Annotated in this window: 107 protein-coding genes, 1 tRNA gene, 1 other RNA gene and 1 pseudogene (1 of these 110 running past the window's edge); 46 read left to right on the forward strand and 64 right to left on the reverse strand. The window is 68.6% G+C overall.

Features of this window, described 5'->3' with window-relative positions; translation table 11 throughout:
• Nucleotides 1–376, forward strand: partial view of a MoxR family ATPase gene (locus tag A5705_RS00890; RefSeq protein WP_156762987.1) — the 3' portion only. It extends 695 nt beyond the left edge of the window; 376 of the gene's 1,071 nt are visible here — the last part of the coding sequence; the start codon falls outside the window, past its left edge; the stop codon is at nt 374–376.
• Nucleotides 377–1,699, forward strand: coding sequence for a DUF58 domain-containing protein (locus A5705_RS00895; protein WP_067881718.1), 1,323 nt, complete (start codon nt 377–379; stop codon nt 1,697–1,699).
• A 16-nt stretch (nt 1,700–1,715) separates the two neighbouring features.
• On the opposite strand, the gene A5705_RS00900 is transcribed toward A5705_RS00895, so the two are convergent.
• Nucleotides 1,716–2,708, reverse strand: a complete 993-nt coding sequence (locus tag A5705_RS00900) for a stage II sporulation protein M (protein WP_068274612.1) — start codon at nt 2,706–2,708, stop codon at nt 1,716–1,718.
• 36 nt (nt 2,709–2,744) lie between these two features.
• Here A5705_RS00900 and A5705_RS00905 point away from each other — a divergent pair, with 36 nt between their 5' ends.
• Nucleotides 2,745–3,626, forward strand: coding sequence for an RDD family protein (locus A5705_RS00905; protein WP_068274615.1), 882 nt, complete (start codon nt 2,745–2,747; stop codon nt 3,624–3,626).
• Between the two features lie 22 nt (nt 3,627–3,648).
• Here the strand turns inward: A5705_RS00905 and A5705_RS00910 are convergent, their stop codons facing one another.
• Nucleotides 3,649–4,038: a hypothetical protein gene (locus tag A5705_RS00910; protein WP_067881732.1), complete on the reverse strand. Its 390-nt coding sequence runs from the start codon at nt 4,036–4,038 to the stop codon at nt 3,649–3,651.
• A 206-nt stretch (nt 4,039–4,244) separates the two neighbouring features.
• On the opposite strand from A5705_RS00910, the gene A5705_RS00915 reads away from it, so the two are divergent.
• Nucleotides 4,245–4,958: a PadR family transcriptional regulator gene (locus A5705_RS00915; protein WP_068274618.1), complete on the forward strand. Its 714-nt coding sequence runs from the start codon at nt 4,245–4,247 to the stop codon at nt 4,956–4,958.
• Nucleotides 4,959–5,039: 81 nt separating this feature from the next.
• On the opposite strand, the gene glpK is transcribed toward A5705_RS00915, so the two are convergent.
• On the reverse strand, nt 5,040–6,566 hold the full coding sequence (glpK, locus tag A5705_RS00920) for a glycerol kinase GlpK (RefSeq protein WP_068274621.1): 1,527 nt from the start codon (nt 6,564–6,566) through the stop codon (nt 5,040–5,042).
• A gap of 122 nt (nt 6,567–6,688) precedes the next feature.
• Between glpK and A5705_RS00925 the strand changes: the two genes are divergently transcribed.
• Entirely contained in the window at nt 6,689–8,170 is a 1,482-nt protein-coding gene (locus A5705_RS00925) for a glutamate-cysteine ligase family protein (protein ID WP_068274624.1), read from the forward strand.
• 8 nt (nt 8,171–8,178) lie between these two features.
• The gene (locus A5705_RS00930) at nt 8,179–8,856 is read left to right on the forward strand and encodes a class I SAM-dependent methyltransferase (protein WP_067881745.1); all 678 of its coding nucleotides are present in this window, start codon (nt 8,179–8,181) and stop codon (nt 8,854–8,856) included.
• A gap of 64 nt (nt 8,857–8,920) precedes the next feature.
• On the opposite strand, the gene A5705_RS28940 is transcribed toward A5705_RS00930, so the two are convergent.
• The 13 genes from A5705_RS28940 to A5705_RS00995 form a co-directional block, all read right to left on the reverse strand.
• Complete coding sequence (locus A5705_RS28940) at nt 8,921–10,054, reverse strand: PE family protein (RefSeq protein ID WP_082956216.1); 1,134 nt, start codon at nt 10,052–10,054, stop codon at nt 8,921–8,923.
• Between the two features lie 325 nt (nt 10,055–10,379).
• The gene (gene egtE, locus A5705_RS00940) at nt 10,380–11,522 is read right to left on the reverse strand and encodes an ergothioneine biosynthesis PLP-dependent enzyme EgtE (RefSeq protein WP_068274632.1); all 1,143 of its coding nucleotides are present in this window, start codon (nt 11,520–11,522) and stop codon (nt 10,380–10,382) included.
• Nucleotides 11,519–12,484, reverse strand: a complete 966-nt coding sequence (gene egtD, locus A5705_RS00945; RefSeq protein ID WP_068274635.1) for an L-histidine N(alpha)-methyltransferase — start codon at nt 12,482–12,484, stop codon at nt 11,519–11,521. The genes egtE and egtD overlap by 4 nt, the downstream gene beginning before the upstream one ends.
• Complete coding sequence (gene egtC, locus A5705_RS00950) at nt 12,481–13,179, reverse strand: ergothioneine biosynthesis protein EgtC (RefSeq protein WP_067881758.1); 699 nt, start codon at nt 13,177–13,179, stop codon at nt 12,481–12,483. The genes egtD and egtC overlap by 4 nt, the downstream gene beginning before the upstream one ends.
• Nucleotides 13,179–14,474, reverse strand: a complete 1,296-nt coding sequence (gene egtB, locus A5705_RS00955) for an ergothioneine biosynthesis protein EgtB (RefSeq protein WP_068274638.1) — start codon at nt 14,472–14,474, stop codon at nt 13,179–13,181. The genes egtC and egtB overlap by 1 nt, the downstream gene beginning before the upstream one ends.
• Complete coding sequence (egtA, locus tag A5705_RS00960; RefSeq protein WP_067881764.1) at nt 14,471–15,730, reverse strand: ergothioneine biosynthesis glutamate--cysteine ligase EgtA; 1,260 nt, start codon at nt 15,728–15,730, stop codon at nt 14,471–14,473. Before egtA ends, egtB begins: the two co-directional genes overlap by 4 nt.
• 156 nt (nt 15,731–15,886) lie before the next feature.
• Nucleotides 15,887–16,534: a sensor domain-containing protein gene (locus A5705_RS00965; protein WP_156738472.1), complete on the reverse strand. Its 648-nt coding sequence runs from the start codon at nt 16,532–16,534 to the stop codon at nt 15,887–15,889.
• A 52-nt stretch (nt 16,535–16,586) separates the two neighbouring features.
• Nucleotides 16,587–18,029, reverse strand: coding sequence for a catalase (locus A5705_RS00970; protein WP_067881770.1), 1,443 nt, complete (start codon nt 18,027–18,029; stop codon nt 16,587–16,589).
• A gap of 69 nt (nt 18,030–18,098) precedes the next feature.
• Nucleotides 18,099–18,575 (reverse strand): hypothetical protein, encoded by a 477-nt coding sequence (locus A5705_RS00975; protein WP_068274641.1) that lies wholly within the window; start codon nt 18,573–18,575, stop codon nt 18,099–18,101.
• Nucleotides 18,576–18,701: 126 nt separating this feature from the next.
• A complete protein-coding gene (locus A5705_RS00980; RefSeq protein WP_156738464.1) occupies nt 18,702–19,103 on the reverse strand; it encodes a hypothetical protein in 402 nt (133 codons plus the stop codon).
• A gap of 93 nt (nt 19,104–19,196) precedes the next feature.
• Complete coding sequence (locus A5705_RS00985) at nt 19,197–20,342, reverse strand: DUF4185 domain-containing protein (RefSeq protein ID WP_156738465.1); 1,146 nt, start codon at nt 20,340–20,342, stop codon at nt 19,197–19,199.
• A complete protein-coding gene (locus tag A5705_RS00990) occupies nt 20,339–21,373 on the reverse strand; it encodes an aspartate-semialdehyde dehydrogenase (protein ID WP_067881782.1) in 1,035 nt (344 codons plus the stop codon). The genes A5705_RS00985 and A5705_RS00990 overlap by 4 nt, the downstream gene beginning before the upstream one ends.
• Complete coding sequence (locus A5705_RS00995; protein WP_067881785.1) at nt 21,374–22,639, reverse strand: aspartate kinase; 1,266 nt, start codon at nt 22,637–22,639, stop codon at nt 21,374–21,376.
• 310 nt (nt 22,640–22,949) lie between these two features.
• Between A5705_RS00995 and leuA the strand changes: the two genes are divergently transcribed.
• Nucleotides 22,950–24,755: a 2-isopropylmalate synthase gene (gene leuA, locus A5705_RS01000; protein WP_067881788.1), complete on the forward strand. Its 1,806-nt coding sequence runs from the start codon at nt 22,950–22,952 to the stop codon at nt 24,753–24,755.
• Here the strand turns inward: leuA and A5705_RS28335 are convergent, their stop codons facing one another.
• From A5705_RS28335 to A5705_RS01015, 3 genes are all read right to left on the reverse strand, one after another.
• Nucleotides 24,756–25,289 carry a hypothetical protein gene (locus A5705_RS28335; RefSeq protein ID WP_231964368.1) on the reverse strand — a complete coding sequence of 178 codons (534 nt, stop codon included), beginning with the start codon at nt 25,287–25,289 and terminating at the stop codon, nt 24,756–24,758.
• Nucleotides 25,286–25,861, reverse strand: coding sequence for a hypothetical protein (locus A5705_RS01010; RefSeq protein ID WP_067881791.1), 576 nt, complete (start codon nt 25,859–25,861; stop codon nt 25,286–25,288). The genes A5705_RS28335 and A5705_RS01010 overlap by 4 nt, the downstream gene beginning before the upstream one ends.
• Before the next feature lie 207 nt (nt 25,862–26,068).
• Nucleotides 26,069–27,061: a DEDDh family exonuclease gene (locus A5705_RS01015; protein ID WP_067881795.1), complete on the reverse strand. Its 993-nt coding sequence runs from the start codon at nt 27,059–27,061 to the stop codon at nt 26,069–26,071.
• Nucleotides 27,062–27,250: 189 nt separating this feature from the next.
• Between A5705_RS01015 and A5705_RS01020 the strand changes: the two genes are divergently transcribed.
• From A5705_RS01020 to A5705_RS01030, 3 genes are all read left to right on the forward strand, one after another.
• Nucleotides 27,251–28,480: a Mur ligase family protein gene (locus A5705_RS01020; RefSeq protein WP_067881798.1), complete on the forward strand. Its 1,230-nt coding sequence runs from the start codon at nt 27,251–27,253 to the stop codon at nt 28,478–28,480.
• Nucleotides 28,473–29,180, forward strand: a complete 708-nt coding sequence (locus tag A5705_RS01025; RefSeq protein ID WP_067881801.1) for a type 1 glutamine amidotransferase — start codon at nt 28,473–28,475, stop codon at nt 29,178–29,180. Before A5705_RS01020 ends, A5705_RS01025 begins: the two co-directional genes overlap by 8 nt.
• A gap of 135 nt (nt 29,181–29,315) precedes the next feature.
• Nucleotides 29,316–29,957 carry a C39 family peptidase gene (locus A5705_RS01030; RefSeq protein WP_068274643.1) on the forward strand — a complete coding sequence of 214 codons (642 nt, stop codon included), beginning with the start codon at nt 29,316–29,318 and terminating at the stop codon, nt 29,955–29,957.
• A 4-nt stretch (nt 29,958–29,961) separates the two neighbouring features.
• On the opposite strand, the gene recR is transcribed toward A5705_RS01030, so the two are convergent.
• Nucleotides 29,962–30,573 (reverse strand): recombination mediator RecR, encoded by a 612-nt coding sequence (gene recR / locus A5705_RS01035; protein WP_067881807.1) that lies wholly within the window; start codon nt 30,571–30,573, stop codon nt 29,962–29,964.
• Nucleotides 30,574–30,585: 12 nt separating this feature from the next.
• Nucleotides 30,586–30,942: a YbaB/EbfC family nucleoid-associated protein gene (locus tag A5705_RS01040; RefSeq protein ID WP_067881809.1), complete on the reverse strand. Its 357-nt coding sequence runs from the start codon at nt 30,940–30,942 to the stop codon at nt 30,586–30,588.
• Nucleotides 30,943–31,040: 98 nt separating this feature from the next.
• On the opposite strand from A5705_RS01040, the gene A5705_RS01045 reads away from it, so the two are divergent.
• Complete coding sequence (locus A5705_RS01045) at nt 31,041–31,802, forward strand: Rv3717 family N-acetylmuramoyl-L-alanine amidase (protein ID WP_082956217.1); 762 nt, start codon at nt 31,041–31,043, stop codon at nt 31,800–31,802.
• A 5-nt stretch (nt 31,803–31,807) separates the two neighbouring features.
• Here A5705_RS01045 and A5705_RS01050 read toward each other — a convergent pair whose 3' ends face one another.
• Nucleotides 31,808–32,245 (reverse strand): SRPBCC family protein, encoded by a 438-nt coding sequence (locus A5705_RS01050; RefSeq protein WP_067881815.1) that lies wholly within the window; start codon nt 32,243–32,245, stop codon nt 31,808–31,810.
• A 155-nt stretch (nt 32,246–32,400) separates the two neighbouring features.
• Here A5705_RS01050 and A5705_RS01055 point away from each other — a divergent pair, with 155 nt between their 5' ends.
• Both A5705_RS01055 and A5705_RS01060 read left to right on the forward strand, forming a co-directional pair.
• Nucleotides 32,401–33,735 (forward strand): FAD-binding oxidoreductase, encoded by a 1,335-nt coding sequence (locus A5705_RS01055; protein WP_197517009.1) that lies wholly within the window; start codon nt 32,401–32,403, stop codon nt 33,733–33,735.
• Nucleotides 33,732–35,042: a class I SAM-dependent methyltransferase gene (locus tag A5705_RS01060; RefSeq protein WP_197517010.1), complete on the forward strand. Its 1,311-nt coding sequence runs from the start codon at nt 33,732–33,734 to the stop codon at nt 35,040–35,042. Before A5705_RS01055 ends, A5705_RS01060 begins: the two co-directional genes overlap by 4 nt.
• Here the strand turns inward: A5705_RS01060 and A5705_RS01065 are convergent.
• The 3 genes from A5705_RS01065 to ffs form a co-directional block, all read right to left on the reverse strand.
• Nucleotides 35,039–36,832, reverse strand: coding sequence for a DNA polymerase III subunits gamma/tau (locus A5705_RS01065; RefSeq protein ID WP_068274646.1), 1,794 nt, complete (start codon nt 36,830–36,832; stop codon nt 35,039–35,041). The two genes, A5705_RS01060 and A5705_RS01065, sit on opposite strands and share 4 nt — an antisense overlap.
• A gap of 147 nt (nt 36,833–36,979) precedes the next feature.
• Complete coding sequence (locus A5705_RS01070) at nt 36,980–38,284, reverse strand: aminotransferase class I/II-fold pyridoxal phosphate-dependent enzyme (protein WP_156762988.1); 1,305 nt, start codon at nt 38,282–38,284, stop codon at nt 36,980–36,982.
• 140 nt (nt 38,285–38,424) lie between these two features.
• Nucleotides 38,425–38,521, reverse strand: an RNA gene (ffs, locus tag A5705_RS01075) — signal recognition particle sRNA small type.
• A gap of 76 nt (nt 38,522–38,597) precedes the next feature.
• Between ffs and A5705_RS01080 the strand changes: the two genes are divergently transcribed.
• Nucleotides 38,598–38,686 (forward strand) — tRNA-Ser (locus A5705_RS01080).
• A 113-nt stretch (nt 38,687–38,799) separates the two neighbouring features.
• Nucleotides 38,800–39,636: a hypothetical protein gene (locus tag A5705_RS01085; RefSeq protein ID WP_068274651.1), complete on the forward strand. Its 837-nt coding sequence runs from the start codon at nt 38,800–38,802 to the stop codon at nt 39,634–39,636.
• Between the two features lie 12 nt (nt 39,637–39,648).
• Here A5705_RS01085 and A5705_RS01090 read toward each other — a convergent pair whose 3' ends face one another.
• Nucleotides 39,649–40,389, reverse strand: coding sequence for an enoyl-CoA hydratase/isomerase family protein (locus tag A5705_RS01090; RefSeq protein ID WP_067881828.1), 741 nt, complete (start codon nt 40,387–40,389; stop codon nt 39,649–39,651).
• Nucleotides 40,390–40,405: 16 nt separating this feature from the next.
• A complete protein-coding gene (locus A5705_RS01095; protein WP_067881831.1) occupies nt 40,406–40,783 on the reverse strand; it encodes a hypothetical protein in 378 nt (125 codons plus the stop codon).
• A 138-nt stretch (nt 40,784–40,921) separates the two neighbouring features.
• On the opposite strand from A5705_RS01095, the gene A5705_RS01100 reads away from it, so the two are divergent.
• From A5705_RS01100 to A5705_RS01110, 3 genes are all read left to right on the forward strand, one after another.
• Entirely contained in the window at nt 40,922–41,422 is a 501-nt protein-coding gene (locus A5705_RS01100) for a lipoprotein LpqH (protein ID WP_067881833.1), read from the forward strand.
• Nucleotides 41,423–41,517: 95 nt separating this feature from the next.
• The gene (locus A5705_RS01105) at nt 41,518–43,254 is read left to right on the forward strand and encodes a hypothetical protein (protein WP_068274654.1); all 1,737 of its coding nucleotides are present in this window, start codon (nt 41,518–41,520) and stop codon (nt 43,252–43,254) included.
• The gene (locus A5705_RS01110) at nt 43,251–44,597 is read left to right on the forward strand and encodes a CHAT domain-containing protein (RefSeq protein ID WP_068274756.1); all 1,347 of its coding nucleotides are present in this window, start codon (nt 43,251–43,253) and stop codon (nt 44,595–44,597) included. Before A5705_RS01105 ends, A5705_RS01110 begins: the two co-directional genes overlap by 4 nt.
• A 2-nt stretch (nt 44,598–44,599) precedes the next feature.
• Here the strand turns inward: A5705_RS01110 and A5705_RS01115 are convergent, their stop codons facing one another.
• Nucleotides 44,600–44,899, reverse strand: a complete 300-nt coding sequence (locus tag A5705_RS01115) for a hypothetical protein (RefSeq protein WP_067882010.1) — start codon at nt 44,897–44,899, stop codon at nt 44,600–44,602.
• 99 nt (nt 44,900–44,998) lie between these two features.
• Between A5705_RS01115 and A5705_RS01120 the strand changes: the two genes are divergently transcribed.
• From A5705_RS01120 to A5705_RS01130, 3 genes are read left to right on the forward strand one after another with little or no spacing between them, the layout of a single operon-like run.
• On the forward strand, nt 44,999–46,318 hold the full coding sequence (locus A5705_RS01120) for a hypothetical protein (protein ID WP_068274657.1): 1,320 nt from the start codon (nt 44,999–45,001) through the stop codon (nt 46,316–46,318).
• Nucleotides 46,315–47,472, forward strand: coding sequence for a hypothetical protein (locus tag A5705_RS01125; RefSeq protein ID WP_068274660.1), 1,158 nt, complete (start codon nt 46,315–46,317; stop codon nt 47,470–47,472). The genes A5705_RS01120 and A5705_RS01125 overlap by 4 nt, the downstream gene beginning before the upstream one ends.
• Before the next feature lie 40 nt (nt 47,473–47,512).
• Nucleotides 47,513–48,568, forward strand: a complete 1,056-nt coding sequence (locus A5705_RS01130) for a dihydrodipicolinate reductase (protein WP_068274663.1) — start codon at nt 47,513–47,515, stop codon at nt 48,566–48,568.
• On the opposite strand, the gene A5705_RS01135 is transcribed toward A5705_RS01130, so the two are convergent.
• Nucleotides 48,565–49,869, reverse strand: coding sequence for a serine hydrolase domain-containing protein (locus A5705_RS01135; RefSeq protein ID WP_068274665.1), 1,305 nt, complete (start codon nt 49,867–49,869; stop codon nt 48,565–48,567). The two genes, A5705_RS01130 and A5705_RS01135, sit on opposite strands and share 4 nt — an antisense overlap.
• Before the next feature lie 59 nt (nt 49,870–49,928).
• A complete protein-coding gene (locus tag A5705_RS28025) occupies nt 49,929–50,081 on the reverse strand; it encodes a hypothetical protein (RefSeq protein ID WP_197517013.1) in 153 nt (50 codons plus the stop codon).
• Between the two features lie 95 nt (nt 50,082–50,176).
• Between A5705_RS28025 and A5705_RS01140 the strand changes: the two genes are divergently transcribed.
• From A5705_RS01140 to A5705_RS01160, 5 genes are all read left to right on the forward strand, one after another.
• A complete protein-coding gene (locus tag A5705_RS01140; protein ID WP_067881851.1) occupies nt 50,177–50,350 on the forward strand; it encodes a CsbD family protein in 174 nt (57 codons plus the stop codon).
• Between the two features lie 80 nt (nt 50,351–50,430).
• A complete protein-coding gene (locus tag A5705_RS01145) occupies nt 50,431–51,132 on the forward strand; it encodes a cutinase family protein (protein WP_068274759.1) in 702 nt (233 codons plus the stop codon).
• Nucleotides 51,133–51,151: 19 nt separating this feature from the next.
• Nucleotides 51,152–52,138: an SDR family NAD(P)-dependent oxidoreductase gene (locus A5705_RS01150; RefSeq protein WP_068274668.1), complete on the forward strand. Its 987-nt coding sequence runs from the start codon at nt 51,152–51,154 to the stop codon at nt 52,136–52,138.
• 155 nt (nt 52,139–52,293) lie between these two features.
• A complete protein-coding gene (locus A5705_RS01155) occupies nt 52,294–53,697 on the forward strand; it encodes a wax ester/triacylglycerol synthase family O-acyltransferase (RefSeq protein ID WP_068274671.1) in 1,404 nt (467 codons plus the stop codon).
• A gap of 12 nt (nt 53,698–53,709) precedes the next feature.
• Nucleotides 53,710–54,873 (forward strand): zinc-binding dehydrogenase, encoded by a 1,164-nt coding sequence (locus tag A5705_RS01160; RefSeq protein ID WP_067881860.1) that lies wholly within the window; start codon nt 53,710–53,712, stop codon nt 54,871–54,873.
• Here the strand turns inward: A5705_RS01160 and A5705_RS01165 are convergent.
• Nucleotides 54,857–55,243: a PPOX class F420-dependent oxidoreductase gene (locus A5705_RS01165; protein ID WP_068274674.1), complete on the reverse strand. Its 387-nt coding sequence runs from the start codon at nt 55,241–55,243 to the stop codon at nt 54,857–54,859. The two genes, A5705_RS01160 and A5705_RS01165, sit on opposite strands and share 17 nt — an antisense overlap.
• Before the next feature lie 611 nt (nt 55,244–55,854).
• On the opposite strand from A5705_RS01165, the gene kdpA reads away from it, so the two are divergent.
• The 3 genes from kdpA to kdpC are packed head-to-tail and all read left to right on the forward strand — an operon-like array spanning nt 55,855 to nt 60,283.
• Entirely contained in the window at nt 55,855–57,576 is a 1,722-nt protein-coding gene (kdpA, locus tag A5705_RS01170; protein ID WP_068274676.1) for a potassium-transporting ATPase subunit KdpA, read from the forward strand.
• 4 nt (nt 57,577–57,580) lie between these two features.
• Nucleotides 57,581–59,677 (forward strand): potassium-transporting ATPase subunit KdpB, encoded by a 2,097-nt coding sequence (kdpB, locus tag A5705_RS01175; RefSeq protein WP_369829582.1) that lies wholly within the window; start codon nt 57,581–57,583, stop codon nt 59,675–59,677.
• Nucleotides 59,678–59,680: 3 nt separating this feature from the next.
• Nucleotides 59,681–60,283 (forward strand): K(+)-transporting ATPase subunit C, encoded by a 603-nt coding sequence (gene kdpC, locus A5705_RS01180; RefSeq protein WP_369829583.1) that lies wholly within the window; start codon nt 59,681–59,683, stop codon nt 60,281–60,283.
• Here kdpC and A5705_RS01185 read toward each other — a convergent pair.
• Together A5705_RS01185 and A5705_RS01190 are read right to left on the reverse strand one after the other, a co-directional pair.
• Nucleotides 60,243–62,714 (reverse strand): DUF4118 domain-containing protein, encoded by a 2,472-nt coding sequence (locus A5705_RS01185; RefSeq protein ID WP_068274688.1) that lies wholly within the window; start codon nt 62,712–62,714, stop codon nt 60,243–60,245. The two genes, kdpC and A5705_RS01185, sit on opposite strands and share 41 nt — an antisense overlap.
• A 138-nt stretch (nt 62,715–62,852) precedes the next feature.
• Nucleotides 62,853–63,557 (reverse strand): SDR family NAD(P)-dependent oxidoreductase, encoded by a 705-nt coding sequence (locus tag A5705_RS01190; protein WP_068274763.1) that lies wholly within the window; start codon nt 63,555–63,557, stop codon nt 62,853–62,855.
• A gap of 156 nt (nt 63,558–63,713) precedes the next feature.
• Between A5705_RS01190 and A5705_RS01195 the strand changes: the two genes are divergently transcribed.
• Nucleotides 63,714–64,262, forward strand: a complete 549-nt coding sequence (locus A5705_RS01195; protein WP_156762998.1) for a TetR/AcrR family transcriptional regulator — start codon at nt 63,714–63,716, stop codon at nt 64,260–64,262.
• Here A5705_RS01195 and A5705_RS01200 read toward each other — a convergent pair.
• The 4 genes and pseudogenes from A5705_RS01200 to A5705_RS01210 form a co-directional block, all read right to left on the reverse strand.
• The gene (locus A5705_RS01200; RefSeq protein WP_068274693.1) at nt 64,259–65,461 is read right to left on the reverse strand and encodes a cytochrome P450; all 1,203 of its coding nucleotides are present in this window, start codon (nt 65,459–65,461) and stop codon (nt 64,259–64,261) included. The genes A5705_RS01195 and A5705_RS01200 overlap by 4 nt on opposite strands.
• 50 nt (nt 65,462–65,511) lie before the next feature.
• Nucleotides 65,512–65,598, reverse strand: a pseudogene (locus tag A5705_RS27610) (SDR family mycofactocin-dependent oxidoreductase); the annotation flags it as partial.
• A gap of 107 nt (nt 65,599–65,705) precedes the next feature.
• Nucleotides 65,706–66,056 carry a type II toxin-antitoxin system PemK/MazF family toxin gene (locus A5705_RS26830; RefSeq protein ID WP_082956218.1) on the reverse strand — a complete coding sequence of 117 codons (351 nt, stop codon included), beginning with the start codon at nt 66,054–66,056 and terminating at the stop codon, nt 65,706–65,708.
• The gene (locus A5705_RS01210; protein WP_067881887.1) at nt 66,049–66,285 is read right to left on the reverse strand and encodes an antitoxin; all 237 of its coding nucleotides are present in this window, start codon (nt 66,283–66,285) and stop codon (nt 66,049–66,051) included. Before A5705_RS01210 ends, A5705_RS26830 begins: the two co-directional genes overlap by 8 nt.
• A gap of 188 nt (nt 66,286–66,473) precedes the next feature.
• On the opposite strand from A5705_RS01210, the gene lysA reads away from it, so the two are divergent.
• Nucleotides 66,474–67,847: a diaminopimelate decarboxylase gene (lysA, locus tag A5705_RS01215; RefSeq protein ID WP_068274701.1), complete on the forward strand. Its 1,374-nt coding sequence runs from the start codon at nt 66,474–66,476 to the stop codon at nt 67,845–67,847.
• Entirely contained in the window at nt 67,835–68,647 is an 813-nt protein-coding gene (locus A5705_RS01220) for a rhomboid-like protein (protein ID WP_067881892.1), read from the forward strand. The genes lysA and A5705_RS01220 overlap by 13 nt, the downstream gene beginning before the upstream one ends.
• Here A5705_RS01220 and A5705_RS01225 read toward each other — a convergent pair.
• From A5705_RS01225 to A5705_RS01235, 3 genes are all read right to left on the reverse strand, one after another.
• A complete protein-coding gene (locus A5705_RS01225) occupies nt 68,644–71,910 on the reverse strand; it encodes a LuxR C-terminal-related transcriptional regulator (RefSeq protein WP_231964375.1) in 3,267 nt (1,088 codons plus the stop codon). The genes A5705_RS01220 and A5705_RS01225 overlap by 4 nt on opposite strands.
• Nucleotides 71,911–72,057: 147 nt before the next feature.
• Nucleotides 72,058–73,134: an ABC transporter ATP-binding protein gene (locus tag A5705_RS01230; RefSeq protein WP_067882018.1), complete on the reverse strand. Its 1,077-nt coding sequence runs from the start codon at nt 73,132–73,134 to the stop codon at nt 72,058–72,060.
• A gap of 103 nt (nt 73,135–73,237) precedes the next feature.
• Nucleotides 73,238–76,564 (reverse strand): LuxR C-terminal-related transcriptional regulator, encoded by a 3,327-nt coding sequence (locus A5705_RS01235; RefSeq protein ID WP_082956220.1) that lies wholly within the window; start codon nt 76,562–76,564, stop codon nt 73,238–73,240.
• A gap of 249 nt (nt 76,565–76,813) precedes the next feature.
• Between A5705_RS01235 and A5705_RS01240 the strand changes: the two genes are divergently transcribed.
• Nucleotides 76,814–78,055 carry a cytochrome P450 gene (locus tag A5705_RS01240; RefSeq protein ID WP_067881897.1) on the forward strand — a complete coding sequence of 414 codons (1,242 nt, stop codon included), beginning with the start codon at nt 76,814–76,816 and terminating at the stop codon, nt 78,053–78,055.
• Nucleotides 78,056–78,076: 21 nt separating this feature from the next.
• On the opposite strand, the gene A5705_RS01245 is transcribed toward A5705_RS01240, so the two are convergent.
• Nucleotides 78,077–81,400 (reverse strand): LuxR C-terminal-related transcriptional regulator, encoded by a 3,324-nt coding sequence (locus A5705_RS01245; protein ID WP_067881900.1) that lies wholly within the window; start codon nt 81,398–81,400, stop codon nt 78,077–78,079.
• A gap of 147 nt (nt 81,401–81,547) precedes the next feature.
• Here A5705_RS01245 and A5705_RS01250 point away from each other — a divergent pair, with 147 nt between their 5' ends.
• The 3 genes from A5705_RS01250 to A5705_RS01260 are packed head-to-tail and all read left to right on the forward strand — an operon-like array spanning nt 81,548 to nt 83,498.
• Nucleotides 81,548–81,802, forward strand: coding sequence for an antitoxin (locus tag A5705_RS01250; RefSeq protein WP_067881903.1), 255 nt, complete (start codon nt 81,548–81,550; stop codon nt 81,800–81,802).
• Nucleotides 81,799–82,236 carry a type II toxin-antitoxin system VapC family toxin gene (locus tag A5705_RS01255; protein ID WP_067881906.1) on the forward strand — a complete coding sequence of 146 codons (438 nt, stop codon included), beginning with the start codon at nt 81,799–81,801 and terminating at the stop codon, nt 82,234–82,236. The genes A5705_RS01250 and A5705_RS01255 overlap by 4 nt, the downstream gene beginning before the upstream one ends.
• A 53-nt stretch (nt 82,237–82,289) precedes the next feature.
• Entirely contained in the window at nt 82,290–83,498 is a 1,209-nt protein-coding gene (locus A5705_RS01260; RefSeq protein WP_082956221.1) for an FAD-dependent oxidoreductase, read from the forward strand.
• A gap of 82 nt (nt 83,499–83,580) precedes the next feature.
• Here A5705_RS01260 and A5705_RS01265 read toward each other — a convergent pair whose 3' ends face one another.
• Nucleotides 83,581–84,954 (reverse strand): PE family protein, encoded by a 1,374-nt coding sequence (locus A5705_RS01265; protein WP_068274704.1) that lies wholly within the window; start codon nt 84,952–84,954, stop codon nt 83,581–83,583.
• A gap of 125 nt (nt 84,955–85,079) precedes the next feature.
• Nucleotides 85,080–86,120 (reverse strand): non-homologous end-joining DNA ligase, encoded by a 1,041-nt coding sequence (gene ligD / locus A5705_RS01270; protein ID WP_156762990.1) that lies wholly within the window; start codon nt 86,118–86,120, stop codon nt 85,080–85,082.
• Between the two features lie 25 nt (nt 86,121–86,145).
• On the opposite strand from ligD, the gene A5705_RS01275 reads away from it, so the two are divergent.
• Nucleotides 86,146–87,216, forward strand: coding sequence for an ATP-dependent DNA ligase (locus tag A5705_RS01275; RefSeq protein ID WP_067881919.1), 1,071 nt, complete (start codon nt 86,146–86,148; stop codon nt 87,214–87,216).
• Between the two features lie 12 nt (nt 87,217–87,228).
• Here the strand turns inward: A5705_RS01275 and A5705_RS01280 are convergent, their stop codons facing one another.
• Nucleotides 87,229–87,612 carry a hypothetical protein gene (locus A5705_RS01280; protein WP_231964370.1) on the reverse strand — a complete coding sequence of 128 codons (384 nt, stop codon included), beginning with the start codon at nt 87,610–87,612 and terminating at the stop codon, nt 87,229–87,231.
• A 126-nt stretch (nt 87,613–87,738) separates the two neighbouring features.
• Nucleotides 87,739–88,068 (reverse strand): hypothetical protein, encoded by a 330-nt coding sequence (locus A5705_RS01285; protein ID WP_067881925.1) that lies wholly within the window; start codon nt 88,066–88,068, stop codon nt 87,739–87,741.
• 119 nt (nt 88,069–88,187) lie between these two features.
• Here A5705_RS01285 and A5705_RS01290 point away from each other — a divergent pair, with 119 nt between their 5' ends.
• Complete coding sequence (locus tag A5705_RS01290) at nt 88,188–88,637, forward strand: hypothetical protein (RefSeq protein ID WP_231964371.1); 450 nt, start codon at nt 88,188–88,190, stop codon at nt 88,635–88,637.
• Between the two features lie 40 nt (nt 88,638–88,677).
• Nucleotides 88,678–89,046 (forward strand): hypothetical protein, encoded by a 369-nt coding sequence (locus A5705_RS01295; protein WP_067881928.1) that lies wholly within the window; start codon nt 88,678–88,680, stop codon nt 89,044–89,046.
• 115 nt (nt 89,047–89,161) lie between these two features.
• On the opposite strand, the gene A5705_RS01300 is transcribed toward A5705_RS01295, so the two are convergent.
• The 9 genes from A5705_RS01300 to A5705_RS01340 form a co-directional block, all read right to left on the reverse strand.
• The gene (locus A5705_RS01300) at nt 89,162–90,391 is read right to left on the reverse strand and encodes a cytochrome P450 (protein WP_067881931.1); all 1,230 of its coding nucleotides are present in this window, start codon (nt 90,389–90,391) and stop codon (nt 89,162–89,164) included.
• 30 nt (nt 90,392–90,421) lie between these two features.
• Nucleotides 90,422–91,327 carry a haloalkane dehalogenase gene (locus tag A5705_RS01305; protein WP_067881934.1) on the reverse strand — a complete coding sequence of 302 codons (906 nt, stop codon included), beginning with the start codon at nt 91,325–91,327 and terminating at the stop codon, nt 90,422–90,424.
• A gap of 1 nt (nt 91,328) precedes the next feature.
• A complete protein-coding gene (locus A5705_RS01310; RefSeq protein ID WP_067881937.1) occupies nt 91,329–91,814 on the reverse strand; it encodes an NUDIX domain-containing protein in 486 nt (161 codons plus the stop codon).
• A 6-nt stretch (nt 91,815–91,820) separates the two neighbouring features.
• The gene (locus A5705_RS01315; protein WP_067881940.1) at nt 91,821–93,176 is read right to left on the reverse strand and encodes a wax ester/triacylglycerol synthase family O-acyltransferase; all 1,356 of its coding nucleotides are present in this window, start codon (nt 93,174–93,176) and stop codon (nt 91,821–91,823) included.
• A gap of 41 nt (nt 93,177–93,217) precedes the next feature.
• Entirely contained in the window at nt 93,218–94,294 is a 1,077-nt protein-coding gene (locus A5705_RS01320; protein WP_067881943.1) for an SDR family oxidoreductase, read from the reverse strand.
• A gap of 76 nt (nt 94,295–94,370) precedes the next feature.
• Nucleotides 94,371–96,173 (reverse strand): long-chain fatty acid--CoA ligase, encoded by a 1,803-nt coding sequence (locus A5705_RS01325; protein ID WP_068274710.1) that lies wholly within the window; start codon nt 96,171–96,173, stop codon nt 94,371–94,373.
• An 80-nt stretch (nt 96,174–96,253) separates the two neighbouring features.
• The gene (locus A5705_RS01330) at nt 96,254–96,637 is read right to left on the reverse strand and encodes a DUF1330 domain-containing protein (protein ID WP_156762991.1); all 384 of its coding nucleotides are present in this window, start codon (nt 96,635–96,637) and stop codon (nt 96,254–96,256) included.
• Nucleotides 96,638–96,652: 15 nt separating this feature from the next.
• Entirely contained in the window at nt 96,653–97,507 is an 855-nt protein-coding gene (locus A5705_RS01335; protein WP_068274715.1) for an alpha/beta fold hydrolase, read from the reverse strand.
• Entirely contained in the window at nt 97,504–98,334 is an 831-nt protein-coding gene (locus A5705_RS01340; RefSeq protein WP_197517011.1) for an SDR family NAD(P)-dependent oxidoreductase, read from the reverse strand. Before A5705_RS01340 ends, A5705_RS01335 begins: the two co-directional genes overlap by 4 nt.
• Before the next feature lie 159 nt (nt 98,335–98,493).
• Here A5705_RS01340 and A5705_RS01345 point away from each other — a divergent pair, with 159 nt between their 5' ends.
• The gene (locus A5705_RS01345) at nt 98,494–99,510 is read left to right on the forward strand and encodes an AraC family transcriptional regulator (RefSeq protein WP_067881959.1); all 1,017 of its coding nucleotides are present in this window, start codon (nt 98,494–98,496) and stop codon (nt 99,508–99,510) included.
• Between the two features lie 13 nt (nt 99,511–99,523).
• On the opposite strand, the gene A5705_RS01350 is transcribed toward A5705_RS01345, so the two are convergent.
• From A5705_RS01350 to A5705_RS01360, 3 genes are all read right to left on the reverse strand, one after another.
• The gene (locus A5705_RS01350; protein ID WP_067881962.1) at nt 99,524–101,023 is read right to left on the reverse strand and encodes an NAD(P)/FAD-dependent oxidoreductase; all 1,500 of its coding nucleotides are present in this window, start codon (nt 101,021–101,023) and stop codon (nt 99,524–99,526) included.
• Nucleotides 101,024–101,160: 137 nt separating this feature from the next.
• Nucleotides 101,161–101,592 (reverse strand): hypothetical protein, encoded by a 432-nt coding sequence (locus A5705_RS01355; RefSeq protein WP_231982341.1) that lies wholly within the window; start codon nt 101,590–101,592, stop codon nt 101,161–101,163.
• Nucleotides 101,593–101,671: 79 nt separating this feature from the next.
• Complete coding sequence (locus A5705_RS01360; RefSeq protein ID WP_068274766.1) at nt 101,672–102,529, reverse strand: SDR family NAD(P)-dependent oxidoreductase; 858 nt, start codon at nt 102,527–102,529, stop codon at nt 101,672–101,674.
• Nucleotides 102,530–102,625: 96 nt separating this feature from the next.
• Between A5705_RS01360 and A5705_RS01365 the strand changes: the two genes are divergently transcribed.
• From A5705_RS01365 to A5705_RS01380, 4 genes are all read left to right on the forward strand, one after another.
• A complete protein-coding gene (locus A5705_RS01365; RefSeq protein ID WP_067881969.1) occupies nt 102,626–103,696 on the forward strand; it encodes a dihydrodipicolinate reductase in 1,071 nt (356 codons plus the stop codon).
• Nucleotides 103,697–103,766: 70 nt separating this feature from the next.
• Nucleotides 103,767–104,540 carry an SDR family NAD(P)-dependent oxidoreductase gene (locus A5705_RS01370; RefSeq protein ID WP_067881972.1) on the forward strand — a complete coding sequence of 258 codons (774 nt, stop codon included), beginning with the start codon at nt 103,767–103,769 and terminating at the stop codon, nt 104,538–104,540.
• Complete coding sequence (locus tag A5705_RS01375; protein WP_067881975.1) at nt 104,537–105,142, forward strand: TetR/AcrR family transcriptional regulator; 606 nt, start codon at nt 104,537–104,539, stop codon at nt 105,140–105,142. Before A5705_RS01370 ends, A5705_RS01375 begins: the two co-directional genes overlap by 4 nt.
• Complete coding sequence (locus A5705_RS01380) at nt 105,139–106,248, forward strand: hypothetical protein (RefSeq protein ID WP_068274721.1); 1,110 nt, start codon at nt 105,139–105,141, stop codon at nt 106,246–106,248. Before A5705_RS01375 ends, A5705_RS01380 begins: the two co-directional genes overlap by 4 nt.
• Here the strand turns inward: A5705_RS01380 and A5705_RS01385 are convergent.
• The 7 genes from A5705_RS01385 to A5705_RS01415 all read right to left on the reverse strand — a co-directional run bounded on the left by A5705_RS01385 (nt 106,245) and on the right by A5705_RS01415 (nt 113,287).
• On the reverse strand, nt 106,245–107,687 hold the full coding sequence (locus tag A5705_RS01385) for a hypothetical protein (protein WP_068274769.1): 1,443 nt from the start codon (nt 107,685–107,687) through the stop codon (nt 106,245–106,247). The two genes, A5705_RS01380 and A5705_RS01385, sit on opposite strands and share 4 nt — an antisense overlap.
• A 431-nt stretch (nt 107,688–108,118) precedes the next feature.
• Nucleotides 108,119–109,084: an LLM class flavin-dependent oxidoreductase gene (locus A5705_RS01390; protein WP_068274724.1), complete on the reverse strand. Its 966-nt coding sequence runs from the start codon at nt 109,082–109,084 to the stop codon at nt 108,119–108,121.
• Nucleotide 109,085: 1 nt separating this feature from the next.
• Nucleotides 109,086–109,565: a VOC family protein gene (locus A5705_RS01395; RefSeq protein ID WP_068274728.1), complete on the reverse strand. Its 480-nt coding sequence runs from the start codon at nt 109,563–109,565 to the stop codon at nt 109,086–109,088.
• 15 nt (nt 109,566–109,580) lie between these two features.
• Nucleotides 109,581–110,330, reverse strand: coding sequence for an SDR family NAD(P)-dependent oxidoreductase (locus A5705_RS01400; protein WP_067881986.1), 750 nt, complete (start codon nt 110,328–110,330; stop codon nt 109,581–109,583).
• Nucleotides 110,327–111,562: an MBL fold metallo-hydrolase gene (locus A5705_RS01405; protein WP_068274731.1), complete on the reverse strand. Its 1,236-nt coding sequence runs from the start codon at nt 111,560–111,562 to the stop codon at nt 110,327–110,329. The genes A5705_RS01400 and A5705_RS01405 overlap by 4 nt, the downstream gene beginning before the upstream one ends.
• Nucleotides 111,563–111,576: 14 nt before the next feature.
• Nucleotides 111,577–112,845, reverse strand: coding sequence for a sulfotransferase (locus A5705_RS01410; RefSeq protein WP_068274734.1), 1,269 nt, complete (start codon nt 112,843–112,845; stop codon nt 111,577–111,579).
• A 55-nt stretch (nt 112,846–112,900) separates the two neighbouring features.
• Entirely contained in the window at nt 112,901–113,287 is a 387-nt protein-coding gene (locus A5705_RS01415; RefSeq protein WP_067881995.1) for a DUF2237 family protein, read from the reverse strand.
• Nucleotides 113,288–113,441: 154 nt separating this feature from the next.
• Here A5705_RS01415 and A5705_RS01420 point away from each other — a divergent pair, with 154 nt between their 5' ends.
• Together A5705_RS01420 and A5705_RS01425 are read left to right on the forward strand one after the other, a co-directional pair.
• Nucleotides 113,442–113,822: a hypothetical protein gene (locus A5705_RS01420; RefSeq protein WP_067882029.1), complete on the forward strand. Its 381-nt coding sequence runs from the start codon at nt 113,442–113,444 to the stop codon at nt 113,820–113,822.
• Nucleotides 113,823–114,022: 200 nt separating this feature from the next.
• Complete coding sequence (locus A5705_RS01425; protein WP_067881998.1) at nt 114,023–115,183, forward strand: cellulase family glycosylhydrolase; 1,161 nt, start codon at nt 114,023–114,025, stop codon at nt 115,181–115,183.
• Nucleotides 115,184–115,343: the final 160 nt, after the last annotated feature.

Consider the following 115,343-nt stretch of genomic DNA (forward strand, 5'->3'; position numbering starts at 1 on the left):
CTTCGATCCCCGCGACCTGTCGGCGATCAAGCCGGTGGCCGGGCCGTCCGAGCTGGCCGCCGGGCGGCACGCCGTGCAACAGGTCCTGGTCGCCGACGAGGTGCTGGGCTACATCGTCGACATCGTCGGGGCCACGCGCTCGTCCCCGGCGCTGCAGCTGGGGGTGTCACCGCGCGGGGCGACGGCGCTGCTGGGCACCGCCCGCTCCTGGGCGTGGCTGTCCGGCCGCAGCTACGTCACCCCCGACGACGTCAAGGCCATGGCCCGCCCGACGCTGCGGCATCGGGTGATGCTGCGCCCGGAGGCCGAGCTCGAAGGGGCCACGCCCGACGGCGTGCTCGACGGGATTCTGGCGTCGGTTCCGGTGCCGCGCTAGATGATCGTGACCGGACGTACCGGGTTGGTGGCGCTGATCTGCGTCCTGCCCATCGCGGCATCACCCTGGCCCGCAAGGGCTTTCGTGATTCTGCTCGCGGCCCTGGCGACGGTGGTCGTCGTCGACGCGGCGCTGGCGGCCAGCACCCGCGGGCTGCGCTACGTCCGTTCGCCGGACTGCTCGGCCCGCCTCGCCCAGCAGGTGGACGTCGACCTGGTGATTCACAACGACGGTCGCCGCCGGTTCCGCGGGCAGGTGCGCGACGCCTGGCCGCCCAGCGCGCGGGCCGAACCGCGCAGTCATTCCCTCAACGTCCCCGCCGGGGAACACCGGCGCGTGCAGACCCGGCTGCGACCGGTTCGCCGCGGCGATCAGCGCGCGGCCCGGGTCACCGCCCGATCGATCGGGCCGCTGGGCCTGGCCGGACGGCAGGGTTCGCAGTCGGTGCCCGGGCAGGTGCGGGTGCTGCCGCCGTTCTTGTCGCGCAAGCACCTGCCGTCGCGGCTGGCCAAACTGCGGGAGATCGACGGCCTCTTGCCCACCCTGATACGCGGTCAGGGAACCGAATTCGATTCCCTGCGCGAGTATGTCGTCGGCGACGACGTGCGCTCGATCGACTGGCGAGCGACCGCGCGGCGCGCAGACGTCGTCGTTCGCACCTGGCGGCCGGAACGCGACCGGCGCGTGGTCATCGTGCTCGACACCGGGCGCACGGCGGCGGGCCGCGTCGGGGTCGACCCGACGGCCACCGACCCGGCCGGCTGGCCCCGGCTGGACTGGGCGATGGACGCCGCGCTGCTGCTGGCGGCGCTCGCGTCGCGGGCCGGTGATCACGTCGACTTCCTCGCCCACGACCGGGTGAGCCGCGCCGGTGTGTTCGGCGCGTCGCGCACCGAACTGCTCGCCCAACTGGTCGATGCCATGGCCCCGCTGCAGCCGGCGCTGCTCGAACCCGATTGGCGGGCAATGGTTGCCGCCGTTCTGCGGCGCACCAGGCGCCGTTCGCTGGTGGTGCTGCTGACCGACCTCAACGCGACCGCCCTGGACGAGGGCCTGGTGCCGGTGCTGCCCCGGCTGTCGGCCAAACATCACGTGATGATCGCCGCCGTCGGCGATCCGCGCGTCGACCAGATGGCGGCGGGGCGCGCGGACGCGGCGGCCGTCTACGACGCGGCGGCCGCCGAACGCTCCCGCAACGATCGGCGCGCGATCGCGACGCGGCTGCGCCACGGCGGGGTGGACGTCGTCGACGCCCCGCCCACCGAGATCGCGCCCACCCTTGCCGACCACTACCTGGCGATGAAAGCCACCGGCCGGCTTTAGCTTTCGGTTGGGTTGGCTACCCGGTCGGCACGACGTCGGGCGCGTCTTCCACGTCGCCGGTCTCACCGGCCCGGGCCGCCCGGCGACCGAAATACACGATGTACGACAGGAATGCCGCCTCGGCGATGACGCCGACGCCCACCCGCACGAACGTCGGCAACGGGGACGGCGTCACCAACGCTTCGATCAACCCCGAGACCAGCAACACCACCGCCAGGCCGACGGCGACCGAGACCACGCCACGGCCCCGTTCGGCGAGCACCTGCCCGCGCGGCCGGTCCCCGGGCGAAATCACCGACCAGCCCAACCGCATCCCCGTTGCCCCCGCCAGGAATACCGCCGTCAGCTCCAGCAGTCCGTGCGGGGCCAACAGCCCCAACAGGATGCCGCCCTTGCCGGCCTGGAACATCAGCCCCGCGATCAGCCCCAGGTTGGCGGCGTTGTTGAACAGGATGAGCGGGATCGGCAGCCCCAACACGACCGACATCGCGATGCATTGCGCCGATACCCAGGAGTTGTTGGTCCACACCTGCAATGCGAACGCCGCGGCGGGGTGTTCGCTGTAATACGACGCCACATCGTGATTGACCAATTCGTCTATGTCGCTTGGTGTTCCGAGGGCGGACTGCACCTCCGGATTGACGGCCACCCAGATCGCGATGACCACCACGACTGCGAAGAAGGCCACCGCCGTGCCGGCCCACCACCGCCACGTCCGGTACGCGACCACCGGAAACGAGACCGTCCAAAACCGGGCGAACGTGCTGCTCAGCGGCGCGTGCGCGCCGGTCACCGCGGAGCGGGCGCGCGCGACCAGGCTGGAGAGCCGGCCGATCAGCAGCGAGTCCGACGATGCCGACCGCAGCATCGAGAGGTGCGTGGACACCCGCTGGTAGAGCTCGACGAGTTCGTCGACCTCGGCACCGGTCAGGGACCGCCGCCTCTTGACCAATTGGTCGAGCCGGTCCCACGTTCCGCGATGGGTCAGCACGAATGCGTCGACGTCCACCCTGCGCAGCCTAATCGGCCTGTACCGTTCGGTGTTATGTCGGAGGTGGTGACCGGGGACGCCGTGGTGCTCGATGTGCAGATCGCCCAGTTGCCGGTGCGGGCGGTGGGCGCACTGATCGACATCGCGGTGATCTTTGTCGGTTATCTGCTCGGCCTGATGTTGTGGGCGGCCACCCTCACCCAGTTCGACAGCGCGCTGAGCGCCGCCATCCTGCTCATCTTCACGGTGCTGGTGATCGTCGGGTATCCGTTGGTGTTCGAAACCGCCTCGCGGGGGCGCTCGGTCGGCAAGATGGTGATGGGCCTGCGAGTGGTGTCCGACGACGGAGGCCCGGAACGCTTCCGGCAGGCGCTGTTTCGCGCGCTGGCCTCGGTGGTCGAGATCTGGATGCTCGCGGGGAGTCCCGCCGTCATCTGCAGCATCTTGTCGCCGAAGGCAAAGCGCATCGGCGACATCTTCGCCGGCACGGTGGTGATCAGCGAACGCGGGCCGCGATCCGATCCACCGCCGGTGATGCCGCCGCCGCTGGCGTGGTGGGCTTCCTCGCTGCAGTTGTCCGGCCTGGACGCCGGCCGGGCGGAGGTTGCGCGCCAATTCCTTTCCCGCGCACCGCAACTCGACCGCCAGCTACGTCAACAGATGGCGTACCGAGTCGCGGGTGACGTCGTTTCGCGGATCGCTCCGCCACCGCCTCCCGGCGCCCCGCCGGAGCTGGTGCTCGCCGCCGTGCTCGCCGAGCGACATCGCCGTGAGCTGGCGCGGCTCCGCCCGGCAATGCCTCCCGCCGGACCCTGGCCGGCGCCGGGTCCGCCCCCTTGGCCGACCGCGCCACCGGCGCCCGCGCCGCCACACCAGCCGGAGGCGGCGCGCCCGCAGGCGGGACCGGCGACCGGCGGCTTTTCGCCGCCGGTCTGAGCCGTAGCGCGGCGAAGCCGGCCTAGCCAGAGACGGCCGCCGCCATCAGGGCGACGTCGAGGACCAACAGCGCCCAGCCGACCAGCGGAACCGCGATGCCGCCGCGACGCTTTGCGGTGAAGAACGAGACAACAAGAACGACGAAAGCCACCACGGGTGCGCCGTAGAACGCGACGCCGAAATCGATGCCGCCGCGACCCAGGTTGGGGCAATTGTGGTCGCTGCATCCGTCGGTGCTCATCACCGCGCCGAGCGCGAACAGCATGACGATGGCCGCGGCGGGCACCGTCGCGAGCGCCAACGCCCAGTTGACCCAGGGCCACGCGTTGCGGCCGCGGCCGGCGTCGCCCCGCGCGGGATCGGCCCCGCTCCGGGCTCCTGCGCCGACGGTCAGGTTGTTGTTTGCGTCCATCCCACAGTTCCTACCCGCGGTTCTGCGGATGCAAACCGCGCCGTAGCGGCCCGGCTAGATCGCCGTTAGGGCAGGTCAGCCCGCGGTAACCGGCGACTTTCGCGGCAGTCGGAATATCTTGTTGCATCGCGTTAGTTTACGATATATCGTGATAATCCGTAAGCGCACGACCGGTGCGTTTCCCCACTACGTAAGGACCACAAACAATGACCAACCCCTTCACTCCCCCCGAGGGACCATTCGCCGGCCGGCCCGGTTTCGGATTCGGTTTCGCCCCCGGCCCGGTGGACCGGCGCGCCCTGCACGACGCCCGGCGTCAGGCCCGCCGGGAATTCCGTGGACACCTCCGCGACCACGCCGGCGACCAGTTCGGCCCCGGCTTCGGCCCGGGATTCGGCCCGGGCTTCGGGCCGGGTTTCGGCCCCGGGTTCGGCTTCGGCCCGGGCGGCCGGCGCGGCGGGTGGCGTCGTGGCGGCCGCGGTCGCGGACGCCGCGGTGACGTGCGAGCGGCCATCCTGGCGCTGCTGACCGAGCGGCCGATGCACGGCTACGAAATGATCCAGCAGCTCGCCGAGCGCAGCAACGGCATCTGGCGGCCCAGCCCCGGGTCGGTGTACCCGACGCTGCAGTTGCTGGACGACGAAGGCCTCATCACCGCAAGCGAAACCGACGGCAGCAAAAAGCTTTTCACGCTGACCGACGAGGGCCGCGCGGCGGCCGAGAAGATCGAGACCCCACCGTGGGAGGAGATCGCCGAGGGCGCCGACCCCGGCCAGGTCAACCTGCGAGCGGCGATCGGCCAGTTGTTCGGCGCGGTCGCGCAATCCGCGCACACCGCCACCGCCGAGCAGCAGCAGCGCATCGTCGAGATCCTCAACAATGCCCGCCGCGAGGTCTACGGCATCCTGGGCGAGGACTGACGTCTATCGGCCGCGAGCGTGCGCGGAATGACGGCACGCACGGCGTGTCGCCGTGCAGACGCGCACGCTCGCGGCCAACAGCTAGGTCACGTCGACCCAGTCCAGGGTTCGCTGCACGGCCTTTCGCCACCCCGCATACCCCGCGGTGCGCTGGTCGTCATCCCACGTCGGGGTCCAGCGCTTGTCCTCCTGCCAGTTGGCCCGCAGGTCGGACGGATCCGCCCAGAACCCGACCGCCAGCCCCGCCGCGTACGCGGCGCCGAGCGCGGTGGTCTCGGCGACCACCGGCCGCACCACGTCCACGCCCAGCACGTCCGCCTGGATCTGCATGCACAAATCGTTGCCCGTGACGCCGCCGTCGACCTTCAAAACCTCAAGGGCCACACCGGAATCGGCCTTCATCGCATCCACCACGTCGCGGCTCTGGTAGCAGATCGCCTCCAGCGTCGCGCGAGCGACATGCGCGTTGCTGTTGAACCGCGACAGCCCCACGATCGCGCCGCGGGCATCCGATCGCCAGTAGGGGGCGAACAGACCGGAAAACGCCGGCACGAAATACACCCCGCCGTTGTCGGGAACCTGGCGAGCCAGCGATTCGCTCTGTGCGGCACCGCTGATGATGCCCAGCTGATCGCGCAGCCACTGCACCGCCGAACCGGTGACCGCGATCGAACCCTCGAGCGCGTAAACGGGTTTGGCGTCACCGAACTGGTAGCAGACTGTGGTCAACAGACCGTTGTTCGACCGCACGATCGTCTCACCGGTGTTGAGCAGCAGGAAATTTCCCGTGCCGTAGGTGTTTTTAGCCTCCCCCTCGGCCAGGCACACCTGACCGACCATCGCCGCATGCTGGTCGCCCAGGACACCGGTGATCGCCACCTCGCCGCCCACAGGTCCGGTCTCCAGCGTGACGCCGTAGGGCTGCAGCGGCGACGACGGCGCGATCGCCGGCAGCATCGCGCGTGGGATGGAGAAGAACGACAACAGCTCGTCGTCCCAGTCCAGCGTCTCGAGGTTCATCAGCATCGTGCGGCTGGCGTTGGTGACGTCGGTGACGTGCACGCCGCCCCGCGGACCTCCGGTCAGATTCCACAGCACCCACGTGTCGGCGGTGCCGAACAGGGCGTCGCCGGATTCGGCGGCCTCGCGGACCCCGTCGACGTTTTCCAGGATCCATTGCAGCTTGCCGCCCGAGAAATAAGTGGCCGGCGGCAGCCCTGCCTTCCGCCGGATCACCTCGCCGCGGCCGTCTCGCTCCAGCGCCGACGCGATCCGGTCGGTGCGGGTGTCCTGCCAGACGATCGCGTTGTAATACGGCCGTCCGGTGCGCCGGTTCCACACCAGCGTCGTCTCCCGCTGATTCGTAATTCCCAGGGCCGAAAGGTCCTTAGAAGACAGGTTGGCCCGGTTCAACACCGACATCAGCACCGACGACGTCCGCTCCCAGATCTCCACCGGGTCGTGCTCGACCCAGCCGGCGCGGGGCATGAGCTGCTCGTGCTCGAGTTGATGGCGGGCCACTTCGGCGCCGTCGTGATCGAAGATCATGCACCGGGTGCTCGTGGTGCCCTGATCGATGGCGGCTACGAATTCAGCGGACCCGGCCAACTAGCTCTCCTCCACCCGAGCGACACGTCCACGTCCATGATGGTCTACCCGACCGGCGACCGTCCGCACAGGTCAGCCTGTCGGCCTTGCGTTAGGGCCGGTAAACCTGTTCCATCGGCGGTGTGGGCGAAGAGGTCAAGCGCACCACGTACGACCGCGCACAGCGCGAGGAATACCGGCGCAAGGTGCGGTTGTGCCTGAACGTCTTCGAGACGATGCTCGCGCAATCGCGCTTCGACGCGGACCGGCCGCTCACCGGCATGGAAATCGAGTGCAATCTCGTCGACGCCGACTACCAGCCGGCGATGTCGAATCGTGTCGTGCTGGACGCCATCGCGGATCCGGCGTACCAGACCGAATTGGGCGCCTACAACATCGAATTCAACGTGCCGCCGCGGCCTTTGCCCGGACACACCGGCTTGGAACTGGAGGCCGAGGTGCGGGCCAGCCTCAACGACGCCGAGCTCAAGGCCAACTCCGGAGGCGCCCACATCGTGATGATCGGCATCCTGCCCACACTGATGCCGGAGCATCTCAGCGACAACTGGATGAGCGAGTCGATGCGGTACGCCGCGCTCAACGATTCGATCTTTTCCGCCCGCGGCGAGGACATCCCGATCAACATCTCCGGTCCGGAGCCGCTGAGCTGGCGCGCCGCGACCATTGCGCCCGAATCCGCTTGCACCAGCATGCAATTGCACTTGCAGCTGGCTCCTGAGGAATTCGCGGCCAGCTGGAACGCGGCTCAGGTGCTGGCCGGAGCGCAGCTGGCCATGGCGGCCAACTCCCCCTATTTCTTCGGCCATCAGCTGTGGTCGGAGACCCGCATCGAATTGTTCTCGCAGTCCACCGACACCCGGCCGGAGGAATTGAAGGCGCAGGGCGTGCGACCCCGCGTGTGGTTCGGTGAGCGATGGATCACCTCCGTGCTCGACCTGTACCACGAGAACGTCGAGTACTTCCCGTCCCTGCTGCCCGAGGTGTCGGACGAAGACCCCGTCGCCGAGCTCGCCGCCGGGCGCACCCCGCGTCTCGCCGAATTGCGCCTGCACAACGGCACCGTGTACCGGTGGAACCGGCCGGTGTACGACGTGGTCGACGGGAGCCCGCACCTGCGGCTGGAGAACCGGGTGCTGCCGGCCGGGCCGACGGTCGTCGACATGCTCGGCAATGCCGCCTTCTACTACGGGGTGCTGCGCGGCCTGGCCGAAGACGAGAACCCGCTGTGGACCAGGATGGGTTTCCTTGTGGCACGGGCGAATTTCCTCGAGGCGGCCCGCAACGGCATCGACGCGGAGTTGCTCTGGCCCGGGGTGGGCAAGGTGACGGCCCGCGAACTGGTCCTCGACACGCTGCTGCCGATCGCCGACGACGGGTTGCGCCGCTGGGGCGTGGACGCCGAGGTGCGCGACCGCTTCCTCGGCGTGATCGAGGGCCGCGCCCGCGCCGGCCGCAACGGGGCGACCTGGCAGGTGTCCACCGTGCGTAGGCTGGAGGACGGCGGTATGAGCCGGCCCGCGGCCCTGGCCGAGATGCTGCGACGGTATTGCGAGCACATGCACGCCAACGAGCCGGTGCACACCTGGGATCTAGAGGAACGCTAGGGGGAACCATGTCGTCCGACATCATGGACTGGGACGGTGCCTACCGCGAAGAGGGGGAATTCGAAGGCCCGCCACCGTGGAACATCGGTGAGCCGCAACCGGAATTGGCGGCGCTGATCGCGGCCGGCAAGTTTCGCAGCGACGTGCTGGACGCCGGATGCGGGTTCGCCGAGCTGTCGCTGGCGCTGGCGGCGCAGGGCTACACCGTGGTCGGCATCGACCTCACCCCGACCGCCGTGGCGGCGGCCACTCGGGCGGCACAAGAACGCGGCCTGACCACCGCCAGCTTCGTGCAGGCCGACATCACCTCATTCACCGGGTATGACGACCGGTTCAATACGATCGTTGACAGCACACTTTTCCACTCGCTGCCCGTGGAGGGCCGCGACGGCTACCTGAGCTCGATCCACCGGGCGGCGGCGCCGGGGGCCGGCTATTTCGTGCTGGTGTTCGCCAAGGGCGCCTTCCCAGCCGAGATGGAGCCGAAGCCCAACGAGGTCGACGAGGAGGAGTTGGGCGCCGCAGTGAGCAAGTACTGGGCGATCGACGAGATCCGGCCCGCTTACATCCACGCGAACATTCCCCAGATCCCGGGCGCCCCTTTCGAATTCCCGCCACACGACCACGACGAGAAGGGCCGGATGAAGCTGCCGGCCTATCTGCTCACGGCGCACAAGGCCGGCTGAAACCTTCGGGCGTCGGGTAGCCGTTACCCGGCGGCGCCCCCGCCCAGCGTGCTGAACTAGCCGGTCACAGTGGCGGGATCGCGAACTGGGCGAGCGGCACGGATTCGATGGTGATGCTGGGGATGAAGATGTTGGGCAGGCTGAAGCCGCCGATGCCGACGGTCGGGATGGTCAACGGCGGCGTGGTGAATCCGGGCTCGCTGATCGGCGGCAGGGTGAAGGCGCTCAAATTGATGGGCGGGATGGTGACGGGCGGGATGGTGAAACCCGAAAGGCCGATGGCCGGAATCGTGAACCCGGAAAGGCCGATCGGGGGGATGGTGAATGCGCCGAGGCCAATGGAGGGGATGGTGAATCCCTTGATGAACCCTGGCGTATTCAGGCCGAGCGACGACACTATGTCGAACGACTGCAGGTTGACACTGACGAGACCGAGGACTCCGGAATTCACCGTGACGATTGTTTGATTGTTCCCGCCGACGAACAAATCGGGGAATTGTATCTGCGGGAAATTGATTTGCGGAACGGTGACCGCAGGCAGGCCAATGCCGGGAACTTGGATCGCGGGCAGACTGAAGCCAGGCACCGTTATCGCCGGCAGGGTTATCGGCGGCACAGCTATGGCGGAAGTGGTTATCTGCGGCAGGCTGAATGCACCCACACCGATGGGAGGCGTCGTGAAAGGCGGAATGTTTATCGACGGAATGGATATCGGGGGCAGGCCGAAAGCCGAGAGGTTTATTCCAGGAATGTTCACGGGCGGTATCGCGAACCTGGGCGTGCCGAGCGTGACCAAGGTGCCCAACGGCCCGGTCTTGATGTCGAGCACTCCGTCGAGCAGGTTGATGTCCTGGGCTGCTGCGGCCGCGGCGGCCGCCTGCCCGCCACCGGCCACCTGCTCGGCGACCTGTGCGGCGTTGGTCGCCTCGGCGGCCACGTAGGCGCCCGCGCCCGCGTTCATCAAGGACACGAACTGCTGGTGGAACGCCTGCGCTTGCGCGATGAGAGCTTGAAATTCCTGGCCCCACTTGCCGAATATCGCAGAGATCGCGACCGATACCTCGTCCTGAGCCGCTGCCGCTATTCCCGTCGTCGGGCCCGCCGCGGCGGCCGCGGCCTCGGCCAGCGACGAACGCACACCCGCCAAATCCTCAGCCGCACCCTGGACCAGATCCGGCGTTGCAACCACAAACGACATGTTGACCTCCTGGGTCCACTAGGAGGGTGACCGGCGGTCACCCGAAATTAGACATGTGCTCACCAAGCCGAGCACCGGTTCGTGCTGAGCTATTCGCCAACGACGCGGTGGTCTGCGGTGGCGACAAAGAAGTTAATGTCGCACCCCCCTCGCAACAGTTAGTCATCCAGCGGAGGACAATGCATGCTGCCGAGGCCTGAATCAGCCTCGGCCGCTTACCAATAGCGTTGAAAATACGCCGTTTCCATACTCGACTCAAGGAAAATGATCGTTTTCAGGATGTCCGTTTCGTTCCCTGGACAAAGCCGATGAAAAGCGGCCGGGGCTAAGTGCCGGTCGCCGCGGTGGCCGCGATCAGCGCCTCGGCGAAGGTCTCCATGTCATCGGCCGTGGTATCGACGTGGGGCGAGATCCGCAGCACCGGAGCGGAGAGCTCGTGTGGCGCCCTCGCCACCCCCGCATAGGTGGTCAGGATGCATCGCTCCGCGAGCAGCCACGCGCGCACCGCGCCGGGATCGGCCCCGTCGACGGGTGCCAGCGTCGTGATGGCGCTGGGCTCTTGGGCCTCCTCGACCACCGCCCAGCCGTCGACATCGGTGAGCACGGTGCGTGCGATGCGGCCGAGCTCGGCCAGCCGGGCACGGATCGATTCCGGCCCGCACGCGAGGTGCTCGCCGACGGCGACCGAAAAGCCTACCCGCGCAGCGACATTGGCCTCCCCGAAGCCGAACTGCTGTGCCACCGACAGTTCCGAGGCCCACTGCGGTGCCGGCAGCCGCGGCGTCAGCCGATCCATCAGCTCGGGTCGCACGGCCATGGCGCCGACGCCGCGCGGTCCGGCGATCCATTTGCGGGACGACGAATACATGACATCAGCGCCGACGGCGCAGTCGATGTGCCCCAACGCCTGTGCGGCATCCACGACCAGCGGCACGCCCAGCTGACGGCAGAGCGTGGCCACCATGGCAAGGGGTTGCACCACGCCCCGGTGGCTGCCCAACGGCGTGAGGTGCACCAAATCCGGTGGGTCCTCTTCCAGTTGGAGCGCCGCGTCGTCGAGCGCCAGCCTGCCGTCGTCCAGGGTCGGCAATGTGCGCACCTGGAACCCGTGGGCGGCCATCACGGCCAGGTTGGGGCCGTACTCGCCGGGCAGGCAGGCCAGCGTGCGCCGGTCGGCCGGCCAGCCGCCAAGCAGCAGATCCAGCGCGTGCAGCGAACCGGTGGTGAACACGACTTCGGCATCGGGCAGGCCGCACAGCGTCGCCACCGCCGCGCGTCCGGCGTCCAGCACCGGGGCGGCCGCCTCGGCCGCGACGTAGCCGCCGACTTCTGCCTCGTGCAGCGCGTGCCTGGCTGCGGCGTCGAGCGCCGCGAAGCTCTGGCGGGAGCAGGCCGCGCTGTCCAAGTGCAAACCGGCCGCCGGCGGGCGGGCCGCCCGCCACCGGTCGGCCAGCGAATCTTGGGTCACTTAACCGCCAACGACAGCCCGAAGTCGCCCGCACCGTCGGTCCACCACCGGATGCGACGCAGCCCGGCCCCGGCCAACTCGGCGCTCACCCCGTCCGGACGGAACTTGCACGACACCTCGGTGAGCATCTCCTCCCCGTCGGCGAAATCGACGGTCAGGTCCATTGCGCCGACCCGCACCCGCTGGCGCCGGCCGGCCCGCAGCCACATTTCGATGCGCTCCTCGTCGGCGTTCCAGCGCGCCACGTGGTGGTAGGCGTCGACGTCGAAATCGGCGTCGAGTTGCCGGTTGATCACCGCGAGCACGTTGCGGTTGAACCGTGCCGTGACCCCGGCGTCGTCGTCGTAGGCGCGCACCAGCCGCTCGGTGTCCTTGACCAGGTCGGTGCCCAGCAGCAGGCTGTCCCCGGGCCGCATCACGTCGGCCAGCGTGGCCAGGAACTCAGCGCGCGGCCCGGGCGTGAGATTGCCGATCGTCGATCCCAAGAACACGAACAACCGCCGGCCACCGTCGGGTATCTCGTTCAGGTGTTCCTCGAAATCCCCACAGACGGCGTTGATTTCGATGCCCGGGTATTCGCGCTGGATGGCCGTCGCGGTGGCGGACAGCACGCTTTCGTCGACATCGAACGGCACGAATCCGCGCAGCGCGCCGCGATCACGCAGCGCGTCCAGCAGCTGCCGCGTCTTCTCCGACGTGCCGGCGCCCAACTCGACGAGGGTGTCCGCGCCGCTGGCCGCCGCGACGTCGCCCGATCGGTCGCGCAGGATCTCGGCCTCGGCGCGGGTCGGGTAGTACTCGGGCAGCCGGGTGATCTGGTCGAACAGGTCGCTACCCACCGAGTCGTAGAACCACTTGGGCGGCAAGGTCTTCGGCGTCTGCTGCAGGCCGTCGAGCACGTCGCGGCGCAATGCGCGGTACGCGGAATCGGCGGCCAGGTGGTTGGACAGCGTCAGCGTCATAGAGAGCCTTTCAAATTGAGGGGGACCAGCGTGACCCCCGCCGAGGTAACCTCGACCAGGTGCCGGTCGGGCAGGTCGTCCCAGTCGGGCGCATCGTCGTACGGTTCGCTGGCCAGCACCACGCCGTCGTCGCGGCGCAGGATGGACATGGTGTCTCCCCAGACGGTCGCCAGCAGCCGGGAGCCGTCGGCGGCCAGCACGTTGAGCCGCGCGAGCGGGTCGGCGGCCCCGATTCCGGCGATGGTGTCGCCCAACGCGTCAAGCCCGCGCTCGAAGATGGTGGCCGCGAGTAGCGCACTGTCGCAAGATGATTCGGCTGACGACGTGGGCGCCAGCACCGCGCGGTCGACGATTCCGTTGTGCGACAACAGCCACCGACCGTCGGTGAACGGGGCGGTGGCACTCGCCTCGATCGGCATCCCGACGGTCGCCGAGCGCACCGCGGCCACCACGCAGTGACTGCGCAGCGCCGGGGCGATCGAATCGAACGACGCGTCGCCCCACAGCGGCGCCGGGCTGCGCCACCGCCGGGGCACGTCGTGATCGAAAAACCCGACGCCCCAACCGTCGGCGTTCATCAGTCCGTGCTTCTGGCGGCGCGGGGCGTACGACTGCACCCGCAACCCGAAGGGCGGGTCCAGCACCAGCGAGGCGACGCTCACGTCGGCGCCGAGCCAGCCCAGGTGACGGCACATCAGTCGCCCACATCCCAGGCCAAGCGGACCCCGGAGAAGATCTGGCGCCGGATCGGGTGGTCCCAGTTGCGGAAGCTGGGCCGCAGGATGCCCGCCTCCACCGCCCACGAGCCGCCGCGCAGCACCCGGTAGTCGCCGTCGAAGAACGGCTGGGAGTAACGCTCGTAGATCATCGGGACGAAACCCGGCCAGGGCCGCAGCGGCGAGGCGGTCCATTCCCACACGTCGCCCAGCATCTGCTCGGCGCCATACGCGGATGCGCCGGCCGGATACGCGCCGACGGGTGCGGGCCGCAGCGCGGTGCCACCCAGGTTGGCCAGGGCGTCCGACGGCTCCTGCCCGCCCCATGGATAGCGCCGCCGGGTGTTCGTCGCGGGGTCCCAGGCGCACGCCTTCTCCCACTCAACCTCGGTGGGCAGTCGGGCGCCGGCCCAGGCCGCGTACGCCTCGGCCTCGAAGTAGGTGACATGCTGCACCGGCTCGTCGGCGGGGATGTCCTCGATGTAGCCGAACCGGGTGCGGGTGCGCCCGTCGGAGCTCCAGAACTGCGGCGCGGTCAGGCCGGCGCTCTGGCGGTGCCGCCAGCCTCGCTCGGACCACCACCGCGGCTGGTCGTAGCCGCCGTCGCCGATGAACTGCGACCATTCGCCGTTGGTGACGGGCACCCGCCCGATCCGGAACGCGGGCACGTCCACGACGTGGGCGGGGCGTTCGTTGTCGAGCGAATACCGTTCGCTCGCGGCGTCGACGCCGAGAACGAACGGCCCGCCGGGCACCAGCACCGAGGTTCCGGCCACCCCCGGCCGGCCCGCGGGCAGGGGGGAAGCGTCGTGCAGCAGCGGCGCGCCGGTGCGCAGGTTCAGCGCCTGCAACATGGTTTCGTCGTGCTGGTTTTCGTGGCTGGCCACCAGCCCGAAGGCGAAGGCGGCCTGCTCACCGGCGGGGTCGTCGGGCAGTGCGTCCAACGCGTCCAGCGCCGCGGACCGCACGGTGCGGCAATAGGAGCGTGCCCGCTCCGGGGACAGCAGCGGAAGCTCGACGCGGCTGGCCCGGGAGTGTTCGAACGCGTCGTAGAGCCCTTCGACCGCCGGCGGCAGCATGCCCGGCCGGGCCGGATCGCCGCCGCGCAGCAGCCAAAACTCCTCCTGTTGACCGATGTGCGCCAGGTCCCACACCAGCGGGCTCATCAACGGGTCGTACTGCCGCCACAACTCGTCGTCGTCGAAATCGACCAGCCTCAGCGTCCGCGCACGCGCACGCGCCAAGTCGTCGGCAAGCCTTTCCCGGGACCTCACACGCCCCCTTGCGCCATCCGCGCCACCACCGGCGCGATGCCATGCTCGATGACCCGGTCGGAAAAGTCGTCGGCCGGACATCGGCCCTGCTCGACGCCGTTGAGCAGGAGCTGCATCGACTCGGTCAGCTCCGCCGGCGCCCGCTCGGCCGCCACCGCGACGCACTTGTTGGCGGCCTCGCAGAGCCGCCGGTCGCGCAGGCCGGCCCGGGCGGCGGTGTCCCAGGCGGTGGCCACCGGCTCGACGGCCTCGGCCGCGAGGTCGGCGGCGACCGGGTCGTCGAGAAGCGTCACCAGCGTGAACACCACCGCGGGCCACAACGCGTCCGGGACGCTGTCGAGGTAGCGGATCTCCAGCCACTGCCTGGGGCGCACGGGCGGGAACAGTGTGGTCAGGTGGTATTCCAGGTCGGCGATCGTCGGGCGCCGGCCGCCGAGCAGCACCCGGCCGTCCACCCAGTCGGCGAAGGGCACCCACCGCGTGACGGCCACCGCTTCGGGGTCGTGCACGAGCATCACCGGGGCCTTGAGCGCGTAGCGCGCCCAGTCGGTGCCCGGGTCGTCGCCGCTGGCGCCCAGGATCGGTCCGCAGCGCGCGGAGTCCATGTCGCCCCAAACCCGCTGCCGGGTCGAAACCCAGCCGGTGAACTCGCCGCCCAGCATCGGGGAATTGGCGGAGATCGCGATCATCGTGGGGCCCAGGGCGTGCGCCAGCCGGACCCGCGCGGCCCAGCCTTCCCGCGGCCCGGCGTCGACGTTGACCTGAATCGACGCGGTGGACGTCATCATCGCCGAGCCCGCCTCCCCGGATCGGCTGGCGCCGAAGAACTGCTCCATGGCGCGGTAGCGCGGTCCCGGGTTGATGCGCTTCGGCGGCCGCAGCGGGTCGGCCCCGAGGAAGACGAGACCCAGCCCGGCGTCGGCCAAGGCCGACCGGAGCACCGCCTGGTCCCGATTCATCGCGGCGGTGGCGGCCACCACCCCGTCGGCGGGCGGGCCGGACAGCTCGACGGCGCCGCCGGGTTCCACCGTGACGACGCTGTCGCCCGGCAGGGCGGGCAGCTGCTCGAGCACGTCGCTGATCTCGTCCCAGCCCGGCCGACGATGCGGGTCGGCGAGGTCGTGACAATGCCCTTCCAGCTCCAGGCCGATACGCCGCAGCGGCGCATCGATCAGGCACCCCTCGGCGATGTATTTCGCGGCGGCGGCAGCGTCGACCATCTCGGCTTGGGCGGCGCTGACGGCGGCGGACGTCATATCACGATCCCTTCGAGGCCCGGGGTGACAACGCGGACCGCTGATTGCGCAACGAGCGGAGAAATATCGCCACTACTTCATCTAGCAGATCGCACCGACATATTCCCGTCCCGCCGGACTCCCCAGTCACGGCCTACCCGAGTACGCGGGTCCACGCTACTGGCCCAGCGCGTTCTGCATAGCCCCGGCCAGGACGTTGACCGCGGGGCCCGCGTTGCCAGACTGGCAGACCTTGGCCTGCAGCAACACGTTTTCGCGCAGCCTGGTTTGATCGAAGCACCGCCGGTCGGTGCCGGCTTCCTGCTTGGTCCAGTTCGCGTCGGTACCCGTCGCCGGACCGCCGTCGAACGACCACACCTGCGTGGTCCCGTTGTCCAGATGCATCGCCGTGGTCTGTCCCGAGCAGCCGACGGTCCGGTCCACCACCCGATGGAAGGCCCGGGCCGCCGCCTCGTTGGTGGCGAACACCCCGACGGCCTGTTTGACGAAGTGGGTCTGGTCGGTGGCCGACGTCTGGGTGGTCGCCCCGTTGAACGACGCCAGGTCCGGGTCGTCGAACACCTCGGGCAGCCCGATGTCGGCCCAGTTGTTGCACACCGGGACGTCGACCGAATAGCCCTGCACGGGCTGGGTGAACGTCGACTCCCAGCCCATCGGGCCGCCGACGATGTTGCCGACGGACCCCTTGGCAAGGACGGCGTAATTGACCACCCCCGGCTCCGACGGGTGAGCGGCCGCCGCGGGTACGCCCGACGCCGTTCCGGCCGCCACCCCGACGGTCACCACCGCGGCCCAGATCCGCATGGTCATGGGTTTCGATCATGCCAGGGGCGGGTGCGCGATAGCGAACGCCGGATTATTGAGCCCGCAAACCCTCCTCGACCTTCTTGCCGAGATCGGGATCGACATTGCGCCAGTACTCGAACACCCGCGACAGCACGGGCTCTTTGACTCCCTTGGACACATGCCCGATGATGTTGTGCGCCAACCGTTCCCGGGCCGCGTCGTCGAGCACCTCGCGGACCATGGTGCCGGCCTGGCCCCAGTCGTCGTCCTCGGGATGCAGCGTGTACGCGGCGCGGACCATGTCGCCGTCGGCGTGCCAGCGCACCTCGGCGGCGCGCGCCGGGTCCGCCTGCGGACCGCCGTAGGAATTGGGCGCATACACCGGATCGGAGACGTTCTTCACCCGCATCGCGCCGTCCTTGGAGTAGCTGTTGACCTCGACTTTGGGCGAGTTGACCGGGATCTGCCGGTAGTTGGTGCCCAGCCGGGCGCGGTGCGCGTCGGAGTAGGAGAAGCCGCGGGCCTGCAGCATCTTGTCCGGGCTCAACCCGGTGCCGGGCACCAGGTTGTTGGGCTCGAAGGCCGCCTGCTCTATTTCGGTGTGGTAGTCGGTGACGTTGCGGTCCAGGGTCAGCTTCCCGACGTCGATCAGCGGATAGTCTCCGTGCGGCCACACCTTGGTCAGGTCGAACGGGTTGAACCGGTAGTTGCGGGCCTCCTCGTACGGCATGATCTGCATCTTCAGCGTCCAACTCGGGTGATCGCCGCGCTCGATCGCCTCGTAGAGGTCCCGCTGGTGGTAGTCGCCGTCCTCACCGGCCAGGTGGTCGGCCTCCTCCTGGGTCAGGAAGTCGACGCCCTGATCGGTGATGAAGTGATACTTCACCCAGAAGATCTCGCCGGCGGCGTTGATCCAGCTGTAGGTGTGGCTGCTGTAGCCGTTCATGTGGCGCCAGCTCTTGGGGATCCCGCGATCGCCCATCAGCCAGGTGACCTGGTGCGCCGACTCCGGCGACAGCGTCCAGAAGTCCCACTGCATGTTGTTGTCACGCAAATTCGTTGCCTGCATGCGCTTTTGGGACCGGATGAAGTGCTGGAACTTCAGCGGGTCGCGCATGAAGAAGACCGGCGTGTTGTTGCCGACCATGTCGAAGTTGCCCTCGGTGGTGTAGAACTTCAACGCGAAGCCACGCGGGTCCCGCCACGTGTCCGGGCTGCCGCGCTCGCCGGCGACGGTGGAAAACCTGATCAGCGTCTCGGTTCTGGTGCCCGGCTGGAACACCGCGGCCCTGGTGAACCTGCTGACGTCGTTGGTCACCTCGAAGTGCCCGAACGCGCCCCCGCCCTTGGCGTGCGGTTGGCGCTCCGGGATGCGTTCCCGGTTGAACATCGCCATCTGCTCGATCAGGTAGTGATCCTGCAGCAGGATCGGACCGTCGGGGCCGATCGTCAACGATTGGTCGTCGCTGGGCGCGGGGGTGCCGGCGTCGGTGGTCGTGTAGCGTTCCGTCATCTTTGCTGCCTCCTGGTTAAATCGAAGCGGCCCAACAACTTTGGCCGCTGCACGGAAAGCCGGGCAGGCCTACGGGCGCGGATTGCCCGGGGTGTTCGGCGCCGGCGCGGGCGGGCTGGGTGTCGGAGCCTGGCTCGGCCCACCCGGACCACCCGGGCCCGAGGGCGGCGGACCGATCGGGCCGCCCGGCCCGCCCGGGCCGAAGCCCGGCGGCGGACCCCACGGCCCGACGACCGTCCCGGGGCCACCGGCGCCGAACTGCCACGCTCCGCCGCCCGGGCCGCCCGGGCCGCCCGGGCCGCCGGGACCGCCGGGGCCGTACATCATCCCGTGATGGTGTTTGTGGTAGCAGTGGTGGTCGAACCCCACGATCATGGCGCCGGCGAAGAAAATGGTCGAGAGAATGAAAACTATCCCGGCGACGATCACCACCCACGCGGCGGCCACGTAGAGCCTGGGAGGTTTGACCCGCTCGTACGCCGGAGCAGCGGGTGGCCCCGCCGCGACGGAAGTCGGTTGCCTTGGCGGTTCGGGTGTTTGGGTCATGCCTTGAATATGCCCCCGTCGCGAGCCGCGATAACAGGTGCGTCGATAAAAGTTGCTGTGAATTGTGTAGCCCGGCGCTCGTGCGAGCGCCGGGCTATCAGTGGAGGGTTCAGCGGCCCGCCGCGGTTACGGCGTGCGAGACGGCGCGACCGACGACGGAATCTGGCTGGGTCCGGGCGCACCCGGGGTTGCCGAGGCGGGCCCACCGCCCTGGACCGCCGCGGGGCCACCGCCCGGGCCGCCGGGCCCGCCGGGACCGCCCGGGCCGCCGAAGCGGTGCGGGTGCATGAAGGCCGCGTGGTGCTTGTGGTGGTGCATGCCGCCGCCGTGATGCCCGAGCGCCATGCCGGTGAAGAAGATCACCGAGACGATGAACACGACGCCGGCGACGATGGCGACCCATGCCGCGGCGATGAAGACGCGGGGGGTGCGGTAGAGCGCAGCTGCGGTTGCCGCCGCAGGCGCCGGTGCAGTTGCGGTGTGAGTCCGCTCAGTGGGGGTGTCAGATGTTTCACTCATGAGACTCATGATGCGGGCGTCAACACAAGCTGTGGCTATGCGTTGATTAAGTAGCAGCTATGAGCTGAAAACGCCGTCACCTGCCGAAACAGTGTGGGCGGGCTACTCAGGCTTGAACGGGTTGACCGCAAACTGGATCACCCGGTAGGGCGCGCGGGCGCGTGGATCGATGTTGTTCCACTGGCTGACGAAGATCCGCAGCTCGTCGAGGGTGGAGCCGGGCGAGATGTACCCGCCGTATGGCTGTGCGAGCCGGTTGTCGTAGGGCGGCGGCAGGCTTTCGGCGGGCTCGGGCCACTCGTCGTGCTGCACCACAGTGGTCACGGGCGCGGTGCCCAGCGCCGTCGGGTCGTTGGCGACCCGGACCTCCATGTTGCCGGTGCTGGCGTTGAAGTACGACAGCACGGCCTTGCCGTCGATCTGCCTGATGGACATCTCACCCACCTGATCCGGCCACAGGGGCGTCGGCGCCTTGCCCCAGCCGCCGCCGGGCCCCGGGGCGTAGCCCTGCCACCGGGACCGGTCGGTGAACGTTTGCGGCGTGGCGCGGTACAGCAACATCGGAGCGCGCCGGGTGAAACTGTTGGCCACGATGTACACCCAGCCGCTCGGCGAATCGGGGGCGGGAATCGGGTCGTAGTACCCGCTGATCTGCGATTGCGAGCCGCCCTGATAGGAACCGTCGCGCCGGGACCCCGCGACCGTCTGCCAGCTGCCGTGCGCCGGCTCGGGGGTCACGAGCCGAGAGCTTTGCGGCTCAAGGTTTTTCGTGGTGGTCACCATCAGGTAGTTGCGCCGGTTGATCTGCACCACCCCGGCGGGCAGTTGGGAATCGCCGGGCGGCGTGGGGTCGGCCAACAACGGCTTGTTGATGCCCGTGACCCCGGTGTAACGCACCCCGGCGGGGTCGTCGACCGACGCGGTGTCGACGTGCAGCGCGACCGGGGAGTACCAGCCGCCGAACCCGACGCCCTGGCCGGCGAAGCTGTCACCGCACACCTGCAGCAGCTCGGCGGGAAACTCGACGAACTCGCACAGGTCGGTCGCGCCGACGCCGTAGTCGCGCGTCGGGGTTCCGGTGCCCGCGGTCGGCCCGATCCGCAGCACCTGACCCGGCGCCAGCGGCTGCAAGATCGGCTCGGGAGCAGGCGCGGGAGGATCGGCATGCGCGACCCAAAAGCATTGCGGGGCAAGTAAAGTCAGCGCGATCAGCGAGCACCGAGTCGCGGAACTCACCCGCGGTCTCACAACTGGGCGGCCAGCAGCTCGGCGATCTGAATGGTGTTGAGCGCCGCCCCCTTGCGCAGGTTGTCCCCCGAGACGAACAGCGCGAGACCGCGCCCGTCGGGTACCCCGGGGTCGCGCCGGATGCGACCGACCAGCGACTCGTCGACGCCGGCGGCGGCCAGCGGGGTCGGCACGTCGACCACCTTGACCCCCGGTGCGCCGTCGAGCAGCTCGCGGGCCCGCTCGGGTGACAACGGCCGCGCGAATTCGGCGTTGATCGACAGCGAGTGCCCGGTGAACACCGGCACCCGCACGCAGGTGCCGCTGACCAACAGGTCGGGGATGCCCAGGATCTTGCGGCTCTCGAAGCGCAGCTTCTGGTCCTCGTCGGTCTCGCCGGAACCGTCGTCCACCAGCGATCCGGCCAGCGGCAGCACGTTGAACGCGATCGGCGCCACGTACGTCTTGGGCGCCGGGAACTCGCAGGCGCCACCGTCGTACACCAGCTGCTCGGCGCCGTCGATGACGGCGCGCGCCTGGGTGGCGAGTTCCTCGACGCCGGCGAGCCCGCTGCCGGACACCGCCTGATAGCTGGAGACCACCAGGCGCTCCAGCTGCGCCTCGTCGTGCAGCACCTTGAGCACCGGCATGGCGGCCATGGTGGTGCAGTTCGGGTTGGCGATGATGCCCTTCGGCCTCCGGTGCGCGTCCCGTTCGAAGTTCACCTCCGACACCACCAGCGGCACGTCGGGGTCCTTGCGCCACGCCGAGGAGTTGTCGATCACGGTGACCCCGGCGGCCGCGAACCGCGGGGCCTGCACCAGCGACATCGTCTTGCCGGCCGAGAACACCGCGATGTCCAGCCCCGTCGGGTCCGCCGTCGCGGCGTCTTCGACCTCGATCTCCTGGCCGCGGAAGGTCAGCTTGCGCCCCTGGGAGCGCGCGGAGGCGAAGAACCGCACCGTCGTGGCCGGAAAGTCCCGTTCGTCGAGCAGCGCCCGCATCACCTGGCCCACCTGGCCGGTGGCCCCGACTACCCCAATGGCAACCATCTATCTACCCGTCCCCGCATACACCGTCGCCGACTCCTCGCCGCCGAGCCCGAACGCCTCATGCAACGCCACGACGGCCTTGTCCAGTTCGGTGTCGCGGCACAGCACCGAGATGCGGATCTCGGAGGTGGAGATCAGCTCGATGTTGACGCCCACGGTGGCCAGCGCCTCACAGAAGGTCGCGGTGACCCCGGGGTGGCTGCGCATGCCCGCACCGATCAGCGACACCTTGCCGATGTGGTCGTCGTAGAGCAGCTGGGTGAACCCGATCTCGTCGCGCAGCGCGTCGAGCTTCTCCACCGCGGTGGGGCCGCTGTCGCGTGAGCACGTGAAGGTGATGTCGGTCTTGCCGTCCTCGACCTTGGAGACGTTCTGCAGCACCATGTCGATGTTCACGTCGGCGTCGGCGACGGCCCGGAACACCCTCGCCGCATACCCCGGGATGTCGGGGATCCCGACGATGGTCACCTTGGCCTCGCTGCGGTCGTGTGCGACTCCGGTCAGGATGGGGTCTTCCATGGCGATGTCCTTGATCGATCCCTTGACGATGGTGCCCGGCTTGTCCGAGTACGACGACCGGACGTGCACCGGGATGTTGTAGCGGCGAGCGTATTCGACGCAGCGCAGCATCAGCACCTTGGCGCCGCAGGCCGCCATCTCGAGCATCTCCTCGAAGGTCACCGTGTCCAGCCTGCGGGCGTTGTGCACGATCCTGGGGTCGGCGCTGAAGATGCCGTCGACGTCGGTGTAGATCTCGCAGACGTCGGCGCCGAGCGCCGCGGCCAGCGCGACGGCGGTGGTGTCCGATCCGCCGCGGCCGAGCGTGGTGACGTCGCGGGTGTCCTGGCTGACCCCTTGGAACCCGGCGACCAACACGATGCGCCCCTCGTCGAGCGCGTCGCGCAGGCGTCCCGGCGTCACTTCGATGATCTTGGCGTTGCCGTGGGTGCCGGTGGTGATCACGCCGGCCTGCGAACCGGTGAACGAGCGCGCCTGCGCGCCGAGCGATTCGATCGCCATGGCCACCAGCGCGTTGGAGATGCGCTCACCGGCGGTCAGCAGCATGTCGAGTTCGCGCGGCGGGGGGGCCGGGCAGACCTGTTGGGCCAGGTCCAACAGGTCGTCGGTGGTGTCGCCCATGGCCGAAACCACCACGACGACGTCATTGCCCTGCTTCTTGGTCGCGACGATGCGCTCGGCGACGCGGCGGATCCGGTCGGCATCCGCCACGGATGATCCGCCGTACTTCTGCACGACGAGCGCCACTGTTGTTCGTTCCTGTCTTCGGAGATCTGGCTTCGAGTCCACAACAGAATACGTGCCGGCGCATCTTGATTTCCCCCCGCCGAACGTGGGTCCCAGGTACGAAAACCTCGCCGATTTCGTCCATGAGCCACACGTTCGGCGGCGTGCACCGCGCGTTTTGGTCCCGACGCGGATCGCGGTAGAGTGCACACCGTGCAGCGGGTGCTCCTCCTCGGACGCCGCGACGGGGTCTGATCCAGACCGGCTTCCCGTCGCGGGTGTTCGCGATGCGCCGGTCTGAGGTTCCTTCTGATACCCCGGAGCAACTACCGTGACCAATCCTGATTCGCCCGACGCCTATAAGTCGGCACGCACCATCGTCAAACCCGCCGGCCCGCCCGGGCCGGCCCAACCCTCCTGGAATCCGCAACGCGGGTCGTCGATGCCGATCAACCGGTACCGCCCCTTCGCCGAAGAGGTCGAGCCCATCCGGGTGGCCGACCGCACCTGGCCCGACCGGGTCATCACGCGCGCCCCGCTGTGGTGCGCGGTGGATCTGCGCGACGGCAACCAGGCGCTGATCGACCCGATGAGCCCGGCCCGCAAGCGCCGCATGTTCGACCTGCTGGTGCGGATGGGCTACAAGGAGATCGAGGTTGGATTCCCGTCGGCCAGCCAGACCGACTTCGACTTCGTCCGCGCCATCATCACCGACGGCGCCATCCCCGACGACGTCACGATCCAGGTACTGACCCAGTGCCGGCCGGAGCTGATCGAGCGCACCTTCGAGGCGTGTGACGGCGCGCCGCGGGCGATCGTGCACTTCTACAACTCGACGTCGATCCTGCAGCGTCGCGTGGTGTTCCGCGCCGACCGGGCCGCCGTCCAGGCCATCGCGACCGACGGCGCGCGCAAGTGCGTCGAGGAGGCGGCCAAGCATCCCGGCACGCAGTGGCGGTTCGAGTACTCCCCGGAGTCCTACACGGGGACCGAACTCGAGTACGCCAAGCAGGTGTGCGACGCCGTCGGCGAGATTATCGCGCCGACGCCGGACAACCCGATCATCTTCAACCTGCCCGCCACCGTGGAGATGGCCACCCCCAACGTCTACGCCGACTCGATCGAGTGGATGAGCCGCAACCTGGCCAGCCGGGAGTCGGTGATCCTGAGCCTGCATCCGCACAACGACCGCGGAACCGCCGTCGCCGCAGCCGAATTGGGCTACCAGGCCGGAGCCGACCGGATCGAGGGTTGCCTGTTCGGCAATGGGGAGCGCACCGGCAACGTGTGCCTGGTGACGCTGGGGCTCAACCTGTTCTCCCGCGGGGTGGACCCCCAGATCGACTTCTCCAACATCGACGAGATCCGCCGCACCGTGGAGTACTGCAACCAGCTGCCGGTGCACGAGCGTCACCCCTACGGCGGCGACCTGGTCTACACCGCGTTCTCCGGCAGTCACCAGGACGCCATCAACAAGGGTCTCGACCAGATGAAGATCGACGCCGACGAGGCCGACACCGACGTCGAGGACATGCTCTGGCAGGTGCCCTACCTGCCGATCGACCCCAAGGACGTCGGACGCACCTACGAGGCGGTGATCCGGGTCAACTCGCAATCCGGCAAGGGCGGGGTGGCCTACATCATGAAATCGGATCACGGGCTGGCCCTCCCGCGGCGGCTGCAGATCGAGTTCTCCCAGGTGATCCAGAAGATCGCCGACGGCGAGGGCGGCGAGGTGTCGCCAAAGGAGATGTGGGACGCGTTCTCCGAGGAGTACCTGGCCCCGGTGCGACCGCTGGAGCGGATCAGGCAGCGGGTCGACGCCTCCGACGAAGACGGCGGCATGACCAGCATCGCCGCCACCGTCAAGATCGACGGCGTGGAGACCGAGATCAGTGGCACCGGCAACGGCCCGCTCGCCGCCTTCGTCCATGCGTTGGGGACCGTCGGCTTCGACGTGGCGGTGCTGGATTACTCCGAGCACGCGATGAGCGCGGGCGACGACGCGCAGGCGGCGGCCTACGTCGAGGCGTCGGTCGCGGGTCGAACGGTGTGGGGCGTCGGCATCGCGCCGTCGATCACCACCGCGTCGCTGCGGGCCGTCGTGTCGGCGGTCAACCGAGCGTCGCGCAGCTGATCAGACGGAGAGCAACCGTTCGAAGAACTCGCGGTAGCGCATCAGTGCGACGCGGAGGGTCTCGGTAGACGATTCCTCGCCGCGGGCCCATTGCTCTTCGAGACTCGAGCGCGCGTGGGCGAACCCGCTCGTGAGCCGGTCGACCAGATCGGACACCAGCGCGTCAGCCTTGTGCACGCACTCCTTGGGATCGTCGACGAAGGCCGCTTGCACGGCTGCCCACCGCCCGCGCATGTCCGCGAGCTCGTCCTCGGCGAAAAGGGCGTCCGAAGAGGACCGTTCGCCGTCCCCGGCCAGATGGCCGGCATTCTGCTCAGTCCCGCCCGCTGGTGGCGTCGCCCCGGAAGGCTGTTGACCAAAAGCGGTCGGTGCGTCGGTCGCATACTGGCCGACCGGAGGCGCAGCCATCTCTGCTCCCGGGCCCACCGGTGCCGTCGCCGCCCGCCCGGTCTGGCCGACCGGTGGGGTCGCCCACTGAGGGGCCTCCGCTTCCGGGTTCGAGGGGGCGAATCGCGGGTTGTCGTGTGTGGTCATTTCCTTGCCTCCTGTGACGCGTGGTGATCTGTGTTGGTCTCGAGCAACCTCTCGAAGAGCGCCCGGTAGTGGACGAACGCCCTCCGCTGCTGTTCGGTGCTGATATCACCGCGCTGCTGCGACAGATGAATGCCGTGCGCGGCGCGATAGTTGTCGACGATCTGCGGGTGGTCGACCGAGATGTCGGCAGCCCGCTGATCGAAGTCGTCGACGGGGTAGCCCCGCTGACGCATCACCTCGGTGACGAGCCGATCGGCGACGCCGACGGCGGTGGCCGGGTTGTCGACGAACCCCGTCTGCACCTGCTGCCAGCGTGCCGCGAAATCCGAGCGGGCGGCCGGCGGCAACGGCACGATGTCGAGTTTGTCTCGCCGACGTTCCCGGGCGGCCAATTCTTCCTGAGCCGCCTTCTCGTTCCCCCTTTCGAACACCAGACGCTCGTATTCGGGGCCGTAGTGCCGCTTCAGTCGCTCATTCTTCTTCCGGCGACTCGCGACGCTTGCCGCAACGATCAACGCGGCCACCAGGATGACTGCGACGACCGCGATGACGATCCATTGCCAGACGGGCATTTCGGGCTCCTTTCGTACTCAAGTCGAATAACCGGGGCCACCTGAAGCCAAACAACTTGATGCCGTGCCCACGGGATCGAAAACGGTTCTGGCTCTTGCCCCTTGACCAAAACCAGTCGACCACCCTTTGGCGGGTAGCACTACACCCTTAAGGAGGTAATCAGCTGTGCTTGCTGCTGCTTGCTCGATCGATCCGGGCGGAAGCGATCAGAACAACGCGAGCTGCTGGTCGAGCATGGTGACGTCGGTGAATTCCTCCATGCTGGTGCCGCCGGCGACCGTGCCGACGCAGTCCATGAACTGCGCGTCGGACACCACCGGCACCCCCAGCTGTCGGGCGTGATAGCCCTTGCCCTGCTCGGGGGCGGCGTCGTTGCAGACCACCAGCGAGGTTTCCCCGTCCACGACGTCGCGGTAGGCGAGCCCGGCGTGCAGGATCCGCTCGACGAGCTCCTCGTGGGTGCGCCTCACCTCGGCGGCCAGCGCCACCCGCATGCCCTGGACCAGCGGCCTGCCCCGCACGAAGGGCCCCGGGTTGAGGTAGGGGCACGGCATCCGCGAGGCCAGCACCTTCAACGGGCGCAGCTCGTCGTGGGTCACCCGGCCGTTCGGCCATTGCCGCCGGGTCACCGGGTGCACGGGCAGCCAGATGTCGCGTTCGCGCGCCCGCTCCAGCGCCGACTCCAGGACACCGGTCAGCACCAGCGCGTCGTCGAAGGCGTCGTGTGGCCGCTCCTGCACCACGCCCCAATGGGCCGCGAGCGTCTCGAGCCGCAGGTTTTCGACCCCGAGGTCCAGTCGGCGCGCCAACTCGACCGTGCACATGACGTTGTCGACGGGCAGCTCGGCCTGGGCGAGCTCGGCCTCCGCGGCCAGGAACGCGTAGTCGAAAGCGACGTTGTGCGCCACCAGCGTGCGGCCGCGCAGCACCTCGACCAGGTCACCGACGATGTCGGCGAACTGCGGCTGGTCCTCGAGCATCGCGGTGGTCAGGCCGTGCACGTGGGTGGGACCGGGGTCCACCCCGGGATTGAGCAGGCTGACCACGGACTGCTCCACCCGCCCGTCGGCGTCCAGCCCGAGCGCGGCGACGCTGATGATCCGCGCCTGACCCGGCCGAAAGCCCGAGGTCTCGACGTCGATGACGGCCCAGCCCCCGCCCGGCTCGCTGGCCGGCCGCCCCCAGGACACCCGGTTCATGAGCTGAGCATGGCACGCGCGACCGACATCGCCGGTTCGCTACGAGTCGTGTCGCCCGAAATCCACGCGGGCGACCCGCAGCGCCCGGCGCACAACGCCGCGCTCGCGATCGCCCGAAATCCACGCGGGCGACCCGCAGCGCCCGGCGCACAACGCCGCGCTCGCGATCGCCCGAATAAACTCACGCGCGTGATCACCACCCGTGCACGCCTGGCCCTCGCCGCGGGAGCGAGCGCGCGGTGGGCGTCGCGGGTGACCGGGCGCGGGGCCGGGGCGATGATCGGCGGCCTGGTCGCGATGACGCTGGACCGCTCGGTGCTGCGACAGCTCGGGGCCGGGCGGCGCACCGTCATCGTCACGGGCACCAACGGCAAGTCGACGACCACGAGGATGACGGCCGCCGCGCTCGGGACCCTGGGTCCGGTGGCCACCAACGCCGAGGGCGCCAACATGGACGCCGGCCTGGTGGCCGCGCTGGCCGCCGACCGCACAGCCGGGCTGGCGGCGCTGGAGGTCGACGAGATGCACGTGCCGCACGTTGCCGACGCCGTCGAGCCCACTGTCATCGTGCTGCTCAACCTGTCGCGCGACCAGCTGGACCGGGTGGGTGAGATCAACGTGATCGAACGCACGCTGCGGGCCGGGCTGGCGCGGCACCCGAACGCCGTCGTCGTCGCCAATTGCGACGACGTCCTGATGACGTCGGCGGCCTACGACAGCCCCCACGTGGTGTGGGTGGCCGCGGGCGGCGCCTGGGCGAACGACTCGGTCAGCTGCCCGCGCAGCGGCGAGGTCATCGTCCGCGACCGGGGGCACTGGTATTCCACCGGCGCCGACTTCAAGCGACCCAGCCCGCAGTGGTGGTTCGACGACGAGACGCTGTACGGGCCCGACGGCCTGGCCCTGCCGATGCGGCTGGCGCTGCCCGGCGCGGTGAACCGGGGCAACGCGGCCCAGGCCGTGGCCGCCGCCGTCGCGCTGGGCGCGGCCCCCGCGCGGGCCGTCGCGGCGGTCGCCACGGTCGACGAGGTCGCCGGGCGCTACCGCAGCGTCCGCGTCGGCGACCACGAGGCGCGGATCCTGCTGGCCAAGAACCCCGCCGGCTGGCAGGAGGCGCTGTCGATGGTCGACAAGCACGCGGCCGGGGTGGTCATCGCGGTCAACGGGCAGGTGCCCGACGGCGAGGACCTGTCGTGGCTGTGGGATGTGCGCTTCGAGCACTTCGAAGAGACCCGAGTCGTCGCGGCCGGCGAGCGCGGCACCGACCTGGCGGTGCGCCTCGGCTACGCGGGCGTCGAGCACACGCTGGTGCACGACACCGTGGCGGCCATCGCGTCATGCCCGCCCGGGCGGGTGGAGGTCGTCGCCAACTACACCGCCTTCCTACAGCTGCAGCGAGCGTTGGCGCGCCATGGCTGACTCCACCGTGCGGATCGGCCTGGTGTTGCCCGACGTGATGGGCACCTACGGCGACGGCGGCAACGCCCTGGTGCTGCGCCAACGCCTGCGCCTGCGGGGCATCGCCGCGGAGATCGTCGAGATCACGCTGGCCGACCCGGTGCCCGACTCGCTGGACCTGTACACGCTGGGCGGGGCGGAGGACTACGCGCAGCGGCTGGCCACCCGGCACCTTCTTCGCTACCCGGGCCTGCAGCGCGCGGCCGAGCGGGGCGCGCCGGTGCTGGCGATCTGCGCGGCCGTCCAGGTGCTGGGCCACTGGTATGCGACCTCCTCGGGCGAACGGGTCGACGGTGTGGGCATGCTGGACGCGACGACGTCGCCGCAGGACACGCGCACCATCGGCGAGTTGGTCAGCAAGCCGCTGCTGACCGGGCTGACCCAACGGCTCACCGGCTTCGAGAACCACCGCGGCGGCACCGTCCTGGGACCGGCCGCGTCCCCGTTGGGCACGGTGGTCAAGGGCGCCGGAAACCGCGCCGGCGACGGCCACGACGGCGCCGTGCAGGGCAGCGTCGTCGCGACCTACATGCACGGGCCCTGCCTGGCCCGCAACCCGGAGCTGGCCGACCTGCTGCTCGGCAAAGTAGTGGGCGAACTCGCGCCGCTGCAGCTGCCCGAGGTGGACCTGCTGCGCCGCGAGCGACTGGCGGCCCGCTGAGGCCGCCCAGCGTGTCGTCGCAATGGGTTATATCTCGCGACGGCCCAACTAGCGGCGCTTCAAGGTTCCTTCAAGGATTCGTCCAGCGGCTTCACCGACCCTTTTCTCGACGCACCCCCCGAGAAAAGGACCCCCATGATCAACACCAGGACCATCGTCGCCAAGGCCGCCGGCGCCGTCGGGCTCGCGGCGGTCTTGAGCGCGGCCACCGGCTCGATGGTTGCGCTCGCCGCCAGGGCCGACGCGGCCCAGGACGGGATGCACGGCAACCCGGCCGCCGCGGCGCCCTACTGGCGCTACCAGCAACAGGACCGCGACTGCGCGGAGATGGCGGTGGCCGACGTGGTCGGCCAGGTCACCGGCCGCGAACCCACCGAGGACGAGATCACCGCCGCGGCCGCCAATATCCCGAGCGTCAGCCATCCCGGACCGATCTACCGGCCCGGGAGCAACACCAAGAACTCCGACCTGCCCGTGCTGCTGGCGCACTACGGCATCCACGCCACCGCGGTCCACCCCAACCTCGACGCCCTCGCGCACGATCTGGATGGGGGGCGCAAGGTGATCGTTGGGCTCAACGACAAGATCCTGTGGAACACGCGGGGCGACCGCACCCAGGAAAACCACTTCGTCGTCGTCATCGGCATCGATAACGCAGCCAACGTGGTGCACCTCAACGACAGCGGCATCAAGGCGGGTCGCGACGAACAGGTTTCCATTGCCACCTTCGAAGCGGCGTGGCAGACCAGCGACAACTTCGCCGTCGTCACCAACTGACGGCTCAGACCATGGCGCGGCGGCCGGTGAGCGCGCGGCCCAGCGTCAGCTCGTCGGCGAACTCCAAGTCGCCGCCCATCGGCAGCCCCGACGCGATCCGGGTCACGGTCAGGCCGGGGATGTCGCGCAGCATCCGAACGAGGTAGGTGGCCGTCGCCTCGCCCTCCGTGTTGGGGTCGGTGGCGATGATCACCTCGGTGATGTCGACGTCGTCGACGCGCTCGCCGATGCGGGTCAGCAGCTCGCGGATGCGCAGCTGGTCGGGTCCCACGCCGGACAACGGGTCGAGCGCGCCGCCCAGCACGTGGTAGCGGCCGCGGAATTCGCGGGTGCGCTCGACGGCCTGGACGTCCTTCGGCTCCTCGACGACACAGACCTGGGAGCCGTCGCGGCGCGGGTCGGCGCAGATGCGGCAGCGCTCGTCGTCGGAGACGTTGCCGCACACCGCGCAGAACCGCACGCCCTCGCGGACCTTGCCCAATACAGCGGTCAGCCGGTCGATCTCCGGCGGTTCGACCGACAACAGGTGGAACGCGATGCGCTGCGCGCTCTTGGGGCCGATGCCCGGCAGCTTGCCGAGCTCGTCGATCAGATCCTGGACGGGTCCCTCAAACATGTCGGTGCAGCGTCACAGCCCCGGCATCTGAGTGGGTGGCGGCGCCGCCGGTTGGGCCGGCGGCGCGCCCATGCCGCCCGCCAGGGCGCCCAGCCGTTCCTGCGCCATCTTGGTGACCTGCGCCGAAGCGTGGCGCATGGCGCCCACGATCAAGTCCTGCAGGGTCTCGATGTCGTCGGGGTCGACGACCTTGGGGTCGATCTCCACCGCGACCACCTCGCCGCTGCCTTTGACGACGACCTTGACCAGGCCCCCACCCGCCTCACCGTGTATCTCTGCGTTGGCGAGCTGGTGCTGGGCCTCGAGTAACTTCTGCTGCATCTGCTGCGCCTGAGCGAGCAGCTGCGACATGTCGCCTCCGGGTTGCATGACAATCCCCTCGCATCTTGGTCTCGAGTTGGTTTCGCCTGCGGGTGCCGGGCGATTCGGAACACCCAGCGTAGACCGCGCGCCGTTACCTTTGCGCCGTGGACCTACGAGTGAGCAAGCGTGTCGGTATCAGAGTGTTGGTCGCTGTGCTGGTTGCCGTCGCGGCGGCGATCATCCCGACGGCGACCGCCGCCCCGTCCAACATCGCCGGCATGGTCGTTTTCATCGACCCGGGCCACAACGGCTCGAACGACGCGTCGATCAACCGTCAGGTGCCCACCGGGCGCGGCGGCACGAAGGACTGTCAGACCAGTGGGACGTCGACCAACAGCGGCTATATGGAGCACACGTTCACCTGGGACACCGCGCTGCGGGTTCGCGCCGAGCTCAGCGCGCTGGGCGTCCGCACAGCCATGTCGCGCGGTGACGACACCGGGCTGGGGCCGTGCGTCGATGCGCGCGCCGCGGCGGCCAACTCCTTGCGGCCCAACGCGATCCTGAGCATCCACGCCGACGGCGGCCCGCCGTCCGGGCGGGGATTCCACGTGAACTACTCGGCGCCGCCGCTCAACCAGGCGCAGGCCGGTCCCTCGGTGCAGTACGCCCGGATCATGCGCGATCAGCTGCAGGCGTCCGGCATCCCGCCCGCCAACTACATCGGGCAGGACGGCTTGTACGGGCGCTCGGACCTCGCGGGCCTGAACCTGGCGCAGTACCCGTCGATCCTGGTCGAGTGCGGCAACATGAAGAACCCCGTGGATTCGGCGCTGATGGAGTCGGCCGACGGCCGGCAGAAGTACGCCGACGCGCTCGTCCGCGGCGTCGCGGGGTTCCTGGCGACCCAGAGCCAGGCGCGCTGACGGCGCTAGCCTTCCAGTTCTTTCTTCAGGTTGGCCAGCACCTCGCCCTGAATCCTCCTCAGCCCCAAGGGCGCAAAGGTTTTTTCGAAGAAGCCCTTGACGCCGCCGGCGCCGGTCCAGCTGGTCTTCACCGTGACGCTGGATCCCGGTCCGGCGGGGGCCACCGTCCAGTTGGTGATCATCGACGAGTTCGCGTCCTTCTCGATGACGGTGTGGCCCGCCACGTCGACGTTCACCTGCACATCGCGAACGCGTGACTTGGTGGCCTGCAGCCTCCACTTGGCGACCGTACCCGCGCCCTTGCCGCCCTGCAGCACCTGGTAATCGCTGTACTGGGGGGACAGGATCTTCGGGCGCATCTTCTGGTAGTCCGACACCGCGGCGAGGGTGGCCCCGGGCTCGGCGTTGATCAAGATCGTGCTGGCTGCGCTCACCTGGCCCATCGGGCGCGACTCCTCTTCTTGATGTTCGATGACATTGCGATGTCTTGTGATCCCGCCGCGCGCGGGTGCACGGGGTGTTTCCGAAGACTAGGGTATATGTGGTGCCTGTCCCTGGATCTGCACTCTCGGCTCATGCAGCGGGCGTCGACCGGTTGATGGCGAGTTATCGATCCATCCCGACGACGTCCGCCGTCCGGCTCGCCAAGCCCACGTCAAACCTGTTCCGCGCCCGCACCAAACGCGATGCGCGCGGTCTGGACACCTCGTGTTTGACCGGCGTTCTCGCCGTGGATCCCGAGACCCGCACCGCCGACGTCGCAGGCATGTGCACGTACGAGGACCTGGTGGCCGCGACGCTGCCGTACGGCCTTTCGCCACTGGTGGTTCCGCAGCTGAAGACGATCACCCTCGGCGGCGCGGTCAGCGGCCTGGGCATCGAGTCGGCGTCGTTTCGCAATGGCCTGCCCCACGAGTCGGTACTGGAACTGGACATCCTCACCGGCGCCGGAGAATTGGTCACCGCCTCCCGCGGCCAGCACCCGGAACTGTTCCGCGCCTTCCCGAATTCCTATGGCACGCTGGGATATTCGACCAGGCTACGAATCGAGCTGGAGCCCGTGGCCCCCTTTGTGGCGCTGCGGCACATCCGATTCCGGTCGCTGCCCGAGCTGGTCGCGGCGATGGAACGCATCATCGACACCGGCGGCCAGGGCGGTACCCCGGTGGATTATCTGGATGGCGTGGTCTTCAGCCCCGACGAAAGCTATCTGTGTGTGGGCCGGCGGACCACCACGCCGGGACCGGTCAGCGACTACACCGGGAAAAACATTTACTACCAATCGATTCGGCATGACCTGGCCGGGGTGGAAGCCACCAAGGACGACCGGCTGACGATTCACGACTACTTCTGGCGTTGGGACACCGACTGGTTCTGGTGCTCGCGCGCGTTCGGCGTCCAGAACCCGCGGGTGCGGCGCTGGTGGCCCCGCCGCTATCGGCGCAGCAGCTTCTACTGGAAGCTCGTCGCGCTGGACCAGCGTTTCGGAATCGCCGACCGCATCGAGAAGCGTAAAGGCCGCCCGCCACGCGAGCGGGTGGTGCAGGACGTCGAGGTGCCGGTCGAACGGACCTGCGAGTTTTTGGAGTGGTTCGCGGCCGACGTGCCGATCACGCCGATCTGGTTGTGCCCGCTACGTCTCCGCGATCGCGAAGGCTGGCCGCTGTATCCGATGCGCCCCGACCACACCTACGTCAACATCGGGTTCTGGTCCTCGGTGCCGGGCGGCCCCACCGAGGGCGCGACGAACCGGGCCATCGAGGCGAAGGTCAGCGAACTGGACGGCCACAAGTCGCTGTACTCGGATTCGTATTACACCCGCGAGGAGTTTGACGAGCTCTACGGCGGCGAGGCTTACAAGACGGTCAAGAAAACTTACGACCCCGACTCGCGTCTTTTGGACCTGTACGCAAAGGCGGTGCAACGGCGATGACGACCACCCGAGAACCCCATCACACGACCGCCGGGAAGCTCAGCATGGCGGAGATCCTGGAGCTTTTCGCCGCGACGGGGCGGCATCCGCTCAAGTTCACCGCCTACGACGGCAGCACCGCCGGCAGCGAGGACGCGGAGCTGGGCCTGGACCTCTGCTCGCCCCGCGGGGCCACCTACCTGGCCACCGCCCCCGGCGAACTCGGCCTGGCCCGCGCCTATGTGTCGGGTGACCTGCAGACCTACGGCGTCCATCCCGGCGACCCATACCAGCTGCTCAAGACGCTGACCGACCGGGTCAACTTCAAGCGGCCCTCGGCGCGGACCCTCGCCAACGTCGTCCGCTCCATGGGCGTCGAGCATCTGCTGCCGGTCGCGCCGCCGCCCGAGGAGGCGCCACCGCGGTGGCGGCGGGTCGCGGCGGGCGTCATGCACAGCAAGACCCGCGACGCCGAGGCCATCCACCACCACTACGACGTGTCCAACACGTTCTACGAATGGGTGCTGGGTCCGTCGATGACGTACACCTGCGCGGTCTATCCCGGCGCCGACGCGACGCTGGAGGAGGCCCAGGACAACAAGTACCGGCTGATCTTCGAAAAGCTGCGGCTGCGGCCGGGCGACCGCCTGCTGGACGTCGGCTGCGGCTGGGGGGGCATGGTCCGCTACGCGGCGCGACACGGTGTGCGCGCGATCGGCGCCACGCTGTCGGCGGAGCAGGCGAAATGGGCGCAAAACGCGATCGAAGCCGAAGGTCTGGCCGACCTGGCCGAGGTGCGGCACTCCGACTACCGCGACGTCGCCGAGGCGGGATTCGACGCCGTCTCCTCCATCGGCCTGACCGAGCACATCGGCGTCAAGAATTACCCCGCCTACTTCGGCTTCCTGAAATCCAAGCTGCGCACCGGCGGCCTGCTGCTCAACCACTGCATCACCCGCCACGACAACAAGTCGACCTCCTTCGCGGGCGGATTCACCGACCGCTACGTGTTCCCGGACGGGGAACTCACCGGCTCGGGCCGCATCGTCACCGAGGTCCAGGACGCGGGTTTGGAGGTGCTGCACGAGGAGAACTTCCGGCACCACTACGCGATGACGCTGCGGGACTGGTGCCGCAACCTCGTAGAGCACTGGGACGAGGCGGTCGACGAGGTCGGCCTGGCGACGGCCAAGGTGTGGGGCCTGTACATGGCGGCATCGCGGGTGGCGTTCGAGCAGAACAACCTTCAGCTGCACCACGTGCTGGCGGCGAACGTCGCCGCCCGCGGCGACGACGAGCTGCCGCTGCGGCCCTGGTGGCGGCCCTAGACTCCGTCAATCCGACGCGCGCCCAGCTCGTTCTGCAGCAGCTCGAGTGCGGCCTCTTCGGGGTCGCGCCGCGGCGCCGACGGCTCACTCCGGCCGGCCTCGGCGAGCATGCTTTCCTCTTCGTCTCGCTGCGCGGAATCCGCGGCGGCCGGCTCGTCGACCGGCGCTTCCTGCCGGGCGGGCGCCGGGGCGCTCGCGGCGGGCGCTCCCGAATCCACCTCGCACCGCACCCGCCAGCTCACCCCCAGCGCGTCTTTGAGCGCCTCGGCGATGACGTCGGCGTTGCGCTGCTCGGACAGCCGCTTGGCCAGCGGCGCCGACGCGTGGGTCAGCACCAGCGTGTCGTCCTCCACGGCCCGGACCGTGGCGCCCGCCAGCATCACCTCGGTGGTGCGGCTGCGCTGGCGCACCTTGTCGCGCACTGTCGGCCACATCGATCGCAGCGCCGCCGCGCTGAGTTCACCTGGGGCAGAGCCTGATTCGGGTTCTGGCGGCGGCGGAGCGGGTTCGGGCGCGGGCGTCGGATTCGGGTCGGTCTTGGCGGTGGGCGCCTCGGCCTTGGCGACGGGCTTGGAAACGGCCGCCCGTTTCGGCGGCGCGGTTGGCGCCGCCGCGACCTCGGAGGCGGGCAGCGACACACCCAGCCGGGTCTCGATCCGCTCGACGCGCTGCAGCAGCGCCGACTCGGCGTCGCTGGCCGAGGGCAGCAGCAGCCGCGCGCAGACCACCTCGAGCAGCAGGCGCGGCGCCGTCGCGCCGCGCATCTCCCCCAGCCCGGCCTGCACGACCTCGGCGTAGCGGGTCAGGGTCGCCGGGCCGATGCGGGCCGCCTGCTCGCGCATCCGGTCCAGGACGTCCTCGGGCGCGTCGACCACGCCGCGGCTGGCGGCATCCGGAACCGCTTGCAGCACGATGAGATCGCGGAACCGCTCCAGCAGATCGGTGGCGAAGCGCCGCGGGTCGTGGCCGGCGTCGATCACCGATTCGACCGCGCCGAACAACGCGGCGGCGTCCGACGCGGCGAGGGCGTCCACCGCGTCGTCGATCAGCGCGACGTCGGTGACGCCCAGCAGGCCCAATGCCCGCTGGTACCTCAAGTGGTTGTCCTCGGCACCGGCCACCAGCTGATCCAGGACCGACAGCGTGTCCCGCGGCGAACCGCCGCCGGCCCGGATCACCAGCGGGTACACCGCGTCGTCGACGACGACGCCCTCCTGTTCGCAGATCCGCCCGATCAATGCCCGCATGGTCTTCGGCGGCAGCAGCCGGAAGGGGTAGTGATGGGTGCGCGACCGGATCGTCGGCAGCACCTTCTCCGGTTCCGTGGTGGCGAAGATGAAGATGAGGTGCTCGGGCGGCTCCTCGACGATCTTGAGCAGCGCGTTGAACCCCGCGGTCGTCACCATGTGCGCCTCGTCGACGATGAACACCCGGTAGCGCGACTGCGCCGGGGCGTAGAACGCGCGGTCCCGCAGCTCGCGGGTGTCGTCGACGCCGCCGTGGCTGGCGGCGTCGAGCTCCACCACGTCGATGCTGCCCGGCGCGTTGGGCGCCAGCGCCGTACACGACTCGCACACACCGCACGGGTTGGCGGTCGGTCCCTGCGCGCAGTTCAGCGACCGGGCCAGGATGCGGGCCGAGGACGTCTTTCCGCAGCCGCGCGGCCCGGAAAACAGGTAGGCGTGATTGATCCGGCCCGCCTCCAGGGCGATCGACAGCGGTTCGGTGACGTGCTCCTGCCCCACCACCTCGGCGAAGGTTGCCGGTCGATACTTGCGGTAGAGGGCCACGGTCAGCAGGCTACCGTCGCCCGGTGACTACAGCCCGGGCGGCGTCGAGTGTGTATCGGCGGCATCGCGTGTGCGGCCACGGCTTTGAATGTGCGTCCAGGGCGGGATGTCGTCGGAATTTCCGCCGTCAGTGCACAGAGAAAGCCGTCAGCTCACACTCGACGGGGAGGTCGACGGGGAGGACGCCAGCAACGACTCCGAGGCAGCCAGCAGCGCGCAGGTCGCCAGCCCGTCGACGGCGTCGCGCAGGTCGGGCAGCGACGGGAAGGTGGGCGCGATCCGGATGTTCTTGTCGCCCGGGTCCTTGCGGTACGGGAACGACGCGCCCGCCTCGGTCACCGCGATGCCGGCGTCCTTGGCCAGCGCGACGGTGCGCCGCGCCGTTCCGGGCAACACGTCGAGGCTGATGAAGTAGCCGCCCTTGGGCTCGGTCCACGAGGCGATCTTGGAGTCGCCCAGCCGGTTGTCCAGGATCTCGAGCGCCAGCGCGAACTTCGGCGCCAGGATCTGCTGGTGGCGCAGCATCTGCAGGCGCACCCCGTCGGCGTCGCGGAAGAAGCGCGCGTGCCGCAGCTGGTTGACCTTGTCCGGGCCGATCGACTTCTTCGCGGCGTACTGCAGATACCAGGCGATGTTGCCCAGCGACCCGCCCAGGAAGCTGACCCCGGCGCCGGCGAAGGTGATCTTCGATGTCGACGCGAAGACGTACGGCCGGTTGGGGTTGCCCGCCGTGGCGGCCAGCCCGAGCACGTCGACCTGGCGGATGAAGTCGTGCGTCAGGGTGTGCACCGCGTACGCGTTGTCCCAGAACAACCGGAAGTCGGGCGCGGCCGTGCGCATCTGCACGAGCCGGCGAACCGTCTCCCAGGAGTAGGTGATGCCGGTGGGGTTGCCGAACACGGGCACCGCCCACATGCCCTTGATGGCGGGGTCGACGGCGACCAGCTCCTCGATCAGGTCGACGTCCGGCCCGTCCTGCAGCATCGGGACGGCGATCATCTCGATGCCCATCGTCTCGGTGATGGCGAAGTGCCGGTCGTAGCCGGGTACCGGGCAGAGGAACTTGACGGCCGGCTCGTCCTTCCAGGGCCGCGGTGAGTCGACCCCGCCGTAGAGCAGCGAGAACGCCACGAGGTCGTGCATCAGCTCCAGGCTCGAGTTGTTGCCGGCGATCAGGTTCTGCACCGGGATGCCGAGCAGGTCCCCGAAGATGGCCCGCAGCTCGGGCAGGCCGTGCAGGCCGCCGTAGTTGCGGGTATCGGTGCCCTCGGAATCGCGAAAATCGTCCCCGGGCAGGCTCAGCAGCTGGTTGGACAGGTCGAGCTGCTCCGGCGAGGGCTTGCCGCGGGTCAGGTCCAAGGTCAGCTTCTTGGCCTGCAGCTCCGCGTAATCCTGCTGGTTGCGCGCGTGTGCAGCGGCAAGTTCGTCCGGGCTGAGCGAATCCAGCGACACCATGGACCCTTTCGCTGTCGAGGCGGCGGCTTCGGGGTCAGGTGTTGGACATGCCGTGGGCCCCGAACCGTGGCGATCGCGAGCGCGCGGTGGGGCACCCCGCTTGCGGGGACCGGGCGCTGCGGGTCGCCACTCGTTTAACCTGGGGGACCCCGCGCACCCGACAGAGCCCATTGACCCTTGCTGCCTTCCGGCCCTGGGGGAGTTCACAGGATAGACGCCGCGCGGGGTCCTTCGGCGAGTCTAGTACCTGGCCGGAACCGATCGGCGGCGGCCATTAAAGCGGACCGGACGCTCGGTTACCATGGCCCACGGAGGATTCGCCTAGTGGCCTATGGCGCTCGCCTGGAACGCGGGTTGGGTTAACAGCCCTCGCGGGTTCAAATCCCGCATCCTCCGCCATCGGTCGCGCTCGGCTCGGGTGCGACAACGCACGGGGGTTGTTTGGAATCGGTTTGACCGGCCTTTAGGCTGGCTTACCGGCCAACAAGCTCACCGGCAGCACGAGGAGGCGTATGGGGCGCAAGGTCGCCATACCGTGGCACGCGACGTTTTCGATCGCTGCCGGCGTCCTCTACTTCTTTTTCGTGTTGCCCCGCTGGCCTGAGCTGATGGGTGAAACCACGCATTCGGTCGGGACGACGCTGCGGATCGTGACGGGCGCGCTGGTGGCCCTCGCCGCGCTGCCCGTGGTCTTCACCCAGCTGCGGACCCGCAAGCCCGAGCTGGGCACGCCGCAGCTGGCGCTGACCATCAGGCTGTGGTCGATCGTGGCCCACGTGCTGGCCGGCGTGCTGATCATCGGCGCCGCAATCAGCGAGATCTGGCTCAGCCTGGACTCCGCCGGGCGGTGGCTGTTCGGGATTTACGGCGCCGCCGCCGCGATCGGCCTGCTCGGCGTGTTCGCTTTTTATCTGTCGTTCATCGCCGAATTGCCGCCGCCCCCGCCGAAGCCGATCAAGCCGAAGAAGGAAAAGCAGCGCAAGAAGCGAGGCCTGCGCCGCAAGCAGGGCGACGAAACCGAAGAGGTCACGGACGAAGTCGCCGAGGAGTCCGAGGGCGCTGAGACCGAAGAGCCCGAAGACACCGAAGAGGCCGCAGAGGCAGCAGAGCCCGAAGAGGCCGCAGAGGCAGCAGAGCCCGAAGAGGCCGCAGAGGTCGCCGAAGAATCGCAGCCCGAGCAAGAGCCCGCTACCACCGCGGAAGCCGAGACGGAACCCGAACCGGCCACCGAGGAAGCCGAAGCCGCCGAGGAGCCCCGGACCGGCTTGCAGAACCGCCGCCCCACGGGCAAGGGCTCGCACCGGATGCGGCGCCGGCGCACCCGCGGCGGCGTCGCGCTCGACGAATGACCCGGCCCTGGATCAACGCCGCTTGATGCCCTCGACATAGGCCGCGATGCGCCGCTGCGTCTGGTCGGCGCCCCACAACTGGCGGACCTCGCTGTCGATGAGGCCGCCCTCGCGCATCCGTGCCAGCGCGGGGGCCCGTAGCTGCACTTTGGTGTGGCGATAGGCGTCGGCCGGGATGCCACCGCGGTCGGCGGCCTCGGCCACCGCCGCCCCGACGAGATCGTCGGCGACGACGCGGTGGGCCAGCCCGTTCGCGGTTGCCTCGTCGTCCCGATACACGCGGCCGCCGAGCAACACGTCGTCGGCGCGGTCGCCGCACGCGTAGCGCATCACCTCGAGCGCGGCGACGGGGAACGCGACCCCGACGCGGACCTCGGAGGCGCCGATCTGCGCGCCGGGGCTGATCAGCCTGCGGTCGCAGGCGCACGCCAGCACGCACCCGCCCGCGATGGCGGCGCCATTGATCGCGGCCACCGTCGGCCCGGGATAGCAGAACAACGCCTCGAACGCCTCGGACAGCGCCGGGATCAGCCGGTCGGTGTAGTCGGCACCGCCGCCGACCACGCGGTTGAGGTCGACCCCGGCGCTGAAGGCGCGGCCGGCGCCGGTGACGACGAGCGCTCCCGCGCCCGAGTGCTGCAGTTCCCCCAGCGCGTCGGTCAGCTCCTTCAGCAACTCGACGTCGAGGGCGTTGACGGGCCCGGAGGACAGGGTCAGCACCCGGACCCCGCCGACCGCTTCGATCTCGATCACGACGACACCCCCTCCGTCAGCCGGCCGAGACGATGACGACCGGGATGTCGGTGTTCTCGTCGGTGTGGTAGCTCGCGCACACCCGGTGGTAGCCGTCGGCGATCTGCAGCGGGACGCCCGTCGTGAAGTCACCGCGCACCAGCAGGATGGGCGACAAGGCCTGGCCCTTCTTGATCTTGGAGAGATCCGCGGCGACGTGCGGATTGTCGTCGGGCAACAGGCTCAGCCGCGCGGCCCGCAGAATGTCCTTGGCCTTCTTGTGGCTGACGACACCTGATTTCATCTTTTCCGACAACTCGTTGGCGGTGCCCGGCTCCGCCAGCAGCGCGAGGTAGTCGGCGGCCGCCGGGAAGTCATGGGGCTCAGGCTTTTCCAGCCATTTCACGCTCGCCATCGCGCATCTCCCTTCGTCGGGCCGTGTCGAGGCAGCCTACCGGGCGGGCGGCGAAATTGGGATCGGTAGCGGGCCCGGGCATCTGTACTTGCGCCCATGGCGACGCCAATGGGGCGGCGCATGAAGGAAGGAAAACCAGTGAAACGTCTTATCGCGGGAGCGATTGGAACCCTCGGCGTCGCTGCGGCTTCAGTGGCGCTGGTGGGCTGCTCGAGCGGCGGCCACACGGCCGCCCCGTCAAGCACGGGGCCGAGCACGGCGCCCAGCGTCGCCGCCACCGGCACCAACGCCCAGGTCAAGGTGGGCGGCACCGACCTGGCCGGCCTGAACCCGTCCGCGGTCACCTGCGTGCGGACGGGCGGCAAGATCGACATCGGCAGCGGTAACAGCGGCGCCCAGCAGGCGCTGGCCGTGGTGATGACCGACGAGCCCACCCCGAAGGTCGAGTCGCTGGCCCTCTTCGTCGACGGCAGCGCCCTGTCCGTCAGCAACGGGATGGGCGCCAAGGTCGGTTCGGCCAACGTGGCGGTGGACGGCAAGACCTACACCATCACCGGGCAGGCGCAGGGCGCCGACATGAAGAACCCGATGGCGGGGATGATCACCAAGGACTTCAACATCAAGGTGACCTGCGGTTGATCGATCGGACTCCGGGGCGGCGGGCGTGCCTTCACTCACGCGTCCGCCGCTCCGGATCCTCGCCACGCCGACGACGGCGGACTTATGATGCAGCCGTGTCGATCCCCGAGGACTTGGCGGACGCCCGCCGGTTGGCGTTTGCCGCCGACGAGACGCGGGCCAGGGATCTGCTGCTGTCACTGGTGCCGCGGATCGAGCGGGAAGATCGAGACGATCTCATGCTGGAAGTCTTTGCGCAGCTTGGGGAGATCTACCTGGTGCGCGGGGCGAATGACGGCGTGCGCGAGTCGATCCGGCGCATCCGCGACTGCCTGGCCATCTATTCGGGGATCGCCGCCGGCGCAATGCCGGAGGCCGCCGCAAAGGTGACCATGTCCGAGGGCGAGGTGGCGCACCTGGTCTGCCGGTACTCCCGTCGTGCGCAATTCCTTCAGACGGGCCTGGCGGCGGCCATCGGTGACCACGAGGGCGCCGCCTCGGCGCTGCGCGAACTGAGCGACGCGGCATCCGATGGGGACTTCGCCGACCTGGCCGACGAACTCGAGTATCTGCGCGCCCACGCCCAACTGTTGTGCGCGTCGGCGCTCTGCGACGACGACCTGCACGTGCGATCGGTGGGGTTGTGGGACGCGGTGTTCGAGGGTGTGGACCGCCTCCGGGGCGGCAGCGAGTTCGCCGACCATCTCCTGGTCGCCGCGGGCACCGCATACGGCAGATTCTGCGTGGAGACGGGCCGGCTGGCCGAAGCCGAACCCTGGTTGCGTCGCGCGGGCGCCAGGGCGCAGGCTCGCGGATGGGAACTGGCAAGCGCCAGAACGCAGTTGGAGCGTGCGGCGGCGTGCTGGCTGGTGGGCGACCACGCGACCACCGAGCAGCTGGTGTCCGAGGCCCAGCCCGTCATCGCCCGCTACGCCCGGGCGCACGACGCCGCCCGGTGCTGGCTGTACCTGGGGCTCACCCGGCTGGGCTCCGGTGCCCTGGAAGCCGCCGACGAGTGCTGGGAGCAGGCCGAGCGGCACTGGCGGGAGTTGGGGAAGCCGTTGCACCTGCACCGGATCTTGTTGCAGCGCAGCTGGATTGCCATCTTCTGGAGCCGTTTCGCCGACGCGGTCGAGCTGATCGCGCAGGCCCGGGACCTGCTCGACTCCTCTCCCCGCAGCAGCTGGTTGCAGTACGCCCAGCTTGACAGCCAGCTCGGCACGGTGTGGCGCGCGGATGCCTTGGCCGACTTGGGTTTCGACAGTTCGGGTGATCCCGACGAGACCCTGCAGGAAACCGAGGCACGGCAGGCCGAGGGGCTCGGCATCCTGCGCGGGGAGGTCGGCACACCGGAATACTGGCGCGGGATGGCCAAGCTCGAGCGGGCCGCGGAGCTCAAGGTGCCGGCCGCGCTGGCAGTCGACTCGGTGCGGTATTCGATCGCCGACGCCGACGCGAGATCGCGCTGGGCCACCACCATTTCCGCCCCCATCCTGGCCGGCGCCTTCGCCGTCGCGTGGGAGTGGGAAAACACCCAGCTGATCAGCGAGCTGGTCGAATACCACAGCGCGCGAGGCACTTTCGACACCGATGCGCAGCGACCGAGGATCGGCGAATGGGCGGCGACGGCCACCGCGACGGTCGTCATCGACACGGGCTCGGACGTGGCACTGGCCGCGGCCGGACCCCCCGCGGCGCGTGCCGGCGGCTCGCTGACGCGGCTCGGCCCGCTGCCGCCGCTACAGATGCAGCCCGACAGCCCGCCGATCATGAGCCGTTATCGCGCACTGGCTTTCGAACGCTACGGTCGCGAGGTCACCGCCGCCGAGCCGGCGTGGTCGACCTGGCCATGAGCGACGCGGACCGCCTGACGCTGGTGCTCCGGTTCGCCGACGTCGGGATCGTCACCTACGGCAGTCTGCGGATCGTGGGACAGCCGTCACGAACCGTCAATTGGGTGATCGAAGATCCGATCCTGCTCGCCGCGTTGCAAGAGCTCACCGACGCCCTGCCCGAGCCCCACGGCGCCGAGAGCCGGCGCGACGCCATCGAACGGGCGCTCACCGCCGGCCCCTTCGCCACGCCGGACGCCGAGCTCACGGTCGCCTACATCCTCGGGGTGCTGCTGATCGGCTCCGCGGGGTGGGAGCTGTTGGCGGAGTGCGCGGCATCGCCGCGGGCGGTGCTGTTCGTCTCGCCCAGCGCGCGGCTGGCACGCATCCCCTGGGGGCTGCTGGCGGTGCCGAAATCGGGACCGAGCAAGGAAGAGTTGGTGCGCGCACGCCAGGACGCCATCACCCGCAGCGGCCGGGTGGCCGCCCGAATCCCGTGGCAGCTGGCCGATATCGGCGCCCACACCGACGGTCACCGCCTGATGGAGCTCGTCGACGTGCTGATGGCGGCGCCGCCCAACATCGTTCACTCGCCGCGGACGCCGGCCGGCTGGGACGCCAGGCGCGACGGTCCACCGTTGCTGGTCCTCGACCCGCGGGTGCCCGGGCAGCGACCCGACTCCGCGCTCGGCTCGGTGCTCGGCCGGCCCTCCCCGCACGCGCCGTTGGCCCGGCACTTCGGCGAGCTGATGGGGCGCCGCCCGGTGCTGCCCGAGGTCGGCGACGTCGTCGAGCTGTTCCGCCGGCAGGACGCCGACCGCGTCTGGCTGGCCAAGCAGCTGGCGCAGGCCCCGAGCCGGCTCATGTACGTCGGCCACGCCAGCTCGGCGCACGGCCGCGCCGACCGGGCCGCCCTGCACCTGGCCTGCACCGCCGGGATCCCGGGAGACGCCGAGGCGATCGGCGATCATCGCCCGCTGACCGCCTCCGACCTGATGTCGCTGCAGCTGCCCATCCCGCCGCGGGTCGCCCTGCTGGCGTGCGGATCGGGCGGCGACTATCAATTCGACGAGGCGACCGGCCTGGTGGCGGCGATGATTCTCGGCGGCGCCGAATTGGTGACCGCCACCTTGTGGTCGCTGCCCACCTCCGCGGCCTATCGACAGTTCGCCGCGCACGAATCGGCCGACCCCATGGCCGATATCGTTGTCGCCGTGGACCGCGCGCAGGACGGCGCGGACGCGGGGTGTGCGGTGAACCTTTGGCAGCGCGCGCAGATGCGGCGCTGGCGTGACGGCGACGTCACCGCCAGCCCGCTGTATTGGGGCGCCCTGGCCACGTTCGCGGTGGACGGCGCGCGCTAGCCTCAGACCGACGCGAGCCAGGACGCGTGGACGGCGAGAACATCATCGGGCAACGAAAGTTCCTCGCGGGCAGCGGGATCGAACGCCACCAGCACGACCAGCCCGGGCCGCAGCACCGACACGTCGAGATCGCCCTCGCCGCGCGCCAGCCTCCCGATGAACGTCTCGCCGGACACCGCCACCACCTCGATGAACACCTGGCGCTCGTCGCCCACCTTGCGCACGGTGCCGACGCCGACGGTGGGACCCGCCGCCATGGGACGCCGCACGAACGCGAGCCGGCCCGTTCCCGTCAGCAGCATGAGTAGCTTTTTCATGCCCATCAGGCTCTAACCGCCGGACGGCTACCGAACCCAACTTTTCGGCTGCCGATATTTTGCGATTGCCCCTATCCTGGCCTGATGAGCGCGGATTCGCAGGTTGCGCCCGACGTCGCCGTGGGTCACCCGCGCCGGTCGGTGATCGAGGCGGCGTGGCGCGCGATCGGCCCCGGCGTCGAGGTGCTCAGCAGCGACGACGGCGGCCCCTTGAGCCGGACCGTCAAACGCATCATCGACCCCCTGGTGCTCCGCCTGCGATCGAACCCGCAGTACTCGGCACCGGTCGTCCCGCCGGAGACCGCGGCCGCGATGCACGACCTGATCGTCGGTAGCGCGCGCGAATTGCGTTACGCCGCAGCATGGTTCGACACCCTCAAGCTCGAGCGACGCAGGCAGCGGATCCGCACCGGTAACGCCCAGGAACTGTACTTCCCGGTCTGCTTCGAGCTCGCGGTGACGAAAGGCCCACCGGCACCACAGGATCGAGAGACGGCGGCCACCGTGCTCACCGACATCCACCAGGGCCGCGACCGCACCGCGATCGAGGTGCTGCGCCAATACGTGGCGAGCCCCGATGTCGTCGGCAGGCTGGCCGACCAGCTCGACCGCAGCTGGGGTGACGTGCGGGCCGCGCACACCGCCACCGGCCCGTTCCTGGCCGAGCTCGCCACCGTGCTCGGACCCGCCCACGGCCATCGCGCCGCGTCGGCCCGCCAGCGCGTCTGGTCGGCCGTCATCGCCGACGCCACCCCGTACAACCTCGGGGCGCTGGCCCGGTTGGACGGGGCCGAGCTACCGTGGTCGATCGCCGAGCTCGGCCTGAGTTCGGCTGAGCCACAACGCCGGCCCCGGATCGCGGGCGAATCCGACAGTGACCGCCCGCTGGACCGCAGCGTGGTGGACCGGGTGCGCGCGACGCTGCGGCGCGCCCTGGACCGCGACGCGCTGCCCGACATCCCGCTGCTCTGCGAGGAGGAGGTCGACCGGGCGGCCGCGCCGTGGGGACTGCTGTCGGAGGACAAGCAGGCCACGCTCGTCGCCGGCATCGAGGTGGCCGTCGAGCTGGCTCCCCTCGACCCTTCCGTCTCCAGCCGCTACGCGCTGGCGGCCCAGATCCAGGCCCGGCTGCGCAAGGAGGCCTACGTGCTGCACGCGCGGCGCTACCTCGCCGAGGGCGGCCCGATCCATCCCCGCCAGCGCCAGGTGGTGGACGACCTCGCCGGCTACGCGCAGCCCTACCTGAGCCGGCTCTGGGCGCGACTGCACGGGCGCGACGTCTGGCAGGAGCCCTGCGACGACGTCGACGAGGTGCGGTCCCTGCTGGAGGGGGTCGCGCGGTCGGTGAGCCTGGATCACCGGCAGCGGATCAAGGCGATGCTGGAATTGCAGGTGGCCGGATGAGATTGGCCGCCGATTCCGGCCTGTGGACGACGGGGACCGCCCCCGCCGAGTCGCCGCTCGCCGCGGTGCTCGAAGTCAGCGGCGCGGTGCTGTCCTGGATGATCGACGATCCGCCCGGGGACGCGGGCACCCACATCGCCTTCACCGACCTGTCCCGCGCCGACTGGCTTTGGCGCGTCCTCGGCGAGTCCGGTCATGTCGCGCTGGTGTCGGCGGTTGACGGCGCGGCCGATCGGCCGCAGGGCATCGAGCTCTCCGGCGTCGAGATCGTGCCCGGGTCCCTCGCCCCGCTCCGGCGGCTGGCCGTGGGCCATTGGCTGCGGCGCTGGTGGCCCGTCAGCCGCCTGGACGGCATCGCCGCGCTCGACCCCGCAGTGCTCGACGTGGAGGTCGCGCTGCTGACCTCCGGCGCACAGGGCTTCTTCACCGACGACACCCTGGATTCGGATGTGGCCGAGCTGCTGGCACCGCACGCCGCCGCCCTGATCGCCCACGCGCGGGGTGGCGACCCGCGGATCCTGGATCTGGTGCGCGCAGGCACCGGGCTGGCCGACGAGGTGGGTGTGGACGGCCCCGGATGGCCGGAACTGTATGCGGCGCTGGATGATTCGGGGCTAGCGCTTACCGGGGAGCCGGCCCGACCGGGCGGACGCCGCGACGACTACGCGCTGGCCGCCGGCACCGGAGCGGCCCCGCGGGACGCGGCCCCGATCGCCCGAGGCGTCGCGTCCATCAGCTGGAGTGCCGTGCCGCCCGGGATCTTCGACGCGGGCGAGAACACCGTGGTCTGGAGCGTCGAGGTGGCCGGCGCCCGCGTGGTCGCCTTGGTGCGGGCGGCCGTCATCGGCCCCGGCCCGGCCACCGGGATCGCGGTACAGCTGCGTTCCGGCGCCATCAGCGGCAGCGGCGCCCTGGACGCCGACGGCGACGCCACCGTGCCCCTGGTCGACAGCGAGCAGCGGCCGGTGACGGAATCGGCTGCCTGGGACCACGATTGGTCGGCGACGTCGCTGATCGTCGGCGCCGAGGTGCCGGGCACGACGGAGTCGCGCGACACCCGCGACAGGGTCCGCCGGTGGGCGCGGGCCCGGTTGGACCGGCCCCCGAACGACGCCTTTCTGGCCGAGATCCTGGCCGCCGAATCCGACTACTGAGCTTCTCGCCCGACCGGGCATCATTCCCTATGCTGAGCGAGTGCCAAACAACTATCGGGTCGTCCAGTGGAACACCGGCAACGTCGGAACGAGCTCGCTCCAGTCGATCGCCCACAACCCGGCACTGGAACTGGTCGGCTGTTATGCCTGGTCGCAGGACAAGGTTGGCCGCGACGCCGGCGAGCTGGTCGGCATCGCGCCGCGCGGCGTGGCCGCCACCAACGACGTCGACGCGCTGCTCGCGCTGAAACCGGACTGCGTCGTCTACAACCCCATGTGGATCGACGTGGACGAGTTGGTCCGCATCCTGTCGGCGGGCGTCAACGTGGTGACGACGGCCTCCTTCATCACCGGGGCCAACCTGGGCGAGGGTCGCGACCGAATCGTCGAGGCCTGTCAGAAGGGCGGGTCGACGATCTTCGGTTCCGGCGTCAGCCCCGGTTTCGCCGAGCTGTTGGCCATCGTCTCGGCGATGGTGTGCAACAGGATCGACAAGGTCAGCGTGATCGAAGCGGCCGACACCACCTTCTACGACTCACCCGCGACCGAGAAGCCGGTGGGCTTCGGCCAGCCGATCGACCACCCCGAGCTCCCGGAGATGGCCCGCAAGGGGACGGCGATTTTCGGCGAGGCCGTGCGGCTGCTGGCCGACGCGCTCGGCGTCGAGCTCGACGAGGTGCGCTGTGTGGCCGAATTCGCCCAGACCACAGCCGATCTCGAGATGGCGTCCTGGACGATTGCCGCGGGATGCGTCGCCGGCGTCTACATCAGCTGGCAGGGCATTGTCGGCGGCAAGACCCTGATCGACCTCAACGTCCGGTGGCGCAAGGGGCAGACGCTCGAGCCGGATTGGAAGATCGACCAGGACGGCTGGGTCATCCAGATCGACGGGCAGCCGACGGTGACCACCAAGGTCGGCTTCCTGCCTCCCCCGTATTTCCAGGCCGAGACCATCGCCGACTTCATGGCGCTCGGGCACATCATGACGGCGATGCCCGTCATCAACGCGATCCCGGCCGTCGTCGCCGCGCCGCCGGGCATCGTCACCTACGCCGACCTCCCGCTGACGCTGCCCCGCGGCTACGCCAGGGGCTAGCCGCCTCCCGACGCCACCGCCGTCGCGGCCTTCCGCCGCGCGGTTCTGGTGTAGGCCGCGCCGAGCTGCGGCACCTCGAGCGTGCCCTGATGGCGGGCGGCCTCGATCGCGTTGCGCAGCGGGCCGGCCAGTCCGGCGAACGATCCCATGTCGAAGAGCAACGGCGTCAGCAGCCGGTTGTGGACGAAGCCGAAGGCGCTGCCGGATTCCGGGTCGGCCCAGCCCAGGGTTCCGCCCAGACCCACGTGACCAAAACCCTTCAGCAGGCCGGGCACCGGCGACTCGTGGTAGCCCAGATGAAATGGCATGGGCACCACCATGTTTGCGTCGGGCCACTTGCGCTGTGGCCGGCCCGTCAGCCCGCGCACCAAGTCCTCGGACAAGTACTTCTTGCCGTCGATGCGGCCCCCGTTGGCCAGGGCCGCATACATCTTGGCCAAACCGCGGCCGGTCACCACACCGTTGGCCGCCGGCACCTCGCCGTCGAGGAACTCCGTCCGGCCCTTGATGAGGGAGACGACGCCGGGGAAGTACATCGCGCCCAGGGCGCCCGAGAACGGCAGACCGGCCAGCTTCGGCACGACGAAATTGAACACCGGTGCCCGCAAACGCCCCTGCGGCAACAGGATCTGGGCCGCCTTGGTGGGCGCGCCCTCCGGCGGGCGACCGAGGTGCAGTCCGTCGGTGTTGAGCGGGCGCGCGATCTCCTGGCGGATCAGCTCTCGCATGCCCTTGCCCGTCACCGCCCTGGCCAGACCGGACAGCAGCCATCCGTAGGTCAGCGCGTGATAGGCCTGCACGCCCCGCAGATGATCGACGGGCGCGGCGGCCAGGCGCTGCTCCATCAGCAGGTGGTCCATCAGCTCGGCCCTGGTGACGCCCCTCAGGTGCGACAGCCCGGACCGGTGCCGCAAGACGTCGCGCACCGTGATGTCGGCTTTTCCGTTGGCCGCGAAGTCGGGCCAGTAGTCGGCGACGGGATCGTCGTAGGACAGCAGGCCCCGGTCGGCCAGACGGTGAATCACCGTCGAGGCGACCCCCTTGGTCGCCGAGAACACCATCGCGCCGGTGTCGGCGGCCCAGCGTTCGGTGCCGGCCCGGTCCGACCAGCCGGTCCAGACGTCGACGACGGGCGCGCCGTCGATGTAGACGGCCAGCGCTCCGCCGCCGAACCGACGACCGGGGAACAACCGGGCGAACAGGCCGACGACGTTGGAGAAACGAGGGTCGGCGGCCCCGGACACCCCGCGCGGCAGGCCGTCGTCGGTCACAAGCAGGGTGGACCCCCGGCGAGGTGCCATCACGGAAATGAAGCTATCAGCCGGTCAGCGCCCTGAACACAAACCGGGCCGCGGGTGGATCACTCCGGCGGTCGGGGAGCCTCGTCCCCGGGTGGGCGCTCCGGGGGCGCGGCATTCAACCACTTCCTGAGCCGAAATAGCTGGTTGACCACCATGCCGATGCCCAGCAGCATCAGCACCGCGACGATAGCCACCACGATTGCGGTGCTCACGCCGTCCATGATGGGCGGATCGCCTTCGGGGTTTCAAGGTCGCCCGCCGCCGGGTAGCCACACCCAGCACAACGACGCGATCAGGAGGCACGCAGATGAGCGGCGCGGACAAGGCGAAGAACAAGATCGAGGATTTGGGCGGCCGGGCCAAGGAGGCCATCGGCAGGGCCACCGGCGACCACGAAACCAGGGACGAAGGCCGGGCGGACCAGGCGAAGTCGAGCCTGAAAGACGCCGGGGAGAAGGTGAAGGACGCGTTCAAGAAGTAATCGACGGCCCGCTGGTCGTTCGTTGGTTCGATCGACAATCCACAGCGCGATTGGCGTCGAACATCAATAAACGACACACGATGCGGAGGTCTTCGAGCATGCGCCGATTCACCACATCCCTGGGAGTCGCGGCGGTCACGGCGGCATTCGCACTCTGGGGCGCCCCCACCCCGGCCGCGTCCGCCGACCCGTGCCCCGACGTCGAAGTCGTCTTCGCGCGCGGGTCGGGCGAACCACCCGGCGTCGGCGGCGTCGGCGGGTCATTCGTCGACGCGTTGCGGGGGCAGGTAGGCGGCAGGTCGCTCGGGGTGTATTCGGTCAACTACCCCGCCAGCACCGACTTTTCCAATCCGGATTTCCCGGCCACCGTCATCGACGGCATCCGTGACGCCGGCACGCACATCGAGTCGATGGCGAAAAACTGCCCGAACACCAAGGAAGTGCTCGGCGGGTACTCCCAGGGCGCCGCGGTGGCGGGCTTCGTCACCTCGGCCGCCGTCCCGGCGGGCGTCCCGGCGTCCGCGGTGCCCCCGCCGATGCCACCCGAGATCGCGAACCACGTCGCGGCGGTCACGCTGTTCGGGACGCCGTCGGGTCCGTGGCTGCAGAAGTACGGCGCGCCGGTGATCGTCATCGGACCGCTGTATCAGCCCAAGACGCTCGAGTTGTGCGCGCCGGGCGACGGGATCTGCGGTGACGGCAACGACGCCTTCGCGCACATGTCCTATCCGATGAACGGCATGACGGGCCAAGCCGCGACCTACGCGGCGAGCCATTTGTAGCCCCGGGCAGAATCGCAGCATGCACGTTCTGGTCACGGGCGGGACGGGATTCGTCGGCGGGTGGACCGCCAAGGCCATCGCCGACGCGGGACACTCCATCCGGTTCCTGGTGCGAAATCCGGATCGGCTGCAGACCTCCGTCGCCAAGCTGGGTGTCGATGTGTCGGACTTCGCCGTCGGCGACATCACCGATCGGGTCTCGGTGCGCGACGCGTTGCGCGGCTGCGACGCCGTCGTGCACAGCGCCGCCCTGGTGGCCGTCGACCCGCGGCAGACCAACGAGATGCTGACCACGAACATGCAGGGCGCGCAGAACGTCCTCGGCCAGTCCGTCGAGCTCGGACTGGACCCGATCATTCACGTGTCGAGCTTCACGGCGCTGTTTCACCCGGGCCTTCAGACGCTGACGGCGGACCTGCCGGTCGTCGGCGGGGCCGACGGCTACGGCACGTCCAAGGCGCAGGTCGAAATCTATGCGCGCGGGCTACAGGACGCCGGCGCCCCGGTGAACATCACCTATCCCGGCATGGTGCTCGGCCCGCCCGTCGGCAACCAATTCGGGGAGGCCGGCGAGGGTGTCAGGGCGGCCGTGCAGATGCACGCGATCCCGGGGCGCAGCGCCGCCTGGCTGATCGTCGACGCCCGCGATCTGGCCGCGTTGCACGCCGCGCTCCTGGAGCCCGGGCGGGGGCCGCGCCGCTACACCGCGGGTGGGCACCGGGTCCCCGCGGCCGAGCTCGCGGCGATGCTGGGCGAGGTCGCCGGGACCCCGATGGTGGCGGTCCCCATCCCCGACACCGCGCTGCGCGTGGCCGGCGCGGTCATGGATCGGGCGGCCCGGTTTCTGCCCTTCGACACGCCGATCACATCGGCGGGGATGCAGTACTACACCCAGATGCCGGCGTCCGACGACTCGCCCAGCGAGCAAGAACTCGGCATCACCTACCGGGATCCCAAGGAAACCATCGCCGACACCTTCGCGGCCCTGCGCACGGCGGGCCGCTAAGCCCTTTGCGTCGACCGTGCAACTACCGACCTTTCTCGGGTCGCCCGTTGCAATCTGGCGAGGGACTTTCGGCTGCCGTAACGGGGGCCTAATCCTCTCCCCGGCCGCGGTCCGGTGCGGGAACATCGCCGTAGCCTTCGGCTAGGAGCTGTGTCATGACGAAAACCATTCCGCCACTTGACCTTTCGTGGCTGCTGATCGAATCACCGGCCGGCACGACGCACGTCGGCGCGATGCTGCTGTTCAAGAAGCCCGCGGGCCGGGCGCCCGTCGTGCGCGAGATCGTGCAGGCGTATCGGGCGTGCACGCCGGTGCCGCCGTTCAACTACGTCCCCGAGCTGCTCGGGCGCTCCGCCCCCCATTTCCGGGAGGTGACGGACTGGGACCCCTACTACCACGTCGGGCACCTGGCGCTGCCCGCCCGAGCCTCGTACGACGACCTGCTGCGGCTGGTCGCCGACCTACACGAACCACAACTCGACCGGGATCGGCCGCTGTTTCGCTGCTGGGTGATCGACGGTGTGCCGGACGGAATGTTCGCGATCTACACCAAGACCCATCACTCGATCATCGACGGCGAGTCGGGCCTGCGGCGGCTGTACGCCGGGCTGAGCACGACCGATCGGCGCGGCGTGCCCACCCCCGCCTTCGCGCTGAGCACGCCCGAACCCGCGCCGCATCCCCCGACGCCGCTCGCCGGGCGCATCGCCGATGCGGTGCGGGGCGCCCTCACCCAGGTCGGTGCGGTGAACCAGGTCTCGGTCGGCGCGCTGCGCAAGGTCCTCGCGGGCGTGTTGGGGTCGCATCTCGAGGGCAGCTTGCCGTTCGCCGCGCAGCACGGCCCCACCAACGAGCCGCTCAAGATCGGGCGAAGCTTCGCGACGCTGTCCCTGCCGCTCGACGAGATGCGCGAGGTCGGCCGACGGTTCGGGGCGACCCTGAACGACGTGGCGGTCACCGTGGTCGACGCGGGGCTGCACGCCTACCTGCGCGAGACGGGCCGGGACGTCGCGCACCCCTTCATCGCGATGTGTCCGGTGTCCATGCGGGCCGACGGGGACACCGCGATCGGCACCCGCGTGTCGGCGATATTTCCGCGCCTCGGCGAGCCCGGCGCGAGCGTGTCCGAACGAATCCGGCAAGTGACCGACTCGGTCGCCACGTGCAAGAAGGAACTCGGCCGCATGTCCAACGAGGCGGCGATAACCTACGCGACCGGGCTCGTCGCGCTCGCCGGCCTCGGGTCGTCCACACACCTGGACCGGGTGGCCCACCCCGCGTGCAACCTCGTCATCTCAAATGTGGCGGGCGCCAAGGAGATCCGCTACCTCAACGGTGCGCGACTGCTCGGCATCTACCCGATTTCGGCCCTCGCCGCCTCGATCGGGCTCAACGCCACGATGGCGTCCTATTACGACAGCATGGACTTCGGGTTCGTCGGCAACAGCGCCGCGCTCGACGGCCTCCCGCGACTCGCGCGTTGCACGAGGGAGGCCTACGACGAACTGAAGGAAGCGGCGGGACTGCAACCGGCGCGCCGGAAACCCGCCACGGTGTAGGAAGATCGACGGATGAAGAGCGTCACCTGTACCAACGCGAAGCTTGAGCTCGTCGACACCCCGACCCCGACCCCGGCGAAGGGTCAGTTGCTCATCGAGGTGTTGCGGTGTGGCATCTGCGGATCGGACCTGCATGCGCGCCACCACTGCGACGAACTCGCCGACGTGATGGTCGAAGCCGGCTACGACGCGTTCATGCGATCGAACCAGCACGTGGTGTTCGGTCACGAATTCTGTGGGGAGGTGCTCGATTACGGCCCCGGCACGCGGAAGGCGCCGAAGACCGGCACTCATGTCGTCGCGCTGCCGTTGTTGCGCCGCGGCAAGGAGGTGCACGGGATCGGGCTGTCGGCGATGGCGCCGGGCGCCTACGCCGAGCAGCTCCTCGTCGAGCAGTCGCTGACGTTCGCCGTCCCCAACGGGCTGTCACCGGAGGTGGCGGCCCTCACCGAACCGATGGCCGTCGCCTGGCACGCCGTCCGCCGCGGCGAGGTGGGCAAGGGCGACGTGGCGATCGTGATCGGCTGCGGGCCCATCGGTCTCGCGGTGATCTGCATGCTCAAGGCGCGCGGGGTGCGCACCGTGGTCGCCAGCGACTTCTCGGCCGGGCGGCGCGCGCTGGCCACCGCCTGCGGGGCCGACATCGTCGTCGATCCCGCGCAGGACTCGCCGTATGCGACGGATGCCAGCCGCAAACACCTCAAGGGCATCGTCGAGGCGTTCGACCTGGCGGTCGGCACGATCGAGAAGATGCAGAAGCTGCGGCTGCCCTGGTGGCACCTATGGCGCGCCGCCGAAGCGGCCGGCGCCGCCACGCCCGCGCACCCCGTCGTCTTCGAATGCGTCGGCGTCCCCGGCATCATCGACGGCATCATCGCGAGCGCGCCACTGTTCTCGCGCGTCGTCGTGGTCGGCGTCTGCATGGGCTCGGACCACATCCGGCCGTCGATGGCGATCAACAAGGAGATCGACCTTCGGTTCGTGCTCGGCTACACCCCGCTGGAGTTCCGCGACACGCTGCGCATGCTCGCCGACGGCAAGGTCAACGTCGCGCCGCTGATCACCGGGACGGTCGGGCTCGGCGGCGTCGAGGCCGCGTTCGATGCGCTCGGGGACCCCGAGGCGCACGCGAAGATCCTGATCGACCCCCGCAGCGACGCTACGCAGCCGGCGTGATCTCCAGCCCCACGTGCACCTTGTCGATGCCGCCCCGCACGATCGAGTGCGCATAGAACCACCAGGCGTGGTACCAGTACCGCTTGAGCACGGCGTTGTAGACCCGCCGCGTCTCCGACTTCGGCAGCACCCGGGCGATCCCTTCCACCGGTTCGCTCCTGGGCTTGCCCAGTGCGGCGCTGCGCGCGATCGTCACCCGCGGCGTGTTGTTGATCCGTTTGACCTTCCACGACCCGTCGTCGGTGATGACCAGCAGCTTGTCGCCGTCGGGCACGCCCCAGATCGGTGTCGGCTTGGGACGGCCGTCCTTGGTGAAGGTGGTCAGCAGCAGGTACTTGGACGTGATCACGTCCTGAAAGCGGAGGGGCACGATTTTTTTCCTATCTCTGCATGAGCTCAGCAGAACAATTCCCGATCGTCTGACTTCCTAACCTTTTGCGTAGCCAGTGCCGGCCCCGCCCGCCCGGCAGGCTGCCCGCACTGGATTTCTCATAATCGAGGAGGGGCGCGCCTCGTAACCCGCTACGCGGGAGTCGTTTTCGGTGACATGCGCAAGGCGAGCGCGCCGCCCGGGCAGCAGCCCAAACGTTCAGGTCAATCGCGGTCCGCGCATAAGGCGCAGAGTCGAATGGCCCTACTGCGGCGCGAATCAGGGCGCAAAAATTGCGTATATGCGGCAGTAGTGCCGCGCATGGTTGTCGTACGTTGATCCCAACCGCTGTTCAATCGGAGGTCGGTCATGCTGGACCTGGCGTTCGTGGCGTTGCTACTTGTGCTGACCGCGTCGGCCGTCGGGTTTGCCGTTGCTTGCGATCGATTGGCGCCGCCCGAGGAGCCCGCGCTCGGGGAAACGGACCGCCGGCGGGCACCGCGGACCGAGGCCGGATCGGTATGACGTTCGACGATGTGACAGGGATTGTCGTCGCCGTGATGCTGGGCGCCTACTTGGTCTACGGACTGATCCGGCGGGGAGACCTCTAGATGGTTGCGGCAAGTTGGGCGCAGATCGCGGCGGTGTTCGCGCTTCTGCTCGCCAGCACACCCGTTCTGGGAAATTACCTTGCCAAGGTGTACGGCAACCAGAAGGCGCCGGGGGACAGGGTCTTCCTGCCGGTGGAGCGACTGATCTACCGGTTGTTGCGCATCGACCCCGACAGTGAGCAGCGCTGGACCGCATTCGTCGGCTCGGCGGTGGCCCTGACGTTGGTGGGAGTGCTGCTGAACTACTTGGTATTTCGCGTACAGCACCTGCTGCCCGGCAACCCCGATCATTTCGGCGCGGTCAGCCCGCCGCTGGCGTTCAACACCGCGGTGAGCTTCGTCACCAACACCGACTGGCAGAATTACACGGGCGAATCGACGCTGAGCCAGTTCAGCCAGATGTTCGCGCTTGTGGTGCATCAGTTCTTGTCCGCCGCCATCGGGATGGCGCTGGCCGCGGCGTTCATCCGCGGCGTGATCCGAACGCGGACAACGACTTTGGGAAATTTCTGGGTCGACACGGTGCGCTCTCTGGTGCGGGTGTTGGTACCCATGAGCTTCGCGTTCGCCATCGTGTTGCTCGCCGGCGGCGTGATCGACAACTTCCATCCCACCCGCGTCGTGTCGAGTATTTCCGGGCTCCAACAAAGCATCCCGGGCGGCCCGGTGGCGAGCATGGTGCCCATCGAGATGATCGGCGACAACGGCGGCGGCTACTTCGGCGCCAACATGGCCCACCCGTTCCAGAATCCCAATCCCGTCATCAACGTGCTCACCATCTGGCTGGCCGCGTCGATACCGTTCGCGTTCCCGTGGGCGTATGGCCGACTCGTCGGATCCATGCGGCAGGCGACGGTGGTGATCGTCGCCATGGCCACCTTGTACACGCTCTCGGTGGTGCTGGTGGCGGCGCTGGAAGCCCATGGCAATTCGCACATTCCACAGCTCGGCATCGCCCAATACCCCACTGCCGACAATCCCGGCGGCAACCTGGAGGGCAAGGATCTGCGCCTTGGAGCGACCGGTTCGGCATTGAACGCCGTCACCATGACTTCTACTTCGACGGGCGGGGTGAACGCGGCGATGGAGAGCTATACGCCGCTGGGCGGTGGTTTGTCGTTGTCGGACATGATGCTCGGGGAGGTCATCCCCGGCGGCACCGGCACCGGCCTGTACGGAATGTTGATCTTTGTGCTCATCACGTCCTTCATCGCCGGGCTGATGGTGGGACGCACCCCGATGTATTTGGGCAAGCGTCTGCTGGCCGGGGACATGACACTGGCGGCGATCTACATATTGGTCCTACCGGTCACGCTGCTGACGTTCGCCGGCATCTCGCTGCTGCTGCCGTCGGCGGCCCACCAAATCTCGACGACGGGGCCACATGCGGTGACCGAGGTCGTTTACGCCTACACCTCTGCCGCGCACAACAATGGGTCGGCGTTCGCCGGGTTGGCCGGCAACACCCCCTGGTACAACTCGACGCTGGGGCTGGCCATGTGGGTCGGGCGGTTCTTCGAGATCATTCCCGCGCTGGCACTGGCAGGTTCGCTGGCAAGCAAGCGCAAATACACGGTCACCGCCGGGACGCTGCGCACGGACACGCCGCTTTTCACTGCCCTGCTCGCTGCGATTGTCGTGATCTTGGTAGGTCTCACCTACTTCCCGGTACTCGCCCTTGGCCCGATGGCCGAGCACTTTTCCGGGCACTTCGGAGTCTGACGGGATGGGAGCCATGACAACACAGACGGCCGCCCCGCCCGGTCGGCACCTGGGTCGCGAAACCCGGCAATTGCGCGAGTTGTCAATCGTCGATCCTCGGATCGTCCGCAGAGCCGTCGTCGATGCTCTGCTCAAACTCGATCCGCGGCTGATGGTGCACAAGCCGGTGATGTTCGTCGTCTATATCGGCAGCATCTGGACCACGTTGCTATTCGTTCGGGACGCGCCGAAATCCAGTGCCAATGACAATCTGTTCACCGGTCTGGTCGTGCTGTTCTTGTGGTTCACCGTGCTGTTCGGCAACTTCGCCGACGCGATGGCCGAGGGCCGCGGAAAGGCACACGCCGACGCGCTGCGCCGGGCCAGGAAGGAAACCGTCGCCTATGTCCTGCAGCCGGATGGGACTACGAAGGACATCCCCTCCACCGACCTGAAAATCGGTGACCGCTGTGTGGTCGAGGCCGGTCAGGCAATCCCAGGCGACGGCGAGGTAATCGAAGGCATGGCGATGGTCGACGAATCAGCCATCACCGGTGAGTCGGCCCCGGTGGTCCGAGAGTCGGGCGGTGACCTCTCCGCGGTCACCGGCGGCACCGTGGTGCTGTCCGACCGCATCGTTGTCTCGATCTCATCCCCGCCCGGGCAAACCTTTCTGGACCGCATGATCGCTTTGGTGGAGGGTGCGAACCGGCAACGGACGCAGAACGAGCTGGCCCTGACAGTGGTGTTGGTCAGCCTGACGTTCATTTTTCTGGTTGCGGTCAGCACCTTCCAGTTGGTTGCGATCTTCTCGGGAGTCAAGCAGCCGATCGTGTTGTTGGTTGCCCTGCTGGTGCTGCTGTCGCCGACCACCATCGGGGCATTGATTTCGGCCATCGGCATCGCCGGCATGGACCGGATGATCCGCCACAATGTGCTGGCGATGTCGGGGCGGGCAGTGGAGGCCGCCGGCGACGTGACCACGCTGTTGCTGGATAAGACGGGCACCATCACGTTCGGCAACCGGATGGCCACGGCGTTCGTCCCCGTCGGCGCAACCGAAGAACACGCCTTGGCCGAAGCCGCGCACCTATCGTCCCTGGCCGACGAGACGCCCGAGGGCCGTTCGATTGTGGAGTTCGCTGAACAACAGTGCGGCTGCCAGCCGCGCGAAATTGCCGGGGCGAGCCTGGTCAATTTCAGCGCCAAGACCAAGATGTCCGGAATTGACTTGCCAGAACGCAAGATCCGCAAAGGTGCAGTGGCAGCGGTCAGCGACTGGGTCCGCGCCAACGGTGGCACCGTGCCACCTGATACGGACGAGATCGTAGCTCGCATCGCCACCAGTGGCGGGACCCCGCTTGCCGTTGCCGACGAGCATGGCCTGCTGGGCATCGTTCATCTCAAAGACACTGTAAAGCCAGGCATTTCGCAGCGCTTGGGCGCCATGCACCCGTTCGGAATCCGCACCGTGATGGTGACCGGCGACAATCCGGCCACCGCCGCCGCCATCGCCAACGAAGCGGGCGTCGACGAGTTCATCGCTGAGGCGACCCCGGAAGACAAAATGGACCGGATTCGAACCGAACAGGCCGGCGGCGACCTCGTAGCCATGACCGGCGACGGCACCAACGACGCACCGGCTCTGGCGCTGGCCGATGTTGGGGTGGCCATGAACAGCGGCACCCAGGCCGCGAAGGAAGCCGGCAATCTGGTCGACCTGGACAGCGACCCGGCCAAACTCATGGAAATCGTCCAGGTCGGCAAGCAGCTGCTCATCACTCGTGGTTCGCTGACGACGTTCTCGGTCTGCAACGACGTGGCCAAGTACTTCATCGCGATCCCGGCGATGGTCCATGCCGTTTATCCGGAGTTGGCGGCGATCGACGTTCTCAACCTGCACAACCCGCATACGGCCATCCTTTCCGCGGTCATCTTCAACGCGATCATCATCGTGTTGATGATCCCGCTGGCGCTGCGCGGTGTCCGCATCAAGGCGATGGGCGCCACCGCCATGCTCCGCCGGAACGTGTTGATCTACGGCGTGGGCGGATTGATCACCCCGTTCGTGCTCATCAAACTGATCGACATCGCCATCGTCGCCCCGATAGGAATTCGCTAAATGCTGCGTTCCCAACTGTTTCCGGCGGCCGTGCTAACCTTGCTGGCCAGCGTGGTGCTGGGTGTGGCCTACCCGCTCACCACCTACGGCATCGGCCAACTGGCCTTCCGCCACCACGCGGAAGGCTCGCTGATCAGCCGTGACAACCAAATCGTCGGGTCCAGCCTGCTCGGCCAATCCTTCACCGACGCCGGCGGCAACCCACTGCCACAATATTTCCAGTCCCGCCCTTCGGCCGCGGGAAACGGCTACGACGCCACCGCCAGCGGCGCAAGCAATCTCGGCCCCAGCGATCCCCGTCTGCTCGGCGCCATCCGCGACAGAGCCGCCGCCTACCGGATTTTCAACCAGTTGGCCCCGGATGCGGCAGTGCCCATCGACGCGGTGACGGCCTCCGGGTCCGGTCTCGATCCCGACATCTCCGTGGCCAACGCCGCCCTGCAGTCACCGCGGGTTGCCGCCACTCGGCACCTGCCGCCCGCAACCGTGGCGGCGTTGATACGCGATCACACCACCGGGCGCGCGCTGGGCTTCCTGGGAGAAACCGTGGTCAATGTCGTCGAACTCAACCTTGCGCTCGATCAGCAGCAGCCGCCGGGACGCTGACGACGACCGTTGCGGCGCCGTCCGGACCCGTTTCCATGCGGAGCGATCCGTCGACTGCCTCGAGCAGGTCGCGCGCCGCCTCGACGGTGAAGTGGTCACCGCCACCATCGGCCGGCCCATGCCCGGAATGGCCTGTCTGAAAACGTATTTCGACCCGATCACCGCACGGAGTCGCAGCGATCGTCGGTGTGCCACCCGGTGAGCTGAGCCTAATTGCGTTGGCGGTCAAGGCGGTTACCACCCGCGTCAGCACCGCGGCGTCGGAAAGCACATTAGGCAAGTCGTCGGGCAACACGACGTTCACCGCGTGATGCCCGGGACCGAGTTCGTCGAGCGCGGCGGCCACCACCTCGGCGACATCCACCTGCCGTATGCGCACATCCAACGCACCGGCCCGGGCCCTGGCCACATCGTCCAGTTCGTTCGCCAGTGCCCCGATCCGGTCGACCGCGCTCTCGAGCGTGTCGATGGGCTCGCCGTCCCGGGCGGCAGCCGGTAAGGCACGCAGTGCCGCGACAGCCCGCTTGGCGGAGTCGACCCCCTCCGTAAGGGCACGACCGGCCGCGGCAGTCAACGCCGTTCGCCTGAGCTCGCTCTCGGCCTGCCGTTCGGCGCCGGCGGCACGTCGGCTGAGCCTGCGCTGGCCCAGGTTCTGGGCGATCTGGGCAGCGCACGCGGTGAAGATCTCCATGTCGGCCGCCGACAACACCGGCCCCCGGCCGGCGAGCATCGAGCAGGGATCCAGCTCGGCCTGCACCGTCGCCTCCTCGATCCCCTCCGGGGGCCGGTCGCCACTGCTGGCGGTGACCACCCAAGCAGCCGACGGCTGCGTGGTCGGGCGTTCCAGAACGCTCAACCCCTCCAGCCCGAAGGTCTCCCGCATCACCTCCAGCAGCTGTGGAAGCTCACCCTCCCCGCGCAGTTGCGCCTCCGCCATCGATGTCAGGACCGCGGCCTCCGCGCTTGACCGGGCGGCAAGCCGGCGTCGCCGGGCACTGACTTCCACGGTCCAGCTCACCAGCAGCGCCACCGCCAGATACACCACAAGTGCCACAACGTCGTCCATGAGCGCGACTCGCAAGGAATACAGCGGCCGCGTCAGGAAGAAGTCGGCCGTCACCGCGGACATGATCGCGGCGATCAGCGCCGGATACCACCCTCCCACCACGGCGATCAGGACGACCACCGCCAGATACACCAGCAGGTCAATGGACAGGCTCAGCCGGGTGCGCAGCAGGGCCAACACAACGGTCACGGCCGGTATCAATACCGCTGTCAGGACGAGCGCCTGCAAGCGCCGGCGTCCACTGACACCGCGCAGCTGCGGAAGCCGCACCGCAAACCGTGACGGCGACTCATCGCTCACCACATGCACGTCAAGGCCCGGGCTCAACCGAGACAGCCGACGGGCCACCACCTCGCGCCCGGTCAACAGGCGCCACCAGGTTCTTGGACGGCTTTCGCCGATGATCACCTGGGTGGCGTTCTCGTGCTGCGCGAACTGTGCCAGCGCGCTGCTCACCTCGGCACCGACCACCTGGTGCCAACTGCCGTCCAAGTCCTCGACCAAGGTTCGCAGGCCGGCCAGGGTGGCCGCGTCCGCCCCGGGCAGCCCGTCGCTACGCGACACGTGCACGGCCATCAGGTCGCTGCCCGGTGTGCGCGCCGCCAGCCGCGCCGCCCGCCGTATGAGCGCCTTGCTTTCCGGGCCACCCGACACGCCCACCACGATGCGCTCCCGGGCCTCCCAGCCCGTGCTGATCCCGTGCTCGCTGCGGTAACGGCGCAAGCCCTCATCAACCCGGCCGGCCATCCACAGCAACGCCAGCTCCCGCAGAGCGGTCAGATTCCCCGGCCGGAAATAATGCGACAAAGCCGCATCGATTCGATCCGGCGGATAGATGTCCCCGGCAACCATGCGCCGCCGCAGCGCCTCGGTCGACAGATCCACCAATTCCAGCTCGTCCGCCTCCCGCACGACCACGTCGGGCACCGTTTCGCGCTGCCGCACACCGGTAATGTCGGTCACCACGTCGCCCAGCGACTCGAGGTGCTGAATGTTGAGCGTCGTGATCACGTCGACGCCGGCATCTAGCAGCTCCTTCACGTCCTCCCAGCGTTTGGCATTGCGCGAACCGGGGACATTGGTGTGGGCCAGTTCGTCGATCAGCGCCAGCTGTGGACGGCGGCGCAAAACCGCGTCCACGTCCATCTCCGAAAGCACCCCGCCCCGATACCGGACTTGACGCCGGGGAACCACCTCCAAGCCCTCCACCAGCGCCTGGGTCGCCCGCCTACCGTGCGGTTCGATGTACCCGATCACGCAGTCGACGCCTTGCCGGCACTGGCGATGGCCCTCGAGCAGCATCTCGTAGGTCTTGCCGACCCCCGGAGCAGCTCCCAGGTACACGCGGAGCTTCCCCCGTGCCATCAGCAGCCGATTTCTACGACAGTGCCGGCGCGGCCGTCCACGCGCATCAGCGTAAACCGATTCGCTGATGCGCCGAAGGATCCCGAGAGGCAAGCGTGGGTGCCGAGGCACCCCAGGACCGGTCGGCGCATTGTCGGCTCAGGTGTTGCGGCCGCCGTTGACGCCCAGTATCTGGCCGGTGATGTAGCCGGCCTCCTCGGACACGAAGAACGCGCACGCCGCGGCGATGTCCTCCGGCCTGCCCACCCGACGCACCGGGGTGCGCGCGATGTGGTCTTCGACGGTGCCGCCGAGCAACTGCCGGCGCTCGGCGCTGCGCAGCATCGGCGTGTCGATGAATCCCGGCGGAATCGCGTTGACGGTGACCCCGCTCGGCCCGTATTCGAGGGCCAGCGACTTGGTCAGGCCGTTCACCGCGGACTTGGCCGCCACGTAGTGGGCCATGAACGGCTGCCCGGAGTGAGTGCTGGACGACGAGATGTTGACGATGCGCCCCCATCCGGCCTCGACCATGTCGGGCAGCGCTGCCTGGCAGGTGTGGAACACGCCGTTGAGGTTGACGTCGATCACCTTCGACCATTGCTCGAAGGACATGTCCAAGAATTTCTTGAAGCCCTCCACGCCGGCGGCGTTGACAAGCACCAGGATCGGACCGAACGCCTCGCGGATCGCCGACATCGCGGCATCGACCTGCGCGCGGTCGGTGACGTCCGCGACGTACCCCGAGCCGTCCTCGGTGACGGACAGGTCGATGACGGCCACCCGAAATCCGTCGCTGCGCAGTCTCTCGACGATCGCGCGGCCGATCCCGGACGCACCGCCGGTTACCACCGCAGTCTTCACGTGCACGCACCTTCCTGAGCGACCGCCCAGCACGGGGGCTCGACCTTGCCTATCACCCTGGCGCGACGAGGGTCAAGTCGCGCCGCGGCCCGGTTGATTTTTGGCGATCGCCCAATCTAGGGTCCGGTGATGGCCAGGGACTCCACCACGCGGGACATGCTGATCGACGCCACGAGTCGGATCATGGTCGACGAGGGATACGCCGCGGCCACATCGCGACGCGTGGCCTCCGAGGCCGGCGTCAAACCGGCGTTGGTGCACTACTACTTCCCGACGATGGACGATCTGTATCGGGACGTCTTCCGTCGCGGGGCCGCCGCCTACCTGGAACGCCAGCGGGAAGCGCTGGCCTCCGACCGGCCTCTGCACGCCTTCTGGGAGACGCTCGTCGAACCCAAGGACGCCCGGCTGCTGCTGGAGTTCATGGGACTCGCCAACCACCGCAAGGAGATTCGGGCCGAGATCTCCGCGTGGCAGGAGCGGTGGCGCGAGATGCAGATCACCGCGCTCAATTTCATCGTGCGTGAACACGGCCTCGACACAAGCGAATTCCCGCCCGCGGGCATCGCGGTGGTCATCGCCGCGATCGGACGCACCCTGATCCTCGAACAGACGCTCGGCACCAAGGGCGGCCACGACGAGGCCGTCGCGCTGGTCAAGCGGTTCCTGGACCGGTTCGAGATGCCGACCAAGCACCCGACCTAAGGCAGCACGACCCGCAGGCGCTCCCAGCCGCGGACGGTCGACGTCGACGCCAATTGTGCCGTGTCGTAATCGATGTCCCAGTCGGGCCAGCGGTTGAGCATCTCGTCCAGCGCGACGCGGCCCTCCAGCCGCGCCAGGTTCGCCCCGAGGCAGTAGTGCACGCCCTTGCCGAAGGTGATGTGCGAAATGTTGTCGCGGCGGATGTTGAACGTGTCCGGATCGGTGTAGCGGCGGTGGTCGCGGTTGGCGGCGCCAAACAGCAGCAGCATGGCGCTGCCGGCCGGAACCGTCCGGCCGTAGCACTCGAAATCCTTTGCCATCCAGCGGGCCACGTGGGGTCCGGTGGGTTCGAACCGCAGCGTCTCGTCGACCGTCCGGGTCAGCAGCGACCGATCCTTGTAGACCTCACGGCGCTGGTCGGGGTGCTCGGCGAGCACTTTGGCCAGCCAGCCGATCAGCCGGCCGGTGGTCTCGTTGCCGGCGCCCGCGACCACCTGGGTGTAGTGCAGCACCTCCTTGCGCGTCAGCTTTCTGCGCACTCCCTGCTCGTCGTCGAATTCGACGTTGAGCAGCGTGGTCATCAGGTCGTCCGACGGGTTCTTGGAGCGCCACTCGACGTAGTCGGCGTAGATGCGGCCGTCGGCGATGGAGTCGGCGTCGGCGACCTTCATGGGCGTACCTGGCTTGGTCCGCAGGTTGGCGTCATTGGCGTCGCGAACCGAAACCTGTTCCGATTCGGGGATTCCCAGCAGCATCCCGATCACCCGCATCGGCATCATCGAGGCGAGCTCGGCGATGATGTCGAAACTCGCCGACCCGACCAGCGGGTCCAGGCACCGCACGCAGTACCGGCGGATCTGGTCTTCGAGGGCGGCCATCCGGCGCGGCGTGAACACCCGCGACATCAGGCCGCGCAGCCTCGTGTGCTCGGGCGGATCCTGGAACATCATGACGCCGCCGGGCATGTCGAACTTCGACTGGATCAGTTCGAGGATGTCGCTGCGACGGTTGGAGAACACCTCCCAGTTGCCCAGAGCGCGTTCGACGTCGGAAAACCTTGATATCGCCCAAAAGTCGTACTTTTCGTTGTAGTAGATCGGCGCTTCTTCGCGCAGCCGCGCGTAGGTCGGGTACGGGTCGGCGATGATGCCCGTGTCGTAGGGGTCGTAGTAGACGTCGGTGTCGCTGGTGACGGTCATCAATGCCTTCCTTACTTCAGGCAGCTGCCGGCGTCCACGGGCAGCGCGACTTGCGCCGGCCGGACCGCGTGACTCCTGCCCTGCCCGCGCGCCGCGTCGGTCACGAACGCCACCTTGCCGTCCATCCGGCCCGCCATAGCGACCTCGATTTCCGCCAATTTTGGGCGATCGCCCAATTTCTGCCGCACGCCATGTCTAGCAGCAGCGACAGGAGCTCGTCAAGCACTCGACGCGGTTCGTGGTTTCAGACAGTGGGGATGCCCAGAATCAATGCGAGGCCGCGCTCGATCTGCTGCATCGTTTCGGGTTCCAGAGTTCCCAGTCGCTCCAGCAGCCGCGTGCGAGCGACGGCGCGTACGCCACGACAAACCGCGACGCTTTCGGCGTCCACGCCTTCGGCAGGCGAGATGCGCGGCCGCAATGGGCTATCGGCAAGAGAACTCGACACCGGTACCACCACGACGAGTTCATCGTCGATTCCGACGAGTATGTCGTCGACGGAGACGACGACGGCGGGCCGGTGCTTGCCTGGTTCACCGTGGCGAGCGGCGCCGAGGGCGACCAGCCACAGCTCACCGCGTCTGAGTTCAGGCAAGACCGTCGCTGACCGTGACGTCCCAATCGCTGTTCTCGGCGCGTGCAGCTTGCAGCGCCGCCTCGGCGCGGCTGGCGTCGCGTTCGGCGCGGAAGATCGCTTCGTGATCGGCACGGGCGGCCAGCTCTGCGAGCAGGGCAGCGATAGAGATTCCCCGCGCGCGCGCCTGGGCCGCCAGCAGGTCGCGCGTGTGGACCGGAACTCTGATTGTAGTCGTCGGTGTAGACATATTCCGTAGTCTATTCGGTAGATATTGATTTTTCAGGTGAGGCCCCGCCCAGCGGCGAAAAGCGGGATTGTGCGCCAGAAGTGCGGACGATTAGCCGGCCGTATTCAATCTGTGAAGATTAATCACGCCGGTGTGAAAGCTTCGTTAAGAACGCGGCGGACCGCGGCTTCCCCCTGCACCGTGGACGTATGACGCTGTTCGAGCTGCTTTCATCGCCGCGGCGCGAGGTGGATCCGCACCTCGACCGGGCGATCTGGCCGCTGACCAGTTTCGTGGATGAGCTGGGCAGGTTGCGCGTCGGCGGGGTGGCCGCAACGGACCTGGCCGCCGAATTCGGTACCCCTGCCTACGTCGTCGACGAGGATGACTTCCGGGCGCGCATCCGCGGTTATCTCGCGGCGCTTCCGGGCGTCGAAGTGGTTTACGCCGGTCGGGCGCTGCTCAGCGCGGCCGTGGCCGGCTGGGCCGCCGACGAGGGCGCGGGCGTGGACGTCTGCTCCGGCGGCGAACTGGCCACCGCGCTCACCGGCGAGGTGCCGCCGTCGAAGATTGTCCTCGACGGCAACGCCAAGACCGCCGGCGAGCTGGACGACGCGGTCACCGCCGGGGTCGGGCGGATCGTGATCGATACGCCGAACGAGATCGCGCTGCTGGCCGGGCGGGTGCGCCGCCGGCAACGCGTGTTGATTCGGGTGATTCCTGACGTCGACGCCGGCGCGCTGAGCGCGGGGGTGCTCGACCAGAAATTCGGGTTTGCGTTGGCGGGCGGCCAGGCGGCCGGCGCGGTCAAGCGCGTCCTGGACCAGCCGTGGCTGGACTTGGTTGGCTTGCACTGCCAGTTGGGGTCGCAGCTGGCCGACGCCGGGCTGTACGGCGAGGCGATCCGGCAAGTGATGGCCTTGATGGCTGAGGTCTGTGAGCGCCACGGGGTGGTGCTGGGCGAGCTCAACCTCGGCGGCGGGCATGCGGTCCCGTATCGGTCCGGCGACCCCGAACTCGATCCGCGATCGCTGGGCGAGATCATCCACACCGCGGTCAGCTCCGCGTGCGCGGAACACGGTTACCCCCGCCCGCGCGTCGTGCTCCAGCCGGGCCGGGCGATCGCGGCCCGCGCCGGGATCACGCTCTACCGGGTGGTCGCGGTCAAACGCCAGCCCGACGGACGCACCTTCGTCGCGGTGGACGGCGGCATGAGCGACAATCCGCGCATCGCGGGCGTCGACGCGAGATACACCGTGGCACTGGCCAATCGGCAGGGGCCGTGCGCCGCCGCACCGGTCACGGTGGTGGGTAGGCACTGCGAGTCCGGCGACGAGATCGCCCGCGACGTCGTGCTGCCCGCCGATATCCATCCCGGCGATCTGCTCGCGGTGGCGTGCACCGGTGCCTATCACTACTCGACGGGATCGAGCTGCAGCCTGGTGGGCCGCCCACCCCTGATCGCCGTCACCGGGGGCAAGGCGCGCGAACTGGTGCGCCGCGAGACCATCGCCGACCTCCTGGGCCGAGACCGTGGCTGGTCGGGCCACTCCGATAAAGGCGGATCACGATGTATGCCATAGCCGTTGGCGAGAGCTGGGCCGCGCGGGCATTCTCCCGCGCGGCATCGGTGCGCATCACGGCGGCCTACGCCATCCTGCTGGCCGCGATCTCGGTCGTCTTGAATGCGCTCGGTCCTCACGCGCGCGAGGTTGCGGTGAGCCGCATGAGCACCAACTTGCACAATCTCGCGCACGGCCACCTGAGCACGCTGGTGGGCAGCGCGTTCGTCGAGGACGGCGGGGAGATCTGTCTTTGGCTGCCGTGGCTGGTCTGCTTGCTGGCCCTGGGCGAATTGATCTGGCGGGGCAAAGGTTTGGTGGTCGCGTTCGCGGTCGGCCATGTCGGCGCCACGTTACTCGTCGCGGTGGGGCTGGTCGTCGCGCTCAAGGCGGGATGGCTGCCGTTCTCAATTGCGCGGGCGAGCGACGTCGGGGTCAGTTACGGCGCGGTGTGCGTGCTGGGCGCCTTGACGGCGTCCATACCGTCGCGCTGGCGCCATCTTTGGGTCGGGTGGTGGCTTGGCATCGCGCTGATGGCGGCCTCGGGGGCGGACTTCACCGCCGTCGGGCACGTCCTGGCGCTGCTGCTCGGCATCGGTTTGTCCTTCCGGCTACCGTCGGCGGCCGAGTGGACGCCCGTGCGGGTCGCTTTGCTGATCGGCGGCGCCGGCTTCGGTTATTTCGTGCTGTCGGGCTCATCGGTGGAGACGACGGTCGCTGGTTTGGGGGGGACGCTCATCGCGTTACTTGCCGGCCAGCTGGCGCAGGTGCGCTACGCCGCGTCACAACCCGAATTTGTGCCCCAGCCGGCAGCGGCCTAGCTCGACGCTGCGGTCTGACGGGCCGCCTCCTGGGCCAGCTGCACCCGCGAGGTGAGGCCCAGTTTGGCGTAGACGTGCGTCAGGTGGGATTGCACGGTCCGCGGCGAGACGAACAGCCGGGTGGCGATGTCGTTGTTGCCGAGTCCCTCGCTGACCAGGCGGACGATATCGCGCTCAGCCGGGGTGAGCGAGGCCCAACCGCTGGCCGGGCGTTTGCGTTCCCCGCGGCCACGCTGCGCGTAAGCGATCGCCTCTTCAGGCGAAAGAGCCGTGCCCTCGGCCCACGCGCATTCAAAGTCTTTCTCCCCTAGGGCATCACGAATCCGCTTCACCGAAGCCTCGTAGCCGGGGTCCCACACCTTGAAGCGCACCGCGCCCGTACATTTCCGCAGAGCCTCCGCCGCGCCGAAGAGCCGCGCGCCTTCGCAGTGACTGCCGCGATCGCCCGCCAACATGGCTAGGCACTCCAACAGATCGGAAGTGCCAAGAAACGCTTGCATGTTGGCGGCGATTGCGAGCGCGTCGTAGGCGTCGCGCTCGGCCAGATCCGGCTCACCCTGCGCGATCGCCACCCGAGCGCGTCTGCTCAGCGCCACCATCAGGTACCAGCCGGTCGCCGTCGACACGGCCTCGTTGGCCACACGGCGTGCCGCAACCAGATCCCCGCCCGCCAATGCGGCCTGCGCACCGACGGCACGCCCAACCGCCTTGGTCGCCGGCTGAACATCGTGGTAATGCCAGACCACTTCCATTGCGTCCAGCGCCGTCGCAGCATCGCCGGCGGCCAGAGCCGCAGCAGACAACGCTAAATAGGCGTTGCCCGTAGCAATGCCACCCAGCTCGGTGGCGCCTTCGATGGCCGCGTCCGCCGCGGCTCGGGCCGCGGCGGCATCACCCTGATACGCGAGCGCGATGCCCTGGCCCGCAAGGCTTAGCGCCCGATAGATCCCGTCGTGCGCTCCCTCCGCCTCGGCGACCAGTTCGGCGAATTGTGCGACGGCTCCGGTCAAATCACCCTGCATCAGTTGTGCCAATCCAAGGCACCAGCGGCATTGGCGCAACGCGAACCGATCACCGATCGCCCCGGCGAGGTCGCGTCCCTCTTGACCGGCCTCGCGCGCCGCAACCGGGTCACCCACCGTGACTGCCCCGCGCGCCTGCCAGGCGAGGATCTGGCTGAGCCTCCACTGATCGCCTGCCGCCCGGGCCAGGCCGTCCGCCTCGGCGAAGTACGGCCACGCCGGCTCGGCGTTGTATGCGGCGATCAGGCCGCAGGCGGTCAGCGCCCGGGCCAGCAGGGCTGGATCGTCCGCGTCCCGTGCGAGAGCCACAGCCTGCTGTGCCTGATCCAGGCTGCTGTAAGCGCCCGCAACGGTGGCGAGCACCGCCTTATCGGCCATCGCTCGCGCCCGCACGGCTGCCGCCACTACGACGTGCGGCGCATTGTCATCGGTGAAGGCCGCCTCGAACCAGGCCAGCCCTTCCCGGACGAGGCCGCGCGCTTGCCAGAGCGGCTGCAGCGAGGACGCCAGCGCTAACGCCAGCTCGACGTTGGAGTTTTCCCGGCTCCACCCAAAAGCGGCACGCAGGTTGTCGATCTCTGTTTCGGCCTGCTCGAGACGTTGCTCATAGGTGCCGCGCGCCGGCGCGTCGAGCAGCGCCGCCAGCGCCGTGTAGTAATCACGATGCCGCGACCGCACGGTGTCGGCTTCACCGGACTCACCGAGTTTCTCCAGCGCGTACTGGCGCACGGTTTCCAGCAACCGATAACGCGTTCGGCGCCTTACGCTTTCGGCGACGACTAATGATTTGTCGACCAACAGGGTGAGCTGATCGAGGACCTGGTAACGCTCCAGCCCATCGGCGCCGGCCACTCCCTGCGCCGCGTCAAGGTCAAATCCGCCCAGAAACACAGCCAGCCGACGCAACAGGATCCGTTCGGTCTCGGTCAGCAGCGCATGCGACCAGTCCACCGAGGCTCGCAACGTCTGCTGGCGACGCACCGCAGTACGCGCACCGCCGGTCAACAACCGAAACCGATCATGCAGGCTGTCCAGTATCTCGCCCACCGACAACGCTCTCACCCGCGCCGCCGCCAGCTCGATCGCGAGCGGCATCCCATCCAATCGCTGGCAGATCTCGGCGATGCTAGCGATGTTGTCGTCGGTCACGGCGAAGCCGGTCTGAGCCAGCCTGGCCCGGTCGGTGAACAACTCGATGGCCTCATCGCCCAGCGACAGGGACGGCACCCGCCACGTCGCCTCACCAGGCACACCGATCGGTTCACGACTGGTTGCCAGCAGCGTCAGCCCCGGCGCCGCACCCAAGAGCGCGACGACCATCTCGGCGCACGCATCAAGCAGGTGCTCGCAGTTGTCCAACACCACCAGCAGCTGACGGTCATGAACAAACCGCAGCAGCGTATCCATTGTCGAGCGGCCAGGCTGATCAGGCAGACCCAGTGCGCGTGCCACCGTGACCGGCACGACGGCGGGATCCGTAATCGGAGCCAGGTCCACATACCAGACACCCTCGGCATGGCCGGCGGCCAACTGATTTGCGACGTGCACCGCTAGGCGTGTCTTCCCCACGCCGCCCGCACCGGTCAGAGTGACCAACCGGTTGCGCGCCAATGATTCTCGCACTTCGACCAGCTGTTGGTCACGGCCGACAAAGCTGGTGAATTGCGTCGGAACATTGTGCATTGCAACGCTTTTTGGGGTGCGCAAGGGTGGGAAGTCGTTGCGTATGTCGGGATGACACAGCTGCACGACGCGTTCGGGGCGGGCAACACCGCGCAGCTCATGGGTGCCCAAATCGGTCAGCCAAGCATCGGCCGGTAGCGTGTCAGCCACAAGATCCTCGGTCACACCCGACAGCACCGTCTGCCCGCCATGGGCCAGATCGCGCAACCGCGCGGTCCGGTTGATGGTGGGGCCAATGTAATTACCCTCGTCGCGCAGTTGCACCTCACCGGTGTGCACGCCGATGCGCAAGCTCACCGGGGCCAGCGGCGCCCGCTGCAACTCCAGCGCACACGCCACGGCATCACTGGCCCGAGCGAACGCCACAACAAAGCTGTCGCCCTCACCCTGCTCCACCGGACGCACCCCGCCATGGGCGGCCACCAGATCCGACAGCGCCTCATCCAACCGCGCGAAAGCCGCCGTCATCGGCTCGGGCTGGGTCTCCCACAGCCCGGTGGAGTTTTCGACGTCGGCAAGAAGCAGCGTCACCGTGCCCGTCGGCAAAAGCCCGATCACGCCAAGCTCGCTCCAGTCCACCCCCGGTAGATCCGCGCGTGGATCAATCTCGCTCATGTTAATCAGCGTGTGCCCGCATCAGCCATAAAACATCAGCGGAAACGCGCAAACTCGGCACAAAGATGCGCGGGTTTTCTCCGCGCTTACTCAGCGTTGCCGTGAGACGGGGAGCGATGCCGTGTCGCTCTCGTCGTCGTAGCCACGGTCTCCCCAGTGGCGCGGAGAACTGCCGAAGTGTTTACCATCGCTGCCCTCCAGGTCGTCTTGAATGGCCTTTTGCGCCTTGGGAGGCAGCGTGTGCAGCATCTCGCGCACCCGGGCCCTGCGGCGCTCCACCGCCTTACGCTCCGGCATCCCCGGCGTGGCGACGACTTGCGGCGGCACTCCCTCGATGTCCTCGACGCCGCCGGCGTGCTGACCGGCGTCGAGCATGGCCTGCTCCTCGGCGATCGTCGCCTCGTCCTTTTCCTCCGACATGCCGATCGGGCCGATGCGGCGCCCGTTGAGGAACTGCCCGACAACCGGCTCATCGCTGGTCAACAACACTTCACGCGGGCCGAACATCACCAGTCTGCGGCGGAACAGCATGCCGATGTTGTCCGGCACGGTACGGGCGACGTTGATGTTGTGCGTCACGATCAGGATGGTCGCGTCGGTCTGCGCATTGATGTCGATGAGGAGCTGGCACAGGTAGGCCGTACGGACGGGGTCCAGACCGGAGTCGGGCTCGTCGCACAGGATGATCTCCGGGTCGAGCACCAACGAGCGGGCCAGGCCGGCGCGCTTCTTCATGCCCCCGGAGATCTCACCGGGCATCTTGTGCTCGTCGCCGCCAAGGCCCACCAACTCGAGCTTCTCCATGACGATGTCATGGATCTCGCTCTCCTTCTTCTTGGTGTGCTCGCGCAAAGGGAACGCGGTGTTGTCGTACAGGTTCATCGAGCCGAACAGCGCGCCGTCCTGGAACATCACGCCGAACAGCCTGCGGATGTCGTAAAGCTCCTTGGCGGTGCTCTTGATGATGTCCTGGCCGTCGATGACGATCGAGCCGCGTTCCGGTTGCAACAGTCCGATCAGGGACTTCAAAAACACCGACTTGCCGGTTCCGGACGGCCCTATCAGCCCGCTGACCTCACCCGGAGGGATGTCCATCGTGACGTCTTCCCACACCCGGGAAGGCCCGAAAGACTTGCTGAGGCCAGCGACCGAAATTCCGATGCCCATGTGCATGCTCCCCACGGTTTTGCCGGCCACCGCATTCACCGGCCGTAGGACCGGGATAGCCGTTTGGTCGCGGCGCAACCGTCTGAGCCGAGAATTCGTGGAATCAGGCCTGGCGGGCCGCCTCCTGGGCCAGCTGCACGCGAGACGCGAGGCCCAGTTTGGCGTAGACGTGGGTGAGATGCGATTGGACGGTGCGGGGCGAGACGAACAGCCTGGTGGCGATGTCGTTGTTGCCCAGCCCCTCGCCGACAAGTCGCACGACGTCGCGCTCCGCGGGGGTGAGCGACGCCCAGCCGCTGCTGGGGCGTTTGCGTGCGCCGCGGCCACGCTGCGCGAAGGCGATCGCCTCTTCGGTGGACAACGCCGCGCCCTCGGCCCACGCCGCGTCAAACTCACTGTCGCCCATGGCTTCTCGCAGGGCGGCCACTGCGGCTTCGCACGCGGCGTCATAGACCTTGAAGCGGACCTCGCCGATCCGTTGCCGGATGGCGTGTGCGGCGCCAAAGAGCCGGGCGGCTTCCCGATGACTACCGGCGCCCCCGGCTAGGGCGCCAAGGCACTCGAGAGTGTCGGCAACGCCTGAGCGCGCCTGCATGTCGGCGGCGCATTTGAGCGCGTCGTGGGCGCTGCGTTCTGCCAGTTCGAACTCGCCCTGTGCGATCGCCACCCGGGCGCGCGTGGTCAGCGCCGACGTTGACCAGATGCCGGCCGTCGTCGACACGGCCTCCTCGGCCCAAAACCGGGCGGCTGCGAGATCCTTATCCGCTAGCGCCGCCTCGGCATTCCAGATGCGCTGCGCCCGCTCCGCGCCGCCACTCACCAGAATTCTGTGTCGCAGGCTGGCCTCGCGCGCCTCGTGCGCCGCCGCTCCATCCCCCGCGGCCAGGGCGGCGGTCCCCAACGCCATATGTCCTACTGCCGCGAACCGGCCGCCGACCTCAGCGCCGACCTTGAGGATCGCCGCGCCCACCGCGCGGGCCGCAGCCACCTCCCCCTGGCGTGTTAGTGCCATGCTCTGGCCGGCCAGGCCGTACACCCTACCGAGCTCGTCGTGATCCGCCTCGGCCTCAGCTGCCACCTCACCGCACAGTGCGGCGGCCCCGGCTAAGTCACCGCTGAGGTGCCGCGCCGCCGCAAGGTAAAACCGACACATACGCGAGCTGAATCTGTCGCCGATCGCGTCGGCGAGGTCGCGCCCCTCCTCGCAAGCTGCGCGCATCCGTAGCGGGTCGACGACGTGGGCGTACCGCGCCCGCAGGGCATAGATCTGGCTGAGAAGCCATCGATCGTCGACTGCACCTGCCAGACCGATCGCCTCCGCGGCACAGGTTTGGGCCACCTCGACGTGATAGACGAGGCTGGCGGTGAATCCGCAAGCGGTCAATGTCCGGGCCAGCAGGGCCGGATCATCGAGGCCTCGCGCGATCGCCACCGCATGCTCGGCTTGCTCCAGGCAGTCGACGCCTAGATGAGCCCCGAGCATGGCCCGATCGGCGACCGCCCGAGCGCGCACAGCGGCCCCCAACCCGGGGTGCGGTTCCTCCAGATCGGCGAGCGTGGCGTCAAACCAGGCCAGCCCTTCCCGGATGCGTCCCCGCGCGAGCCACAGCGGCTGCAGCGAGGACGCCAGCGCCAACGCTCGCTCCACGTCGGAAGTTTCCCGGCTCCAAGCGAACGCGGCGCGCAGGTTGTCGATCTCGGTTTCGGCCTGCGCAAGACGCCGTCCGTAGTCGTTGTCGGCCGGCGCATCGAGCAGAGCGGCCATCGCCGTGTAGTGATCGCGGTGACGCGTTCGGACGGCATTGGCGTCGACCGACTCGCTGAGCTTTTCCTGGGCAAATTGGCGGACTGTTTCCAGCAGGCGGTATCGCGTTGCGCCACAGGCTTGTTCGGCTACCACGAGGGACTTGTCGACCAGCAGCGTGAGGAGGTCGATCACCTGGAAGCGCTCCACCTCGTCGTGGCCGCCGACCGCCTGGGCAGCCGCCAGATCGAAGCCACCGACAAACGCCGCTAGCCGGCGAAACAGCACCCGCTCCGGTTCGGTCAACAGGGTGTGCGACCAATCCACCGAGGCGCGCAACGTCTGCTGGCGGCGCACCGCGGTGCGCGCACCCCCGGTCAGCAACCGGAATCGGTCATGCAGACTGCCGACTATCTCGGCCAGCGACAGCGCCCGCACCCGCGCCGCGGCCAATTCGATCGCCAGAGGTATTCCGTCGAGGCGCTGGCAGATCTCGCCCACCACGGCAGAGTTGTCCTCGGTGAGGGTGAAGCCCGTCTGCGCCAAACGTGCGCGATCAGTGAACAACTCGACCGCCTCGTCAGCCAGCGACAGTGACGGCACCCGCCACGTCGCTTCGCCAACCACTCCGATCGGCTCCCGACTCGTGGCTAGCAAGGTCAACCGCGGCGCCCCACCCAGCAGCGCGACGACCAATTCGGCGCACGCATCGAGCAGGTGCTCGCAGTTGTCCAGCACCATCAACATGTGGCGGGCACTAACAAACCGCAGCAGCGTGTCCATCGTGGAGCGGCCGGGCTGGTCGGGCAAACCCAGTGCCCGTGCCGCCGCGACGGGCACCGCGGCGAGATCGGTGATCGGCGCCAAGTCCACATACCAGACACCCTCGGCGTATTCGGGCGCCAGTTGGCTCGCGATTTCCACCGCCAGGCGCGTCTTGCCCACGCCGCCCGCGCCGGTTAAGGTCACGATCCGATTCTGCGCCGACAGCTTTCGCACCTCGGCCAGCTGTGGCACGCGGCCGACGAAGCTGCTGAACTGCGGCGGAAGATTGTGCCCCGCAATGCCTTTCGGCGTCCGCAAGGGCGGGAACTCGTTGCGGAGATCGGGATGGCACAGCTGCACCACCCGCTCCGGGCGGGGAATGCCGCGCAGCTCGTGGGTGCCCAGATCGGTCAGCCACGCATCAGGGGGCAGCGTGTCGACGACCAACGACTCGGTCACGCCCGACAGCACCGTCTGGCCGCCGTGGGCCAGATCGCGCAGCCGCGCCGTCCGATTGATGGTGGGCCCGATGTAGTTGGCCTCGTCGCGCAACTGTACTTCGCCGGTATGCACGCCGATGCGCAAGCCGATCGGCGCCAACGGTGCCCGCTGCAAACCCAGCGCGCAGGCCACCGCGGCACTGGCCCGGGAGAACGCCACCACAAAGCTGTCGCCCTCACCCTGCTCGACCGGCCGCACCCCACCATGCGCGGCCACCAGTTCCGACAAGACCTCGTCCAGCCGCTCGAACGCCGTGGTCATCTGCTCGGGCTGGGTCTCCCAAAGCCGCGTCGAGCCCTCGACGTCAGCCAGCAGCAGCGTCACCGTGCCGGTCGGCAAAAGCCCGCTCACGCCAAGATCGCTCCAGTCCACCCCCGGTAGGTGCACGCGCGGATCAACCTCGCTCATGCTAGCCAGCATGCGGCCAACACAGATAAGAAACATCAGCGGAAACGCGGAGATTATCGCCGACTGAATGCGGATCTTGCGACGTCAGCCGGTTCAAACGGTCCGCCGACTGCTGCCGCAGGGTGGTGGCGAGCGACCACTCGTCCACTGCCAACCGAGTCCGGACATCCGACCCGTCAGCACGGATCTACGCATTGCGGCCGATGGTCTGGGCCCGCGTTCAGCGAATAGTCGTTTCCACACCAACGCACGGAGGCGACTATGACCACCGACACGGCATCCACCTGCACGTGCCCGACCGTCTTCGACGCGGGCCTGCCCAGCATCGCCTACGACCACCTCACCGACTTCGAGGAGGCGCACCGCATCGTCGCCGCGGTCCGAGAGCGGGCGCCGATCGCGATCGGACCGCACGCGCCCGAGGTATTGAGCTACAGGCTGGTGCACGCAGTGCTGCGCGACCCGCGCTTCGTCAGCGCCCGCGGCCTGGGACTCGATCTGCAGGGCGTCACTTCCGGCCCGCTGTGGGAGCGCGCCGCCGCCAGCCTCCTGAGCCTCGACGGCGAGGCGCACCACCGGTTGCGCCGGCTGGTCTCGAAGGCTTTCGCGCCGCGCGGCGCCGAACGGCTGCGCGCTCTGGCCGTCGAGATCATCACAGAGCTCATCGACCCGCTCACTCCGCTCGGACGCTGCGACGTGGTCAGCGACATCGCCCGCCCCTATCCGACTCCGGTCATCTGCGCCCTGCTGGGCGCTGCACGCGAGGATTGGCCGAAGTTTTCCGCCTGGGCCGACCAGATCAAAAAGGTGTTCGACTGGAACGTCGCCCAGGACGGGCCGGCGATCCTCGCAGCATTGGAGGAGCTCGACGCCTACATCGAGGAAATGATCAACCTCCGGCGCAACACGTTGACGGACGATCTGATCTCGGACCTGATCCGCGCCGAAGACGACGGCGACCGCCTCACCCACGAAGAACTGGTCAGGTTGGCCGGGGGGCTGCTGAGTGCCGGCACCGACACCACCCGCAACCAGCTCGCGGCCACGGTGCAAGTCCTGGCCGACCATCCGGACCAGTGGGCACTGCTGGCCCAGAACCCCGAGCTGACCGGGAACGCCGTTAATGAGCTGATGCGTTACTGTCCAATCGTTTTCGCCGTCGCGCGCAAGGCGGCCGAAGACATCGAACTGGCCGGGGTGATGATCCCGGCAGGCACCCTCGTGCTGGCGAACACGGCTTCGGCCAACCGGGATCCGGCCGTATACGACGAGCCGGATCGCCTCGACATCACCCGCACCGATCCGCCACCCATGCTCACCTTCGGCGGCGGAACGCATTACTGCCTGGGCGCACACCTCGCGCGGCTCGAACTCACCGAGGCCCTGCGTATCATCACTCAGCGCATGCCCAACCCGCACCGCACCGAACCCGCGCAGTGGAAGGCAATGACCGGAATCATCGGCCCGATCAGCGTGCCGCTCGAATTCGACAGCGCGCATTGACGATTGGGGCGCCGGCGCCGGTCATGCGTGGCGGGCGGCCTCCTGCGCAAGCTGCATGCGGGAGGAAAGGCCGAGTTTGGCGTACACGTGGGTGAGGTGGGACTGAACCGTCCGCGGTGAGACGAAAAGCCGAGTGGCGATGTCGTTATTGCCGAGCCCGTCGGTGACCAACCGCACGACGTCGCGCTCGGCCGGGGTCAGCGATGCCCACCCGCTCGAAGGTCGTTTGCGTTCGCCGCGGCCGCGCTGCGCGTAGGCGATCGCCTCCTCGGCGGACAGCGCGGCGCCTTCGGCCCACGCGGACTCGAAGTCATTGTTGCTCATCGATTTTCGGAGGTCCGCTATCGCGTTCTCGTAACCGGCGTCCCAGATTTTGAATCGGACTTCGCCGGTGCGTTGCCGGACGCCTTGTGCGGCACCGAACAACCGGGCGGCCTCGCGATGACTGCCGGCCTGCCCCGCCAGCGCGGCGAGGCACTCGAGGATGTCGGCAAGACCTGAACCCGCCCGCATGGCGGCGGCGCGTGCGAGCGCGTCCTGAGCATCATGCCGGGCCTTCTCCAGCTCACCTTGCGTGATCGCCACGCGAGCGCGTGTGGCCAGCGCAAACATCAGCCACCAGCCGGTCGTTGTCGCGACTGCTTGGTCGGCGGCACGCTGGGCCGCGAGCAGATCCCCGCCCGCCAGCGCGGCCTGCGCACTGAACACGAGTGGCCATGCAGCCTGCGCGGGCAAGACACTCCAGTGCCGCCAGGCGCTCTCGCTAGCGTGTTGTGCCGTCGCAACATCGCCAGCGGCCAGGGCTGCCGAAGCCAACGCCAGTGAGCCGAGACCCGCAGCCATTCCGCCCACTTCAGAGGCGGCCTCGACGGCCGCATCGGCAGCCACCCTGGCCGCACGCACGTCACCCTGGCTGGCCAGCGCCACGCTCTGGCCGGCAAGGCCGTATGCCAGAAAGGTAAGGTCGTGAGCCGCCTCGGCCTCGGCGGTCACCGCGCGGAACTGAGTGGCGGCTCCGGCCAGATCGCCCTCGAGGTCCTTTGCCACTGCGAGGCACCATCGGCACTGCCGCGACGCGAACCGGTCGCCGATCGCGTCGGCAAGATCGCGTCCTTCCTCGCCGGCTACGCGCATCGCGAACGGGTCACCGGCCGTGGTTGCCGCGCGCGCCTGCCAAGCGAGGATCTGGCTCAACCCCCAGGGGTCGCCCAATTTTCGGGCCAGGCCGATGGCCTCGGTGAAATACGGCCCCGCCGGCTCGGCGCTGACCGCGGCGATTGGGCCGCAGGCGGTCAGCGCCCGGACTAGCAAGGCCGGGTCATCGACCTCGCGCGCGATCAATAGGGCTCGCTGAGCCTGCTCGAGGCCTTCAGCGGCGCCCATCAATGTGGCGAGCACGGCCTTGTCGGCGAGCGCCCGCGCGTACACGGCTGGCGCGACGTCGCCGTCGTGCGCGTCGATATCGGCGAAGGCGGCGTCAAACCACGCGGCTCCTTCGCGGACGCGCCCGCGCGCTTGCCACAGCGGCTGCAGCGACGACGCCAGCTCCAGCGCAGCCTCGGTGCCGGAGTTCTCGAGGCTCGAGGCGAACGCGGCGCGGAGGTTGTCAATCTCGGTCTCGGCCTGCTCGAGGCACCGCTCGTAACCGTTGCCCCCCGGGGCGTCGAGCGCCGCGGCGAGCGCCTTGAAGTGATCCCGGTGACGCGATCGTACGGCGTCCGCCTCCCCGGACTCACCGAGTTTCTCGGCGGCGTATTGACGCACAGTCTCCAGCAGCCGGTAGCGCATATCGCCACCCAATTCTTCGGCGACCACAAGTGATTTGTCGACCAGCAGGCCAAGTTGGTCCACGGTCTGATAACGCTCCACCTCGGTGTCGGCCCCCACGGCTTGCGCTGCGTCCAAGTCGAATCCGCCCAGGAACGCGGCCAGCCGGCGAAACAGGATCCGTTCGGGTTCGCTGAGCAGGGCGTGCGACCAGTCCACCGAGGCGCGCAGTGTCTGCTGGCGGCGCACCGCGGTACGCGCACCCCCGGTCAGTAGCCGGAAGCGGTCATGCAGGCTGTCGAGTATCTGAGACAACGACAACGCACGCACCCGTGCGGCGGCCAACTCGATCGCCAGAGGCATGCCGTCGAGGCGGGCGCAAATCTGAGTGATCAGCGCGGTGTTGTCGTCGGTGATACTGAAGTCGGGCCTGGCTTTCCGGGCGTGGTCGGCGAACAACTCGACGGCCTCATCTGCCAGTGATAGCGACGGCACCCGCCAGATCAGTTCGCCGGCGACGCCGAGCGGTTCGCGGCTGGTGGCCAAAATGGTCAGCCGCGGGCAGCCGGCGAGCAGCTCAACGACTACATCCTGGCTTGCGTCGAGCAGGTGCTCACAGTTGTCGAGCAGCAACAGGATGCGTCGGTCGCGGACAAACCGCAGCACGCTATCCATGGTGGAGCGGCCCGGCTGGTCCGGCAGACCCAGTGCGCGGGCTACCGCGAGAACCACAAGCCCGGGATCGGTGAGCGGCGCCAGGTCTACATACCAGACACCATCGTCGTACTCACCAGTGACTTGGTTGGCGACCTCCGCCCCAAGGCGCGTCTTGCCGGCGCCGCCGGCCCCGGTCAGGGTGACCAGGCGGTTCTGCGCCAGCAGTCCGCGCACCTCGCTCAGCTCCGCACCGCGGCCCACAAAACGGGTGAACTGCGGTGGAAGGTTTTGCGCTGCAAGGCCTTCCGATGTCCGCAATGGTGGGAACTCGTTGCGCAGGTCGGGATGGCACAACTGCGCCACTCGTTCAGGGCGGGGGACGCCGCGCAGCTCATGGGTGCCCAGATCGCTCAGCCACACATCAGCCGGCAGCGTGTCGACAACCAGTGCCTCGGTCACCCCCGACAGCACCGTCTGGCCGCCATGGGCCAGATCGCGAAGCCGCGCAGTGCGATTGATTGTCGGGCCGATGTAGTTGGCCTCGTCGCGCAGCTGCACCTCACCGGTGTGTACGCCGATCCGCAAACTCACCGGGGCCAGCGGCGCCCGCTGCAACTCCAGCGCGCACGCCACCGCATCGCTGGCCCGGGAGAACGCCACCACAAAGCTGTCGCCCTCGCCCTGCTCGACCGGCCGCACCCCAGCATGCGCGGCCACCAGTTCCGACAAAACCTGATCAAGTCGCGCGAACGCCGCGGTCATCTGCTCGGGCTGGGTCTCCCAGAGCCGCGTCGAACCCTCGACGTCAGCCAGCAGCAGCGTCACCGTGCCGGTCGGCAAAAGCCCGCTCACGCCAAGATCGCTCCAATCCACCCCCGGTAGGTCCGCGCGCGGATCAATCTCGCTCATGCTAGCCAGCATGCGGTCCCCGGACGAGCAAAACATCAGCGCAAATGCGTAGAGCCCTGGGTTTTCGGCGCGGGATTCCGCCCAACTCAAAGCCGAGCGGCGCACTGCGGTCCCCCGTTTGACAGCATGGCATCAGCAATTGCGACGCTATGCTGCACCATGCGGACCACGGTGACACTGGATGACGACACGCTCGTCGTCATCAGACGCCTGATGCAAGAACGCCAAATCTCGTTCAAGCAGGCGCTCAACGACGCCATCCGCCAGGGTGCGCAACGGCGACCGGCTCCCGCGATTTTCGAAACGCGCACCGCTGATCTGGGTGTGCCGTCGGTGAACCTGGACCGGGCCCTGCAGATCGCCGGCGAACTCGAGGACGAAGAACTGATCCGGCGACAGCGCCGCGGCGCATGAGGATCGTCGATGCCAACGTCCTGCTGTACGCCGTCAACACCGCCGCGGACCACCACGAGGCTTCACGGCGCTGGCTCGACGGCCCGCTGTCCGGCGGCGACACCGTCGGCCTCGCCTGGGTGGCGCTGCTCGCATTCGTGCGATTGACGACTCGGCACGGGCTGTTCCCTACGCCCCTGACAGCCGACGCGGCAATGACCCAAGTGCTCGACTGGTGCAACGCACCAGGCGCCGTGATCGTGACGCCCACCCCGCGCCACAGCGACGTGCTATCCGGGCTGCTATCCCACGTCGGCGCGGGAGGAAATCTCGTCAGCGACGCCCACCTGGCCGCTTTGGCGATCGAGCACCGCGCACGAATAGTCAGTCACGACAGCGATTTCGGACGATTCGATGGCGTCCGGTGGGAAACACCGGAGTCGTTGTTGACCTGATGAAGGCGTTTGATCCGGTGGGGCCCGCCCGATCCCCGTAGTACTGTCGGGCCGTGGCACAAGTTCTCCAGGCCCAGGTTTGTGTTGCCGGAGGCGGTCCCGCCGGTCTCGTTCATGCCCTGTTGCTTGCCCGCGCCGGGATCAGGGTTGTTGTCTTGGAGAAGCACAACGACTTCCTGCGTGACTTCCGCGGCGACACCGTGCACCCGAGCACCCTGCGGATCATGGACGAGCTCGGCATTGTCGACGAGCTCCTGCGCCTACCGCACACCAAGGTAAACAGAATCGCTTTTGACACCGACGGCTCCATTCGCACCTTGGGCACCTTCGGCGTGCTCAAGCGGCTCGGCTTCCCGCAGCCCTATATCGCGTTGATGCCGCAGTGGGACTTCCTCGACTTCCTCGCTGAAAAGGCCTCTGCATACCCGGAATTCACGTTGGTCCGTAACGCCGAGGTCAAGGATTTGATCGTCGACGGCGATCGAGTGATCGGCGTGCGCACGCCCGAACTGGAGGTACGCGCCGACCTGGTGGTCGGTGCCGACGGGCGCAAATCCGCGGTGCGGGCCGCGGCCGGCCTGCAGATCGCGGCGGCGCACTCCCCGATGGACGTGTTGTGGTTTCGGCTGAACTGGCGCCCGGGTGATCCGCAAGAGCTCTACGGGGTGATCCGGAAAGGCCTCATCATGGCGATGATCTACCGGAGCGACTATTGGCAGATCGCCTATTTGATGCCGAAGGGCTCGAATCCTCGCGACGGATCGCTGGAGGCGTTCAAGGAACGCCTGGTGACCGCCCGACCGCAGCTGCGCGAACACGTCAACGACCTGAAATCCTGGGACGAAACAAGTCTGCTCGACGTGCGGGTGGACCGGCTGAAGACGTGGTGGCGCACCGGCGTGCTGTGCATCGGCGATGCGGCCCATGCGATGTCACCGATCGGAGGCGTCGGCATCAACCTCGCCGTTGCCGATGCGGTGGCAGCGGCCAACATCCTGTGCGCCCCCCTGCGCGAAGGCCGTCTCAGCGACGCAGACCTCGCCAAAGTGCAGCGCCGGCGAGAGTTGCCCGCCCGGGTCATCCAGGCTGTTCAAGTGCTCGCTCAGGATCGGGCGATCGCGCCAAATCTGAACGGTGACCTGTCCCCGATCCGCATCCCGGCGGTCGTCGGTCGCGGCCCCCTGCAATTCATCCCGCCGATTTTGTTCGGTCGGGGCCTTCGCCCCGAGCACGTGCGCACTCCCGACGTGCACACCGGCTAGCAGAGCTGTTCCCGACGCCGAAAGCAAGATAAACGACGAGATCGTCACCGGCATAAGGCAATTCGACAGCACTGCCGTCCGGCTACGCCAACCCGTTCATCCCGTTCAGGCCGAACAGCAACCCGCCGGTGCCGCCCTGGCCCCCGGCGCCTGTCGTCGTGCCGGACCCGCCGTCGCCCCCGTTACCGCCGTCTCCGATCAGGAAGGCGCTGCCGCCCGTGCCGCCGGTACCGCCGGCATTCAAGGAATTGCCGCCGGTGCCGCCGCCACCGCCGGAGCCGTAGAGGAGGCCGCCGTTACCGCCGCCCCCGCCATTGCCCCCGGCGCCGAGGCCGACCCCGCCAGTTCCTCCTACACCGCCGTGGCCGAACAGCAGGCCGCCTGCCCCGCCGAACCCACCGGCGCCACCAAGGCCGCCGCCGGGCGTAAGGGGGCTGCCGCCGCCGACGCCGCCCGTCCCTCCCGTGCCACCGGAACCGAAGAGGAGGCCGCCGTTGCCGCCGTTGCCGCCGCTGCCCCCGTTGCCCACCGACGTGACGACGGCGGACCCGGTGCCCCCGGCGCCCCCGCCGCCGCCGGAGCCCAAGAGGAGGCCACCGTTGCCGCCAATGCCGCCGGCCCCGCCGGTGCCGGCAAGGGCGAACCCGCCGGTGCCCCCGATGCCGCCGGTGCCGAACACACCACCGGTGCCACCAGCGCCACCCATCCCGCCATGGCCGTTGACGAGCTGTGTGATCCCGCCGGTGCCGCCGGCACCGCCGGTGCCGAACAGCCCGGCAGCCCCGCCGGTGCCGCCGATCCCGCCATTGCCCGCCCCTTGGTTCCCGCCAGTTCCTCCTACACCGCCGTGGCCGAACAGCAGGCCGCCTGCCCCGCCGTTGCCGCCGGCGGTGCCGGACACCGCTCCTCCTGCGCCGGCTCCGCCGGGGCCACCGTTGCCGATCAGCCCGGCACCCCCGCCGTTACCGCCGTTCTGACCGAACGCGCCGGACCCGCCGGCCCCGCCGTCGCCGTACAATATGCCGCCGGCACCGCCATTGGCCCCGGTCCCCGGAGCCGCATTGGCGCCATTGCCGACCAGCGGGCGCCCGAACAATGTCAGGAAGGGCAGATTCACGAAGCCGAGCAGATCCTGCGCTATCGTCTGCGCCGGATTAGCCATAAACGCCGCAGCATTGGCGGCCTCCGCACCAGCATAAGATTCCGCAACGGTGGTCAACGCCTGCACAAACTCGTCATGAAACGCCGCCGCCTGCGCGCCGAGTGCCGCAAAGCCCTGGCCGTGGGCGGAGAACGCCGCCGCGATGGCCGCCGACACCTCATCCTCGGCCGCGGCCAGAATCCCCGTCGTCGGGAGCGCCGCGGCTGACTCGACCGCGTTGAGTGTCGAACCGATATTCGCCAGATCTTTTGCCGCCACCGCCACCAGTTCCGGCGTCGCGATCACAAACGACATGGGACACCTCCCACGCGTCATAACCCGTGCGTCACGGCGACCCGGAATCGCCCGGCCCAGCATCAGGTCACACGCAGATTCGAATCATATCGCGGTGGGGACAACCGAATCCGGGTTTGCACGCGTCAGTTCGATTTGTTTTTCCTGGTTAGATCGGTATTCCGCGACGGCTGCACGCGTTTGGGCTCGCCCGGCATCTTCGGGTAGTTCGGCGGATAGGGCATATCGCCAAGTCCCCGCTCTGCGTCGGCCTCGGCCATCTCCAGCAGCGGAGCGATCGAGTGGGCCATGTCGTCCATCCCGGCCCACGGGTCGTCCCGGCTCTTCAACAGGTCGGGCACGGTCGCCATCGTGTAGTCGTCGGGGTCGGCGCCCGCCAGCTCGTCCCACGTCAACGGCGTGGACACGGTCGCTATCGGCGTGCGCCGCACCGAATACGGCGATGCCATGGTGCGGTCGCGGGCGTTCTGGTTGAAGTCGATGAAGATCCGCTCGCCCCGTTCTTCTTTCCACCACGACGTCGTCACCGCGTCCGGCGCGCGCCGCTCGATTTCGCGGGCCAGCGCGATGCCCGCCCGACGCACCTCGACGAAGCCCCAGTCCGTTGCGATGCGCAGAAACACGTGCACCCCGCGGCCCCCGGAGGTCTTCGGGTACCCGACCAAACCGAGTTCGTCGAGCAGCGGCCGCAACACGTCGACCGCGACCGAGCGCGCGTGCTCAAAACCGGTGCCCGGCTGCGGATCCAGGTCGATGCGCAACTCGTCGGGATGATCGGTGTCCGGACACCGCACCTGCCACGGATGCAGCGTGACCGTGCCCATCTGCGCCGCCCACACGATCGCCGATGGGTGGGTCACCTTCAGCGCGTCGGCGGTGCGCCCCGACGGGAAGGTCACCCGGCACGTCTCCAGGTAGTCGGGATGGTGCTGCGGGACCCGCTTCTGGTAGATCTCCTCGCCGTCGATGCCGTCCGGGAACCGCTGTAGATGGGTGGGCCGGTCACGCAAGGCGGTCAGCATCGGCCCGGGAGCGACGGCCAGGTAATACTCGACCAGGCGGCGCTTGGTGCCCTGCGACCCCAGCGCGGGGAAGTACACCTTGTCCGGGTTGGTCACCCGCACGGAGATGCCGTCGACGTCGATTTCCTCCGCTGCAACCGCCACATGTCGATTCCAGCACAATGAACCAATGGACTTGCCCGTCATGCCGCCGGTGTCCCCGATGCTCGCCAAACCGGTCCGGACGTTCCCGCCGGACGCGTCGTACGAGCCCAAGTGGGACGGGTTCAGGTCCATCTGCTTCCGCGACGGCGACGACGTCGAGCTCGGCAGCCGCAACGAGCGCCCGATGACCCGTTATTTCCCCGAACTGGTCGCGGCGGCGCGGGCCGAGCTGCCGCAGCGCTGCGTCGTCGACGGCGAGATCGTGGTCGCGACCGACCACGGCCTGGACTTCGAGGCGCTGCAGCAGCGGATCCACCCGGCCGATTCGCGGGTGCGGATGCTGGCCGAGAAGACGCCGGCCTCCTTCATCGCGTTCGACCTGCTGGCGCTGGGCGACGACGACTACACGCGGCGCCCGTTCAGCGAACGGCGGGCGGCCCTCGTCGACGCCCTGGAACGCTCCGGGCCCTCGATCCACGTCACGCCCGCGACCACCGACCTGGACACCGCGCAACGGTGGTTCGAGGAGTTCGAGGGCGCCGGACTCGACGGCGTGATCGCCAAGCCGCTGACCCTCACCTACCAGCCCGACAAGCGCGTCATGTTCAAGGTCAAGCACGAGCGGACGGCCGACTGCGTCGTCGCCGGCTACCGGGTGCACAAATCGGGCGGCGACGCGATCGGCTCGCTGCTGCTCGGGCTCTACACCGACGACGGCCAGCTCGCGTCGGTCGGCGTGATCGGCGCCCTGCCGATGGCGGAACGGCGGCGGCTGTTCGCCGAATTGCAGCCCCTGGTAACCAGTTTCGAGCGCCACCCGTGGAACTGGGCCGCGCACGAGGCCGGCGAACGGACGCCGCGCAAGAACGAATTCTCGCGCTGGAACGCCGGCAAGGATCTCTCGTTTACACCGCTACGCCCCGAGCGGGTGGTCGAGGTCCGCTACGACCATATGGAAGGCCCGCGGTTCCGCCACACCGCGCAGTTCAGCCGATGGCGCCCCGACCGTGACCCGCGTTCGTGCACCTACGCGCAACTCGAACAGCCGGTCACCTTCAGCCTCGGCGACATCGTGCCCGGCCTCGGGCCCAACTAGGGCTCCGCCCGATCACGCGTGGGGGCAGAAGATCCCGAGGATCTGCTGGCAGTTGTCCCTGTTGATCAGGCCGGGTGGCGCCGGCGGGGGCGGCGGCGGCGGGCTGTCGCCCTCGAAAATCATGTTGGCGACGTTGCCCTGCCCCGGGTACACGTACCAGTACGTGTGGCAGACATTCGGGTCCCACCGCACCGGGTCGACGCGAAGGTTGCCGGTCTGCACCGGGGGGTCGCCCGGGCACCAGTGGCAGGGTCCCTGCGGGTGGTCGTTCGGGCAGCCCGGCCACGCGCCACCGGGATTGGCCCCGGCGCTACCGACGGTCAGGCCCAAGCCGGCCACACCCATGCCGCCGGCCACCAGTGCGGTGGTTGCAGCGCGCGCGATTCGTCGTGCCACGGAACGAACGTTGTTCATGATTGCCCTTTCCCGGTGCTCTGGGCCCTCGCGGGCCGCGTTATTGCGCCATTCGACATCGCCCGCATCGCTACCGGTCCCAACCCGCGCCGGGCGGCGGCGAAGCTGCTACGGACACATGAACGCGATCGGCGGGCACCCTCGCGGCGTGATCGCTTCCGGCGGAGGATTCTCTCCGTCCCAAATGGACATGGGCCGGCCCTGGCTGGTCACGTTGCCCATCCCGTAGTTGGCCGGGTACCAGGTGTGGCACACGCTCCAATCCCAGTCGATCAGGCCGTTGACCACGTAGGGCATGTTTTTGGGATCCCCCGGGCACCACCGATGCGGGCCGTCGGCGTGGGCGGCGCCCGCACCCAGCGCAAGCCCTCCCGCCGCCAGCCCACCCGAAAGCAGCACGCCGGCAAGGATCGATTTCAGGGTGCGGGTGCCGTCCATGGGGATTCCTCTCGCCGCTGTGCGCCGTAAAGTACAGCCGCCCACTTGCGAAATTCTTGCGAATGCCGCGCCGAATTGAAATGGCCGAATCGGCTTCCCCACCCCATTAAGCTGTCGTGATGCTGAATATCGCCGCGCTGTTCGTCGCCGGCACCGCCGAACTCGACGAGAACGGCGCAATCCGCGCCACGGGCATACCCACCACGTGGTTTCGCGTCGAGCAAATGCCTTTGACGGCAGGGGTTCCGGTCGTCCTGGTGGTGCACGCGCGCGCCGGCGGCGACTACGACGCCGAGCTCCACGTCGTGTGCAAAGACCCCGCCGGGGTGCCGCGCGGCAGCCTCCAGGCGTCGTGGCACTGGCCGGACGATGGCGACCGACCCTCCAAGTACCGCTGCTTCACTGAAATCCTCACCTTCCCCGTCGAAGCTGAAGGCGAGTACACCATCGGCGCCTATTACGACCCGCAGGGAAAGATCGAAATGGCCACGCCCGTCCCGATTTCGATTGCGCTGACCGCGGCCAGCCCGGCCGGCGACACCGGGGACGGTAACGATGCCGAAGGCTAGACGGCGTTTATCCCTCGGGTGAAGCGGGCACGCGAAGAAGATGTCAGTAACACCGTTCAAAGACCTGCCGCTGGCCGACCGCGACCGCAAGTGGGACGGTGATTCGGCCGAGAAACGCGTCCGCAAATGGGCTGGCGCACAGGACAAACCAAATCAGAAATACCGCGACGCCCACATCTGGTACGACAGCGGCAAGAAGGACAACTTCACCGCCTACAAGCTGTTGTTCGCCGACGTCATCGGCGGCGAACTCAAGGCGGTGCCGCGGGGAATCATGATTGCCGGCGCGATCATGGACGGCGCTCGCGGCGGCATCGATCTGCCGAAGTCCGACGTCGGCCGCGTCAAAAGCCACCTGGCGAAGTACTACAAGAAGATGGACGAGAGCGCGCCGTGGGAGCGCGGCTAGGCCTTGCGGCGGGGCGCGCCGTCCGCGAGAGTGCGCAGTTGCACGCGAATCCCGGCGTGTCGCCGTGCAGACACGCACGGTCGCGGGGTGGGCCGGGCGCGCCCGGCTGCGCCCACTAAACGGAGACCATCAGCTCCGACAACCCGCGCAGCGTGACGTTCGCCTTATAGCGCGGCTCGCCGGTCAGACGCGCGTCGGGGAAGCGTGCCGTCACCGCCGACAGGGCAGCTGCGGCCTCCAGGCGGGCCAGCGGCGCGCCGAGGCAATAGTGGATGCCGCGGCCAAACCCCAAGTGCCGCAGGGTCCCCCGGTCCGGATCGAAGCTGTCGGGCCGGTCGAATTCTGCGGGATCACGCTGGGCCGCGGCGAGCAGGACCATCATGATGTCGCCCGTCGGCACGTCGACGTCTCCGATCGTCATGTCCGCGGCGGCAACTCGACCGGCCAGTTGCACGGGCGGGTCATAACGCAGCGTCTCCTCCACGATCGCCGGGGCGCGACCCGGGTCGGCGCCCAACGCAGCCCAGTGCTCGGGGCTGCGCAGCATGGCCAAGATCGCATTACCGATCAGGTTTACCGTTGTCTCGTGTCCGGCGATCAACAGCAGATTGCAGGTGGAGACGATTTCGTCCTCGGTCAGCTGATCGCCGGACTCCTCCACCGCGACCAGGCCCGACAACAGGTCGTCGCCCGGCCGCGACCGGCGCCGCTCGATCAAATCGTGGAGATAGCCGCGTAGCCCCCGCACCGCCTGCATCCGCTCATTCACCACGTCCGGGGGGACGCCGGTGATCGTCGAGAACGGGTCCAGCGCCTGCGCCAGCACCGCCGACGCCTGGCTGAATTGCGGCTCGTCGTCCAGCGGCACACCGAGCAACCGGCAGATCACCGCCACGGGCAGCGGGTAGGCGAAATCCTCGACGACATCGAACTCGCCCTTCTCGGCGATCCGATCAAGCAGTCCGTCCACCAGCGCGATGATTCCGGGCTCCAGCGCGCTGACCACCTTCGGCGAGAACGCCTTGGCGACCAGCTTGCGCAGCCGCGTGTGATCGGGTGGATCCAGGAACAAGAACCCCGGCGGGAACGGCCGGGGCTGCACCAACCCCGCCTCGAGCTGCCGCTTCGCGACCGTCGAGTTCATGTTGCTGCTGCTCGACGACGGATGCCGCAACACCTCGTCGCAGTCCCGGTAAGCCGAGAACACGGCGAGGTTGGACCGCGGCAGCTGCAGCGGTCCGCGGTCGCGAAACTGTGCCAGGAGCAGATACGGATCGGCCCGGTTGGCCGGGTCGAGCAGCTGCAGCAGCAGCCCCTGCGATTCGGCCTGGGCGGCGGTCGTCATGCTCACATTCTGCCCGCCCCGACGGCCGGCTCAGCGGCGCAAGAACTCCGCGATGCGGCTGGCCAATTCCTCGCCGGCATCCTCCTGCAGGAAATGCCCGGCGCCGCGGATCGTCGGGTGATCGATACCCTGCGCGCCACGCATCTCGCGCTGGAAGATCGCGGCCATCGGCCCGGTGATGGGATCGCGGTCGCTGAACGCGACCAGCATGGGCGTCGGGCTGACGGCCAGCTTGGCCCACGCCGCCTTGTTGGCCGCCGCGGCGGGGTCATCCGGTGAGGTCGGCACCAGGCCGGGCATGGCGCGCGGCCCCGCGCAGTACGCGTCGTCGGGGAACGGCGCGTCGTAACCGGCGCGCACCTCGTCGCTGAGCTGCTGGCGACACCCGCCCTGCACGAACCAGCCGATGTCCAGCTTCGGCGCGGTCGTGATGGCCTCGCGGAATCGCCACCAGACGTCGGCCATCGGCTGCTCGCCGTTCGGCAGGCCGGTGTTGGCGACGACCAGCCGCGCGAACCGTTCGGGATGCTCGGCCGCCAGGCGCAAACCGATCAGCCCGCCCCAGTCCTGGCCCACCACGGTGACATCACGCAGGTCGAGGACATCGAAGGCGACGGCGCGCATCCATTCGACATGGCGCGCGTAGCTGTGGTCTTCGCGGCGGGTCGGCTTGTCGGACCGGCCGAACCCGACCAGATCGGGACAGATGACGCGGTGCCCGGCGGCAACCAGTATCGGAATCATCTTGCGGTACAGGAACGACCAGGACGGCTCGCCGTGCAGCATGAGGACCGGTTCGGCGTCCTGTGGCCCGTCCTCCACCCAGGCGACCCGCAGCGTGCCGCCCTCGCCGTCCGCTATCTCGCAATACCTTGGCGCATAAGGGAAGTCGGGCACGTCGTCGAATCGCTCGTCGGGGGTGCGCAGCGTTTCCATGTCAAGTCCCTTCGCTCAGTCCGGCCAGTGCGGGATGTGCCAGCAGTCGATCGAGAAATGGGCGCTGACCCTTGAGCAGCTTCGCGCGCGCCCGCGCCACGGTAAACCAGCCCACCCGGTCGATTTCGGGGAATTCGCGCATCCGGCCCGATCCCTTCGGCCACTCCATTTCGAAGGTGTTGCTGTGCGCGTCGGTGACGTCGACGTCGGCCTCGACGGCGAAGGCGGTGATCACCTTGCCGCTCGGTTGTTTCAGGGCGCCGAACTCGATGCGCGGCCCGCACGGCAGCGGCAGCCCGAGCTCCTCGTGGAACTCGCGCCGCGCGACCGCCCAGGGGTCCTCGCCGTCGGTGTACTCGCCCTTCGGGATCGACCAGGCGCCATCGTCTTTGCGGGCCCAGAACGGGCCACCCGGATGGGCGATCAGGACTTCGACGACCCCGTTGACGGTCCGATACACCAACACACCCGCGCTGAGCTTGGGCATCAGCTTTCAGACACCGACGGCCACTTCGAGATCCTTGAGCGACGACTCCAGATGCGCGAGCAGGCGCTGCAGGTGCGGAACGCTGCGGCGGCAGCCGACCAGACCGAAGTCGAGATTGCCGGCATTGCTGATAAGGGTGATGTTCAGCGCCTGCCCGTCCAGGATGGCCGACAGCGGGTAATTGCCGTCGAGCCGCGCGCCCCCGCAATACAGCTGCTCCTGCGGGCCGGGCACGTTGGAGATGACGAGGTTGAAGGGCGGCGACGTGGAATTCACCCAACCCGGAACCGCGGCCAGGGCCAGCGCACTCATGTTCATCGCCGAGAGCGCCAATGCCTGGACCCGCGGCAACTCGGAAAACACCTTCTTGTTGCTGCGCATCGACTCGCTGACGATCTGCAGTCGCTCCGCCGGATCCTCGGCGTCGGTGGCCAGGTTGCACAGGATCGCGCCGACGAGGTTGCCGCCGGCGTCGGCCTCGTCCTCCCTGCGCAGGCTCACCGGGACCATCGCGATCAGGGGCGTGTCCGGCAGCGCGTTCTGCTCGAGCAGGTAGTAGCGCAGCGCGCCCGAGCACATCGCCAGGACGACGTCGTTGAGGGTCACCCCGGCGGCCCGCTTGACGGCTTTGACGCGGTCCACCGACCACGACTGGGCCGCGCACCGGCGGGCGCCCCCGATCTTGACGTTCAACATGGTGCGCGGTGCGCCGAAGGGCAGCGTCAGCTGCTGTTCGAGCAGCGCGGCGCGGGCCAGCGACACCGTCGAAGGGCCAAGCGCCGCAACGGATCCCGCCGTCTTGAGTAACGAACCCAAGCGGGAGGTGGGGCTGGACTTGTGCTTGCGGCGGGGCAGGCTCCACAGCGCGCGAATCTCGCGGTCGTCGGGGTCGGCCGACAACGAGCGCTGCACCAGCTTCTGCGCGGAAACGCCGTCGATGAGCGCGTGATGCATTTTGCAGTACATGGCGAACCGGCCGTCCTTCAGCCCCTCCACCACATACAGCTCCCACAGTGGCCGGTGGCGGTCGAGGAGGCTGGTGTGCAGCCTGGAGGTCAGCTCCAGCAGTTCGCGGACCCGGCCCGGTGACGCCAGCGCCGAGCGCCGAACGTGGTAGTCGACGTCGACCTCGTCGTCGTAGGCCCACGCCAGCGGGGCTATGCCACCCAGAACCGTGGCGGGGTGCTTACGGAACGTCGGCTGGAATTCGTCGCTGGCAACCAGGGCGTCGGTGAATTCCCGCACGAAGTCCGGACCGGCGTCCGGCGGTGGCTCGTACAACTGCAGCCCGCCGACGTGCATGGGGTGTTCGCGCGATTCCCCCAGCAGGAAGACCGCGTCGGTGGGCATCATCAGTTCCATCCACCAATTAGACCGCGAAGCGGGTGGCACGCGAAGCTCTCTTAGAACATCGCCGCCGACCCGACTTCGGGATGGCCGCGCATGTACTCCACCAGCCGATCGACGTAGTCGGGGAACGGGGGTGCCTGGATGCCGCTGCCGGCGAGGTCGGCACGGCAATGGTCGGTCGCATAGGTGGTGGGGTGCGCGAAGTAGTCCACCGCTTCGGGAGGGATCCGCATCAGGCGGTAGAGGCCCGGAACGTGAGCCAGGGACGCCTTGGCCAGCCCGCGCGGCAGGGGGACCTTGATGAGTTCCCGGCCGGTTGCCTCGGCGAGGGTCACCGCCATCTCGTCGACGGTGAGCGGGTGCGGATCCGCCACTTGATAGGTCCGGCCCTCGGAAGCGGGAAGGCCACTGAGATATCCGACCGCATCGACGACGAAGTCGCGCGGGACGACGTTCACCCGCGTCGCGGTCGGGTCGCCGGCCACCGGCAGGATCGCGCGCCGGGGCTGTCGCATCAGCCACTGCATCACGAAGTAGGGCCCGTCGAACTTCTGCGTCTCGCCGGTGCGGCTGTCCCCGACCACGATCGAGGGGCGATAGATCGTGGCGGGCATGCCCGCGGACATGTGCCGGCGGACCTCCGCCTCGGCCTGGTTCTTGGTCTCCTCGTAGTAGTTGTTGAACGGCGCGCCGACCTCGAGGTCGTCCTCGGTGAACGAACCGGGGTAGCGACCGCTGACATAACACGTGCTGAAGTAGTGCAGGCGCGTCAGCAAGGGGCAGCGCTCCAGCGCGTCCAGCACGTTGCGGGTGCCGTCGACGTTGACCCGCATCGCCACGTCCCGGGCGACGGCCAGGTCGTAGGCGGCGGCGAGGTGCCATGCCTCGGTGACCCCGACGAGGGTGTCCGCGGCGAGGCCCAGCCCGGGCTGGGTGATGTCGCCCTCGGCCACCTGGATCCGGCCCTCCAGGAACGGATGTGCCGCGCCCAGTTCGGCCACCCGGCGATCGGCGAGCGCGGCGAATTTGGGCTGCACCAAACAGATCGCGGAGCTGTCAACGCGTTTCAGGATCCCCGGCAGCAACGCGCTGCCGAGAAAGCCCGGGAATCCGGTCATCAATACGGTCATCGCTGCACCTCTCTAGGATGAACTCCGGCTTGGTCCTCGGCGGTGACTCGGCGCGCTCTTGCGAGCGGCCCCGGCGTCACCGCTTGCTGTAGATCGCGTCGATCTCCTTGGCGAACCGCTCCGCCACGACGTTGCGCTTGACCTTGAGCGTGGGGGTCAACTCGCCGGTGAGCACCGTGAAGTCCACCGGCAGGATGCGGAACTTGCGGATCGATTCCGCGTGCGACACAGTCTGGTTGGCCTGCTTCACCGCCTGATCGATCTCGCCGACCAGATCAGGGTCGTCGATCAGGTCCGCGACGGACGCGGTGCCGTCCTTGCCGTGGTGCTGCTTCCACACGTCGAAGCCTTCGGGGTCGATCGCGATGAGGGCGCCGATGAACGGCCTGTCGTCACCGACCACCATCGCCTGGCTGATCAGCGGGTGGGCCCGCAATTGGTCTTCCAGCACGGCCGGGGCCACGTTCTTGCCGCCCGCCGTCACGATGATCTCCTTCTTGCGCCCGATGATCGACAAGAACCCGTCGTCGTCGACGGACCCGAGGTCACCGGTGTGGAACCACCCGTTGACGATCGCCTCTGCTGTCGCGCTCTCGTTGTGCCAATAGCCGTCGAACACCACCCCGCCGCGCACCAGAACCTCGCCGTCGTTGGCGATCGCCATGCTGTTGCCCGGCAACAACTTTCCCACCGTTCCGAGCCGCTCCTCACCGATCTGGTTCACGGTGATCGCGGCGCTGGTCTCGGTGAGGCCATAGCCCTCGTAGATCGTCAGCCCGGCGCCCCGGTAGAAGTGGCACAGCCGCTTGCCCAACGGGGCCCCGCCGGAGACCGCGGCATGGCAATCGCCGCCGAGCGCGGCGCGCAGCTTGCCGTACACCAGCCGATCGAACAGCGCGTGCCTGGCCCGCAGCCGCCAGTCGGGGCCGCCGGAGTCCTGCGCCGTGCTCCACTCGATCGCCGTGCGGGCGGCCACATCGAAAATCAGGCCCCTGCCCCCGTCGCGGGCCTTCAATTCGGCTGCGTTGTAGACCTTTTCGAAGACCCTGGGCACCGAGACGACCACCGTGGGCCTGAAGACGGCCAGCGTCGGGAGCAGGTTCTTGATGTCGCTCGTGTAGCCGATGGTGACCTTGTTGGCGAACGCCGACATCGACAGCGAGCGCGCCAGCACGTGGGCGAGCGGCAGGAAAATCAGCAGCCGTTCACCCTTGCGCAACAACGTCGGGAAGCAGGTCGCCGCGCCGCGAGTTTCGTACAGGAGGTTGGAGTGCGTCAGCCGGCAACCCTTGGGGCGCCCCGTCGTGCCCGACGTGTAGATCAGCGTTGCCGGGTCGGCGGCCCGCAACCCCGCCAGGCGCTCGTCGAGTTGGCCGCTTTCCACCGCCTTGCCGGCCTCGGCGAGCTCGTCGAGTGCCGCGGCCCCGCCCGACTCCAGGTACAGGATCTTGCGCAGGCTCGGCAGTTCGTCGCTGAGTTCCTTGACGAGCCGGGCGTGCCCATCGGTCTCGGCGATCACCAGCACCGCTCCGGAGTCCTCCAGCACCCAGCGCACCTGTTCGGCCGACGACGTGTCGTAGATCGGCACCGTGACCGCTCCCACCGACAGGATCGCGTAGTCGAGGATCACCCACTCGTAGCGGGTGGCCGACAGGATCGCCACCCGATCGCCGGCCTGCACGCCCTCGGCGATCAGGCCGAGCGCGGTCGCGCGGATCTGCTGGGCGGCCTCGGCGCAGGTCACATCGGTCCACACGTCGCCGATGAGGCGCCGAAAGATCACCTGATCGGGGTCGTCCCGTTCGTGCGAGTACACACTGCTGACGATGCTGTCGTGGTCGTCGACGGTGAAGCTTGCCGGAACGCTGAATTCACGCATGAACTAAAGACGCTAACCGCCTTGACCGTGGGCTTCCTAGTGGTCAAAAGTCCCAGCATCAAGGGCCTATTGGCGGCCGCTCACACCGCCAGCGACCACTCCGAGGTGGCGATCAGGTCGCCGCGGTCCAATCCGGCGGCCCGGTGCTCGTGCACCTCGGCGTATTCCGGCGTCGTCACCATGTCGATGAAGGCCTGGGGCGTCGGGTATTCGACGATGAGGATCGCGTCCCACCACGGCCTTTCGCCCTCACCGATGACGAACGCCGGCGCGGTGCCGGCATAGCGGACGGTGGCGCCGACGCGTTCGAGATGCGGCGCGACCTCCCGCCCGTACCGCTGGTAGGACTCCAGGCCGCCTTCGGCCTTGAACTTCAGCAGGTTGACCATCAAAACCGGCGCGTCGGCCGGCCGGGCGGTGAGCGCCGAGAACTGCTCTGCGGTGGGCGCCATGACTGTGCTCACGTCAATCTCCTTGTGTTAGTTGGATTTCTGAACGTTCAAGCCGACCCGCTCGCGCAGGAACGGGACGACGAACCCGGCAACGCGCTCGGGCTGTTCGAGCCAGGACCAGTGACCGACGCCGGGCAAGATCTCCACCTGCGCGCGCGGGAACACGCGGAGCTGGCGTTCGGCCTGCTCGACGGGGATATAGACGTCCGCGGCGCCGAACACCACCAGCGTGTCCGGATCGCGTTTGCGCAGCGGTTCGACGAGCCCGTCCAGGTCTTTTTGCCGGGTGGAGCGGTAGAGCCTCAGCACGGCGCGCTTCGTCCCGCGCGGGAGCAGGTGTTCGGTGATCCGGTCCGCCCATTCCGGGGGCAGCCCCGGGTTGTCATGCCCGATCACCAAGCGCACCAGGCGGCGGGTGGCCGTCCGCATGAACAGTTCCCCGGCCACCGGAGTGCGCCATACGTGCGCCAACCGGTGCCACTTGTAGTCGAGCAGCACCCCGGTGTTGATCGAGGTGACGCTGGCGACGTTTCCCGGATGGGTCGCGGCCCAGGTCAGCGCGATCGGTCCGCCGAAGTCGTGGGCGACCAGGTGCACCCGTGCGATGCCGAGCCGGTCGATGAGCCCGCCCAGGTGTGCGGCATAGCCGGCCAGCGTGTAGTCCTGATCGTCCCTTTTGTCCGCGCCGCCGAACCCGGGCAGGTCGGGTGCGACGACCCGGGCGAACTCCGCCACGGGTTTCATCAGCGGTTCCCAGTCGCTGCCGGCGTCGGGGTTGCCGTGCACGAAGACGACGGCCTCGTCGTCCGGCCCGGTGCCGCCGATCAGCACCGGTGAGCGGACACCGTCGACGTCGACCGTTCGTACCTCGAATCCGGTCACCGCCCCGTCTCCTTCACCTCGGCGTCCATGCGCCGCCGGTATGTGTCGCGGGTGTCCATGTCGGCCTCGGCCATGATGCTGTCCGCCCGCAGCGCCCGCTTGATCCGATCGGCGATGGCCGGCGGTGTTCCTGCCACCAGCCGCGCGATCGGCCCGATCTCCCGCGGGACGAACACCTCCTCGCGTCCCGTGCGGAGGGCGTCGATGATCGCGTCGGCGACCGCTTCGGGGCCGACTACCCTTGTGCCCCTTGCCTTTCCGAAGCCACTGATCATGTCGGTGCGGATCAGGCCGGGCATGACGACGGTGGTGCGCACGCCCGTACCGCGGGTCTCTGCCCGAATCGCCCGGGTAAACCCGACGACGGCGTGCTTCGTGGCCGCGTAGGTCGCCCCGCCGGCGGTCGCGATCTGCCCGGCCGACGAGGCCAGGTTCACGATGTGGCCGTGCCGCCGGGGGACGAAACGCCGAAGTGCCAGCCGGGTTCCGGTGAGCACGCCGCCGAGATTGATCTCCACCAGCCGTTGAGTGTCGTGGGGGTCTTCGTCGATGAACGGGCCGATCGGCGCGATGCCGGCGTTGTTGATGAGCGCCTCGAGGGGGCCGACGCGTTGTTCCGCCTCATCGAGGAACGCTTCGAAGCTCTGCGGGTCGCGCACGTCGAGTGGCAAGCCACTGGCCCCCGCGCCCAACTCGTCGGCGACCGCTGCCACCAGGGCGCCGTCGATGTCACCGATGACCACTGGCATGCCTGCGCGCAGGCAGGCCTCGGCGGTGGCGCGGCCGATGCCGCGGGCTCCGCCGGTGATGGCGACACGGAAAGCCATGTCCGTTCTCCTCATCCACAATCGCCGCTCTTCACGACGACTCCACGATCCCGCGCCGATGCGGTCGCCGTCTTGACACTTCGCGACAGCCTTTTGACACTTCAAGACACGACCACCGGCCCTTGACATGGTGTCGCCGCGCGCTGAAGGGTCAATCACATGTCCGTGGTCCGCGGGACGGCGCTCTCGAATTACCCGAGCCTGGTGGCCGAACTGGGCGGCGACCCGGCGAGCCTGCTGCGCGCGGCGGGCATCCGGCAGCAGGACGCCGGCAACTACGACACGTTCATTCCCTACCTCGCGGCGATACACGCGATCGAGTCCGCCGCCCAGGCCACGAACACCCCCGACTTCGGGCGGCGGCTGGCGCAACGGCAGGGCATCGAGATCCTGGGTCCGGTCGGCGTGGCGGCCCGCACCGCCGCAACCGTCGCCGACGCGTTGGCGATCTTCGGCACGTACATGGCGGCCTACAGCCCGGTGATCGGTATCCGCGTGCTACCGCTGCCCGACCCGGAGCTGTCGTTCCTGACCGTCGAGTTTCTCCTCGACCACGCGCCGCCGCACCAGCAGACCACCGAACTGGCGCTGGGTGTTTCGCTGAGGGTGTTCCGGCTGCTGATGGGCGCCGACTACACCCCGGTGAAGGTGCACCTGCCGCACGAACCGCTCACGCCGAGAGCCGACTACGTGCGGTACTTCGGATGCACGCCCGAGTTCGCCGCTCCGGCTGGGGGCTTCACGGTACGCACCGCGGACCTGAGCCGCCCGTTGCACCGCGATGACGTCGCGCACAAGGCCGTCGTCGACTACCTGAACGGCATCACCCCGCACGACGCCGGGATCGTCGAGTCGGTGCGGATCATCGTTCGTCAGCTGCTTCCCACCGGGGCGGCGACGCTCGACGTGGTCGCCAATCAGTTCAACGTGCATCCGAAAACGTTGCAGCGCAGGCTCGCCGACGAGGGCACCACGTTCGCCGCGCTGGTCGACCAAGTCCGCAGGGACGCCGCGGAGCGCTACCTGCGCGGCACCGCCATGAGCCTCAGCCACCTGGCCCGGGAACTGGGCTACGCGGAGCAAAGCGTGCTGACTCGCTCGTGCAAGCGCTGGTTCGGAACGGGCCCGGCCGCATACCGCAACAACACTCGCGCGCGGGCGATGGCGCGGGTGTGAGGGCCCGGGGCGGTCACGCGGTCAGCGCGGGCTCGCGGCCGTCGGCGGGCGATGGGGTCGCGAAGAACAGGTTCTTGTCCTCGACGGGGCCCTCGCGCAGCGTCCGGTAATCGGCGCGGTAGTCCATGCAGGTGCGCCACGGGCCTTCGACGCCCTGACGCGGGAACTGGTCGGCCGCCCGCTTGACGTAGCCGGCGGCGACTTCCAGCAGTGGACGGGTCGGCATGGATCCCGGCAGCCGCGGGTAGCAGATGGTGTCGCCGTGCGCGTCCATGCGGGCCAACAGCCGGCAGAAGTGCTCGCAGATCAGGCCGACCTTCAGCGTCCAGGACGAGTTGGTGTAGCCGAACACGTAGGCGAAGTTGGGGACATCGCTCAGCAGGAAGCCCTTGAAGGCCACCTTTTCCGACAAGTCGACGGGCGCGCCGTCCACCGTGAGCGTGATCCCGCCGAAGGCCAGCAGGTTCAGCCCGGTCGCCGTGACGATGATGTCGGCATCGAGTTCACGCCCGGATTGCAGCCGAATTCCCCGCTCGGTGAAGGTGTCGATCCGGTCGGTCACCACCGACGCCCGGCCGTCGCGGATCGCCTTGAACATGTCGGCATCCGGCACCGCGCACAGCCGCTGGTCCCACGGGTTGTAGGCCGGCTTGAAGTGTTCGTCGACCGGATAGCCGGCCGGCAGTTGCCTGGCGTTGAGGTGGCGGATCAGCCGCCGCGCGGCACGCGGGTACTGCTGGCACAGACGCCAGACGAACCGCTGCTTGGCGATGTTCTTCCGCCGGGTGATGGCGTAGGCGCGGTCGCGCCCGACGAGTTTGGGCAGCGTGTTGGCGATGCGGTCTTCCGACGGCACCGGCACGATGTAGGTCGGCGAGCGCTGCAGCATCGTCACGTGCCCGGCCGTCTCGGCCATGGCGGGCACCAGCGTGACTGCGGTCGCGCCGCTGCCGATGATGACCACCCGCTTGCCGCGGTAGTCCAGGTCGTCCGGCCAGTGCTGCGGGTGCACGATCTGTCCGGCGAACCGCTCCCGCCCCGGAAATTCCGGGGTGAACCCCTCGTCGTAGCGGTAGTAGCCGCTGGCGCAGAAGAACCACCCGCAACTCATGGTGATGTGCTCACCGGTGTCCTGGCGCTCGATCTCAACGAGCCAGCGGGCATCCTTGGTGGACCAGGCCGCGCTGATCACCTTGTGCCGGAACCGGATCGACCGGCCGATCCCGTTCTCGGCCACCGTCTCGCGCAGGTAAGCCATGATGGCGTCCGCGCTGGCGATGGCCTTGTCGTTCTGCCACGCCTTGAACTCGTAGCTGAAGGTGTGCAGGTCCGAGTCCGACCGAATCCCGGGGTAGCGGAACAGGTCCCACGTCCCGCCGATCTCGTCGCGGGCTTCCAGGATCGCGAACGTCTTGCCGGGCTGCAGGGTCCGCAGATAGTAGGCTGCGCCGATGCCGGAGATGCCGGCGCCGACGATCAACACGTCGACGTGTTCGATGCTGCTGGCGTTCATGGTGCTTCCTGTCCGGGTCGGGGGCTGGTGCTCACCCAACTGTGCGGCACCGCACGCCCGCCGGTATTGACACCGGAGGACAACCTTTTGATCTTTCAGGACAGGCGGCCACCCCTTGCCCGCCGCCGAATCGGCGATCACCCGACGGGCGCGATCCCCGCGTTCGAAATGGTGAAGCCGCGCCCGGACGTGACCGTGCACGAGATGCCGCTTTCTTCCGACCGGCAGCTGAAGGGGCCGAGCCCGGCCGTTTGGCCGTAGGGCAGGGTGGGCGTGCCCTGGCCCGCGTTGCCGAGGCAGGATTCCCCCGCGCACCGCTCGAACACCCCGTCGGGGGACATGTGCACCGACTGCGGCGGCGACATCGACTGGCAGTACGTCTCGTCGGGAATGCCACCGCCGCGTCGGTAGTCCAACTCGCAACTGATGTTGCGCGACGGGGACAGGAACGAACACCAAGTCTGGCTGCAGGCCGGATTGTCGGCGGCGGCCCGAGGCGTCCCGACGCCGCAGCCGACCGCGACGATCAGCAGCGCAGCCCAGCTCGCCGCAACGAATGTCCGATGCACGGCGCCTCCCAAAACCATTGCCGACCGCGAAAGTAACACCGGCGTCGAGCAACCGGGGGCATTTTTGCCCCGATGGTGGCTACAAGAGATCGGTGATCGTCTTCAGCCCCGCGTCGTAGAGCACACCGGGCAGCATGCCGCCGTCGCATTCGATCGTGGTGCCGTTGACGAAGTCGGCCTCACCGCCCGCCAGGAAGACGCAGACGCGGCCCACCTCCGCGGGCTCCCCGGCCCGGCGCAACGGGACTGCGGCGAAGTACTTTTCGCCGGTCGGATCGTCCTTCGGCAGCACGAACGACCGGAAGTTCTCGGTCATCGTCGGGCCCAGTGCGACGCAGTTCACCCGCACCTTGGGTCCCCACTCCTCGGCCAGCGACCGGGTCAGCTGGTTGAGCCCGCTCTTGGCCGCCCCGTAGGAGACCAGCGTCGGCGACCCCGCGGGGTGCCCGGCGCCGCTGGAGATGTTGATGATGCAGCCGATGCCGTCCTGGGTGCGCATCTGCCGGTACGCGCGGATCGCGAACCACAGCGGGCTGATGAGGTTCATCTGCACCGCGTACGCGTGAAACAGTGCCGTGCGCTCATACTCGTCGTCACTCGGCGGCGCGCCCTGAATCCGTTGCACGAGTTCGGGAATGCTTTCCGCGTGCGGCGCGGGCACCGTGCCGCCGGCGTTGTTCACCAGGATGTCGACGCGGCCGTGGGTGGCCACGACGTCGGCGACGAACGAGTCGATGGAGCGGTAATCGCCTTGGTCACAAACCTTTTGGTGGGCGCGTGCGGCCCAGTGCGCGTCGCTGCCCGGGATGGTGTCCAGCCGCGAACGGGAGCAACCGATGACCGTGGCGCCGGCGCGCAGCAATTCGTGGGCGATGCCGACGCCCACGCCGCGGCTGGTTCCGGTCACGATCGCGATCTTGCCGTCGAGGACGCCCATCGTCAGGCCTTCCTTGTCCATTGACAGTGACTGTCAGCGGGTCATACTGTGCCATTCCATCCGGTGGTGTGTAAAGGCGTGCGCTTGGGAGGCCCCATGAATCTCCGTGTCATTCAATGGGCGACGGGGGGAGTCGGCAAAGCCGCCATCGCATGCGTGCTGAATCACCCGCGGCTCGAGCTCGTCGGATGCTGGGTGCACAGCGCGAGCAAGGACGGCGTCGACGTGGGCGACATCATCGGGAAGTCCCCGCTCGGCGTCGCGGCCACCACCAACGTCGACGAGGTGCTGGCCCTCGACGCGGACTGCGTCGTGTACAGCCCCCTGATCCCCAACGACGACGAGGTAATCGCGATCTTGCGGTCCGGCAAGAACGTGGTCACCCCCGTCGGCTGGGTATACCCCGATCCGGCCAACCCGCGCCACCAGGCCGTCGCCGACGCTGCCGTCGAGGGCGGGGTGACGCTGCACGGTTCGGGGATCCACCCTGGCGGCATCACCGAGCGATTCCCGCTGATGCTCTCGTCGCTGTCGTCGGCGGTCACGCACGTGCGCGCCGAGGAGTTCTCCGACATCCGCACCTACAACGCCCCGGACGTCGTGCGCCACATCATGGGCTTTGGCGGCACCCCCGAGGAAGCCATGCAGGGGCCCATGGCAGGCCTGCTCGACGGGGGCTTCAAGCAGTCGGTGCGAATGATCGCCGACCACATGGGATTTCGCATCGATCCCAACATCAGGACAATCCAGGATGTCGCGGTGGCAACCTCCGACATCGACTACGCCCCGTTCCCGATCACCACCGGAACCGTGGCCGCGCGCCGGTTCCGCTGGCAGGCCCTCGTCGACGGCGAGCCGGTCATCACCGCCGCGGTCAACTGGCTGATGGGCGAGGAAAACCTGGATCCCGCCTGGGATTTCGGTGGGCGCGGCGAACGCTTCGAAGTGGAGATCACCGGCGACCCTACCGTCAGCCTCACCTTCAAGGGGCTGCAGCCGGAGACCATCGCCGAAGGGCTGGTCAAGAATCCCGGCGTGGTCGCCACGGCCAACCACTGCGTCAACGCCATCCCTGACGTGTGCGCCGCCGGGCCCGGCATCAAGACCTACCTGGATCTGCCGTTGTTCGCCGGCCGCCCCGCCCCCGACCTTGCGGCCACGCCATGACCGTGCTGACCGACGTGTGGCGAAAGCAGGAGGGGCGGGTGGGGGTTCGGCTGCAACCGGGACCCGTCGAATGACCTACTCCCACCCGTCCTCGATGCGCGGCCACGTCGCGGTCGTCACCGGTGCGGCGCAGGGCGTCGGCAAGGGCGTCGCCGCTGCGCTGCTCGAGCGTGGCGCCGAAGTGCTGCTGGTCGACATCCAAGCCGAGGTGCTCGACGCGACCACCGCCGAGCTCACGGCACTGGGGCGTGTCGAACGGCTGGTCGCCGATCTGCGCGACCCGTCCAGCGCGCAGCGGATCGTCGCGGCCGCGGTGGACGCCTTCGGCACCGTGCACGGCCTGGTCAATAACGCCATCGCCACCAACGAGCCGAAGCCGTTCGTCGACGTCACCACCGAGGACCTGGCGCTCGGTTACGACGTCGGTCCCCGCGCGACCTTTCTGCTCATGCAGGCCACGTACCCGCTGATGGTCGAGGCGGGCGGCGGGTCGATCGTCAACCTCGGCTCGGGCACGGGCACGGGTGGCGAGCCCCGGTGGGGCGGCTACGCCGCCGCCAAGGAGGCCATTCGCGGGCTGTCCAAGGTCGCCGCCCTCGAATGGGGGCGCGACAACATCCGCGTCAACGTCATCTGCCCGTTCGCCGAGTCCGACGGCGTCAAGCTGTGGAAGCAGTTCGCGCCCAACGACTATGCCAAGGCGGTCGGGCGCGTTCCGATGAAGCGCATCGGCGACGTCCGCACCGATGTCGGAGCGCTCGTGGCGTTCCTGCTCGGCAGCGACGCGACGTTCATCACCGGTCAGACCATTCACGTCGACGGCGGGATCGGCTGCTTCCGGTGACCGAGGGATCCCTGCGTGATCGGCAGCGCGCACAGATCCGCGCCGAAATCCGACGCGCGGCGTTTCGGCTGTTCATCGAGCGCGGCTACGACGCCGTCACGACGGAGGAAATCGCCACTGCCGCAGGAGTTTCCGCACGCACCTTCTTCCGCCACGTGCCGACGAAGGAGGACCTGCTGCTGGCCCCCGTGCGCCACGGCGGCGCCGCCATCGTCAACCTCCTCGAACAGCGGCCGCCCAGGGAATCGCCGGACGTCGCGCTGATCAATGCCATCGTCGCGCGGATCCGCTCGTTCGACCAAGCCGACGTCGAGGAATGGCGCGAGGCCCTGCTGGTCGCTCCGGGCCTGCTCGACAAGGCCACCATCCACACGCCCGCCGACAGGGAGCGCGCCGCCAAACTGATCGGCGAACGCATGGGCGCCAATCCCGAGGACGACATGCGTCCCGGCCTGCTGGTCCAACTCGCGTTCGCGGCTGCGGATTTCGCGTTCCGACGATGGGTCCGCCAAACCGGGGCCTCGCGGCCGCTGGAGCTCTACGTGACCGAGGCCCTCGACGCGGTCAAGGGCAGCCACTGGAGGAGGAAGCCGAAATCGTGAAGGACAACTACAAGGTCGCGGTCTGGGCCACCGGCGGGGTCGGGAAGTACGCGATCCGAACCATCGCCGACCGCAGCAACCTCGAACTCGTCGGGGTGTGGGTGCACTCGGACAGCAAGGACGGCAAGGACGCCGGCGAGCTCGCCGGCATCGACCCCGTCGGCGTTCTCGCCACCCGCGACGAAACGGAAATCCTTGGCGGCGAGGCCGACTGCGTGGTCTATGCCGCGCCCGCGCCACCGCGGATGAAGGAAGCCATCGGCGACCTGTGCCGGATCCTGGCCGCAGGGAAGAACGTGGTGACGACCGCGATACCGGGGCTGGTCTACCCGCGCGGTTCGCTGCCGGCCAAGGTGACCGACGCGATCCGCGGCGCCGCCGAGGCCGGCGGCAGCTCACTGTTCTCCAGCGGCATCGAGCCCGGGTTCGGCGCCGACCTGTTCCCGATCGCGCTGATGTCCATGTCGCACAAGGTTTATTCGGTGCGCGGCATCGAGATCACGAACTACTCCGAGTACCCGGCCGAATACGACATGCGTGAACTGTTCGGCTTCGGCCAGCCGCTGGACTATCGGGGCGGGTTGATGAGGCCCGGCGTGCTGCGCTGGGGCTGGGGCGCCGCGGTCACCATGGTGGCCGACGCGCTAGGGGTTGAGCTGGACGACCTCCGCGAGACGTGTGAGTTTCTACCCACCCCGCGCGACATCCCCACCGCGTTCGGGCTTGTCGGGGCGGGGACCGTCGGCGCCACCCGGGCGCGTTGCATCGGGGTCGTCGACGGCGTCGACGTCATCAACATCGAGCACGTCGACCGCATCGCCGACGACCTGGCCCCCGACTGGCCTAAGGGCCGCACCGGTGGAACCGACGGCATCTGGCGCGTCATCATCGACGGCGAACCGAGCTTCGACGCCGAGTTCGAGGTCGGGCATCGACCCGGCGACAGCCACAACGATCACGGCCTGCTGGCAACGGGCATGCGCGCGGTCAACGCCATTCCCCGGGTCTGCGAGGCGGAGCCGGGAATCGTTGACGCGCTGCACATCCCGCTCACGTCACCGGTGGGGGCGCTGCACCCGCACCGCGACGGGGTCTCGGCGTTCTAGAAGCCGCTGTCGCCCCCGCCACCGGAGTCGAATCCACCCCCGAAGTCCGACCCACCGGAGTCGAACCCGCCCCCGAAGTCCGAGCCGCCGGAGTCGAACCCGCCACCCCAGTCGTCGCCGCCGAAACCGGTGTCGCCGCCGCCCGAGTACTGGTAGCCCCCGTCGAAGCCGGCGTCGCCCTGCTGGCTGTCGTAGCCGCCGCTCGGGGCGCTGTCGAAGCTCTGATTCGCCTGTGCGGATTCCCATCCGGCGTCGAAACCCCGGTCGTAACTGCCGCCCCAATGGTCGTCGAGCATGGCGTCGATCAGCAGGACGTCGGCCAGGGCCCAGCCCCAGCCCGGCCCCCAGAACGCGTACGGGTAGTAGCCGGGGTAGAAAAACATCCCGTTGTACATGCCACCGGGGTAGTAGTTCGCGTAGCCGGGTTGCGGGGTGGTGCTGTAGTTGTTGTTGTTGATCGTCACGTACTCCCCGGTATTCGGGTTCTTCGCCCGCACCGTGGCCTGCCTGCGGTCGGCCTCCGGCACCGACGTCACGGCGGACACGTTGGGCCCGGGGTTCAGCTTCCGGTTGGCCTTTTCCACAGTTGACTGCACGGCCCGTAGGTGCGCCCGCGCCGCGGTGTAATCGCCCGCCTGGTAGGCCTTTCGGGCGTCGCCGAGACTGGCGTTGGCCTTCAGCGACTCGGCGCTGACATCGGTGTCGGCGTTGGCGATGACCGCATTATCGAGGTCGGCGACCTCGGATTCGGCGGCGATCAACTGCCCCTTGACCCATTCCCGGGCTTCGTTGTCCTTGCGGCGCTTGCGGCTTCGCCCCACGGCGAACCAGATCAGCCCGACCGCCGCCAGCGCGACGCCTACGACGATCAGCGCCGTCCACAGCGGAGCCCAGCTGCTGTGCTTGGCGCTGCCGACGGGAGAAGTCGTCACCGTGCCTCCGGACGCGTTGCTCACACCGGACAGCTTGCTGATGAAGTCGCTGGTGGCGCCGTACGGATCATTGCGGTGCTCCCTGGCCGACTGCCCGAGGAACGAGTCCACGCTGTCGGCGATCACCCTGGGCACGTTGTAGGCGCGCACGTGATAGCCCTTGGCGTCGATGACCAGGATGACGCCGCTGAACCCCGGATCGCGGCCCACGATGACGTTGTGGATGGCATCCGGGGTGGTCACCCCCGTCTGTTCGGGCGCCACAGCGGCCACCCAAACCGGCGGTGTACGGCTCCACGCCCACCGGCTGGTGAGGATCTGCTGGTTCAGCTGGTCGGGGTTCTGCAGCGGCGGGCGGGCCGCCGGGTCGGCCACCACGTGGGTCTGCGCACCGAACCGGTCCACCACCTGGTCGGTGTACGCGTCGGCCCAGGCTGGCGGCGCGAGCAGCATTGCCAACGCCGCGAGGACCGGGACCGCAAAGATCCCGCCGAATCGTCGTGTCACGTGCTGATCGAACCACACGGTGACACCTCGTGGGCGGCCGATGCACCGGCCGCCGACGAGGCAGCTCCTAGCTTCCGGGCGGCGGCCTATCCGCCGCCGCCACCTGCTCCTCCTCCGGCACCGCCTGCTCCTCCGCCCGCGCCGCCGGCAGCGCCGCCACCGCCGGGCGCGGAGTTCGAGTAACCACCGCCGTAAGGCACGCGCGCGGGCGCCGGTGGCGGCGGCGGCGCCGGGCTGGACGACGTCGGCGGCGCGGCCGGCGCGCCACCCGCCGAAATGTCCGCGGCCGCGACGCCGCAGCCGACTCCCAGGCCAACAACGACGGCACCGCCGAGCAGCGCGATTACCCTACGAACTTGAGATCTCATCGAATTCCCCCAATTGCCGATTTCGATTACGCTCCAACGCTTACCCGTTATCGGTGGGCGCAATCAGGCCAGTGCGGGCAGTACCTTGTCGGTGAGCAGCTGCACCGATTTCCACGCCTCGTCGACCGGCATCCCGCCGACCAGCGGGTGCATGACGAGCGGCCCGTACTGTTCGGACTCGCGCACCTCGGCGACGAGCTGGTCGGGCGTCAGGAACCGATACCGTCCCGACGCCTTGACCTCGTCAAGCGTCCGAACCCCGGGCAGGTGCATGAGCGAACGCTCGTCGGCCGACCATCCGCCGTAGGTGACGGCCTCCCACAGGATGTGCTCACCCAGCTCCGCCCAGGCCCTGTCGGGGTCCTCGTGCAGGTAGATCATCCCGCGATTGATCGGCCCGGGCATGAGGACGACAGGCCTGATGCCGGCCTCGGAGCACAGCTCGCGATAGTAGGCGGCGATCTCGGGCAGGTGGTCGGCCAGGCTGAGCGGCAGCCGGAATCGCGCCGCGCGCCGCGCCGTGGCGTGCGAACCTCCGCCGACGTGCAGCGGCGGATGCGGTCTCGTCCAGGTACCGGTGCATACCCCTGCGTCGGCACCGGACCAGACGGACAGCATCCGGTCGACCAAGGCGTCCATCAGTTTGCCGCGCCGGCCGAAATCGACGCCGAGCGCGTCATATTCGACCGTCCGGTAGCCCAGGCCCACGGTGGTGTGCAGCCGGCCGCGGCTCATGTTGTCGACGAGCGCGATGTCCTCGGCCAGCCGGACGGGGTTCCACAGCGGCCCCAGTGCGCAGTCCACGCTGGCGATCAGCGTCGTCGTTCGCGCCAAAAACATCGACGCGGCCATGATCGGGTTGCAGCTCCATCCGTGCCCGGTCGCGTGATGCTCGTCGACGCTGATCGAGGCGACGCCGTGGGACTCGCCCCACTGCGCGAGCTCGAGCGCCGCGGCCAGCAGCTCACTTTGCACGCGCGGGTCACCCTGCGGGGACGCGAAATTGAAGCGCAGCACGGTCAATAACACGTCATGCCTCGGGTGCGCCGGCCATCGACTGCAGAAATGCGGGAAAGTCGGGAAACAGCCCGCGGTCCACGATTTCGATGCGGGCGCCGAACGCGTCGGTGTAGTAGGCGAACAGCGCAAGGTCGGAACCGGGCACCTCGGCAGTCATCTCGAGGGTGAAGCCGTTGGTCTCGAGCGCCTGGGCGCTCTCGGCCAGGTTGTCGCTGAAGTAGCCGAGGTGATGCACGGCGTTGCCCGGCGCGGCCGTCCACGGGCTTCCGGGGACCTCCTGTACGAGTTCGACGTGTGGGCTCTGCAAGGAATAGACGACGGTCGATGTCAATTCGTGGACGCCGGAGGCGGTGCGAAACGGCAACGTATAGGTCATCGGCTTGATCCACCGGTAGCCGGCCAGCGCGGTCAGCCTGGCCATGGCCGCATCGAGGTCGGGCACGACGATGCCGGTGTGATACAGGTCCTCGGGTTGCAGGGCGAATGCCATGGCGAGTACCTCCTTTCAGACGCAGTCCGACGCGCCGTCGACGACGAACAGCGCACCGCTGGTGTAGCCGCTCTGCTCGGTGCACAGAAACGCGATCGTGGGCGCGATCTCTCCCGGGGATCCGAAGCGGCGCAACGGAATGTGGGACAACTCGGAATCCACCAGTTCGGCGGCGCCGTGCATCGGGGCGGTCATCGGTGTGTCGATGGTGCCCGGTGCCACCGCGTTCACCCGAATCCCTTTACCCGCCCACTTGACCGCGAGATTCCTTGTGATGCACACGATCCCGGCCTTGGCGGCGCCGTACCCGGGGACCAGCGGCACCGCCCGCAGCGCGGACATCGACGCCAGGTTGACGACGCTGGCGCCGCCGGCCGCGGGCGACGACCTCAGCGCCCGGTACAGCGCGACCGTGAGCCGGTACGGACCGGTCAGGTTGACCGCGACCGACGCGTCGAACCCGTCGGGTTTCGACTCGTCGAGCCCGCCGGGGAAATTCGCACCCGCGTTGTTGACGAGCACGTCGAGGCGGTCGAACCGGTGCGCCAGCGCGTCTATCGACTCGTGGTCGGTGATCTGCAACTGGTGGTAGGACATCCCGGACAGGTCGGTCTCGTAGTCCGCCGTGGTCGGTTTGGTTCCGGTGATGGCGACCGACGCCCCGGCGTCCCGGAACAGCGTCGCGGTGGCGTGCCCGATGCCGCTGGTGCCACCGGTGATCAGCACCGCGGTCCCGGTGAAGTCGAAGCTGACCCGAGCCGTCATGAGCTCCTCGCTAATTGGTTTGCCAGCCAGGCGCTTTCCCAGAAGTTGGTGCTGCCGGCCAGCAGCGTTTCGTGGGCCCGCTTCAACACTTCGCGCGCCCCGGCGTGCTCCGCGGGAACGAGCTCGGCGAGGTGAATGGCGTGCAGTGCCCGGCCCGCATCGAGGTGCGCCCGCGCCCTCTCCACCAGCCCGTCGGCACCGGCCAACTCCACCACGTCGGCGGCGACGGCGTCGAAGCCGACGGGGTAGAGCTCGGTGGTCGACCGGTGATGGAACCAGCCCGAGTAGTTCTCCCAGACGGCGCGCACATCCCAGGCCACCTTGCCGTAGCCCTGGCCCACTTCGCATTCCGGCGGCAGGGTGATCTCGCGCATCAGGGTTCGGACGTCCTTGCCCGCGTTCATCCCGTCGACGGTCCGGTCGTGGACGTACTGGATCGCGTCGCGCAGGCGGGTCAGTTCGGCGTTGATGCGCTCGGCGCCGGCGATCGGGTCGAAGTGGCCGGTCACCAGGAGCTCGGGCCGCAGCTCGCGCACCCGCTCGACCGACTGGATCGCGGTCAGGGCGTCGCGGTACCGGTCACCCCGCATGGTGACGAGATTGGGTATGTGCCCGAAGATCGGGCCAAAGGTGTTTCCGCACAGGCAAATCCGTTCGTCGGGCAGCCACACCACCAGCGAGTCGGTGGTTTCACCGCCGGGCACGGCGATCAGCTCCATCCGCCGGCCACCGACCTCCAGGGTGAGTGTGTCCTCGAAGTCGACGTCGACGGCGGGAACGCTTTGGCCGGGCAGCCGCGTCGTACCGAGCCGACGCTGAATTGCTTGGATCCCGGTGGCGAGCGTGTCCTTGAATGCGAACGCGCTGCGGGCGGCGCGGTACGGGATCAGGCGCTCGTTGTCGTCGCGCCAGGTGGTCCAATTCGCTTGCGCGACAACCTTGGTATCGGGGTCTCGTAAGCTGTCCAAACCCCCGACGTGGTCGACGTGGCCCTGCGTGAAGATGATGTAGCGCACCGGCGAGGGGTCGACGTCGTCGAAGTTGGCGCGATGCACCGGCCCCTCGAAGCCCATCCCGGTGTTGACGACGACCCGGCCGTCGGCGGTGGTCAGCAGGTAGGCATTCGAGAGGCCCGGCGAGCACCACAGCCCCGGCGCTATCTGCGCGGCCTTCTCGGCGGCCGCCGGGCGCATGGCGTCGGCGCCGGGTCTGCTGCGATAGACCGGTTCCATCGCTGGTATCTCCTTCATTCGTCGGGGACGTCGAACCTGTCGAAGTAGAAGCCGAAGCGCCCGCGCAGTTCGTCGGGCGAGATGCCGAAGTGCCGCTGCAGGTCGTAGCGGACGCGGCCGTGCTTGCCCCGCGGGTTGCCCTCCAGGTACTGCTGCAGGCGCCCCCGCACCTTCGGTGTCAGCTCGACGCCGCCGCGCCCATACAGCTGCTCCAGCAGCGGCATCTCGTTGCCGTTGAGGTGGTGGAAGCTGATGTCGATGCTGCGTTCGGCCGGAACCAGGTCGCGGTCGCGCACGCACGCGCCGAGCAGCCGGTGCACCCGGTCGCTCCAGTAGTCCAGCAGCCAGCCGGGGTCGATGCTGGTGCGCCGCAACCGATCGGAGTAGGCCATCATCGTGATCGCCGACTGCACCACCGCGACGGGGTCGCGATGGGTGAAGGCCACCGTGGCGTCGGGGAAGGTCGCCATCAGCGGGCCGAGCTGCTCGCAGTGCTGCGGGCTCTTCAGCACCCAGGTCCGCGGGCCGCGCAGGAAGGTCAGCGCCTGCAACACCTTCTTCAGGTATGCGTAGTGCCGGGTCTGGTCGAGCTGCAGGTAGTAGTCCCGCCAATCCGGCACGCGCGCATGCCATTCCAGGACGTAGGCGGCCAGGTCGAGGTCGAGCAGCTCGACCTCCTCCTCGATCGCCTCGGGGAACCGGTCGTGCATGGCGGCCACCACCGGGGCGCTGACCATGAGCGCGTCGTGCTCGGCCTTGGCCCGCGCATAACGCGGATCGACCCCGAAGATGTCCGGGCCCTCGCCGCGGGCGGGGATCGGTTCCTGGCTCTCCCAGTAGGGCAACGCACGCCGGCGCGGGTCGGCGGCGATGAGGTTCACCAGATGCGTGGTGCCCGATCGCGGCATCCCGACCACGATGAACGGCCGCTCTATTTCGATCGACTCGATCTCGGGGTAGCGCCTGATGAGCTCGACCAGCGACAGCCGGTTGCGCAACAGGCGGACCACCCGCTGCCGCAGCGAGCCGCGGGTGAGCTGGGTCAGGCCCTCGTCGGCCTCGATCGCCGCGACATGCGCCGTCAGCCGCGCACCGAACCCGTCGGTGTCGTCCAGGTCGTCGGCGCCGGCCTGGACGACCGCTTCGGTCAGCATCCGGTCGATGTCGAGGTCGACGCGCCGCGCCTCGGTGAATTCCAGGACCTGACGCTGGACGTCGGTCAGCCGGGGCGACGTCAGGTCTTCGAAGTCGATGTCATCCACGTCGCCGACCGCATGACCCACGCGCCCGCCTCCTCGACATCGATTGCGTCGAAGTTACCGCAGCGGGCCGCGAGTTCTACAGGTTAGCCAGGTCGTCGGGAACGTCGACCTTGTGTTCCTGCAGCGCCTCCAGCGGGACCACCTCGAGAGTGCGCTCGTGGGTGGACGCCAGCACCACCGGTGCGGCGCACCCGTCGTGGTGGGCCCGCAGCCAGTTCAGCGCGGTCACGCACCAGCGGTCTCCGGGCAGCAGGCCGGGGAACCGGTGCTCGGGCACCGGCGTCAGCAAGTCGTTACCGATGGAACGCTGGTGTTCCAGGAATTCAGCGGTCATCACCGCGCAGATCGTGTGCCGGCCGAGGTCTTCCGAACCGGTCGAGCAGCAGCCGTCGCGGTAAAAACCGGTGAGTGGTTCCGTCCCGCACGGTTCCAGCGGACCGCCGAGCACATTGCGATCAGGCACGCGATCAGTATCGCGCTCCTCGGCACGAAGTTTGAAGAAACTTTCGCTATCCGTTCGAAGAAAGGCACCGGACAGCGGGCGGCCGCGGCGGACACAACCCGCGTTTCCCATCCTGTACCCAATCCAACCTACGACGCGGTACCTTCGGCAGGTGATGCTTTCGGGTGCTTTCCTGGCGGAAGCGGCCGCGACGGTCGATAACAAGCTGAACGTGCATGGCGGCGTGCTGTCCAAATATACCGTCGGGCCCGACCGGGTAGCCCGATTTGTCCTCGTGGTGCTGACGCAGGACGACAGCGACGATTCGGAGCGGCGCGTACAGGTCGAGATCAAGCCGCCGACGGTTGACGCGACGCAACGCGCGACGTTCGAGGCGCCGGAGGCCTCCGTCGGGGAATTTCCGGGATTCGCGTTCTTTCCCATCGAAACGCGGCTGCCCATTGACGGCCGCTGGGTGATCGACGTTGTCTGCGGCGAATCGACGGTCTCGTTGCCCCTCATCGTCGACGAGTGGGCGCCGCCAGTCGGCATCTGAGCGGACCCGTTTTCACTAGGGGCACAACGCCCTTGGCGCTCCTCGGGATCGCACCCGAAGTGGCGCAACGCACTCCCTGACCCAGCGCGTGAACGCCGTTAGGTCACAACAAGATAACAATTCCTGACGCGTCGATAAGCTCCCGGCGACTCGCTGGCCAAATACCGGGAACATCACCCCGCAAAATTTATCGTCAGTTCGTGCACCGTCGAACGGCCCTCAAGCTTCCACTGCTGCTGGCGGCGGGCACGGCGTTGGCCCACGCTCCTCGCGCCTCCGCGGAACCGGCGCCCCGCTCCTCCGGTGAGGTCATGCGGTGGTCGCCCGACCGCGCCAACCGCTGGTATCAGGCGCAGGGCTGGCTCGTCGGTGCCAACTACATCCCGTCGAGCGCCATCAACCAGCTCGAGATGTTCCAGCCGGGCACCTACGACCTCCGCCGCATCAACACCGAGCTGGGCTGGGCCAGGGCATACGGCTTCAACAGCGTGCGGGTCTTTCTGCATGATCAGCTCTGGGCCCAGGACGCCCGCGGCTTCCACAACCGCCTCGCGCAGTTCGTCAGCGTCGCGGCCAGCCACGGCATCAGGCCGCTGTTCGTCTTCTTCGACTCCTGCTGGGACCCGCTCCCCAAACTGGGTCCGCAACGGGCGCCGAGGCCGGGGGTCCACAACTCGGGTTGGGTGCAGAGCCCCGGCGCCGAACGCATCGGCGACCCCGCCTACACCCCCGTACTGCACGACTATGTCACCAGCGTTCTGACCCAATTCCGCAGTGACAACCGGGTTTTGGGCTGGGACCTGTGGAACGAGCCCGACAATCCCGCCCGGGTGTATCAAAAGGTGGAGCGGAAAGACAAGCTCGAGCGGGTCGCCGAGCTGCTCCCGCAGGTGTTCCGGTGGGCCCGTTCGGTCGATCCCAGCCAGCCGCTGACCAGTGGCGTGTGGCGCGGTGTCGACCAGGGCGAGCAAGGGGGCCGGAGCCCGATCAGCGACATCCAACTGAACAACTCCGACGTGATCACCTTCCACTCCTACGCCGAACCCGCCGCCTTCGAGTCCCGGATCGCCGAGCTCGCGCCGCTGGGGCGGCCGATCATCTGCACCGAGTACATGGCCCGGCCCCAGGGCAGCACCATCGAGACGATCCTGCCCGTCGCCAAACGGCGCAACGTCGGCGCCTTCAACTGGGGGTTGGTCGCCGGAAAGACTCAGACCTACTTCCCGTGGGACTCGTGGGATCACCCCTACGCGGCGCCCCCGAAGGTGTGGTTCCACGACCTGCTGCAGCCCGACGGCCGGCCCTTCCGGGACAGCGAGTTCCAGGCGGCCCGGAGCCTGACCAGCGGCCAGCCCACGTGAAATGCGCCCTGACTGAACGAAGGCCTAACCGCCGCAGCGAACCCGACGGACATCGAAACCCCATGCAGCAGTGCCGTTACCCAGGTCCCTCGGACCGCCGACAGGCGTAGATAGCGGCTAGGAACACGCGCACTTTCCACAAAAACCCCGGAGGGAGTCG

It is taken from the genome of Mycobacterium sp. E787 (genome assembly GCF_001668725.1).
Classification (GTDB): domain Bacteria; phylum Actinomycetota; class Actinomycetes; order Mycobacteriales; family Mycobacteriaceae; genus Mycobacterium.

Coding starts and splice junctions, on each gene's coding strand:
- A5705_RS01325 (WP_068274710.1), bottom strand. CDS start 96,173: ATGCGTGAATTCAGCGTTCCGGCAAGCTTCACCGTCGACGACCACGAC.
- A5705_RS01030 (WP_068274643.1), top strand. CDS start 29,316: ATGATCAACACCAGGACCATCGTCGCCAAGGCCGCCGGCGCCGTCGGG.
- A5705_RS01340 (WP_197517011.1), bottom strand. CDS start 98,334: ATGGCTTTCCGTGTCGCCATCACCGGCGGAGCCCGCGGCATCGGCCGC.
- A5705_RS01420 (WP_067882029.1), top strand. CDS start 113,442: ATGCTTTCGGGTGCTTTCCTGGCGGAAGCGGCCGCGACGGTCGATAAC.
- A5705_RS01195 (WP_156762998.1), top strand. CDS start 63,714: ATGCTGATCGACGCCACGAGTCGGATCATGGTCGACGAGGGATACGCC.
- A5705_RS01135 (WP_068274665.1), bottom strand. CDS start 49,869: ATGGCACCTCGCCGGGGGTCCACCCTGCTTGTGACCGACGACGGCCTG.
- A5705_RS28335 (WP_231964368.1), bottom strand. CDS start 25,289: ATGACCACACACGACAACCCGCGATTCGCCCCCTCGAACCCGGAAGCG.
- A5705_RS01055 (WP_197517009.1), top strand. CDS start 32,401: ATGGCGAGTTATCGATCCATCCCGACGACGTCCGCCGTCCGGCTCGCC.
- egtD (WP_068274635.1), bottom strand. CDS start 12,484: ATGACGCTGACGCTGTCCAACCACCTGGCCGCCGATTCCGCGTACCGC.
- A5705_RS01140 (WP_067881851.1), top strand. CDS start 50,177: ATGAGCGGCGCGGACAAGGCGAAGAACAAGATCGAGGATTTGGGCGGC.
- A5705_RS01025 (WP_067881801.1), top strand. CDS start 28,473: ATGGCTGACTCCACCGTGCGGATCGGCCTGGTGTTGCCCGACGTGATG.
- A5705_RS00965 (WP_156738472.1), bottom strand. CDS start 16,534: ATGCGGATCTGGGCCGCGGTGGTGACCGTCGGGGTGGCGGCCGGAACG.
- A5705_RS01155 (WP_068274671.1), top strand. CDS start 52,294: ATGACGAAAACCATTCCGCCACTTGACCTTTCGTGGCTGCTGATCGAA.
- recR (WP_067881807.1), bottom strand. CDS start 30,573: ATGTTTGAGGGACCCGTCCAGGATCTGATCGACGAGCTCGGCAAGCTG.
- A5705_RS01185 (WP_068274688.1), bottom strand. CDS start 62,714: ATGGCACGGGGGAAGCTCCGCGTGTACCTGGGAGCTGCTCCGGGGGTC.
- A5705_RS01145 (WP_068274759.1), top strand. CDS start 50,431: ATGCGGAGGTCTTCGAGCATGCGCCGATTCACCACATCCCTGGGAGTC.
- A5705_RS01265 (WP_068274704.1), bottom strand. CDS start 84,954: ATGTCGTTTGTGATCGCGACGCCGGAACTGGTGGCGGTGGCGGCAAAA.
- A5705_RS01115 (WP_067882010.1), bottom strand. CDS start 44,899: ATGCTGCTGACGGGAACGGGCCGGCTCGCGTTCGTGCGGCGTCCCATG.
- A5705_RS01110 (WP_068274756.1), top strand. CDS start 43,251: ATGAGCGACGCGGACCGCCTGACGCTGGTGCTCCGGTTCGCCGACGTC.
- A5705_RS00980 (WP_156738464.1), bottom strand. CDS start 19,103: ATGAGTCTCATGAGTGAAACATCTGACACCCCCACTGAGCGGACTCAC.
- A5705_RS00970 (WP_067881770.1), bottom strand. CDS start 18,029: ATGACGGAACGCTACACGACCACCGACGCCGGCACCCCCGCGCCCAGC.
- A5705_RS01395 (WP_068274728.1), bottom strand. CDS start 109,565: ATGGCATTCGCCCTGCAACCCGAGGACCTGTATCACACCGGCATCGTC.
- A5705_RS28940 (WP_082956216.1), bottom strand. CDS start 10,054: ATGTCGTTTGTGGTTGCAACGCCGGATCTGGTCCAGGGTGCGGCTGAG.
- A5705_RS00990 (WP_067881782.1), bottom strand. CDS start 21,373: ATGGTTGCCATTGGGGTAGTCGGGGCCACCGGCCAGGTGGGCCAGGTG.
- A5705_RS01230 (WP_067882018.1), bottom strand. CDS start 73,134: ATGGGCATCGGAATTTCGGTCGCTGGCCTCAGCAAGTCTTTCGGGCCT.
- A5705_RS01200 (WP_068274693.1), bottom strand. CDS start 65,461: ATGACCGTCACCAGCGACACCGACGTCTACTACGACCCCTACGACACG.
- A5705_RS00895 (WP_067881718.1), top strand. CDS start 377: ATGATCGTGACCGGACGTACCGGGTTGGTGGCGCTGATCTGCGTCCTG.
- A5705_RS00975 (WP_068274641.1), bottom strand. CDS start 18,575: ATGACCCAAACACCCGAACCGCCAAGGCAACCGACTTCCGTCGCGGCG.
- A5705_RS01350 (WP_067881962.1), bottom strand. CDS start 101,023: ATGAACGCCAGCAGCATCGAACACGTCGACGTGTTGATCGTCGGCGCC.
- kdpA (WP_068274676.1), top strand. CDS start 55,855: ATGGTTGCGGCAAGTTGGGCGCAGATCGCGGCGGTGTTCGCGCTTCTG.
- A5705_RS00915 (WP_068274618.1), top strand. CDS start 4,245: ATGACCAACCCCTTCACTCCCCCCGAGGGACCATTCGCCGGCCGGCCC.
- A5705_RS01085 (WP_068274651.1), top strand. CDS start 38,800: ATGGGGCGCAAGGTCGCCATACCGTGGCACGCGACGTTTTCGATCGCT.
- A5705_RS01040 (WP_067881809.1), bottom strand. CDS start 30,942: ATGCAACCCGGAGGCGACATGTCGCAGCTGCTCGCTCAGGCGCAGCAG.
- A5705_RS01305 (WP_067881934.1), bottom strand. CDS start 91,327: ATGGAAACGCTGCGCACCCCCGACGAGCGATTCGACGACGTGCCCGAC.
- A5705_RS01315 (WP_067881940.1), bottom strand. CDS start 93,176: ATGGAACTGATGATGCCCACCGACGCGGTCTTCCTGCTGGGGGAATCG.
- lysA (WP_068274701.1), top strand. CDS start 66,474: ATGACGCTGTTCGAGCTGCTTTCATCGCCGCGGCGCGAGGTGGATCCG.
- A5705_RS01370 (WP_067881972.1), top strand. CDS start 103,767: ATGACCTACTCCCACCCGTCCTCGATGCGCGGCCACGTCGCGGTCGTC.
- A5705_RS01010 (WP_067881791.1), bottom strand. CDS start 25,861: ATGCCCGTCTGGCAATGGATCGTCATCGCGGTCGTCGCAGTCATCCTG.
- A5705_RS01210 (WP_067881887.1), bottom strand. CDS start 66,285: ATGTCTACACCGACGACTACAATCAGAGTTCCGGTCCACACGCGCGAC.
- A5705_RS01310 (WP_067881937.1), bottom strand. CDS start 91,814: ATGCCCAAGCTCAGCGCGGGTGTGTTGGTGTATCGGACCGTCAACGGG.
- A5705_RS01250 (WP_067881903.1), top strand. CDS start 81,548: ATGCGGACCACGGTGACACTGGATGACGACACGCTCGTCGTCATCAGA.
- A5705_RS01400 (WP_067881986.1), bottom strand. CDS start 110,330: ATGACGGCTCGGGTCAGCTTCGACTTCACCGGGACCGCGGTGCTGATC.
- A5705_RS01320 (WP_067881943.1), bottom strand. CDS start 94,294: ATGACCGTATTGATGACCGGATTCCCGGGCTTTCTCGGCAGCGCGTTG.
- A5705_RS01015 (WP_067881795.1), bottom strand. CDS start 27,061: ATGAACCGGGTGTCCTGGGGGCGGCCGGCCAGCGAGCCGGGCGGGGGC.
- A5705_RS01160 (WP_067881860.1), top strand. CDS start 53,710: ATGAAGAGCGTCACCTGTACCAACGCGAAGCTTGAGCTCGTCGACACC.
- A5705_RS01125 (WP_068274660.1), top strand. CDS start 46,315: ATGAGATTGGCCGCCGATTCCGGCCTGTGGACGACGGGGACCGCCCCC.
- A5705_RS01150 (WP_068274668.1), top strand. CDS start 51,152: ATGCACGTTCTGGTCACGGGCGGGACGGGATTCGTCGGCGGGTGGACC.
- A5705_RS00910 (WP_067881732.1), bottom strand. CDS start 4,038: ATGGACGCAAACAACAACCTGACCGTCGGCGCAGGAGCCCGGAGCGGG.
- A5705_RS01275 (WP_067881919.1), top strand. CDS start 86,146: ATGGACTTGCCCGTCATGCCGCCGGTGTCCCCGATGCTCGCCAAACCG.
- egtC (WP_067881758.1), bottom strand. CDS start 13,179: ATGTGCCGTCACCTGGGCTGGCTCGGCGCCGACGTGAGCGTCGCCTCG.
- A5705_RS01405 (WP_068274731.1), bottom strand. CDS start 111,562: ATGGAACCGGTCTATCGCAGCAGACCCGGCGCCGACGCCATGCGCCCG.
- A5705_RS01240 (WP_067881897.1), top strand. CDS start 76,814: ATGACCACCGACACGGCATCCACCTGCACGTGCCCGACCGTCTTCGAC.
- A5705_RS01295 (WP_067881928.1), top strand. CDS start 88,678: ATGTCAGTAACACCGTTCAAAGACCTGCCGCTGGCCGACCGCGACCGC.
- A5705_RS01235 (WP_082956220.1), bottom strand. CDS start 76,564: ATGCTGGCTAGCATGAGCGAGGTTGATCCGCGCGTGCACCTACCGGGG.
- A5705_RS01050 (WP_067881815.1), bottom strand. CDS start 32,245: ATGGGCCAGGTGAGCGCAGCCAGCACGATCTTGATCAACGCCGAGCCC.
- A5705_RS01290 (WP_231964371.1), top strand. CDS start 88,188: ATGCTGAATATCGCCGCGCTGTTCGTCGCCGGCACCGCCGAACTCGAC.
- A5705_RS01095 (WP_067881831.1), bottom strand. CDS start 40,783: ATGGCGAGCGTGAAATGGCTGGAAAAGCCTGAGCCCCATGACTTCCCG.
- A5705_RS01300 (WP_067881931.1), bottom strand. CDS start 90,391: ATGACGACCGCCGCCCAGGCCGAATCGCAGGGGCTGCTGCTGCAGCTG.
- kdpB (WP_369829582.1), top strand. CDS start 57,581: ATGGGAGCCATGACAACACAGACGGCCGCCCCGCCCGGTCGGCACCTG.
- A5705_RS01060 (WP_197517010.1), top strand. CDS start 33,732: ATGACGACCACCCGAGAACCCCATCACACGACCGCCGGGAAGCTCAGC.
- A5705_RS00930 (WP_067881745.1), top strand. CDS start 8,179: ATGTCGTCCGACATCATGGACTGGGACGGTGCCTACCGCGAAGAGGGG.
- A5705_RS01255 (WP_067881906.1), top strand. CDS start 81,799: ATGAGGATCGTCGATGCCAACGTCCTGCTGTACGCCGTCAACACCGCC.
- A5705_RS01220 (WP_067881892.1), top strand. CDS start 67,835: ATGTATGCCATAGCCGTTGGCGAGAGCTGGGCCGCGCGGGCATTCTCC.
- A5705_RS01365 (WP_067881969.1), top strand. CDS start 102,626: ATGAATCTCCGTGTCATTCAATGGGCGACGGGGGGAGTCGGCAAAGCC.
- A5705_RS01120 (WP_068274657.1), top strand. CDS start 44,999: ATGAGCGCGGATTCGCAGGTTGCGCCCGACGTCGCCGTGGGTCACCCG.
- A5705_RS00905 (WP_068274615.1), top strand. CDS start 2,745: ATGTCGGAGGTGGTGACCGGGGACGCCGTGGTGCTCGATGTGCAGATC.
- A5705_RS01360 (WP_068274766.1), bottom strand. CDS start 102,529: ATGGGCGTCCTCGACGGCAAGATCGCGATCGTGACCGGAACCAGCCGC.
- egtA (WP_067881764.1), bottom strand. CDS start 15,730: ATGACGTCCGCCGCCGTCAGCGCCGCCCAAGCCGAGATGGTCGACGCT.
- A5705_RS01285 (WP_067881925.1), bottom strand. CDS start 88,068: ATGGACGGCACCCGCACCCTGAAATCGATCCTTGCCGGCGTGCTGCTT.
- A5705_RS01245 (WP_067881900.1), bottom strand. CDS start 81,400: ATGCTGGCTAGCATGAGCGAGATTGATCCGCGCGCGGACCTACCGGGG.
- A5705_RS01345 (WP_067881959.1), top strand. CDS start 98,494: ATGTCCGTGGTCCGCGGGACGGCGCTCTCGAATTACCCGAGCCTGGTG.